This is a genomic window from Chryseobacterium sp. P1-3, from assembly GCF_000738495.1.
Lineage (GTDB): Bacteria > Bacteroidota > Bacteroidia > Flavobacteriales > Weeksellaceae > Chryseobacterium > Chryseobacterium gallinarum.
Genome location: NZ_JPEQ01000010.1, coordinates 1 through 115343 on the forward strand (window position 1 = coordinate 1; position 115343 = coordinate 115343).

A 115343-nucleotide genomic window follows, 5' to 3' on the forward strand; every position below is an offset into this window, starting at 1 on the left:
TTTCTTTTTTTCCTCTTCCTGTTTCTGCTCTGCTGTTTTTTGTTCTTCTTCGGGATCAGGAGGTGGTGTTTCACCATTAAGGGCGTAAACCTCGTCAGGCGGAGGGGTCATCAGGGAAAACCCTGTATAGGGAGTATTGCCAACCTTCGTTCCGGAATTGGCATTATGATAATCTTTGAGTTTCGTCCAGTCTTTGATACCCAGTTTCCTGGCGATATCCTGCAGCGTTTCTCCGCTCTGAACCGTATATGGGATGGGTGCTGACATATTCTTATTTTGTTTCTATGGTGATTGTTTGCAGGTAATAAAATTTATCCTCTGCTTCTATACAGACAATGGCTTCAGCTTTTTTTATTCTTCCGGTTTTACCCGTGTAATTGATGGGGCCGAAAACCCGTATAAAATGGAATCATTTACTTGTCAAACTGTATAGTAATAGCAACCTTGGGATTGATCCAGGGTGTGAATACCCATAAGAATAGTATCAGTTACTCTGTTCGTATTTTTTTTCATATCATTTGTATTTGAATACTAATATATAAAAAATCCTGTCAGGGTGAATAAATTCGTGGAAAGTAAAAAAAAAATCTCCTATGCTTGTAGTACAAACATAGGAGACAGTTCTCTTTCCTGTTTTATCTTTAAACTTATTTTTTATTTATCCACCATTGGCTGTCTTTACGGTCGGAGCGTTTTACCCCATTATCCAGGGTATAGGCAAAACCAACTCCAAGTGTCTGTTTTAGCTGAGTTTTCTCAATTTGATTATGGTCATATAATAAGTCAAGCGTTATATTTGATGAAATATATTTGTTGACTTTTAAATTGAGAATTGCTCCATAGGCAAGAACCAGCCTGTCCGGACGGTCCAGATAATTGGAAAAGACAGAAGCCGTGTTGGTCAGGTTAATATCCTCCATAATTTTCAGTTTATAAATGGCTGTACCCAAAAAACCGAATTGCAACAAAGATGAATCACCATCGCTTTTCAAACCATAATTTCCTGCCATCTGAAGGTCTTTATCTAATACAAAAGTCCACCTGGCGTTGGTAGGACGTAAAGTCACGGTTAAATCATCGTTGGGCCTGTAAGTAATACCCATACCGACGTTCAGATAACCGGGAGCCATAAAATTTGAGATTTTTTTTGCTGCAGGATTATTTCCGTCTTCATATCCCGGAGCGAACTGGGATTGTAAACCGGCTCCTAAAGAGAAATACCAGCTTTTGGAAAATTTCCGCCCGTAATTTGTTGAAACATTTATGAGATCCTGGGTTTTCCTGACTCCCAATCCTTTCGTATCATTTTGTCCGTATCCTAAAATAATAATGTTTTCCCAAAGGTCTTTGTCTTTTTCATAGGTCAGATTGTAATTGATTCCGGCAAGCCAGCCAACATTGTTGGCTCCCCCGCCGACCCAATTGGAAAAGGCCGCCTGATTAATCATTAAGGTGTTTTTTCCCAGTACCGACCAATACTTCACCGTATCTGCCACTATTGAATCTTTTTTCAATTCTTCTTGTGCGCTGACATAAATCCCTGCAAAGAAGGAAAGAATCCATAAAAACTTCTTCATTACTCTAAATAATTTCAATACAAAAATAATTAATAATTTTTTTAAAGGTAAACTTGTTTATTAAGGATCTGTTTTTCCGTTACCTTTCACCTTTAAACCTTAATCTTCATTAAAATCAATGCCAAAATAGATGGAATGAAAAATAAATTTAATACCTTTTGTCTTAAAACCAGACTGATAGAGTGATTTCATCGACAAATTTTCCGAAATTTATCCTTGGCTTTTGATTTGACGTACATTCCCCATGTTTAAAAATGTAATTTCCAAAAGAGCGATTCTACATCCTTTGCTGATGCTATCTGCAATGTGGTTCGGATACTTTTTACAAATGCAGGGCTTTTTTGCAAATTGCTTTGGAGCCATTATCCCCTTATTACCTGAAGGGCTGATAGGAGTAATTACTTCTCCTCTTCTCCACGGAAATATTGATCATATTATAGGAAACTCTATCCCTATTGCTGCTTTAATGTTTCTATTATATCAATTCTATCCTTTGGTTGCCAATAAAGTTTTTATAATCGGCTGGCTGGCCACCGGCTTTTTGGTATGGCTCCTCCCTCCTATAGATATTCTTACAGGAGAATATATGTATACCTGTACTATTGGAGCCAGTGGTGTGGTCTATGTTCTTGCTTTTTTCCTGTTTTTCAGCGGAGTATTTAAATGGAACACAAAGCTTCTTACCATCTCTATGCTTGTTGTTTTATATTATGGAAGTTTGGTTTGGGGAATGCTTCCTGAAGAATTATTCTATAATATGGAGGAACCCAGTAAAATTTCCTGGCAGGCCCATCTTTCAGGAGCCGTAGTGGGAAGCATCATAGCTTTTGCTTTCAAAAATGTTGGTGAAAAAAAGAAAAAATTCATCTGGGAATTTCCAAATTACTACAGTGAAAAAGATGATAAATTGTGGCAGGAATATAAAGACAACCATCCTGAAGATTTCATGGAGCTGCCTTACAAAAAAAGAGATGATATCTGGGATCATCTGGAAGAATTAAGGAAGAAATAAAACTTATTTCACTACATTTGAAAAAAAGCACACATGATTTCCGAAGAATACTTTTATGCCATCGCCCTCCGCGAATGCAGTCAAATTGGTGATATTAACTTTTATAAACTTGTCCGGGCCTTTGGAAGTGCCCAGGAAGCATGGAAAAGAGCAAAGAAAGAATACAGGAAAATAGAAGGGTTAGGCCAAAAGACAGTGGCAGATATTGGAAATAAGGAACATCTGACCTTTGCCGAAAAAGAGCTGAAGTATTGTGAAAAAAATAATATCCGGATTACGATACGACACCTTAATGAACTTCCGGCTCTTCTTAATGAATGTGCAGATGCCCCTGCCATACTTTATCAAAAAGGAAATTATGAAAATTCAACACCCAAAATAAGTATTGTAGGAACCCGGAATATGACCGCCTATGGCAGGCAATTCATTGAAGATTTTTTTGAGGCCGCTCAATCTTCCCGGTTTATATCAGTAAGCGGTCTCGCTTTAGGTATTGATAAAGAGGTCCATGAAAAATCCATACAATACCGGAAACCCACAATAGCAGTTCTCGCCCACGGTTTTCAGTTTTTATATCCTGCCAAAAACAGGAAATTGTCTGAACGGATCCTTCAGGAGGGAGGCTGCCTTATTACAGAATTCAATTCTTCCCGGAAACCCGACCGGGAAAACTTTATCCAGAGAAACAGAATTGTTGCGGGAATTTCCCCTTCAACAATTGTAGTGGAAACCGGGTTCGGGGGAGGCTCCGTAAGTACAGCTGCCTTTGCCAACGATTACAATCGTGACGTTTTTGCCCTTCCCGGAAAAATTACCGACCCTTATAGCCAGGGATGCAATCAACTGATTTTCCATAACAAAGCGATTGCTATTTCTACGATTAAAGACCTTGTCAATATGCTTGGTTTCAATCATCCTAAAGAGAAAACCGGGGAACTGTTCCCCTATTATGAGACTTCAGCGCAGCTAACTGAAAATCAGCACATAATATATAAAATTATAAAAGAAAATCCCCAAATCACTTTAGATGATCTTTCACAGGAAGCAGCTGTTTCTTCGTACAAAATTTTACCGATAATTTTAGAATTGGAGCTTTTAGGGAAAGTAAAATCATTTTCCGGGAGACAATTTATGGCAATTTGAGAATTAACAGTTTCTTAATATTGCATTATTTCATACATAACATTTAATTTTTAACAAAATTTAAACATAAATTATCAATTTAATAATATTATGAAACATTATTATTTAATTTTTAACAATGTTAAATTATAGTGTTGTGAATCTTGAAAAAAAAATTAAATTTGTTGACAATAATATTCAACCTTAATATATGGAACAATATAATATTGACCAGAAAATCCAAGAGTTTATTGCAAAAATTGAAGCAAAAAATCCTAACGAACCGGAATTCTTACAGGCTGTAAAAGAAGTTGCCGTAACTGTAATTCCATTCATTGCTACCAAGAAAGAATATAACGGAATGAAGCTGCTTGAAAGAATGGCTGAAGCTGAAAGAATTATTATTTTCAGAGTTCCATGGGTTGATGACAAAGGAGAAATTCAGGTTAACAGAGGTTTCAGAATTCAGATGAACTCTGCTATTGGACCATACAAAGGAGGGATCCGCTTCCATCCTACCGTAAACCTGTCCGTTCTTAAATTCTTAGCCTTTGAGCAGGTATTCAAAAACTCTTTAACAACATTGCCAATGGGTGGTGGTAAAGGAGGTTCAGACTTTGATCCACAAGGAAAATCTGATATGGAAGTGATGCGTTTCTGCCAGGCATTCATGACTGAATTGTGCAAGCATATTGGTCCTGAAACAGACGTACCTGCAGGAGACATTGGTGTAGGAGCAAGAGAAATCGGATATTTATTCGGGCAATATAAGAAAATCAGAAACGAATTTACTGGAGTCCTTACAGGAAAAGGACTTGCTTACGGAGGTTCATTGATCCGTCCTGAAGCTACAGGATACGGTGTAGTATACTTCGCTGAGCAAATGCTTAAAACGATCGGACAAGATTTCAAAGGAAAAACGGTAACGGTATCAGGTTTCGGAAACGTAGCATGGGGAGTTATCAAAAAAGCAACTGAACTTGGGGCTAAAGTAGTGACCATCTCTGGTCCTGACGGATATATCTATGACAAAGACGGTATCAGCGGAGAAAAAATCGATTATTTATTAGAACTTAGATCTTCAGGAAACAACAGGGCTGAAGATTATGCTAAGAAATATCCATCAGCTGAATTCCACGCCGGAAAACGTCCTTGGGAAGTGAAGTGTGACGTAGCGTTCCCTTCTGCTACCCAGAACGAATTAGATTTAGATGATGCCAGAAAATTAGTTGAAAACGGATGTGTTTGTGTAACTGAAGCAGCTAATATGCCTTCTACACTGGATGCAATCAACTATTTCCTGGACAGTAAGGTATTATTCTCTCCTGGTAAAGCTTCTAACGCCGGAGGTGTTGCTACATCAGGATTAGAAATGACTCAGAACTCTATCCGACTTAACTGGACTTCTGAAGAAGTTGATGCAAGATTAAAGGAAATCATGATCGGTATCCACAAAGCTTGTAGAGACTACGGAAAAGACGAAGACGGTTATGTAAACTATGTAAAAGGAGCAAATATCGCAGGCTTCGTAAAAGTAGCAGAAGCAATGTTGGCTCAGGGAGTTGTGTAATAAAAAACAAAGGTTGGGAAAAACTCCCGACCTTTTTTAATATAGCCTGTTCCCGGGATAATGGGAAAAAAGTAAAAAGTGAAAGGAGAAAGCGCTGCTATATGCAGTGCTTTTTTTTATTTTTATGACTATGAAAAACACCTTCAGAAATATTGATGAATACATCCTCCTGTTCCCTATAGAAGTTCAGGAAAAGCTCATGGGCCTCAGAGAATTCATTCATGCTCAGGTTTCCGGTCTTGAAGAATACATCGGGTATCAAATGCCTGCTTTTAAATATAAAGGAAAGCCACTGGTATATTTTGCAGCCTATAAACAACATATCGGATTCTATCCCGGAGCAGAAGGTATAAAGAAGTTTGAAAAAGATTTTAAAGATAGAAAATATACATATTCTAAAGGAGCTGTACAATTTCCAATTGATCTGAATATTCCATTTGATCTGGTCAAAAAAATTATAGACGTCAAAATACAGGAAATTGAACAAAAAAAAATCCTGAAATACAGGATTCCAGGATTAGAGTTTACTATTCTACTGTTTTGCTTTCTTCTTTTTATCTTTCTTCTCTTCTTTATCTTTAGTAGTCTCTGCGGGTTTGGTAGTCTCTGCAGGGGCCATTGTACCCGGAGATGCTTCTGTAGCCGGAGTCATGGTTGTGTTCTGTTTTGTACTATTCGTATCCGGTGTATTGGTTGTACCGGGTTGCGAATTAGGCTGTTGTGTCTGAGGAGTTGTCGTTTGATTAGTAGTGGCTGGGGTTTCTGCCGGTTTTTGTGGTGTGGTTTGGGCTGATACTGCAATTACACCAACGAATGTAAACGCTGCCGCAAAAAATAACTTTTTCATAATGTAATATTTTAAATGATTGTTTAGATAAAACGAAGGGCCATTTAAAAAATTATCCGTAACTATCTTATTTAACGGATTTTATAATTATTTAAGAGGATTTTACGAAACTCTTCTGAAAAGAAAAGGATAAGTTAAATGCATAATTTTATACATCAATCAACGATCTATCTGTAAGCATTATAGAATATCTGACCGCTTATTTTGTAGCATTTTTCATCATTCTTTCTACAAATTCAAATGCTGCGGGACATATCACCGTATTTTTGAGCATCAGATTATTAATCTGATAAATCTTCTTACGGTCTGTATGAGGGTATTCGCGACATGCTTTGGGCCTCACTTCGTAAATCGAGCAGGTATTATCACTTTGCAGGAAGAAACAAGGTAGATTCTGCAATACTTTGTCGTTATCTTCATCCACCCTTAAAAATTTGGCTTCAAAATCTGCAGGCTTCATTCTGAGATGTCTCGCAATACGCTCGATATCTTTTTCTGTATAAAGCGGCCCTGTTGTCTTACAGCAATTGGCACATTGCAGGCAGTCTATTTCTTCAAAAACTTCCTCATGCGTTTCCCGGACAATATAATCCAGGTCTTTAGGCGGTTTTTTCTTTAATCCGTCCAGAAATTTTTTATGGTCCTTCTGCTTCTGTAAAGCCTGTTTTTTATAAAAATCTAAATCCATTTATCATTTATTTCCCAGTGAAACAGGGAGTTCTTCTTTTTGATACTCATTAATTTTATCCAGGTCCAGAATGGTAGCCAGATTTTCTTTATTGGGATAATACATAGGGACGAATCTGGCTCCGTATACTATTTCTCCTGAGACATAAGAAGACCTTTGAACCACTGTATTAGAGAAAACCTCGTCAAAGGCACGAACCTGTACTATAATTTCAATATCGGTATTTTTAAAATCATCTTCTGAGAATCCGTAAAACGGGGAGTTTTCATCAATTTTATGAACCACAGTCCAGTTGAGCGCTAATGTATTTATTTTGCTCAACTGGGTTTCCAATCTATAAAAATTACTTTTCGGAACATCATTTTCAATAACCTCAATCGCTACAGATACAATAACATCAGCATCTGTAAGTGCATTATTTTTATAGGGAGCTAATCTGAACATTAAAGCTGCAGCATCCTGAAAAGGAGCAATCAATGCAATATCTGAAAACCTTAAGTAAGCCCGCGGTCTTGAAAACCTCCCGTAAAAAAGCCCGGTTGCAATGGCAAAGGTAAGCAATCCTAAAAAAGCTTCAAAAGTAGCCACTAAACTTGCCACAAAACCTACAGGAGCAATTCTTCCATAGCCTACTGTAGTAAAGGTTTGTGAACTGAAGAAAAAAACATCAATAAATTCATTGAGCGGATCGCTTTTATCAATTCCCGTAAGGTGTTGTACTCCAATCAGGTAGTAGATCATTGCAAATACAAGATTGATAAGGATATAAGCGATCACCAGATAGGAAATAAAGCGAAACGAGGACAGATTAAGCATTGTATGATACCAGCTTAATCTATTAAAAACATTCACGCCTCTTCTCTGGACATTCGGAAGACCGTCCCTGTTAATGAATCTACCTGAAGCATTGCTTCCAAAACCACTGTTTTCAGTATTTTTCTGGCGGATTTTCTTTCTGAATCCTCTTGTCATGTTGATAGCTTATTTTTTTGAATGGCTTAAAAAGCAGATGGTCTTATTGATGCTTTACCATTTGTATGCAAAGATAAAATATTGTTGTCATGAAATTTATCAATTGATTCATTACATCATTCATCTTATTTTGCTGTACATTTGAAGTATGAAAAAGCTGGAATCAAGAGAAGACATAGAACATCTTGTCAATTCATTTTATACAAAAGTCGTTAAGGATGAGACCATAGGATTTTTTTTTAATGATATTGCCAAGGTAGACTGGGATAAACATCTTCCAAAAATGTATTCTTTCTGGGAGTCTGTTCTTTTTGGTCAGATGACCTACAAGGGTAATCCGATGGGAGTTCATTTTCCTATCAATGAAGTCCAGGCTATGGAACAAAAACATTTTGACCGCTGGCTGGAACTGTGGCGCACAACCATAGAAGAAAATTTTGTAGGTGAAAATGCAGATATGGCCATTTATAAATCTGAAAACATCGCCAGGTTAATGGCATTTAAAATGGAACTGGCAAGAAGATTATAAGCCATGATTATAAGATTAATATATGTAGGATTCTGTCCCGATAAGCAAACTGATTGATTATCCTTTTTACAATCTCTCTTTTACTTTGTCCTAAGGGACGATTACAGTAAAAATATAAGCCGCCAGATTGACCAAAAGAACCGTACCATACAAGATATTGGTTTTTCCCCGGCTTAAGGAAAGCATTACAATAAATACCGAGAGGGAAAGCAGAATAATATCTTTCTTATCCAAACCCAGAACCAACGGAATATCGTAGATAATACACACTACAGAAACCGCAGGAATGGTAAGTCCGATACTCGCCAATGCTGATCCTAAGGCAAGGTTCAGGCTGGATTGTATCTGATTGGCCCTTGCTGCACGTATAGCCGCCACACCTTCGGGAAGAAGGACTACAGCTGCAATGATTACCCCAACCAGGGATTTAGGTGCTCCCAGGCTCTGCACCATGCTTTCAATAGTGTCCGATAATCCTTTTGCCATTAAAACAACAATGGCTAAGCAGATAACCAGGAAAATAAAACTGATAATCGTTTTGGTAAGAGATGGAACATAATGCTCTTCCGGATGCTCATCAGGAACGATAAAATAGCTTCTGTGCCTCACGGTTTGTACCATCAGGAAAACACCATAAATAACAAGACAGGCAATGGAAACAAAAATAAGCTGCGCCTGATTATAGAAAGGTCCGTTAACACTTGAAGTAAAATTCGGGAGAACAAGGGTAAGAATAAGAATTGAAACAGTACTCACCAGATAGGTGGTCGCTGAAGTTCTTGCAAAGAATTGTTCATGATATTTAACGCCGCCTACCAATATACAGATTCCCAGAATCCCATTAAGAATAAGCATCACAGCAGCAAAAACCGTATCTCTGGCCAGCGTGATCGCCTGATCTCCGCCGGCTACCATCAGTGAGATGATAAGTGCCACTTCGATAATAGTGATACAGAGCGCAAGAATGATTGTTCCGAACGGCTCCCCTACTTTATGTGCTACCATTTCGGCATGATGTACGGCAGACAGTACACTTCCGATTAATAAAATACCTGCAAGAATGTCATAAATAACCCCGCTTCCCATCAATCCGGAAAAGTAATACCCTACCGCAAGAACAGGAAAAATATAAGTATAATGTAAAAGTTCTTTTAATCTCATAAAGTGTCTACAAAATACAAAAAATCTATAAAATTTGAAATATCAAAAGAAAATATTAATAATATTTTAATGGCACCAGAAAGTAAAGTCCTGAAAATCGGTCAACATGTGAAATAAAAGCCCGATGCCCACAATTCTGATATTTCCCTTAAAAAAAAGCATCAAAAAATACACCGCAATGGCATAGTAAGAATGTAAAATGTGAAAACCTATACTATTTCTTGACGGATCAAAAACAGGATTGGCAAAAAGATGATCTAAATCTACTGCCATGGTCGCCAGCAGAATAAAGTAAGCTTTTATCCAGTTTTTACGATAAAAAAGCAACGCGATAAACACCGGAAAAATAAAATGCAGGAAGTAATGAAAGCACGTTTTCCACAACAGACAGTCCATTATATTCTTCCTTTTAAATAATCTTGTCGCATGCTTTCATCCAGTTTTTCAATGGCATATCTCAGGCTTGTTCTGGGCATTTCCTTGTAATATTGGTTCAGATAGGTAATTAATTCTGCTTCATTTTTATTTCCTATTTCTCTCAAAAGCCATCCATTTGCTTTATGCATTAAATCATGGGGATGTTTCAGGTTTCTGGTCACCAATTCTTTCGTCAGGTCGAAAAATCCTTTTTTTACATAATACATTGTACCTACCACTGCTATTCTTTTATGCCACATATCCTGTGATTCCGAAAGGTCTTTCAGAAGATATTCTTTCCTGTTTTCAAAGGCATATCTGCCCAGGATTTTATAGCAACCCGAATCTACCAGATCCCAATTGTTGATAAAAGAAAGGTGGTCTAAATAAAATGCAATCACTTCCTCTTTAGCAACCGGATCTTTAGTTTTTTCAAATTTCAATACCAATATAAAAACAGCAGTAAGCCTGTGTTCATGATACTTTGAAGAAAGAAGCTTACTGAGTTCTCTTAAATCTGTTTTTGAATAATATTCTTTAGCTACAGATCTTTGATCCGGAACCGTCACTCCTAAAAACAAATCACCTTCACCATATTCCCCTGTTCCTGTCTTGAAAAACCGTGGAAAAAATTCCGCTTTTTCAGGAATGGATAAAACAGCCAGTGCTTCTTGTATTTCCTTTAATACACTCATGATCAGTCCTTATTTTCCGGAGAGCCTGCCACCTGCTCCTCTTCAGTGATAATCTGATTAGGGTTTGCCACTTTAGCTATTGTAAGTCCCTGAACAATAATAGAGAATACCACTACACAATAGGTGATACTTAAAATAATCTCACTGTATTCACTTTTAGGAATAGACATCGCCAGGGCAATGGAAACTCCGCCACGAATTCCTCCCCAAACCAGCACTTTTACTGTTTGAGGGCTAAAACTCTTCCTCAAAGAGGTAAACTTTGTAGGCCCCCAAATGGAAATAAATCTTGCCAACAGAACCACAATAATAGCCACTAAACCAGGAATCATAAAATGTTTCAGATCTTTGATCATTAAAAGCTCAAAACCGATAAACAGGAATAATACCGCATTCAGGATTTCATCAATCAATTCCCAGAATTTGATCAGGTAGTCCTGGGTAACGGACTTCATTTTGAAGTTTCTGTTAAAGTTCCCCATAAATAATCCTGCCGCCACCATCGTCAGCGGACCTGAAATATGCATTTGCCTTGCAATAAGATAACCTCCCATCACTACGGAAAGCGTCACCAGTACAGAGATAATGTAGTCATCCACCTCACGCATCAGTCTTGAAGTAACCCAGCCTAACAATACTCCCAACAAAAGTCCCCCGCCTGCTTCATGCAGCAAAAGAAGTCCTATATTTTCAACTCCCAGATCCACTTCTTTTCCTACAGCAAGCTGTAAGACTACGGTAAAGACCACCACAGCCATACCGTCATTGAAAAGAGATTCCCCGGCCACTTTTGTTTCCAGCGACTTGGAAACTTTTGCCTGTTTCAGAACACTCAACACCGCTACAGGATCTGTAGGTGAAATCAGGGCGCCAAAAACAAGGCAATAGATAAAAGGCAGTTTAATTCCTACATATGGTAGCAGATAAAACATTCCGAACCCCACCACAAAGGTGGAAATCACGACCCCCGCAGTGGAAAAAATCACTACCGGCCGGAATTGCTCCTTTAAATCGTTAATATTAATGTGAATACCTCCTGCGAAAAGAAGAAAATTAAGCATAGCTCCCATCAGAACCTCCGTAAAATCAATACTGCTCATCAGATTATGGAGATGCCCAAAAGTTCTTGGCAGCACTGTTTCTCCAAACAATACCAGGAAAATAGAAACCACAATGGCGATAACCATAATTCCTATCGTGCTTGGAAGTTTTAAAAACCTGTAATTAAGATAGGCAAATATGGATGCAAGTACGATTAATGCTGAAAATGAATAATATAATTCCACTAAGTGTTTTTTTTAAATTAATTTACTGATCTAAATAAAGTATCTTGATATACGTTTTATTTCCGTTTTTGTCCCAAATATCGAACATCCCGTCTCTGGCTGTTTTTGAGCCTCTGGTATAGTCTTTCCCTATATTGAGGATGTTCAGCAGGATATATTCATCTCCCATTGTATTGACAACATAAGCGGTTTTTTCAGATTTTCCGTCACCAGAACCCTTTATTCCGTCTGCTAATGAACGAAACTGGTTAAGATGATGCATGAAATTGGTTCCGTCCTTTATAGAATCATATGCCCTTAGAAGGATCAGCAGAATATCCAGGTTGGTGGGATCTTTATCATACAAGATTTTTCCCTGCCTGATACAATTCTCAAAATTCTCCTGTTTAAAAGCTTCTACCAGGACTTTAAAACTTTCATCCGAAGTTGATACTTTATCATTTCTAAAATTCCTTCCATAGTACAAGTGCTGCGTCTCTATGCTGTCCAAAGACTTCGGATATCCTTTATACTTAAAGATAAGTTTATCGTAATTATACGGTGAATCAGGATTTTTAAGATTTTTTTCAATCGTTTTCAGATCAATTCTGGTTTTTTGACTGAATCCAAAAACCGAAAACAAGAGAAATAAGAGAGAAAAATAATATTTCATTAATTGGTATTTTCTTCTTCGTCATTATCGAAATATTCGAAAAGGAAATCATTATACGGAAATCTTGAAATATGGATTTTCATGACTTCATCATAAATGAGTTTTTTCATTTCCGGGAAGTTTTCTTTCGTTAGAGCAGAAATGAAAACAGTCGGGTATTTCGATTTGGCCATCCATGTTTTTTTCCATTCTTCAAGAGAAATATTTTTCTTTGTACCGGGAGTAAGATCATCTTCATCCTTTTTCTCATAACTGAAGTCATCAATTTTGTTGAAAACCATGATCATAGGCTTCTGATGGGCATTGATTTCCATTAGAATCTGGTTTACAGAGGCGATATGGTCTTCAAAGCTCTCATGGGAAATATCTACAACGTGGATCAAAAGATCTGCCTCTCGAACCTCATCCAGGGTAGATTTAAAGGATTCTACCAATTGCGTTGGTAATTTCCTGATAAATCCTACCGTATCCGTCAATAAAAACGGTAAATTTCCAATCACAACCTTTCTTACGGTGGTATCCAAAGTGGCAAACAGCTTGTTTTCTGCAAAAACTTCTGATTTTGACAAGGAGTTCATCAGGGTAGATTTACCCACATTGGTGTACCCTACCAGAGCCGCACGAACAACTTTTCCGCGATTGTTCCGCTGGGTTGCCATTTGCTTGTCGATCGTCTTCAGCTTATCTTTCAATAAAGTAATCCTGTCACGGATAATACGACGGTCAGTTTCTATTTCCGTTTCCCCGGGACCTCTCATTCCGATACCTCCTTTCTGGCGCTCAAGGTGGGTCCACATCCTTGTCAACCGTGGTAGAAGATATTGATATTGTGCCAATTCAACCTGAGTTCTGGCATAAGAAGTTTGGGCACGCTGGGCGAAAATGTCCAGAATAAGATTGGTACGGTCCAGAATCTTAACTTCCATTTCGCGTTCCAGGTTTTTAAGCTGTGAGGGGGAAAGCTCATCATCGAAAATAACGGTTCCGATTTCGTTTTCTTTTACATATTCTTTTATCTCGAGTGCCTTTCCGCTTCCGATAAAGGTTTTGGAATCCGGCTGAGTCAGTTTTTGAGTGAAGCGTTTTTGTACGGTTGCCCCTGCTGTGAAAGCCAGAAATTCCAGTTCATCCATATATTCCACCAGTTTTTCTTCATCCTGGTTTTGGGTAATAACTCCTACCAGAACAGCTTTCTCATAATTATGTTCTTTCTTTTCTAACATTAAATTCTATCTATGTTTATGATTTTTACAAGATAATATTTTTTCATAAAAAAAACAAAATCTAATTTTACTTAATAACAATTTTTAATATAATTTTAAGCTAAAACATTTATTGATTGATAAAAAACCATAACTTTATATAATAATTTGCTGATTTTTAAATATTTAAATTAAAAAATTTATAGCCAGACGATCATGATTACTCCTATCAGATGTATGATTATTGATGATGATGAACTGGACAGACTGGTTCTTCAACATTATCTTAAAAAGTATGAAAACCTGGAAATAGTCGCTTCTTTCGATTCGGCAGAAAAAGCTATTCCTTACCTGGAGCTTCCCATTGATCTTTTACTTACTGAAACCATCTTAAAAGGAATGAGCGGCCTGGAATTCAGAAAGCTGGCCCATAAAATCCCTGCATGCATTTTTGTAAGTTCGCATCCCGAATTGGCAGCCGGGGCTTTTGAAATCAATACCTTGGATTTTATCACTAAACCATTAACACCGGAACGGTTTCATTATTCCATGCAGCGGCTTTTTGATTTTTTTAAACTAAAAGAAAAGTGTGAGAGCTATGATGCCATGCTTGGTGAAAATTGCATCAAAATAAAAGAAGGCGGAAGTATCTTTCAAATCCAAAAAACAGATATTCTTTATCTGGAAGCCTTAAAAGATTATACCCGGATTATCACCCTTGAGAAAAACCATTGTATTTTAGATTCTTTAGGAAATCTTCTCCATAAAAGCTTTTTTGATTCTTTTATAAGGATCCACCGTAGTTATGCCGTTCCCCGGCATCTTATCCGTGGAAAGAGCTGTCATGAAATAGAATTGGCACATCATATAAAACTCCCCATTGGCAGGGCTTATAAAAACAATCTATCCTTCTTTGAGCTTTAAGGTTGTGTGAATTTAACAATAATTCACAAAATGACATTGGTCGATTATTCCTGTCGTTAGTCTATTTTTCTGATAATGGATTTTAATAGGTGGTAATTTAGTTCTCCCGAATTTTCCTCCAAAATAAAACTGTTACCTATGAAAAAGACATCTATTTATTATTTCCCTGTATTTATATTCTCCGCTGCAATACTACAGGCCCAGTCAGCCGTACTGGCCACCGGAATGAATGCATCAGACGGCAGTGGCTCGGTTTCTTACAGTATAGGCCAAATTGCTTATCTCTATAAAGGTACCGGACCCCAGGTACAGGAAGGCTTACAACAAGCTTACGAAGTCACCGCACTCTCTACGCATGAAATGTTATCGGACCAGGAAGGTATCCTGCTCTATCCGAATCCCTTCAAAGATTATCTGTATCTGGATTTTACTACAAATAATTATAAAGGTTCGGAGTATCAGTTATTCGATGCGCAGGGTAAACTGATCAGAAAAGATATGATCATCCAATCGAAATCCGAGCTTAATTTTTCTTCTCTTCCGTCTGCCATGTATATCATCAGGATTAACCGGAACGGAGAAAATATTAAAACATTTAAAATTATCAAAAACTAAATTACCATGAAAAAAATACTATTAACGTTCTGGATCCTGTATGGACTTTGTATGGCAATCGCGCAGGTTCCGGAAAAAATGAGCTATCAGGCAATTATCAGGAACGGATCAGGTCAATTGCTGAATAACCAAAGCATTGCCGTTAAAGCAACAATATTACAAGGTTCTCCTGCAGGTACAGAGGTCTATTCTGAAAGACTTACAGGGAATACTAATGCCAATGGACTTATCACTCTGGAAATAGGATCCGGAACAGTACTTTCGGGAACATTTGCTACCATCAACTGGCCTTCAGGAAACTATTATTTAAAGACAGAAACCGATCCTGCCGGAGGAAATAATTATACCATAACAGGGACAAGCCAACTGCTAAGTGTGCCTTATGCCATGTATGCAAAATCGGCAGGAAGTAGTGGCGGAACATTTGCAATTCCCTATACCAATACCGTAAATAATGCTGCTACCCTATTTTCATTAACAAATGATGGTGACGGGACTTCACTAGAAGGCAGCAATACAGCAACCACATCAAATATTGCAGCCGTACGGGGAATTGTTACAAACGCTTCCCCCGGTGGTTTTTCTTCAGGGGTACGCGGTATCAATAACGGGACCGGCGGCCTGGGCGTAGGCGTATACGGAAGCCAGAACGGAAGCGGCTGGGGTGTATATGGCGTTACTCCTAATGGCTTAGGGGTATACGGGAATGCAAGCGCCAACGGAATTGGGGTTTATGCCAACAGTAATACAGGCACCGGTCTTACCGCAACCAGTAACAACGGAATTCCGGTTGCAATTTCAATTTTTAATAATGCCAACAACAATAATGCACTCAATGTCTCCAGTGTAGGAAACGGGACAGTAGTCAACGTTACTACTACCGGAAACGGAGCCGGGGTAAGAAGCTCTACAGTATCAGGATTTGCGCATCATGGCATTACTTCTGCCATGTCTTCTGCCGGTGTTGTAGGAGATAACAATGGAGGCGGTGAAGCTGTAGTGGGAAGAACCACCAGTGATATTGCCGGAGCCGTAGTCGGAAGAAATGATGGAGGCGGATATGGTGTAAGAGGGTTTGTCGCCACTAATACATCGGGAACGGGTATCGGGGTGTATGGCCAGGTAGGTTTGAATAACAGTACCGGACGGGCAGGAAAATTTGAAAATTTTAATCAAATCAATACAGCCGCCAATACATTGGAAGTAGAAACTAACGGAAACGGAAATATTCCGGACAACACTCAGGGAAATGCAGCCTCATTTCTTGTCAACAACACCAATAGTGTAGCTGCAGCAGTAAGAGGTGAAGTAAAAACAATATTTGGAAACTTCGGTGCGGCAGGAGTTTTCGGTATTTCTTCTGGAACAGGAGGCTATGCCGGTCTCTTCCATGCATCTAATGTAGCCGGAAACGGGCCCGCATTAGTAGTCATTACCGATGGAAACGGAAATGCCATTACTGCCAATGCCAGCAAAAACGGAAATGCTGTAGAAGCCAATATTGATGGAGGCGGGAATGCATTATACGCCTGGGTTCCCAGTTTTGCAACCGGCCGCGCAGGACGATTCAATATCTTTAACGAATCCAATACAAGTGATGCCATAACGGTAACCACCGTAGGAAATGGTATTGCAGGAAACTTTAAAGTAGATAAAGTAACCGGAACCTCTCCAGCCGTAAAAGGGGAAGTAAATTCCCAGTTTGCCAATTTCGGAACAGCCGGTATTTATGGTCTTTCTTCCGGAACGGGAGGATATGGGGGACTATTTTATGCCAGCAACCCGGCAGGAAACGGCCCTGCCCTGATTGCTATTGCAGAAGGGAATGGAAATGCCATCACTGCCAACGCATCCAATACGGGCGATGGTGTTGAAACCTCTGCAGAGGGTTCAGGAAATGCTTTATACGCATGGGTTCCTAATTTTGGAAATGGCCGTGCCGCAAGGTTTGTTAATTACAATGCAGCCAATACCAACCCTCCCCTTACTGTAGAAACCCATAGTAATGGCTCAATTGCTTTATTTAAATCCGGAGACCCCGGAACGGTAAATGTTGCCAGAATTAACTCTGCCGGAAAAGGATTCTTCAACGGGGGTACACAAAACAGTGGTGCTGACGTTGCCGAGGCTTTTGATGTGAAAGGTCCTGTCTCAGCATATGAAGCCGGGGATATCCTGGTTATTTCCACAAGCACAGACAGAACGGTAGAAAAGTCTTCAAAGCCTTATTCCAACCTTGTTGCAGGTGTATATGCAACCAAACCGGGAGTCCTTCTTACCGAAGAACATATTGACGCTGATCTTTCAGGAAAAGTACCAATGGGCGTGATAGGGGTCATTCCAACGAAGGTATGTCTTGAAAACGGTAGAATAAAAAGAGGTGATCTTTTGGTTACTTCATCGAAAGCAGGTATTGCCATGAAAGCTAACCTTAGAAAAGTAAGAATTGGGCAAGTCATTGGAAAAGCACTTCAGGATTATGACCAAAAAGAGACCGGAAAAATTCAAGTATTAGTCAACATAAAATAAACCTCATGAAAACAGCATATATTATCCCGCTATTATTTTTAGGTTCCCTGATTTATGCCCAGGAAAACAAGCAGACATTTCCTGTGGAAGATCAGACCCAGGCTGTGAAACAGGCAAAAGAGCTGCAGACAAAATTGATGCAGAAAGCCTCAGAAAATACAGAAACAACACAAACAGGATTGGCATCTGACCATGGGCTGGAAGTAAAAAAACAGACACAAAGCTCTAAAGCATCCACGAACTCAGGGAAGCTGCTTCCCAACACAGCAACCCTGGAAGAAATAAAAAAAACAATTCCCAATAGACAGGCAAACCATAACACGGTTAATTCTAGGAACACAAATAGCAACGTTACGGGGTTACCCAACACAGCAACCCTGGAGGAAATAAAAAAAACAATTCCTAAAAACTAATACCCTCAAAAAAGCTGATAACCAATCCAGATTTTTCAAACAAAAGAAGTCCGCTCTATATGGCGGACTTCTGGTATGATAGACTCCATTATTTTAATCCCAATCAGCGGCTACAAACTTCATTGAATGGCCATGGTCATCAGATAAGGTTAAAAAATGTCCCTCAATGGTATATTTTGTCATGGTAGTAAACTTCTTCTGGAAAGCGCTTTCCAACGCCATATCCCTGCAGGCCTTCATTGTTCCTGTAATATTTGAAATATTTACCTGCCCGTTTTTTTTAAATCCGGAAGCAAATGACATCCGGTTACATCCCATAAAAGCACTGCCCTGAATAGTATTACCTTTCATTTCAGCAGTCAGGTTCACTTCTGCTTTATGAGCAATCAGCTGATCCCTGGAAAAACCATCAAAAGAGACAAGCATCCATTGCCTCTGAAGGGATGGGTTTTTCTCAGGCACTGTTGAACAATTCCAAACTGTACCTGCAAGCAAAACTGCCAAAAGTAATAATAGTATTTTTTTCATGCGGATTATCCACCCATTTTCATACCAATCCGGGACAGAATCTCGTAAAAATTAGTAAATTAGCGACACAAAAATTATTTTATAAAATGAAAAGACTATTTCTACTATTCACTTTCTTGCTGAGCTTTGCTCAGATGAGGGCGGATGAGGGGATGTGGCTGCTAATGCTCATCAAAAGACTTAATGGTGTTGATATGCAAAAAGAGGGTCTACATCTTACGCCTGAAGAAATTTACTCGGTAAACAATTCGAGCTTAAAAGACGCTATCGTAAGCTTCGGTGGCTTCTGTACAGGTGAAATTGTTTCTGATAAAGGACTTATATTCACCAACCACCATTGTGGCTACGGCGCTGTTGCCGCTGCTTCTACACCAGAAAAAGACTACCTGAAGAATGGTTTCTGGGCAATGAAACAAAAGGACGAATTCAATGCAAAGGATCTTTACGTAAGATTTTTAGTGAGAATGGATGATGCTACGCAAAGAATCAATTCCAAACTTAACAACAATATGACCGGAGCAGAGAGAAAAGCTGTTATTGATGCTGAAACCAAGGCTATCCAGGCAGAAAACTCTGAAAACGGGAAATATACAGTCGTTGTAAAAGACTTCTTCAATGGAAATGAATTCTACTATTTTGTGTATCAGGATTATAAAGATATCAGATTAGTAGGTGCACCACCCTCTTCATTAGGAAAATTCGGTGGAGATACGGATAACTGGGAATGGCCAAGACATACGGCAGATTTCACAGTATTCAGAGTGTATGCTGATGCCGCAGGTAACCCTGCCGAATATTCTCCGGGCAATGTTCCATTGAAGCCTAAGCATTTTCTTCCGGTTTCCCTTAAAGGAATTAAACCTGGCGATTTCTCAATGATCCTGGGTTATCCGGGAAGAACCAACCGTTACCTGACTTCTTATGGTATCCAGCAAATGGTAAGCAAAGATTATCCGGCATGGGTTGAAGCTTCCAAAGTAGCCATGGACGTTATGAAAAAATACATGGATAAAGATAAGGCTACTCAGCTTAACTATGCTTCTCAATATGCTTCTGTGGCCAATTACTGGAAAAACAGACAGGGAACAATAGATGCTGTTGAGAAAAACGGTACGATCTCTGATAAGCAAAAGATTGAAGAGACCTTTAAAAAATGGGCTTCTATGCCTGGAAATGAAGCTTATGACGGTGTCCTGGAAGATATCGGAGTTTATTATAACCAGGTTTCAGACAGAAATGTTGAAAGAAACTATGCCAGCCAGTTTTCAAGAAATGTAAAATATATATCCCTTGCTGCGAGACTGGGATCTTTATTTAAAACCTATGCTGCCCAGGATATGCAGGGAAGATTAGCAATGAAAGCTAAAACAGAAGCAGCTATTAAAGCGGCTTACGAAAACTTCAACCCATCTCTGGAAGGAGAGATGCTGGCTGCAATGACCAGCCTTTACCAGGCCAGAGTGAAAAACAAGGAGGTGGCTTCTGCTACCATCCTAGGATTAGATGCTAAAAATGTTTCTAACCTTGCCTATTCTTCTATTTTTGCAAACAAGACTTCTGCTACCAATTTCTTATTGCATCCTGACGCATTAAAACTTGATGCTGATCCACTTTGGAAAATAGCTAACGGTATAGAAGCAGATCAGAGAATGAATACTGAAAGATATGTTAAGATAGATGATAATTTCGCAAAAAAACAACCGTCTGTTCCTAGCCGGCTTAATGAAAGCTATGCCTGAGAAAAAATTCTATCCGGATGCCAACTCTACGATGAGATTAACTTACGGAACTGTAGATAAACTTCCTATCAGAAGTGACAGAAACTATTTCGGTGTTACTGATAACTATTATACAGATATGACCGGTCTTGTAGGTAAATACAAGAAAGGGGATGAAGAGTTTGACCTTCCTCAGAGAGTGATTGATCTTTACAATCTTAAAGATTTCGGGCAGTATGCTGATGCTGCAGGATATATGCCTGTCAACTTCCTTTCCAACAATGATATTACAGGTGGAAACTCTGGTTCTCCTGTGATTGACGGAGACGGAAACCTTATCGGTATTGCTTTCGACGGAAACAGCGAAGCATTAAGCGGGGATATTGTATTTGAGCCTGAATGGCAAAAAACAATCAATGTGGACGTTCGTTTTGTCCTTTGGACCATCGATAAGTATGCAGGAGCAAGAAGATTAATTGATGAATTAAAGCTTGTAAGAGGAGAGAATACTCCGGCAGATACAAAAACCAAAAATTCAGGAACTACTGCAACTCCTAAGAAAACAAAGAAAAAATAATCTTTTTTGATCTATTTTGAAACCGTGAAATTTGCTTTCACGGTTTTTTTTTATTTTTGGATTTTAAAATCTTTATTATGAGACCTCCATCTATTGAATTCACCGCTACCATCAAACAAAGTGGCACAATGAATGCTGCTTTTGTAGATTTTCCTTTTTCTACTGAGGAATTATTCGGGAAAAAAGGTTTGGTAAAAATTAAAGCTACATTTGATGGCAAAGTAGAGTATCGCGGAAGTCTGGCTAAAATGAAATCCGATTGCCATATTTTAGGACTGACCCAGGAAATCAGAAAACAGCTTGGAAAAACGTTTGGTGATGAGGTTTCCGTTTCTCTTATTGAAGATAAAGAAGAAAGGCTGGTTGAGATTGCCAATGATATTGCTTTTATTTTTAATCAAAACCCTGAAGCAAAAGTATTATTTGATAAGATGAGTTATACCCACAGAAAAGAATATATCCGCTGGATTGAAGAAGCCAAAAAACCGGAAACAAGAGAAAATAGAAAAAGTAAAATGATTCAAATGATTTTAGAAGGGAAAAAGGGGATTTAATACTCTTTTTTTTAGTATCTGATTCTTTTTAATAATAATTATATACTTTTTTGTCAGGATTCATAAAAGTGTTCGACTATAGTTGTACATACCAGTTATAACTCTAAAAATTCACTTTATGAAAAAAACTTTTTTCACAACAACAGCATTTGCTGCAGCAATGGCAGTTACATTTACACTGTCTTCATGTAACGATTCGGATAACGACATGATGAATATGTCTTATCAAAAGACTATCACATTCGAAAATGTCGTTACCCCTAAAGATTTTGTAGAAAGTGGAGAAATTCCGGGAGTTACTTTTCTTGCAGCGGCAGGGCATAAAGTTATCTTACCCGGAGAATCTCAAACCATCAAATTCAGCGCAGGTAAGGCGCAAGCACTTATGTTTGCTACCATGTATGGAGCTTCAAAAGACTGGTTCTTCGCTTCAAAGCAGCCAGGAATCAAGCTATTTGACAGCAATGGTAATGCCATTACAGGGGATGTTTCCTCCGACGTATTATTGTGGGATAACGGAACTAAGGACAACCAGACGGGACAAGCAGAAAGCAAACCAATTATGCAGGTTCCTAATGTGAATGCTTCACAATTGGTAAAGCTTAATCTGGCTTATGATAATGTAAAATCTGAGTTCACACTTACCATTACCAACACTTCGGGTGGAACTGCTAATGAGACCCCACTTTCTCCGGGAGTATGGGCGGTTTCCAATTACAATGGATCCCAGCTGTTGAACAGTACTCCTTTCTTTATGCCTAATACTTTATCCAATCCTGAAATTACTGATATTGCCCAAATGGGGAACATCACTAAAATGATGACCAAGCTTACTGCGAATACCGGCATTATGACAGGCTTATCTCCTGCATTAGTCGTAGTGTATCGTGGTGACAAAAATCCTATTTACGAATTGGGAAAAACAGATAACGGAATGGGATTGAAAGAAATCGCACAGTTTGGGAATGTAACAAAACTTCAAACCAGTTTAAAATCTCTACCTAATGTAAAAGGTGTATATGTTGCCGGAAGCGCTCCCGTAGCACCGGGAAACAAGGTTATGACGAACTTTAAGGCCGATCCGGGGGATAAAATTGCCTACGTAACAATGTTTGGATTCTCCAATGACTGGTTTTATGCCAACGAACAAATGATTGATGCCAATACCAAAGGAGATATTACTTCAAAGACAACATTATTTGATTCAGGTACAGGAGTTGATCAATATCCTGGTGCCGGAAACCGTCAGGCTTTATTTGGAGGAACTCCACAAAGTGAAAATATGGTCATTTCTAAAGTAGGAACACAATATCCGGTTCCTGCTGTACAAAATGTAATAAAAGTAACTGTGAATTAAAGTTTTGCTGGAATCAATGTATATCAAGGTTTCATCTTGATTGTTTTGGTTTATTGGAAAACCAGGCAGCAAAGCTGCCTGGTTTTCATTTTTCATTGGTATTTATTATGGTATTTACTTTTTCCGTTTTAAAAAAACACCTATTGGTTCTGTATCATTGCTGTTTACAAATACCTCTTTATGGACATCATAGCCTAATAAAGGGCAATATAATTTTGCTGAACGTCTTGTACTTGCCAATATAAAAGGGGCATCATAACCTTTCCGGTCAAAATAGTCTAAAGTCCATTTAAAAAGATGGCTGCCATACCCACGTCCCTGAGCTTCAGGAAGTACTGCTAAATAAGCAGGCTCCATACTTTTTTGAACTTTATCAGGGTTTAAGTGGATGTTTCCGGCTTCATAAAGCCAATTGTATCGTTTTACGCCTGTTTCTCCAAGGATACCATGCCATTTCTCTTTAAATGTGTTAGCCTTCTGATCTGTATTTCCCAGCCAGGCCCACACGAAAACGGCCTTTCGGTCAGCACTACTGAATACTGTACCCCCTGACATTAAAACATCCTTAACCACAGCTTCAAAAAAATTTTCAAGTAAATCTTCATTCTCTTTTCCGTTAAACCAGAATCTAATAGTAGGATCAGTTATAAAAGCTTTTGCTAATACTTTCCAATGCCAGGATTCAGGTTCTGTAAAGACAACAGGAGTTTCAAATCCTGTTTCAGGAGCTAATGTTTCTAAATTGTTTTTCATAATAAATAGTTGTATTGGTGTGTTATTATATTCATGTCAAGGGGCAGGCATTCCCAAGAAGATTCTTATTACTTACAGGAAGCGTTTTCAATAAGTCATTAAAAAAATCATCAATAATATTTTTGGAAATACCAGGCATGCAAATGAGATGGGCATATCCATTTTTAGTTGCTAATTGCCATTTACGGCATAACTGATCATCCGGCTTGGAAAATACTACAGTAATGGCATTTTCATTCCGAAAGCAGAATATATTATTTTCCTCAAGCCTGCGCTGAACATATATTGCCATGGAAAGAGATTGCTGTGCCCTTAAGAGCATTCCTTCCCTGCCCAGCTTTTTGACGGCGTACCATAAAAATACCGGGCTATGCCCGTTCCGGGATCCGGCAATCGTTGTATCCTGCGAACCTATATATGATATGTATTGCCCTAATCGCTCTTTATAGTTTTTTTTGACAATCGCTATTCCACACGGAACAGGTGAACCAATAAATTTATGCCCGCTACAGGCAATGCTGTCTATTCCATTCTTGAAATCAAAACGGGGGTCATCTTCTAATAACGGAAGGTAAGCTCCCGAAAGCGCTGCATCACAATGGATATAATAGGATTCTATAGAGCATTTTTTTAAAATCTGCCTGATTGTGGGAATATCATCTTTAGCCTCCGTCATAGTAGTTCCTATATTGGCAATAATGATGACGGGCAAATGCCGGTGTTGTTCTATTGACTGTTCTAAGGCATTATAATCCATTTCTCCTTTTGAGTCCGCCTGTATTTCTACAGATCGTAAGTTCAGTAAGCGAATATTTTTGGTTATACTGTAATGAGCTTCAGAAGAATGATACACTATAGCTTCGGGATATATTTCCCTTGCGATGTACAGCCCATAAAGATTACCTTCACTTCCTCCGCTGGTAACGTACCCTGAATAATTATCTTTTGGTGCCCTGAATAAACCGGCAAAGAATTGAATCACTTCTCTTTCAATTTCAAAGGAATTTACAGCATAATTGCTTTCTATAAAGGGATCCCCTACATTCGCAATCGGATATTGAAACAGATCGTAAAGTTCAGTATAATCAAAATCTCTGGCAAAAGGATAGCCAATAGAAAAAGTAGATTTTTCTTTTATTACATTAATAAAGTTTATTAATTTTTTTTGTTCTCTGGCTTTCATTAATTTTTTATTATTGATAAAATAAGATTTCTCTCATCATAAAAAAATCAGACAGCTAAGCTGCCTGATTGGTATTTATTCTGTAACAGGAATTCCCAGATATTGTAAGTAAGAATCAAGTATGGTTTTATCAAATACCGGTTCTTTGATTCCGGATCCTTCCAAAAAGCGGGTAACATTGGAACAATCCCAAACATAGGTGTTCTGGTAAAGTTCAACCGTAGACAGTCCTTCATGCATATTATCTTTAAAAAGGCTCGTTAGTGGGTATAAACGGTTTTTACTGTCGTCTTCCCATTGCTTTCTCCATTCTTTATAAGGAAGACCTTTAAGCGGGAATGCATAATACTTTTTCATCAGACCGAAGAAATCCTCCAGGGTAAGATTCGTTTCAGGACTTGCAATGAGGTTAAATTTTTTCCCTATAGCGTCCTTATTTTTTGTAATATGGGCCATTGCTTTTGTCATATAATCTACAGTGATTAATCCCTCTCTGAGTTCTGTAAGTGCAGGATAGGACTGAAATTCCACACAGTTTTTCACCAGTCCGGACCACCATTGATAAGGTGCGCTGGCGCCTGTTTCGCTGTGACACATGGCGTAGCCGAGACGGTAGGTAATCAAAGGCAATCCTTCTTTTGCCGCCAGATCTGCTACTGCTTCCATCACATATTTACTTCTGACATATCCGATATCTTTGCTTACCGAAAGGATATTTTGTTCGATATCATCGGATTCAAGCATCACTTTTTTGCCTGTGAATATATGCCCCCAGCTATATACAGAAATTGTAGACAACAAGGCGAGACATTTGGTCCTTTCGGCTCCGGCAAGCTTTATAATCTCTCTCAACCCTTCCACATTCGGAGCCTTCATATAAGAATAAGGTTCGATAAAATTCACGGAGCTTCCGGAATGGTAAATAAGATCAGCTTTTGTTGCCAGCATTTTGAATTTGTCATCCGAAAGACCTAATGCAGGGAGGGCAAGATCACCTATTACGGGAATAATCCTGGATTTTTGTTCATGTTTTTGAGGGATATGATATTGTTTAAAACAACGGTCTATTTTCTCCATAGCATGGAATTCATCCTCCGCTCTCACCAGACAGTAAATATCCGCTTGTGTGGTATCCAGTAGCTCCTGTAAAAGGTGAATCCCCACAAAACCTGTCACTCCGGTTAAGAAAATGACGGCCGGGTTTTCCATTTGTTTTGGATCGAAGCCTCCTGCAAAAACAGTTCCGGGAGCCAGATACACATCCTGTTGTAATTCCACGTAAGGTTCTACATCTTCTATGGGTGCTGCCTCTCTGAATGCTTTGGCCCTGTTGATCAATACTTCCGAAAGATCCTGCAGTACCGGGTATTGGTAAATATCCCTCAGATAAACCTTCATGTCCAATTTTCTTTGCAGTGCAACGGCTACCACCGCTACTAAAAGAGAGTTTCCTCCGATATCAAAAAAGTTATCCGTTATATTAATAACCGGACGTTCCAATTCTGAAGACCAGATGTCTGCTATTATTCTCTCGGTTTCATTGGTTGGCGGTTCCAATGAAATCAGATCTCTGGCTTCTTTATCTGCAAGTTCCCTTAAAGACCGGATATCTGTTTTACCATTTGCCGTTAAAGGAATCTTATCTATAAAAATGATCTGGGCCGGAATCATATACCCCGGCAGCTCTTCTTTCAGTTGATTTCTAACAGAAGTACCGTCTTTTTCAGCTCCGGGTGTTGCCACAACAAACGCCACCAGATATTTATTTCCATTTACTGTATCTTTTGTGATCACCAGGGCTTCCCGGATATTTTTATCCTGAGTAAGACTACGCTCTATTTCTCCCAGCTCAATCCGGAATCCACGGATTTTTACCTGATTATCCATTCTTCCCAGAAATTCAATATCACCGTCGGGAAGCCATCTGGCGAGATCTCCTGTCCGATATAGTTTTTCATTTTCTTTAAATGGATTGGCAATAAATTTAGCGGCTGTAAGCTCTTCATTATTCAGGTATCCTTTAGCCAAGATATTTCCGCCAATAAATAGTTCACCCACGGCGCCTACCGGTAATACTTCCAGGTTTTCGTTCAAAATATAAGCTTTGGCATTCGCTATCGGTTTTCCAATTGAGGGTACATACTGCCCGTTGACGTCTTTAACTTTTTTAAAGGTGGCATACACGGTACATTCTGTAGGACCATAATAATCAATCAATTCATAGTTCAGCTCTGTTGTGAGTACCGGTTTGAGCTTTTCTCCTCCCGTAAAGAGATATTTCAATGTCAAATCATTATAGTTCCGGGTACTATCCACAACTGCCGGTGCCAGCACGGAAGGAACAAAGCCATGGGTAATCCGGTTTTTACGGTAATAATCCACTAAAGCAGATACATTGGTCCTTTCTTCATTATCTGCTATAAAAATAGTGCCTCCCGAAGTAAGTGCCGACCAAAACTCCCATACGGATATATCAAATGCCAGCCCTGCCACCAAACTTAAGTGTGAAGTGTGATCAACATGGAAATGATGATTATGCCAGGTTACTAAATGCTGAATGGTATGATGTGTAATCATAACTCCTTTGGGCTTTCCTGTAGAGCCCGAAGTATAAATGGTGTAAGCTAAGGCATTTTGATTCACCTTAAGGGCCGGATCATTTGAAGACCAGGAATCCAGGCTGCTCATTTGCTCCAGTTCGAAAATTTTTGTTTTCCCGCTTTTTGTCAGCTGTTCACCTAATGAATGGTTTGTAATAATAAACTCTGCAGAAGTGTCTGAAAGAATATATTCTACTCTTTTTACCGGATAGGCAGGATCTATGGGTACATAGGCTGCTCCTGTTTTAATAATTCCAAGAACGGCTATTGCCCATTCCAGAGAACGGTCCAGCCATACCGGGACATATTTCCCTTCTTTTATTCCTTTATCTAATAATGCATTGGCGAGCTGGTTGCTTCGCTCATCCAATTCTTTATAAGTCATTGTCTGGTGCTGGTATACAATTGCAATATTATCGGGATGGCGACGTGCCTGATTCCTGAAGAGAGATTCTAATGTTTCTTCTTGCAGGTAGTCCCAGCCGGTCATATTAAATTTTTGTAAAAGCTTTTCCCTGTCTTCCGAAGACAGCAATACAGTTGCTCCTGATGGTTGTGTTTCTAGTGTAGGTGTTGTGTTTGGCATTTGTAATAAATTAATGTAATTCATGGTTAGTAATTAATGTATGTCTTCTAATATCCGCATCTACCATAATAGCAGTTCATTCCTGAATGTGAGCAGCTTTAAATAAAACAAACAGACATAAAGGGTAGGCACAGCTAACTGATTAACTGCAATTTTACGGTAGCAAGGTAGATATCGGAAAGACTAAAGGATCTACTTATTCAGTAGAACTATAAATAATGCTAAAGCTTTATTTATTACTATCAAAAAGACAGTTTATTTTCGTATTTTTTATTGTAAATACACCAAATAAACAAATATGCATTGACTTAATCTTTCATAATGAATTAATTTTAATAATTTGAAAATTAAATTTAACATAATAATTTGGATAAAGTGTTACATAATTTCTACATTATATTATATTGTCGAATTAATAATTTTAAATCCATAAAGCAAAAGACATAAGCAACTGTATTACAGCAACAAATGAAAAAAACATTAATTTTTAAATTAAATGATGTTAAAAAAAATAATGTTTTTGTTATTTTTTTATAATGTCGCGAAAATACCAGTCATACGTTAGAAAAGGGTTTGCTTTTTGGTAGTATGTAGAAAAAGACACTTATGATCAGATTCGTTTTTCTTCTTCTGGCAAGCTCAATGGTATATGCACAAAGCAACAGATTTTATTATGAATTAAAATTTAAACCAGACACTATTGCCAATCAGGAAATTAAAGAATTTTTTATTACAGATATTAATCCCAAATCTGTAAAATATTTTTCATTGATCGATTATAAGAATGATAGTATTACAAAAAAATGTGAGCTCAGAATCAAGGTATGAGAGAACACAATTATACCATTATATCAAAAGAGACAGAAACAGCTTTGATAATATCAATTATCTTTCTGCAGGGTCAACTCCCGTACAATTGAAAAGCCATGATGAAATGAAATGGTCTATTCTGCCGGAAACCAAAATGATGGGCTCCATAAAAGTTCAGGCTGCCAGGACACATTTTGGTGGAAGACAATGGACCGCATGGTTTGCAGAAAGCATTCCTTTTCCGGAAGGTCCCTATAAGTTCCGCGGACTGCCGGGGATGATTCTGGAAATATATGATGACCGGCGTTATTATCATTTTACTCTGGTCAGAAATAAGGTGCTGGATAAAGAATACAACACCTCAGGAATTGTAGAAACATTTTTTGGAGAAAAACCTTTGTTGATTGATAAAAAGAAATACATTCAGCTAAAGCTTCAGGAATATGCGGACCCTTTAGCCGATATGAAAGGGGGAAATATGCCTACTCTTATTGATGAGCACGGGAATAAGATATCTGTCGATTTCAAACAGATGACTATAGAAGCTCAACGGGAATTAAAATCCAATAACAACTTTATTGAAAAGGAATTTATCATTAACTATAAATAATAAAATGCAGATCAGGCATTCCAGAATTCCCTGTCTAAACTTCGGTACTGAATGGCTTCAGAGATATGATGTGAAAGAATTTTTTCGGATTCTTCAAGGTCTGCTATTGTTCGCGCTACCTTTAAGATCCGATCATAAGCCCTGGCGGAAAGGTTTAGCTTTTCCATTGCTAATTTGATGAGGTTAAAAGAAGTTTCATCCAGCTCGCAGAAAGCTTCAAGTTCTTTGGGTCCTATCTGGGCATTGCAACTGATATTAAGGTATTTATACCGTTCATTCTGAATATTCCTTGCTTTCAACACACGCGCCCGTATTGCTTTACTGCTCTCTCCTTTCCTTTTCTCGGAAAGCTGCTCAAATTCTACTTTCTGCACTTCAATGTGAATATCAATACGGTCCAGGAGAGGACCTGAAAGTTTATTCATATATCGTTGCATTTCGTATACGGAGGAAGTATTATTGGGGTCATCAGGAAAAAAACCGCTAGGACTGGGATTCATAGAGGCTACCAACATAAAACTTGCCGGATAATTTACGCTAAACCGGGCTCTTGAAATGGTAACTTCCCTGTCTTCCAAAGGTTGTCTCATAACTTCCAATACGGTCCGCTTAAACTCCGGCATTTCATCGAGAAAAAGTACACCATTATGGGCGAGAGAAATCTCTCCGGGTTGTGGATAGCTTCCACCGCCTACCAAAGCTACATCTGAAATGGTATGATGAGGGGACCTGAAGGGACGAACAGTCATTAAAGATGCCTCTGCTCCAATTTTCCCTGCTACGGAATGTATTTTTGTTGTTTCCAGCGCTTCTTTTATTGTCAATGGAGGTAAGATGCTGGGAACCCTTTTAGCCAACATTGTTTTTCCACTTCCGGGAGGGCCTATCAGGATAATATTATGCCCTCCTGCAGCGGCTACTTCCATGGCCCTTTTTGCTGTTTCCTGGCCTTTTACTTCAGAAAAGTCAAATGGAAAGTCATTGATCTTTTCATGAAATTCTTTCTGGGTGTCTAATATTATTTTTTCAATAGCTTTTCCTTCGTTGAAGAAATCAATAACTTCCTTAATATTCTCTGCACCATACACCTCGAGATCATCCACAATAGCGGCTTCTTTCGCATTCTGAATGGGAAGAATAATTCCTTTGAAACCTTCTTCCCTGGCCTGAATGGCAATGGGTAATACTCCTTTAATTGGTTGCAGACTGCCATCCAGGGATAACTCTCCCATAATGATATACTGCTGAATATCTTCGGCAAGGATCTGATCTGAAGCTGCCAAAATGCCAATGGCAATACTCAGGTCATAAGCAGAACCTTCTTTTCTAAGGTCTGCGGGTGCCATATTAATAGTAATTTTCTTACCGGGAATTTTATAGCCAACATTCTTCAAGGCGGCAGATATCCTATAGCTGCTTTCTTTAATGGCATTATCAGGAAGGCCTACCAAATGATACCCTACTCCACCGGTATCAATATTGACCTCAATAGTAATTGTTTGCGCAGCAACTCCGTGAATGGCGCTGCCATAAATTTTAATCAGCATGGGTGTTTTTGCGGTAAATGTAATTAATATTCTATTTTTAAAAATTATGTTTTAAATTGATAACATTCTACAAAAAATAAATTACTAGAAATGATATTCTTAAATCAATATTCTGACATAACATGTGTCTGTTTATCAAATAAAACGTAATCATTTTATTGATGATTGCGTTAATAAAAAAGATCGGCACAAAAAATTTGCACCGATCTAACCACAACTAAACACTAATGAAAAGATTATTTAATCCTATTAATCTTATTTTTTGATAAACTTATTTTTAAATTCATTTTTCCCATCTGAGCTTTTGGAAATAATCATATAATTTCCGGGCGCAAGGCTGCTTACATCAATAGGCTCATTGTACTTATGATCATTTTTTTTTAAGGATCAGTCTTCCAGTCATATCAATGATAGAGACTTCCTTATATATCTTATCAAACTCTTTTCCGATATAAAGGAATTGTACCGTAGGATTCGGGTATACCTTTAAGTTGTTCCCCTTGGTTTTTATTTCTCCTGTTCCTAAACTTTTGCAGAAATCCCATTCACCAAAGTTTAATTTCACGAAAGAATTGGTTCCCAAGAATTCGCATTGGTCAGGGCAATACTCCGTACATGCATAAAAGCCATATTCGCCTGATTCAGTAGCCGTATAAGAGTCTCCTGTCACCCCGCTGATGATACAAGGATCATTAGCAGATGGGGGTATATTGCCTGGGAAACATTTAAACCATGTATGAATACCATATACGGCAGGAAATGTGTTGTCGAATTTCACGGAAGCTCCTGTACATATGTTAAATTCTCCGGGTCCGATTTCTTCATAAGTGCCGGGAGTAAATGTAGAGATCATAGAAGGAAGTCCGTAAACATATCCGTCTGCCATGATGGCCGGGCTTTCTGCCGTGCAGTCTCCTTCTGTAACAGCAACTTTAAAATAATACAGCTGATCATCGTAACCATTAATTGTCAATTGTTGCGATGTTGCTCCCGGAATCGCTACCCAGGGATTTGTATTGGGGGTCTGCCAGGTCCATTGTTGTTTATACCACTGGTAATTGCTGTAGGTCTGGGTAGAAAGCACTTCATTTTCCGTATTACAGAATAAAATTTTATCCTGATAAACCAGCCCTAACCTGGGACTGGTAACGGTAGGATTACACTGTGCTTTTATATTCAGGATACCGAATAGCACTACGGCAAAAAAAATTAAGTTTGTTTTCATATGTTAATATTTAAGTTTTGTTTTAAATGGTTATCCTCTGCTATCAGTCAAGCAGTATCCTGACTCCAAACTTCAGGTTGAATTGCAAAGGTTTTTCTTTATAGATCGTATTGGGTGAGCGGTCATCTTTGAAATGATACCCAATTCCCGGTTCTGCATAGACGCCAAAACGGTCAATAACTTTTAGCTGAAGCCCAACCGCCGTGTTTACCGAAAACTGCAAGGGTTTGTCGTCTAAACGCTCTTTTGAAGTCTCTTTAACCTCATCATTGACGATATAGGTTGTCGTAAGGCTTCCTGATACAGGCTTCTCCACCAATGCTCCTCCTGTGACATAGCCTGTGAATTTCCCTTTTCGGATTACATTATAATTGACTTGCACAGGAATTCCAATATAATGGACGGTTTGCTGACCTTTAATATAATTGGCCGTACTTCCTGAATGAAGATCAGACACCAGTTTGGTATAGTTGAGCCCCGTCCCTATTCCCCATTTTTTTCCTAAGCTGTAATACAGGGAAAGACCAAAAGTAACCGGTATTCTATGCCGGATCTTGGCTTCTACCGGCTGGCTCTGGTTTGCCAATAATACAGCTGTCAGTGGATCGTCTTCATATGCTGAAGTGCTCCATACCTGTTCTACAGTCATTGGTTTTCCGTTCATCGAAGCATATCCCGGAAACTGCTGTTCTGCTGTGTTGGAAGAAACATTTCCCGTAAGCATTCCCAACATCCAGGACTTTTTAGCTTTAGATGTAACCGGATTCTTCTTGTTATCAGTATATTTTTCCTGTTTAAATATCTCTTCTTTCGCTTCTTTACCGCTTACTTCATCTGCCCCGGTTTGTTTTTGAGCTATTTGAATTTCCTTACGGGAATCTTTTGCTATCTCCTGAATGGCAATTATCTCCCGGGCTGCTCCATCATTATCCTTATTTTCTTTTTTCAGGACTGTTTTATAATATCCTTGATCTGCAATATTTCCGGCCTTTGTTTCAGCAAGACTATTTTTTGTCAGTGAAATATCAGGATTCGTCCTTGCTTCCGGTTTTACATTATTTGTAAGGTTTTCTGCAAGACCATTTTTTCTTCTCTCTTTTTGTAAATCTGAAATAAGGCCAGAAAGAGGCTTATCATTTTTTTCCGGAAACAGGTTCATCACTAAAAAAACCAATCCGGCTACAACCGCTGCCATTCCTCCGATACGGTACATCAGGGTCCTGCTCTTTTGCCTGTGTTCTGCTGCATTATTTTTTGTGTGATTTTCAGTACTAAGCCCGGCAACACCTTTCATTTCATGTTCTTCAGAGAATAATTCATCCCTGATGTCATCCCACAATCCATCCGGAACCTCCATCTCATGGTCTTCCATTCTGCGGTGCAGATTGTTTAGCCATTCACTATTCATATTGTGTTTTTTTGACATTTTTAAATTCTTTTATTTTCTGAACAAGCAATCCTTTGGCACGGTGAAATTGTGATGCGGAAGAGTTTTCCGCGATTCCCAAGGTGTTGGCAATTTCTTTATGACTCTTCTTTTCAAAAACATACAGGTTAAAAACCGTTCTATATCCATCCGGAAGAGATTGTATCATTTTCATAATGGCTACTCTTGGAATTTCTTCAAAATCCGGTTCTTCTTCATTGGGTATTTCAGGAAGGTCTTCCACTTCGATAGTCGACCTGAAAGCTGCTTTCTGTTTTATATGTTGTAATGACTCATTAACAACAATTCTTGTCATCCAGGCTCTTAACGAGCCACTTCCCCTGAATTCAAATGATTTTATGGAATGAAACATTTTGATAAAACTGTTTTGAAGAACATCATGTACATCTTCCTTTTCAGCAATATACCGGGAACAGACATAGGTCAGATTTCCGGAATAAGCTCCGAAAAGTTCCTTCCAGGCAGCTTCATCCTTCATCAGAAGACGTTCTAGTAAAATCTGTTCTTTATTTTCTTCCATGTACTGCAGCCCTATCCGGTTAAATACTGATTAAAAATGTGAAGCAAAAATAGATTGCACCGGATAAAATGCAATCCATTTCTGATAATTTAATTCTTTATGCAAAACGGAAGATTATAATTAATGGCATCATAGGGACTGATTTCCAACCCGTCTACTGTTATTTTATCCGCTGAAAAGGCAAATCTCAATGATTGATCCATTCCTACATAAAAACCTTTCTGCTTGGCATTTAATAGTACCATTGCTTTTTTATTCGTTCCGTCAACAGGAATCTGAAGTTCCATTATTTTAGGGGTAAATGTAAGCTCCAGCACATTATTCCCTGCATTGACTGTTGCATTATATTGAAGATCATATTTCACCTTGCCCATTGCCTTAATGGCGGCTTCAGCCTTTGCCGGATCCTTTATCACCGATTTTACAATTTCACTTACCGGAAAGTCTTCAAATGCTATAGTGTCTTTCTTTACTTTAAAACCTATAATTTTCTCTGTCCTGAAATTTCCCTGTATGGTAATAAGTCTCGCTTTATAATTTCCTTTAATATCTTCCAGCTTTACCGGTGGGATTTCAGGGCTATCACTATTACATGAGAATAAAGACAAACCTGTCAGCATAATAAGAATCACCAATAAAAGCCTGGGTACTGTATATTTTTTCATTGCATTATTTTTTTCATTAAACATTCATTATTTCGAGCACTCATTGATATAAATCTCTTTTTACAAAAATCTTGCATGAAATTTTTAAAAAAAATGGAAATAATTCATAAAATTCTGATAATCAACAGATATTTTAATAAAAAAGAGGAAGCTACATTTGTAACCTCCCCTAAATTATATCTTATTTCATTCCTGATTATTCAGCTCCTCCTCCTAATGCCCTGTACAATTCTACATCGGCATTGAGCCTTTCAAGACTTACATTGATCATTTCCAGATCATTCTGAAGTTTGTTATTCTGTGCGGTAATAACCTCCAGATAAGTAGCCATACCGCTTTTGTACAGCTTAAGCGCATCATTAATTCCTTTATCTAAAATGGCTGTCCTCTGATCCAAAAGCAGTAATCTTTCGGAAGAACCTTTAGATTTTGCCATGGCATCAGAAACTTCAGCTACAGCCGTCATTACCGCCTGCCTAAAGTTGATTGCCGCTTTTTCCTGTTCTATCAATGCGGTTTTGTAAGTGGTTTTCAACTGCTTTTTCTGGAAAACCGGAGCAACCAGATTTGCCGCAATGGCTTTCGTGATGGAGCCCGGAATATCAAACCAGCTATTAAACTTATTAGAATTCACACCAATCTGCGGGCTCAGGCTGATGCTTGGATACATGGCGGCTTTTGCCAATCCTGTTTTTGCATTCAGACTGATGACGTTATATTCGGCAACCTTCAGATCTGGTCTGCGGCTCAATAGCTGTGCAGGAAGGCCTTCTGAAAGCTTGTTTTCAGGAATCATATCTTTCAGGTTTCCTTCTCTTTCAATTTTGGTGGGATATTCACCACAAAGGATACTCAATGCATTTTCCTGAATTGAAATATTCTGCTTTGCCAAAGGAATCAATAGTTCAGCTGTTTTTTTCTGAGCTTCCGACTGCTGTACTGCCAGTGAATTGATCTGACCTGCCGTAAACTGAAGTTTCATCATGGTAAGCGTACTATTGCTCAATTCGATATTCTGTTCGGCAATTTTCAGCTGTTCGTCCAAGCCTATCAGATTGTAATAAGCCTGTGCTACCTGAACCACAATGCGGCTTTTAATCGCATTTAAATTCTCTTTCTGGGCAAAGTATTCAGCAGCTGCTGATTCCTTCTGCATTTTAGCTTTCCCCCAGATATCTATTTCCCACGAAAGCCTAAGGGTTGCATTAAAATCATCAATATATTTTGTTCCTAAAAACTGTTCATTCAGAGAGCCGTTGAGACTGTTCTTAGAGGCCCAGCTTCTATTGGCTCCTGCGCTGAAGTCCAGGGTTGGCATGAGGGATAACTTAGCTTGCTTATAGATCAGATCCAGCTGTTCTATATTTTTTAAGGCAATATTCACCTCATTATTTCTGGCCAGTGCTTTATCGATTAACCCTATCAACTTAGGATCTTTGAAGAACGTTTTCCAGGGAAGAACTACGGTATCTCCTGTTACCTGCACCGGTTCTTTATATGATTCAGGAACCTGAAGATCTGTTCTTGTATATTTTTTCCCTACGGCACAGGACACCATTAATGATGCCATTGCGCCTGAAATAAGGAAATTCTTTATATTAAATATTCTCATTTGACAATTGTTTTTGTAGTACAGGATACTTCTTTTTTTGATGAAAACTTTTCATCCAGATATTGAAAGAACATGTATAACACAGGGATTACAAATACGCCCAGAACAACACCACTCAACATCCCAATGGCAGCGCTCACACTGATCGATTTGTTTCCTGAAGCCATTCCTCCTGTAGAAAGCATCAGCGGAATCATCCCTACAATAAAAGCCAGTGAGGTCATGATAATGGGACGCAGCCTGGCCTTTGCTCCTTCCAATGCTGAATCTATGATGGATAGCCCTGATTTTCTCCGTTGTATAGCAAATTCCACGATAAGAATGGCATTTTTTGCCAGCAATCCGATAAGCATAATCAATCCTACCTGTACATAAATATTGTTGTCGAAGCCAATAGCTTTTATCCCCAGGAATGCCCCTACTACTCCTGTCGGAATGGATAGCATTACAGCCAGAGGAAGGATATAGCTCTCATACTGTGCTGCGAGGAGCAGATACACGAAAAGCAAACATAATCCAAGGATAACAACAGTTTGATTTCCTGCTGATTTTTCTTCTAAACTCAATCCGGTCCATTCAAAGCTATAATCGGACGGGAGTTTATTCAATGTAGGTTCTATTTTATCCATTAAAGCTCCGTTACTTATACCCGGCTTCGGCACCACATTGATGTTCAATGAATTATAAAGATTGTATCGCTGAACTGATTCGGGGCCATAGACTTTTTTCAAAGTAATCAGGGTGTTTACGGGAACCATTTCTCCTTTAGAGTTTTTCACAAAAATATCATTGAAAGCCTGTTCGTCCATTCTGAAAACCCCGTCTGCTTTAATATTCACCCTATAGAATTTTCCGAATCTTGAAAAGTTCTGGGATTGGTCTCCTGAGAAATACGTCTGTACCGTTCCCAGCAAATTAGCCACACTGACATCCAGCTGTTTTGCCTTGTCTTCATTTACTTCAAGCTCCAGCTGAGGGTAATCTGCCCTGAACATCGTATATGCATAGGCTACCTCAGGAAGCTGCATCAGCTGTCCGATGACATCATCTGCCTTAGCCTTAAGAACCTGTGGATCTCTTCCCATACGATCCTGAAGAACGATTTCTGCATCATTGGTTACTCCGTATCCTTCTACCGGTGGCATTCTGAAACTCATTACACTTCCTTCCTTGATTCCGGACAGTTTTCCATTCACAATATTCATAATCTCATCAATATCCTGAACGGCACCTCTCTCTTTTTTCGGCTTCAATTTTACAAATCCCATCGCATACGCAGGACCGGCACTGTTGCTTAACAGGTTAAATCCTGTAATGGACGTGTTTTCCTGAACTGCTTCCACACTTTTTAAAATGGTATTGATTTTATTGGAAACCTCCGTTGTTTTTGTCAACCCTGTTCCTGGTGGCATGCTTAATGAATAAATAAAGAATCCATCGTCTTCCATAGGAACAAAGCTCTTGGTTGTACTTGACAGCAACCATGCAGATAATCCTATAATACCGGCAATTAATCCTGCAGCAATCCATTTGCGTCCGATTAAGAACTTCACCCCTTTTGCATAGCGGTTCGTCATGTTATTGAATCCTGCATTGAATGCCACAGCAAACCGTTGTCCGAATCCTTTGGTTTTTCCGCCTTCTTCTGCATGATGGTTTTTCAGGAATACCGCACATAAAGCTGGAGTCAACGTTAATGCATTAACCGCTGAAATGATAATAGCAATGGCCAAAGTGTAAGCAAACTGCTTATAAAACAATCCTGCAGATCCCGACATAAACCCAATAGGAATAAATACCGCAGACATGACAAGGGTAATAGAGATTACGGCTCCTGTAATTTCGTTCATTGCCTTGTGCGTTGCGTCTCTTCCCGAAAGGTCAGTTCCTTCCATATTACTGTGAACAGCCTCCACTACTACAATAGCATCATCCACAACAATACCAATAGCCAGTACAAGGGCAAAAAGCGTCAGTACATTAATGGTAAACCCTAACACCAGAAGGAAAAAGAAAGTACCGACAATCGCCACAGGAACTGCAATCGCAGGAATAATGGTAGACCTGAAATCCTGCAGGAAAATAAACACTACAATGAATACAAGGATAAATGCTTCCAACAAGGTAGATTTTACCTGCCCCGTTGCTTCATCCAATCTTTCTTTGGTACTCATTACCTTGGTATATTTTATCCCCGGGGGAAATGATTTTGCCAGTTGGTCAATGGCTTTATTAACGCCTATTTCAATTTCATTGGCATTTGATCCTGTGGTTTGCATGATGGCTACGGTAACGGCATTCCTTCCGTTGGAAAGGTTGTCTCCACTGTTATTGATAGACCCGAATTCTACACGGGCTACATCTTTAAGCCGGATTACGTTCGTTCCATCATTTTTAACGATCATATTTTCATATTGTTCCGGTGTATTCTTTTTTCCTTTGTACCGGATCACATATTCCAATGCCGCATCAGACTCTTCTCCCAGTTTACCCGGAGCAGATTCCAGACTATGATCTGCAATGGCACTGGAAACATCCGCGGGAACAAGGCCATACGATGACATCTTTTGTGGATTAAGCCAGATTCTCATCGAGTAATCTTTAACCCCGAAAATCTGCGCCTGCCCTACTCCTTTTACCCTTTTAATCTGGGGGATAAGATTGATATTGGCATAGTTCTGAAGGAATGTTTCGTCATATTGTTTATTATCTTCTGTATAGATATTGAAGATCAGCACCATACTGTTTTGCTGTTTAGAAGTGGTTAGCCCCATCCGTATAACTTCCTGCGGAAGTATCGGAGTGGCCTGCTGTACCCTGTTCTGTACATTTACTGCAGCCTGGTCTGCATTTACCCCTTGTTTGAAAATAACAGAAATGGTAAATGTACCATCATTACTCGCGGTGGATTTCATATAGCTCATATCCTCCACCCCGTTGATCTGTTCTTCCAGCGGTGTTACTACGGAACGTATCACTGTTTCGCTGTTTCCTCCGGGATATGACCCTGAAACGGTAATCGTGGGTGGTGAAATATCCGGGAACCTGGTCACCGCCAGCTGGTTTAATCCTATGATCCCTAAAATAACAATGATAAGGGATATCACCGTCGCCAGTACAGGACGGTCTATTATCTTTTTTAACATTTTCGAATAATCTAAGAATGGTTATAAAAATTATTTTGAAGGAACCACTTTAGCGACAACCTGTGCCCCATCGGTAAGGGCATCAATTCTGTTAATTGCGATCTTGTCCCCTGCATTCACTCCTTCTTTTATAAAGTAATCCTGTGTGGTACTTCCCGAAACTTTAATCTGGGTCATCTTCACTTTATCCTTTCCCTCCAGTTTATATACAAAGTATTTATCCTGAATATCTTTCACTGAAGTTTTCGGGAGCTTAACAACACCGTCCAACGCATTGTGAATCATTACTCTCGCTGTACCTCCGGCTCTCAACAATTTATCCGGATTCTGAAACACAGCTTTCATCTGTATACTTCCGGTAGTTCTGTCGAAATTTCCACTGGCGGCTTCCAGTCTTCCTTTCAAAGAATACATGGAGCCATCTGCCAGAATAAGATCTACATTTCCCGTATTATTTCCTGATGCTGCAGCTCTGCTATGGGCTATGAAATCGGCTTCATTCATGGAGAAATAAACATTCACTGTATTGATGTTCGAAAGTGTTGTCAAAGGTGACGCATCGGAAGGGCTGATAAGATTCCCTATCCTGTTGGGAATTCTTCCGATATACCCGCTTACAGGTGCTTTGATGTAAGTAAAACCAGCATTGATCTTTGAAGATCCTAATGAAGACTGTGCCTGAGCTACCTGTGCTGAAGCAGCTTTAAGGTTAGCCTGTGCTGTTTTCAGCTGCATATCGGAAACTACTTTTCCCTCTACAAGCGGTTTTAACTTTTCAACTTCCAGCCTTGCTGTTTCCTGTGCTGCCAGGGCCGCTTTTAAGGCCGCCTGATTTGTATTAACCTGCTCATTGTACACTGATGGATTAATCCTGAACAATGTCTGTCCTTTATTAACGTATTGTCCCTCTTTGATATATACCGCTTCAAGATACCCGGTAACCTGAGCTTTTATTTCTACATTATCCTGCCCTTCTATACTCCCCGGATATCCGGTAGAAACATCTTCATCTCCTGATTTTACCTGAATAAAATCTGTAGGCAGGGCCGGCATTTGTTGGGAATTTTCCTGAGCATTTCCCGAACCACAAGAATACAATATTGTTGCAGCGATAAGGGGAAGAGCCCAATATCCTTTTCTGTAATTCATAACATTTGATTTAAATTTTACAGGAGCAAAATAAGTTCATCTCATAAGGATACTGATGCAGAAATCAGGTGAAACGTAATTAATCGCAGGTGAAACGTATGATACCAAAAATGAAGGGAAAAGTAGCTATTCAGGCGATTTAGCCTATAAGTAAGCTCTTTCATTAAACCGCAAAAGCACAAAGTTTTTGAACACCATAGTTTTTAAAGTTAAAAAGTATAGCGCTAAGAAGTTCACATAAGTTTTAAAAATCATAGATTTTCGTCGTAAATCTCCGTCTGCTTATACATAAACAAAAATTACACGCAATCATCTGCGCATATCCGTGTCATCTGTGGTTAAAATAAACCACAAAAGTTTTTAAACACTTCAGTTTTTGAAGTTAAAAGCGTTGCGTTGAGATGTTCATATAAGCTAAATCATAGATTTTTGTAAATCTGCGTATCTGCTTATCCATAAACAAAAATTATCCGCAAACATCTGTGCATATCTGTGTCATCTGTGGTTAAAATTAACTAATAATCCATCCAGGATTTGAAAACAGAAGCCTTCTCGCGGCTTACAATTACTTCCACATCAGGTTGTTTCCTCAGTTCCAGCTTAAGTTTCCCATTAAAATGATTAAAAATCTGCTTTACAGAATCAATATGAATAATGAACTGCCTGTTTGCCCGGAAAAAAAATTTGGGATCCAGTTGTTTCTCAAGCTCTTCCAGGGTTTGGGGAACATTTTCAACGGTTCCGGTATTCAGCATGGCTTTACTGATTCCCAGTTCTGTATAAAAATACAGGATATCTTCGGTTGAAACGGTTTTGTAACCGTCCCGATGAGCAATCAGGAATCGTTTTCTATAATCTTTAGGCTGGATATAATTAAGGAGTCCTTCTATCGCCGTTCCTACAAAAGGGACCGTTTCTATGAAGGTTTCATAGCGTCTTAATGCGATCTCAAGTTCTTCCTCTTCTATTGGTTTCAGCAAGTAGTCTATACTGTTGTATTTGAATGCCTGAACCGCATATTCATCATAAGCTGTCGTAAAAATCACAGGGCTTCTGATCTCAAATTTATTAAATATTTCAAAGCTCAATCCGTCTGCCAGGCGTACATCCATCATAATCATATCCGGAGCAGCATTATTTTCAAGCCAGTGCACTGCAGAAATGATGGAATCTTCTACTGATAAGATTTCTACATGGGGTCTTAACTTTAGAAGAAGTCTTTTTTAAGCGGTCTGCATTCGGTTTTTCATCTTCAATTATTAAAATTTTGTTCAGCTTCATATCAATGGGAGTTTTACAATAAATTTATCTTCAGTTTTTTCTATGACAGGTTTTGTATAGCCTAATATATCATATCTTGCGATGACATTCGTCAACCCTACTCCTGAGGAATCCGGCTTATTAATCAGTGGCAAAAAGGTATTGGCAACCACCAGTTCTCCCGTAGGAAGGGTATATACATGAATTTCCAAAGGATTGGTTCTGGAAGTCTGGTTGTGTTTGATTGCATTTTCAACCAATAGCTGTAAAGAAAGCGGAAGGGTATACATAGACCGGTATTCATCCTGAATATTAATTTTAAATATCACCCCATCCCCTATTCTTTTTTCAATCAAAAAAATATAGGAGTCTAAAAATTTAAGTTCTTCTTCTACGGCAATAATGTCTTTTCTGGAATTCACAAGCAGGTACCGGTATACTTTTGCAAATTTTTCAGAGTATTCATAACCAAGCTGCTGGTCTTCTAAAATAAGTTCCGACAATACGCTCAGGTTATTAAAAATAAAATGAGGATCAATCTGCAATTTAAGTGCCTGAAGCTCCGCTGCCATAGCGGCCTGTTTATGCTTGGAAGCTCTTAATTTATGCTGAGCAGCTTCTATAGCCGTTTCTTTCCAGTTGGCCAATAAATAATCCACTGTATTGAAAGCACTGATAATTAAAGAAATAATAATATTGGTTGCTACCCATTGTCCCAATAATGTATATTCCTTCCGGGAGTCCATATCAGGAAGACTTTCAGAAGTACTGTCAATGATGAAATTAACAATAATCACGATAAGGATACTCCCTACGATCTGAAGAATACATTGGATCAGCAATCTCTTCACCGTCCTGTTCTTCCAGGGAAGCAGCCTGTTCAGAATACTATCTATGAATATGCTGACTTCTGAAATGATTACTGAGAAAAAAAATACCCACAAGAGGTCTTCTGCGATCATTTTCAAAGGTGATTCCAGATATCCCGCCCAAACGGGGTCAAAGGGATCCATAAGATAAGAAAAAATACAGAAAGTGAGAATGGCTACCGTCCATATCACCAATCTTCTTTTCATCGCAGAAAGAATTTTCTTACCCCGGATTATATTTTTTCTAATGTTAGAAATCCGACTCATATAAGGAACTTTATGAATGTAAATATAGAAATAGATTTTAGATGGGTAGCGTCTATTTTATATGAGACCGCCAAAACAGGATGTGAAACGTTAAATAAATGGCATAAGATGAAAGGTGACGTTTCATCACCTGAAAAAGACATTTCAACATCGTTTTATGCAATATCACTTTATTTTTTATATATCCGGCTCTTTTCTATAATAATTTTGCCGTATTCAAATTGGGTACAAATGAAAACAATAATTGTCTGTACAGATTTTTCCCAGGAAGCAGAAAATGCCACTCATTATGCTGCTTCAATGGCTAAAGAAAACGAATATACACTCATACTCTTTACTCTGCAGAGTGTGTCCATACATGCCCTGAATGCCCAGGCCTCTGCAGAATTTTTCTATGCACAAACGCTTAAGAATCAAAAAAAAATTGCTGATAAAGCCGCTGAATTGAGTGACCTGTACCGGATCCCGGTTAATCATCACCTGGCTTCAGGTAATTTCATTGAAGAACTTCAGAATGCCATACATACCCATAACGGAGATTTTATTGTCATGGGAATGACTCAAAAAACGATTGAGCAAAAACTTTTGGGAACTCTTGTAGGCCAGACGATTCATCGTATTGAAAAGCCCTCTTTAATTATTCCTGATCATATAGAATATACAGGCATTCACAAAATCCTGTTTGCCTATGATACTCATAAGAATATAACCTGGTCTGCGATGAATGATATTTATAACTTCATCAATGAATTCAACGCTGATATTGAAATATTTAATGTAAGCGAACGTCTGGAAGATTTTACTGAAGTCATGCACGATATCGATCTGAATTCCGGATATGACCTGGATGATATCAAATACAGCTTTAAAATGATACAGTCTTTTGAAGTGATAAAGGCTATTGAAGAAGAAATCAGGCTGGCCAATCCTGATTTGCTGACCATGATTCCTTATAAATACAATCTCGTGGAATCTCTGTTTCACCGGAGTAAAACAGCTATAATGGCACACAAAAATAAAATTCCACTATTATCAATACCATTAAACATAGATTAAGATCAATAAAAATCTGTACACATTTGAATTATCCTTTTTTGCCCTAAAGGCTAAATTTTACACTTAATCTTGTTTAATATGACCGGAAATTTCTTTCCGGTCATGTTTTTTGAATTTTTTCCTGGGTAAATAAAGCAGACTGATGTTACAAAGTCATTATATTGTGATTGACAAACCTGTATTAAAGCAGAACGCAAACCTATATAAATTAATTTCCTTTTAAAACTTGTATCAGAAAATATCCCAATTCTATATCAACCTGATTTATTCTTCCTGTACTAAAGCCTATTCCTATTCCATTTCCACTAAAACCGGTACCATTCATTTCCATCCCAGAAAAACTATAGAATTTATTAAATTGCTCAGACCTCCATTTAACAGATATTGTCATCCCTGTAATTCCTCCTTTTACTATTTTTATTTCATCATTTCTTCAATACTTTTTTTACAAACGTATTATTCTTTAATTCTATCTTTTCATTAGTAAAACCATATTTGAATTTTCTACCATAACCATCGGTCTCATTAACAATTGGATTTATGCGGTTTCCTCTTGAATTTAAGATCATGGATTTTTTTTTCCTCTTCTTGATTATCTAATCCTCTATATCCCGTAAATAAATTAATACCCGCAGAAAAATCACCTATACTTATTAAATGCAGCAGAGCGGTAACTATCTCCTCTATCGCCTAATCCAAGACTTTTTTATTCCATAATTCATAATTCTTTACTAATTTATAAGTAGATATAGTATCAATTATGTCAAAAGCCTCATGAGCAACAGGTATATGCTAATATTCTCACATTTTTCATGAAATTTACTTTGTTGAACACAAGCCATACAGCCTAAAAGCAATAATATTCTTTTAATTACCATGATGTAAATATATATCCTCGCCCTATTGTTTTTGTGGCAAGTAGGGGACTGGGTTATATGGTGTAAGTCCTCCTAAAATTAAGAAAAATGACCTTCTCCAAAAAATGGAACAGTTTTTCGGGAGAAGGTTATTTCTTTGGAGGTATTACAGTTAAAAATTATAGGACAGCCCAATACCGTTTGTTCCAATGTTCATATTTAGTTGTCCTGTATGGGGTGGCGTTCCGTTTTCTATATCCACCGCTTTTATCAGGTTTTTGTTAACCGAAAGGGCAAAAGGCAACCCGATCCCTACAATTCCTGCTCCAATCCCTACCATCGTCCACCCCCTGGATTTGTTATTATCTCCCGGATATTTTGATCCCGCTAATGCCTGAAATAATCCGTAGCCCATACAAAATCCACCGCTGAAGGCAAAGACCTCCCCGATCGTTTTGTTGGTTCTCGCTCTTCTGACATAAGCTAGGGCTTCTTCTTTGGTGATTACCTGCCGATAATCTTTCAGTTTGTATTGCTTTCCTGCTTTTTCAAATGGCTTCTTATATATTTCCTGAAAAATAACTTTGTTATTAACTGACTTCAGAGTGTCTTGAGAAAAATGGAGCTGAAAGCCCATCAAAAGAAGCAATGATATAATCTTTCTTATCATGTTATTATTTTAAGTTATGAATATGATCTATAAAATGAGTGGTACACTTATAGACAGCGTTATACTCGTTCATGTGGCCTTGCCAATTATGAAGAATAGCGGATTATAATTTTTCTAACTAATTCCAAAGTCTCTGCTGTTATAACTAACCATCGCAGACTTCCTAAACCCCCATCCGCTTTCTCCACTTCCGGCATGAGCTCCGTAATTCATGATCCCAAATCCTGCCGATAGAGCAAAGTCTCCAACACGGAAAGCAGCACTGATAGTAGCTAATAAGGAGAAGATTTTGTTTACCAATCTGCCTTATACTTCTTCCAATTCTCAGGAATTTTTCCTGATTTTTTGTATACAAGAAGTATATATTCTGATTGTCTAAAGAAGCTATTATCTTCCCTTAATAATAAAGAATCACCATCTACTTTTAGAAAATATTTATGTATATCTAAGTTTTTCCCCGAAGTATAAACAGGCGCAGCCTTATCAATATAAAAATTTCCATTTTTTACATAGATTACGCCTCTATATCCAGTTACATTAGGATTAGGTTCTAAAGCATCCATGAATCTTACCTCTCCATTATTATAAAATTGTAAATAATATGCCCCCATTAGAGATAGTTTTCTTTTTTATATTTAATTTATAATCACACATATAGGTAGCTTTCAACTCATATAAATGATTAGTATTTATGTGATTTAAGATGTTTGAAGAAAAATTTTTCTTATTTGAAAAAAATATATGAACTTGATGGCACTTTTGTCCCATCTTTTAATTTATTTTGGCTTATACAAGAATTCACTGATAATAAACCAAGTAATATTATATACCTTTTTACCATGATGTAAATTGATTTTTTGTTCTGTACTGAAAATAAGGATTAATATTTGGTGTCAATACCAAAAACCCAGGCTGTTTAGATATATTACCATGGGCTACAATATTTTGTATCGGATGCCTTATATATCTATCAGAATTTATTCCAATTCTCATGTTTTTGTAACCTACATAAGCTGCTCCTAAACGGTATGCAGGCCCCTGTTCGTAGGCAAACCCTTGTGGGTATCTCGCACCAGCAACACCTTTTAGAGGGCCATTCTTTTTAACATAATCCATCATTTGATCATCCCAGCCTTTATCATAGGTTTCTTTCAAACGTTCCCCCGTAAACAAATTAAACCCAGCACTAAAATCTCCTATCCCTATGGTCATCGCAGCTGTTCTCCAGCGATCATTATTATCTGCTAAAATTCCTTCTGACCATTTTTTTGGAGCAAACGGGCTCCCATCATTCTCATAGCTTATGGAAAAGTCCCCACTTCTTAAGCCTAAGACTCCTGTTTGTTGAGGATGAAGCCCACTCCACATATTGGTACCCAGACTAATTCCAAAGTCTCTGCTATTGTAGCTAAACATCGCAGACTTCCTAAACTCCCATCCGCTTTCTCCACTTCCGGCATGGGCTCCGTAATTCATGATCCCAAAACCTGCCGATATAGCAAAATTTTCAGCACGGAAGGTAGCACTGATGTTGTAAGTACTATTTTTTAATCAACAAGTTTATAAACCAAACAGTTATTACCATCTTGTATATATAAGCGACGATTCTCAATTAAAATTTTTTGTTTCTTTATTTCATATCCTCCTACTCCTAAAACTGGATGTAGTACTACTTTTCGAAAAATAACGTACTTATCTCCTTCTTTTACCAGAACACCATTAAATGTTTGTATTTCTTTGTGTTTAGTAATATCTGGGACCATAGAACCCGTTCCAAAGTTTATTTTTCCATTATTTTGTATATACATATAATCAATATAATTACTATCTCTGTGTTCTTCTAATTTAGGATAAATTAACTCAAAATCTCTTTTTGTTTCATACAGACCTTCTAATTGGTATATATTATTAAAATGGACTTGTTTAAAGTCATTTCTATTAAACATTTTTAGTTTAGATTCCATCTTTTTCTCAACAGATAATTGACTACTGCAGGACATATAAAGAAATAAAAAAAATAGCCAAATGATATATTTTAAATGTTTTTACCATGATGTGAATTTGTTTTTTGTTTGAAATTGTAAATAAGGATTTATAGTACCAGACAAAACTCTAAATCCTGGTTGAGGAGAAATAAATGTGTGAGCTAATCTATTTTGTATCGCATGTCTTACATACCTATCGGAATTTATTCCCACTCGATAATTTCCCCAGCCAACATAAGCCCCTCCAAATCGATACTGTCTGCCTCGTTCATCAACTATTCCATTTTTATATTTCTCACCATAATCTCCTATTGATGATTTGCCCATTTGCCAATAATCATAAGGAATTTTGCCCTCAGTAATATCTTTTGGACTATAAAGTGTTTTATTATCATAGTAGCTTTCTTCTAATCTTACTCCTGTAAACAGGTTAAATCCTGCACTAAAATCTCCTATACCAATCGTCATCGCAGCTGTTCTAAATCTATCATTATTATCTCCCAATGTATGGCCAAATGGAGCTCCATCATTTTCATAAGTCATCGAAAAATCTCCACTTGCAAGTCTTATAATACCTGTTTGCTGTTCGTACATACCGCTCCAGATATTAGTTCCCAGCATTAAGCCCAAATTTCCTTCCTTCCCTAAAGTTCCAGCCATTAGAGACTTCCTAAACTCCCATCCGCTTTCTCCACTTCCGGCATGAGCTCCGTAATTCATGATCCCAAAACCCGCCGATATAGCAAAGTCTCCGGCCTGGAAAGTGGCGCTGACATTGGCCCCAAAGCCCACCCCCTTGCCAAAGGCAATACTTGGTGAAAGCCCAAAACTGAAGTTTCCGATATTGATGTTCCACGCAGGCATAATACTGGAAATCACTCCTCCGGCATACTGCCCCAAAAATGAGTATCCACCGGCAAAGAAAAAGGCCCGGATTCAAAAGACCTGTAACTGCTCCTCCCACTGCTCCCATCAGCAAAGCCTTTCCAAAACCACTCCATGTAAAATTCTGCGTAAAAGCAGCCGTTAAAAGGTAAGCTGTTCCTGCAATGGCTGTCCCTACAATAGCACCCCAGATAATCGGGGCAATATAGCTTAAGAAAAAGCCTGCTACAAAAAACTCTCCACTAGGATCATTAAACATCAACGGATTATTCATCACATATCCATACTTATTGTAGTTTTGGGTATTGTATGGGTCCTGGATGTTTTCATCAGCATTTAAGAATCTTCTTAATAAAGGATCATATAGTCTTCCGTTCATGTGGATGATGCCTACTTCCATGAAGTGCTCATGAGAAGTATAGCCTCTTTCCAGCAGTAATCCTCCTTTATTTACTGTTTCCTTAATTTTGTTTATATCCGTTGTAATTAGCCCGTTACCTATTTGAAGGTGAGTCATATTCCCCCAGGCATCAAAGTGTCTTTGCTCCAGCTTATTTCCTGCTTCATCACTGATCGCTAAAATGCTTCCGATATAATCTTTATGCAAAAATTTGTAAGAACCACTGCTCTCCACATAGTTTTTTAAATATACAATATTTGATTCATATGGGGTTCCTCCTATATAAATGATATGTTTTTCTTTTCCTGTAGTATTGTCTTTTACGATTTCATAGCTTCCGTCTTCACTGTAATATTTAGTGAACTTACCTTCTCCATCACTGCTGAAATTTCCTCCATAAGTAACTCTTTGTCTCATGGGCGTCAATCCATACTGGAAGGCGGCATCGCCTTTTTCTCCATCGATAAATACAGGATCGTTATTTTCATTATAAGAAATGCTTTGGATCAGATCATTATTATAATTCTGAACTCCTGCGGCATTCAGGGTCATGCCTGTTGGCTGGTAGATCTTCTGACTGTTTTCAAATTTAATGGTTCCTACCTGGTCGTTTTTGGGTGATTCTTCCTTTGATGTCGTATACATTACGATTGGTTGTAGGTTTTACCCCGGTTACCGGATTTGTCCAATTCACCAACCTGTTGTTGTCATCATAATCAAAGGATTCGGTGATATTGAAGTCTCCTCCGGTGGTTCTGCTTTTCAGCTCATTTTTAATCGCATCGAATGAGTAAGAAAGCTGTAAAATGGAAGGTTTAACAGCGGATGAATGATTCACATTTGTTAAGAAACCATTTGCATCATACGTATTATTAACATCTGCTGCTCCCAGTCTGGATTTTAGCACCTGACCTTTGGCATTGGTTTCTTTCAGCTCCCACAGGGTCTTCCCTGTCACTTTGTCTTTTACCTGGTACAACTCTCCATTCCATGCACTATATACATTTTCTATCTGTATTTTAGTTAATATTCCTGATGAGTAAAGTTGCTTTTCATAAGATATTACTCGTGCTTTATCATCATAAGTAATCCCTTTTTGAATAAAGTATTTCCCATTTCCGCTTTCTGATGAGGAGAGAATTCTTCCCTGAGGATCAAACGTTACATTTGAGCTAAAACTGTTTCCTTTGGAAGTCCCGGATTTGGAAATTACTCGTCCTTTATTATCATAGGTAAAACTAATGGTTTTATTAGTAGTCTGCCCGCCATCTGTGGTAGATAGCTCTTTTTGAGAAATAAGCTGTCCAAGATTATTGTAGATATATTCTTTAGTTCCCTTCGGACTGATTGTCTTTTTAGGCTGTCCAAATCCATCATATTCATATTTGTAAACGCCATTAGAAGGATCATTGAATTCTGATTTCCTTCCCCAGGAGTCATATTTTGTGATGACCGTATTTTCTGCATATTGGGCTTTGATCTGTTCCCCGGCTGCATTATAGGAGAATTGTATGCTTCCTCCTTTATCGGTGGTAGAAACTACATTTCCTAAAGCGTCGGTGGTTTTGGAAGTGGTTCTTCCATAACCGTTCAGCTCTTTAACGGTTGTTATTAAACCGGAAACAGAAGTCTCCATTTGTTTACCATTAAACGCAATAGCCGTTATTTTGGCCGGAAATACAGAATCATCATAGGTCATCGTATTCCATTGGCTCGCACTTTGTCCCTCAAAATAGGGTTCAGACTCTTTTAATTTCCTTCCCAGAATATCATACTGAGTTTCTTTAGAAATATATTTTCCTTGTCCAAATGCTTTGGAAGATATTTTGTATTCCTGTCCGAGTTTATTGGTAAACTTTTTGGAAATATTACCATCAGGGTCATATTGAGTAACCATGATATTGGCATTGTTGTCTCTTTCGTACTGATACGTTGTCGTTCCTGCCAAATTAGTTTTAGAAGTTAATAATTTACCCCAATTATCATAAGTATTGGTGAGAATATTTCCTAAGGGATCAACCTGGGTCAGAATCTGCCCCCAAACGTTGTATACAATACCGGTCTGTAATCCTAAGTTGTCTGTTTTCTTAATGACAAACCTTCCTTTGGGATCATAATCTGCTTTAGTAGTCTGGGTTTGGGAATCCATACTATTGCTTATCGTCTTTTGGGTTATGTTTCCAAAGTCATCGTAAATATAGGTTTCCTGTACGTAACCTGAATTGTCCCTGTTCCAGGTTTTAAGGGTTTTCAACAGGTTGTTTTCGTAGGTGTATTCTTCCCTAGCAGATTTGGTATCACCATAAGCCTGTACTATGTCTGTTTTAGATTTTGGGCGTCCGATGTAATAGTTCGAGCCTGTTCCTGAAGGATTGTGTGTGTAATCAAATGTGGAAGTAGTTACCGCATATCCATTATTAACATTGGATACGGTCTGTATCGGAAGATAATAATTATCGTAGGATACCGTGCTGTTTGTTACTGTATTTGTTAAAAAATCCTTTGTCTTAGTGGTCTTCGGTACAATAGCTGTTACTACTTTGGGCTTATCGTTGTCAGCAACAGAACTTACTACCTGATTATTTAATAATTTATCGGTTTGGTAAGTGATGGATTTAAAACTTAAGAGGTGGGTATTATTTTCAGAAAGATCATCCGGGAAGATCAAACTTTCATTATTAGTCCTTACTGACCATTCTTTTGCCGGCACGCCTTCATTTAATGGATCTATTTCTGCTCCTGTCCAGATTTTGGTGTTTTCAAAACCATCTGCATACCAGGAAGAACGGGCTGTTTGATAGTAGCCTATCATTCCTTTCCCCTGCATATGCATCGTCATTCCCCTGTATCGGAAATCCTGTTTTCTATTTTCTTGTTGAAGCTGTGAAACCGCATGCCCTCTATCTATTCTCGGTAAAGAGAAGTAGGGATATAATTCATTTTTAGGATTCTTATAAAAATTAGGATTTACCGTATTATCCGGAATGATTTCCAGATATTTCGCAGATGTTGTAATACCTCCCTGTGTAATTGATTGTATTCTCTTTAGCTCACCTACTCCGGTAGGAGCTTTAATTTTAAGTACATTATCTTTCCTGAATAAGAAAACATTGTAATAGTTGTTATTGGACCTAATGACATTGGTTATCGGCTGATAGATGGAAAGATCATCATAAGGCTGAACAATATTAAACTGGGGTGGTGTAGGATAGGTGTAAATATTCTGGGTTGTAAAATCTATAGCTCCAAATGAAGCAGCTCCTTTTGAAATCAGTCCATTCACAACAACTCCCATTGTTCTTGACGTTGAATTTAATGAGTTCGAATAGGAGTGAACCTGAACAATATCTGACTTCCCATCGGCATTAAGGTCTGTAATAGAATACATCGTTCTGCTAAATCGTAGCCAAGCCCCATTACTCTGCGTATTTTCATTCTTATACATTAAGAAATCAGGTCTAAAGGCCGTATTAAAACTTTTGCCTGTTCCTATGTAAAACTTCCAGTCATCTTTCCCTATTTTCCCTTCAGTAAGAGGGAGTGCAAAATCAAGCTTTCCATCTCCATTGAAATCCCCGAATAATACAGGAAATCCATTCCCTTTGGTTTCTTCTAAGTTTCCGGTAAACTTAATTTTCTTTAGATATTGATCCGGTGCTGTTTTTACAAATTCAAAGATCGTGTACGCAGTATTCGACACATTAATAATGTCTACTTTACCATCACTGTCAATATCCATATATTTTTGATCCGTATATAAGCTTTCATTAATTCCGGCACCTAAAGTATAAGTAGCAAGAGGACTATTTTGATTCTTTAAATCTACAATGAGATTCCCTGCTGTATAAGAAGCACATTGAAGTATTGAGCATGGAGGAGGTCGATTAGCGATGCCATTGGAAGTAGTATTGTTACAGTTAGGGTCTTGTGCCCAATAACATTCTTCTCTTTTTATAGTAACAAAAATATCAGAGATACCATCTCCGTTACTATCTCCTTCATTTAATGTTGTTGTTATCTTACAACCGGCAGGCGGAGGCTGGCTCCCTCGTATACAATCAGAATCATCGTAAACTAATTTTTCAAAAACTTTAACAAAAGTATTATTTCTGAAAGCATATACAGAAATTTTACCCTTTTCATACTCTGCCACCCCATTACCATTAACAACCTTTCCGGTTTCATCCAGGAATGTGTTAACAACCACAGAGCTTGAATTAAAAATCTTATTGGTTTGAACAACATTAAAATCATCATTAAAAACACCCAGCTTTATAGTTCCATCCGTCATGATAAAATCAAGATAAGCATCTCCATTGAAATCTCCTGTAAACTTAACCTTATCAAATAAAGCCTGACTATCCATATTCCAACCACTGACAGATGTTGGGTTTTGAACAGGATAATTAAATACAACAGGGTTGGCCGGTTCACCTTTGGAATTAGATTCAGTAATCTGTTTAATGTATTGGTATCCTATAGAATCAATGAAATACTCCGGTACATATTTCTTAAAAATCTGCCCGCTTATTTTAACAATAATATCTTTTAAAATTTTTGTTTGGGTAAACAAAGTCCCTGAGCCGTTGATATATGCTCCTTCAGGAATATTTCTGTCATTATAATTAAATACTATTTCATTAAAAGAGGCTGTCCCTAAGTTTTCATTCCCTCCCCAAGTAATAGATCTGATCACATTGACATTATATTCCTGATCATAATTATAATTGATGACATTTCCCTGGGTATCTTTCCACTTTACAATACTAAACCCTAAGCGATTAGTAGCATTATTCCAACCGGGAGCTACTCCTCCATACCAAGCCTGCGAACCGTCTTCAAAAGTTACCTCCCAATATTCAGGCTGCTTCCAGTTTGGAATATTGCCAAGAGACTTAATTTTAATGTTGGAATATTTCTCTGTAACATATTCTGCACCATCCTTTCCATATTCGCCGGATTTCAGGATCAATCTTTGTCCATTGAAACTGTAATAATCCGAATAATCAATCTGGATACTTTTTACTTCTCCATCTTTTTCAATATTCTTTCCTATTCGGGAAATAGCCGTGATTCCTGATAAGTTCCAGCCGTATCCTGCAATTCCGTTTCCTGAATCACTGGAATATACAAGATTAATTTGAGGAGCCACAGATTTTACTCCCGGAGGTAAAGCAATAGGTAAAGTAAACTGCAATTGTCCTCCTCCCGTAACTTCTATATTTCCCTTTGTATCATGGAAGCTTTGTCCTGTCGGAGCAGATGCCCCACTTGGATTATCAGTGCCTGCATTGGAGTCTACAGGGCTTCCTCCTGCATTTTCTGTTGCAGGCCCAATCTTGGCTATAAAAGGATTGGAAATATCAGATTTTGCTATAAATCCCTGTGCAAAAACTACTGATTGTGGATCTTGAACTGTCCTCGACGTGGTTTCTGCCTGATACAGTATCGTCTGTGAGAAGCTTACCACTGAGCATAAAGACAATATAAAGGATGAAATAATTTTCATATTTGTGTTGGATATTTATAAAAGCTAATTGATGAATATCATTGATCGATAGAAATGACTGAATGCAGAGAAAGAGCAATTTCTTGAAGTTCAATGCACCATTTTCAATCCCTTTCCCAATCTTTTATCTTTTGGTAATATTCCTGCCAAAGACTCTTCCGTCCTTCAACGTAAAACGCAAAATATAAACACCCCAATCATAACCGGTCATGCTGATCTTAACCTGCCTATTCAACCCGGGTGCATTTTGCAGTTGAAATTTCCAATGAACCGTACTATGCTGATAGAGCGAAACGGATTCTATCAGTCCGTCTACTTCATTAGTCCAATCAATGGTAAGAATGTCATTAACAGGAACAGGATACAGCCGTATCTGCTTCCAGAAGGCTTTCTCATCCATAACAACAGCAGGCTGGGCCAAAGAAGTAGTTTTAGATTCCGTTTTTGATAAAGTTTCCGGTGTCTGTTTGGCATTGGCATTTATTCCTCTGTATCTTTGGCTTCCGGCTTCATCATATTTGAAGTACACTTCAGCCTGTGAGAAACCAAGAAATCCTATTAATAAAGAAACTAGAGAAAATAGTTTTCTTTTCATATGAATATTTTTATTATTGATTAGATAAAAGTTTCTGAACCTGCTGTTCCAGCTTTTCAATCTTCTCAGATTGGGACTTCAAAGTTTTGTTCTCTTCCTGAAGTTTCTTGATCTCTTTATTTTGTTGTATGGAGTAAAGGGTTAGCTCTTCTATTTTTTCAAGAAGCTTAGCATCCATTTGTGCTATATTAATTCCGTTTTCCATCACTTCCTGTGCAGGCGGGATATCGGGCAAATGCCCTTTTTCTGCAATATACTTTTCAATTTCTTCTAAGGTACGGAGCTGATAATTTTCTCTGAATACATAATCAGCCCAAACATTAGCCTTTACTTCAACTTCTTTAGCATAGACTTTACCATCAATTTTGGCAATAGCATTATTAAAGAATTTAACCCATGTACCATTGGTTCCATCCTGAATGCCTACGTAAGACCCACCATCATTAACATTATTAGGCATCGCAAGAATAATAGTATGGCTTTTCCCAAGGTTTCTTAGCACTGTATCTCCAGTCATACCACCAAAACACCCGTTACATCCGGACTTGGCAATTTGGAATAAACCTACCGAACTGGCAACTTCAAGAAGAGAGTCTCCAGTATTATAAACCCTCAGATTGGAAAGAGGATTAATATCTGTATCACCTAAACCAATTCTTACATTCCCTGTAGGAAGTATACGGATAGACGCTTTATTATTAGCCTTTAGGATTAATGGTTGTCCATCTGTTGTCCCAATAAAATTTATTGCAGGATTGGTTCCTGCATTCCCTGTGGTATTCCAGCTTTGAGCCAATGTAAATGTAGAAACCAACAAAGAAAAGGATAATATCTTAATTTTCATTTATAACAATTTTAAAGTGATTAATTATATAAGATCAATATTGATGTTTTTTTCAAAAAAATATTTTTTATTGTTACAAAATTCAAGAAAATCAGCAAGTTATGAAAGGACAATGTGTCTAAATTAATGCTGAAAAACAGACAATTTATCTAAAAAGAACAATAATTCAAGCTTTTTTAGATATATTTACCCAAAGCACAATACTTATGAAAAATTACCAAAAAAATCTTTTTGACCTACTCCTAAGTGAATCCGAAGGAAAAAAGAATTTGGTTGATGTAATGATTGATAAACTTGCATTATCCAATGATACAGCCTACAGAAGAATTAATGGAAAAAGCCATATTACATTTAATGAGGGAATTACTATGGCCTCACACTTTGGTATTTCCCTAGATTCAATTCATGACTCCAATATCAATAATATTGTTGTAAACAGAGTGCATGATATTTATAATATAGAAGATTTGGAAAAATATTTTGAATTTTCTATTGAGAATCTGAAGAAGATGAAAGAAATTCCAAATGTTGAATTCATTTATGCCGCAAAAGATATTCCACTCTTTTATTTTATGAAGTCTGAACAATTACAAAAATTTAAAATCTATACATGGCTAAAACTAATGGATGCTAATTTCTTTTCACAAAGAATAGATTTTGAAGAGTTTAAAGTTCCTGAAAAAATTAAACAAAAAAGGCCGACAACTTTCTGAAATATATCATAATGTGAGTTCTACAGAAATATGGAGTAATGTTACCATTTATGCTATGCTTGAACAACTCATATATTTTCATCAATTGGAGATGATCAGTACAATCAATGTTCAAAAAAATATGTGATGAAATTTTACATATGTTGAAACTCATAGAGAATGAAGCTCTTAATGAGAAGAAGAATGGACAGGAGGCATACTTTAAACTATATCAGAATGATCTTTTAATTATGAATAATAGTGTTTTTATAAAATTCTTAGATCAGAAAATGCTGTTTTTACCCTATAGTATTCTAAGCTATTATTATACTTTAGATGAGAGGGTTTGTAATAATTATGAAAAAAGCCTCGAACTGATCCTGAAAAACTCGGAACTGCTTTCCGCAAACAATAAAGCCAGAAATATTTTCTTTAACAAAATGTATAATAAAATAGAACAATTAAAAAAAAGTATTCAATTATCTATGTAAAGGCCCCCATCTTATAAAACCGAATGATATGGAGATCTAAAAATCGGGTTATTATCAGCATTACTCCATCAATACTTTACTCTTCAAACATTCTCATCAATTCTCAATATTTTAATACATTTGTTAGAAAACATATTTTCAAATGAATTTCGAGCAGGTCAATCTACATCTTGAAGCCTACAAAGAACACAACCAGATTTTGGATGCGGCCCGGTACCTGATTCATTCTTTTAACCTGGAGCATGAGAATTTTGCAGGGTTTGGATTCAGGCAGGAGCTCTCTCCTACATCAATGCTTCTTACTGCAGAAGGTGAACTGGGAGGACCGCAGACGGTAATGATTCCTAAAAATTTATTTGATTTTGATTTGAATCTTGTGTTGAACATGATCGCCCATGAAATGCTCCATGTAAGACAAAAAGCTCCGGGACAAGTGATAGAAGACAAAAATGAGCGGGAGTTTCAGGCCTATTATGAGATGCTTTTTCATAAAGTTTTCCCACAGATTCCTGAGGTTTCAGACTTTCACAAAAAATTCTTCGGCGGCAAAGCCCTGGAATATTATAGAAGAATGGGTGAAGGCTCCGAATTACAACAAAAATATGCAGAACAGAAAACAGAAGTAGAACATTTAATAAACACCTTACCATGAATGTAAAACCAGATATAACCTGGGCAGATTTTGAAAAAATAGACATCCGGTGCGGAACCATTCTATCCGTTAATGATTTTGAAAAAGCAAGAAACCCATCATATCAGTTGGAAATAGATTTTGGGGAATTAGGTATCAGAAAATCATCCGCACAGATTACATCACTATACAAAAAAGAAGATTTGATAGGGAAACAGATTTTAGCCGTTGTTAATTTTCCTAAAAAGCAGATCGCCAATTTTTTCAGTGAATGCCTTGTTTTAGGATTATATGGAGAAGATAAAAAGGATGTTACCCTTTTAACCCCTTCTCTGCCTACAAAAAACGGCATGCAGGTAGGATAATAATTACAATTTAAAAATGAATTAACTTTATGAAACTCTTACAAGGGCTTATAGTATTTAACCTGAGTTTGGGTTTAGAAAGTAAGGATGGAAGCTGGAAGTTACTTTCAGTCATAATTAACACCATTAATTACTTTAAAAAAGATAAAACAGATAAATGGTTATTTTATTACCTCCGTAACTTCCATCTTCTATTCCTTAACTTCAAAATTGATTACATCAGAATTCCTCATTCCGGGCTGAGGTTATTTAAGATAACCTTTATTGATGTAAGGTTTTTGTACCCAGATCAGTGATCTGTCCGAAAGTTACAGATACAGGTCCGGAGTTTTCATCAACGTATCCTGTACCATTTGACGCATCATAGGAAACGGTATAGCTTCCCTGAGAAAGTCCCGAAAACATAAAAAAATCCATCAGGATTCGGAATAGCCGTGGCAATAGTATCCGATGCCATTATGGCATGAACCACTGCTTTGGCAGCTTGCGGCTGAACGTAACCTTTTATTTGTCCATTGGTAAGTTCAGAAAAGGTTCTGATCACAGGTTTTAAAATATAGGCACCGTTTCCTGTTGTAACAATAGATCTACCAGCATCAAAATCGATCCATACATTATAGGCTCCGTTCGCAGCTAGTGTCTGATGCCAGTTAAACTTCAATCCACTCTGTTGAGCAGATGGGGTTTGCAGCGGGTGAGTTACTCCATTTACAACCAAAGTGTTATTAGGTCCCAGCACCATTCTCATCTGGGAAACATTTCCTTCCGGGAGTACGGCCTGTCCTAAAACCACATCGGTTCCGTTTTTAAAATTAAGGAGGTTATACACTCCCGGCTTTGGAAAATTCAATGCGGTCCACTCTCCGTTACTGTTGATTTCAATTCTTTGAATATCAATATTAACAGCGTCATACATAGCAGGACCATCGGTAAGCCTTACATTCACTGTAGCAGTACCTTTTTCATCAGAATCATTACATGACGCTAACAATAGTAAGCAAATACTGCTTCCTATAATGAATAAATTCTTCATAAGCTTAAATTTTATGTATAATAAAAACGTTTTGGATAATTGGTTTATTATGTCATATATTTCGGTTATAAAAAACAAAAAATGATCCAAAACATCCCCTTAGAAAGAGTTTTATTTCTTGATATTGAGACCGTTCCTCAAGCAGGCTCCTGGAGCGAGTTGTCTGAAACCGACCGGTACCTCTGGGATAAAAAAACAAAGTTTCAGAGGAAAGAAGATGTTTCTGCAGAGGAATTTTATGAAAGAGCCGGCATAATGGCCGAGTTTGGAAAGATTATCTGTATTACCATAGGAATGCTTGAAAAAAATGAGACTTTAAAGATTAAAAGCTTTTATGGTCACGATGAGAAAAAAATGCTTCAGGAATTTGGAGAAATCTTCAACAGCCCTAGACTTTATAATGTGATCCTTTGTGCCCACAACGGAAAAGAATTTGATTTCCCGTGGATTGCCCGGCGCTATCTCATCAATGGAATGCAACCACCGGCACCGTTTCAGATGTTTGGAAAGAAACCCTGGGAAATTCCCCACATCGATACGATGGAACTATGGAAGTTCGGGGATTATAAAAGTTTTGTATCATTAGAATTACTGGCTCATGTCTTTGGTATTCCCACTCCGAAGGATGATATTGACGGCTCAATGGTTTCATCAATTTACTACATAGAAAAAGACTTGCAGCGAATTGTAGACTATTGTGAAAAAGATGTCTTAACTTTGGCAAATATTTTCCGGCGTATGCGCCAGGAAGATTTGTTGAAAAGGAATATCAATCTAGATTAAAAAATGAAATTTACAGACGATCAAATTGCTGACATTGGTGAGGAAATCATCAGCGTTCTAAAAACCGTATATGACCCCGAAATTCCGGTAGATATCTACGAACTAGGGCTGATTTATGATGTACAGATCTCCGATGATGCCGATGTAAAAATTATAATGACCCTTACCACTCCCAATTGTCCGGTAGCGGAAACACTTCCACAAGAAGTAAAAGATAAAGTAGGAGAAGTAGAACATGTAAAAAGTGTTGACCTCGAACTTACCTTTGAACCAAGCTGGAATAAGGATATGATGAGTGAAGAGGCAAAATTTGAATTGGGAATGCTATAATAGGCCAGAAGCTGGAAGAGGGAGGCAGGAAGTTAGTGTTGTTCGATATAATTTCTAACAATTATTTGGCAGAAACTATATTAACAACATAGATTCAATTCTTCTGTAACCTCAAGGATTTTTCTCTTCCAGCATCTTGCTTCCTTCAAATATTATTTTGCAATTTCTTTTCCTTCTCTTCTGCTCCATTCGCTCCATGAACCTACATAAAGATTTGGGATATCAAATCCTGCATACGTTAGGGCTAAAATGGTATGACATGCCGTTACTCCTGAACCACAATGAATAATCAGATTTTCAGGTTTATTTTCCAGTAATTGGTTGTATTTTTTCCTTAGCATTTCAGGACTTAGGAATAATCCGTTCTCATCCAGATTTTCTGAAAAAGGAATATTAATAGCTCCCGGAATATGCCCGGCAACCAGGTCAATAGGTTCGGATTCTCCTCTGTATCGATAGGCATCTCTTACATCAATAACGGTTGAAGAATCCTTTTGTAATTCATTTTCAACATCTTCCAGGGTTGAAGTCGGAAGAGACCAACTTTCTTTTGTAATCAGTGAAGCCTTGTCAAAAATTTCCTCTCCTGATGAAAATGGAATTCCGTTTTTTTCTGCAGCCTGCATTCCTCCATCGAGAACCTGCACCTTTTCAAATCCAAAAGCTTTCAGCATCCACCAGGCCCTTGCCGCAGCATTGGATCCGTTTTTATCATCATAAACCACAATACGAGCCCCTTCTGATATACCCAGGTTTGAAAGCGTTTCTGCAAATTTTTCTATACTTGGAAGTGGGTGTCTTCCTCCAAAGGCTGCGTCGTCTCCTATCTCTGCAAGATCTTTATCCAAATCGATGAATCTGGCTCCTTTGATATGCTTTTCAAGGTAATTTTGACGAATATCTTTTCCCGTTCTTGCGTCAAGGATGATCAGATTTTCCGAAGAGAGTGCCTTTAATTCAGATGGTGAAATAATGGGAAGCATTTTGTTGATTTTTTGGGTTTGAATTAATCAGGTTTTGGCTAAAGCCAATGGTTTTCATATAGAGTAAGAAAGTCTACTTCGACTATGCTCAGGATTATACCTGCATTAGTATTCTTTTATTTCACGCAGATCTCGCCAATTTCGCAGAGAAAATCTGCTTAATCCGTAAAATCTGCGTGAGATTCATTTTCTTATTCATTTTTAAAAATGAAAAAATATCTTTTGCTTTATTATAAGAGCTTTCAAAGTTGAGCAGGTTTAGTTTATGATCTACCTTTTCAACGCTCATAAAGTTAATAACCTGCTCTGTAGGCATATTTCCTACAAGATCGTCCTTGGCCATCGGGCAACCGCCAATTCCTTTAATCGCGCTGTCAAATCTTCTGCAGCCTTTATCATAAGCTGCTTTCAATTTGGAATAAGAATCTTCGTAACGGTTGTGAAAATGTCCACCAAAATTGATTGCAGGATATTTGGATGGGATTTTTTCAAATAAAAGAGCAATGGTTTCCGGAGTTGCCACTCCTGTTGTATCCGAAAGTAAGATATCTTTCACCCCGATTTCTGAAAATCGCTGTGCCCACTGGTCTACATCTTCCCATTTCCACATTTCACCGTAAGGGTTTCCAAAAGCCATGGAAAAGTAGATATTCAGTTGTTTTCCTTCACTTTTTACCAGATCAAGCATTCTGATAATTTCATCAAAAGCTTCTTCCTGGCTCTTGTTGGTATTTCTATGCTGAAAAGTTTCAGAAATAGAAAAAGGGAATCCAAGAATATCCACCGACTGGTGCTTCAAAGCTTTTTCTGCTCCTCTATAATTTCCGATAATCGCAGAAACTTTCGTCTTGGAGCGGGATTTATCAATATTTTCTGCCACCTCATCAGAGTCAGCCATCTGAGGGATTGCTTTTGGAGAAACAAAACTCAGACAGTCCAATACATCAAAACCAACATCCATTAAAGAGTTGATATAATCTATTTTTTTATTGGTAGGGATGAACTCTCCCCACCCCTGCATGGCATCTCTAGGACATTCGGTAAGAAACATTTTTACTTTTTGATTTTCTCAAATATAATAAAACTAAATAATTTGGTATCCGGCACATACAAATCTATCATTATTTTGATTTTCAATCCTTTATATCTGATTTAAAATTTCAATCATCAATATTCATATCCACAGAAGTAACCCAGAAAGCCTAATGAAGCATTTTTACCTGACTATTTGATCTAAAAATATTTATAGTAAAGCTTTCATGATGGATATAAGGCTCATCACGATAACTACTACTCCTACTACCACAAACATTTTTTTAGCGGGAAGGCGGGAAGTAAGCATTGCCGAAAAGGGAGCGGTAAACACTCCACCCAAAAGAAGTCCCAATACAATATTCCAGTGATGGATTCCGATGGTGAAAATAAAAGTGATGGCACTGACTACTGTCAATAAAAATTTAGCCATTGTTGAACTTCCTACGACATATCTGGGAGTTCTTCCTTCTTTAATCAGAGTTCCGGTTACCAATGGCCCCCATCCTCCGCCTGCAAAGGAATCAATAAACCCGCCAACCAAACCCAAAACTCTAAGGTTTGTTCTTTTATGACGTCTGGAAGAATTCGCCGTTTTCCCTTTTTTCTTAAAAGCATTTCTAAGAATGTTGATTCCTAAATACAAAGTATAACAGGCGATTACAGGTTTTACAATATGAGCATAATATTCCCCGAAATGCGATAATGCAAAAGCACCGATAAATGCACCTAAAGCTGCCACAGGAAATAAAACCAACACCATTTTTTTGTTGACATTCCCTATTTTAAAATGACTGATACTTCCGGCTGCAGAAGTAAATGATTCAGCGGAGTGAATACTTGCACTGATGACAGGAGGTGGTACATTGAGTAACATTAGTATCGTTGTACATATGACACCATACCCCATTCCCATAGATCCGGCAACAATTTCGGCCAGAAACCCTGCCAGTAACATCCAGTAAAATATATACCCATCCTTGCTAAGAAAAACCTGAAGGTCTCCCGACAGATTAAATTGATAGATAATTAACGCCAAAACAGCCACAAGAATGAAAACTCCTATGATTCCCAAATAGATATTCGCTCGTCTCTGTGCGTTTTTGGTAATGCTGATCAGCTTTTCCATTTCCAGTTTTGTTCTATGGTCCGGATTGTCTTTTTCTTCCAGGTACTGCGTTGTCAGTTTATTCAGTGTCTTAACTTTTTCATCAAAGTTTCCTTGCAGCCGATTTCTGATACTCTGCATATTATCAAGCAACCCATTCATATCTTCATCAGGGATGGTTTCTGTTAGCATCTCCCGCAGTCTCTTGGCAATCGTGGGAGATTTACCATTCGTGGAAATTGCAATTTTAAGATTTCCTTTTCGGACAATAGATCCTAAGTAAAAATCACACAATCCGGGCTTGTCTGCGATATTCACAAGCAGGTTGTTCTGATGGGCTTCTTTTCGGATCTGTTCTGCCAGTTCAATATCATTCACTGCTGCAATCACGAGATCTGTATTTTCAAAATCTTGGTCTGCATATGGTCTTTCGTGAAGTTCCAGATTAGGAAACTGTTGGGGCAAGGTTTTAATTTCATCATTAATTTCTTTACCTACCAATTTTAATCTTAGTTTCCGGAGCATTGGTAAGAACCGACTGAAGCTTTTCCAAAGCGATATTGCCTCCACCAATAATCAACAGAGATAATTCTTCGAGTTTTAAAAAAATGGGATATAACGTATTGCTCATCTTACCGAAAGTTTTAAGTCATAAGTAACTGCCAGATAATATAATCCGCCAATTTCAGGCCCGGCAGCATATTGAAAGTAACGACGGTTCAGCAAATTCGTTGCTCCGATTTTTACATTTGCATTGATTTCAGGAATTCGCCAGGTTGCTTGTGCATCAATGGTATAATAAGCCGGAATTTCTCCTGAAGCCAAAGGGCTTTCCCACTGAAACTTATTTTGCCATCTTGCTGCCAGCGTAAATCCGATATTCTTTACAATTTCCCTGTTTCCTATACTTACATTCACAGCCCATTTTGGGGTATTGAAAGCCGTTATAAAAAGATCGGAAGTATTGGAAGATACTAAGTCGTTATAAGATACATTTGCATTGATATTATAATTTTTTACCACATTGTAGCGAACGCCCAAAGAAGTTCCTAAACTTTTATAAACACTTGTACTATTGGTATATACTCTATATCGATCCTGTTTGCTTCGATCCAGCATATCCAAAACAGCATTATCGCTTCCTATCTTTCCGTTTTTGGGAACCGCTACTTCTACCTGTCCTAGAAAACCTTCATACATGTTGTAATAAAAATCCCAATCAATGACCAGCTTTCCATTGAACAATGATGATTTATAACCTACTTCAAAAGAATTTACTTTTTCAGGTTGTAGCTTTTGTAAGTCTGCTGCAACCAAAAGGGTTCTGTTCTTTAATGCTGCCTGGTTTTGGTTTCCTCCGGCATCTGCTTCTTTATTAACAGCAGAAGTAAACTGATCGATAGAAGCTAAGGTATAAGAGTTCTCAAGATATCCCAAGCCTTCATTCGCTTTTTCAAGGCCTCCTACTCTTCTTACATTCCCGTTGTTTACAAAAGATAATGCTTCAAATAATGACGGGAACCGATATCCGTTTTGAAAAGAAACCCTGAAATTATGTTGTTTCACAGGAGAGTAAACGATACTTACCCTTGGATTAAGCTTTGTTTCAAACTCCGGATTTCTGTCTACCCTTAAGGCAAAGTTTATTTTTAATTGATCTTCAAAGAAAAGCTTGGTAAGCTGAATAAACGCCCCATATTTCTGGTAGATTACATTTTTCCCGAATGTACCATCTGCCAGAGGAATATTTCTCTCATTAACCGGTCTTGTAAAGTCAACAAAGTTATTCCCATCCGGAGTAATGCTGTACAAACGGTAATCTGCTCCCGCTAATAAACTGAATACCTTTACCAGCCTTGTAAAGTCATAAGTCATTTCTCCCTGATAGAAGTGAGATTTCTGTTCAAGTTTAGCCCCTCCTGTTGCGGGAGCACCTGCAATTCCCGCATTGGCGGAGTCCCAGTTATTAATTCCGATGATGGTATTTTTCAATTGTTCAAAAGCGGCTGTTCCGGGAACAACACGGTTTTTATCTGCAGCCTGACGTGCCAGTATCATGGCATCATTCAGAGTAACCCCTGCATTAAGCCTGTCTTGTAGGGTATTTTGAAAAATAGTTTTCCAATTGGTATTGGAAAGATTCGTCAGATCAAGATTATCGGCTAAGGGTTTAAGGTTATAAGAATCACCTGTATTTTCAATCGACATATACGCTCTGAATGTAAGCTCTTTCCCCGTAAGTTCCACTTTATGATTCTGGACGGTTGCGTTTTGAAGACGGATTTTGTTTCCTCTCTGGAAAGTTCCGTCCAGCAATCCATAGCGATAAACATAGGAAGCCTTCCATTGGTCTCCAAAGCGGTAATACAATCCTGCATCAAACTTAATATTCTTTACTTCAGGACTTACAAGGTCTTTTTCATAATATCCCGTCCTCGATACGTTGAAAGTGGTTGGCTTTCCGTTATAATTTACTTTTACCGTTGTACGGTTGTTTCTTTCGTCTCCATATTTATTCCAAAGGTCTTCAGCGGGATTATTGGTGAAAGCAAACTGAGGGTTGGCTGTAATGAATGAGTTAGGATTCTGATCGGTGTGATTATCTGAAACCCAGTCTACTCCACTGAGGTAAGATGCATTAACTTTTACGGCCCAGTTTTTATTCAATACTTTAGCTATCCTTATCGCACTTTCACCCAAGGGGGCTGTTGTATGATTGATATGATCCACATGGTTCACTCCTCCTTTGAAATAAAGGCTTATTCCTTCCGAAGTAAAAGGGTCTTTGGTCTGAAGGCTGGCCAAGCCGTTCACAGCATTCATTCCGTAAAGAGCTGATGCTGCTCCCGGAGTGATTTCCATGGATTGAATATCAAGTTCTGTAGGACCAATGGCATTACCCAATGGAACACCTAATGTTGCTGACTGTACATCCACCCCATCTACCAGCTGCATAAACCGGAAGTTATTCGGAGAGTTGAATCCTCTTGAGTTGGGAACTTTTAAAGTAAGACTTGACGTTAAAAGCTGTAATCCTTTGACGTTCTCTAATGTTTCATAAAACGATGCTGCAGGACTTTCACGGATGGTTTTAATATCAATTTTTTCAATGGCGACCGGAGACCTCAACACTTTTTCAGGAACCCGGGAGGCAGAGATAACCACTTCATTGATGATGGTATTCTGAGGATTTAATTCTATCGCGATTTTGTTGGACAATGAAAGGATTTCAAAAGTCCGGGTGGTAAAGCCTTCTTTTTCGATCACAATCCTGAAAGGAATTTTCACCCGGGTCCTTAAATTAAAATTCCCTTCAGGGTCTGTAGTCGCCATATCTTCAGTATTTTCAGCTTTGATCTGAGCTCCGGCAATTCCTTTATGAGAGTCGGTATTTTTAATGGTTCCGGTTACTTCAATAAGCTGCTGTGCCTGCGTAAGACCTGTCAGTAAAAATGTAAATAGGACAAAATATATTTTCTTTTGGAGGTATTCATGGGATTTATGTTTCATGGAGGTGTGTGTTTTAGAGTTAACAAAATGATTATGTGGTCATTAAAAGACAACACATACACATTCGTTTCTCTAAAACAGGCAGAGATTGATTTTTAATTTTCTGTCTTCGATGAAGAGTTGTAATCATATATTAATATTTTCGGTTCTGTTCGTTTATTAAAAACACTGTTAATCAAACAATTAACCACAACAGTCACAAAAGTTTCTATTTTAGAACACTTTAGTCCACATAAGTAAGTTTAAAAAGAACTGCATAAGAAGTTCACATAAGATGAAAATCGAAGATTTTCAAAAACTTTAGTGATCTTAAAAAGAGTTAGTAAGTAGTCACTTAAACTCACCTACACGTCATAATCTTTTGTGCCTTTTGTGGTTGGATTTTATTTTAAAGGAAAACTTTACGCCTTCTCCAAGCTCAAATAGCGATGCGAGAAGTCACCCAAATGTTTCCTCAGGAAGCCTTTCTTCCACATACATTTTGAAAAGCTCATCAAGACTTCCTAGAATTTCGTCTTCACCTAAATTTTCTTTGTATTTGGTGTTAAGGCGCATTCCCAGCCTGTCACCACCAATATGAAGATTATATTTACCATATGCCGTTCCTATCAGCCCGATTTCTGCATTTGGTGATCTTCCACAACCATTGGGACATCCGGTCATACGAATGGTGATATCATCATTCTGAAGTCCATATTTTTCAAGAACAGGCTCTATTTTTGTTACTAAGTCAGGCAGATAACGCTGAGCTTCCGCTAAAGCCAGGGAGCAGGTATTCAAAGCAACACAAGCCACTGAGTTTTTACGCATTGCTCCTGCATTTTCCGTATAATGGGCAATTCCATATTCGGTAAGAAGCGTTTCTATTTCAGCTTTATCATTTTCTGTAATATCAGAAAGAATCAGGTTCTGGTTACAGGTAAATCTGAAATTGGTTTTTCCGGTTTCAGCGATTTTTAATAATCCTGTCTTTAAAGGATACCCTTCTATATCCAAGATTCTTCCATGTTCTACAAATACCGTATAAAACCATTTCCCTTCATGATTCTGCACCCAGCCATAACGGTCTTTCCTTTGGGTAAAGGTGAATTCACGGACAGGTTCAAACTGAAATCCTGTTCTTTTTTCAACTTCTTTTTTATATTCTTCAATACCCAGTTTATCAATCGTATATTTTAATCTCGATAATTTTCGGTCACTCCTGTTTCCGAAGTCGCGTTGTACTGTAATAATTTCATAAACCGCTTTCAAGGCTTTTTCTTCCGAATCCACAAAGCCTAAAAGAGAAGCCAGACGGGCATAAGTCGCTTCATTTCCATGAGTAGCCCCAAGTCCTCCTCCGGCAGCGATATTGTACCCTACCAATTCATCATTTTCAATGACAGCGATAAGGGCAATATCATTGATAAAAACATCCACATCGTTATTAGGCGGAATGGCAATTCCTATTTTCAGTTTTCTCGGCAGATATCTGTCCTGATACAGAGGGTCTTCTTCTGCTTTTCTTTCAACCACCAATTCATCATCAATCCAAAGGTCATAATACGCCTTTGTTTTTGGCAGGCACATTTCGCTTATTTTTCCCGCCAATTCATAGACCTGCTGATGCAATGGAGATTCTGAAGGATTCGACGTACAGGTAACATTTCTGTTGACATCCCCACACGCAGCAACGGAATCAAGATGCTGCAGGTTAAACTGCTGAATGGTAGGTCTGATATGTGATTTTAGAATCCCATGCAGCTGGATTGTCTGCCGGGTAGTCACTTTAATAACTCCGGTGGAATGCTCTCCTGCAATGTCATGAAGGCCAATCCACTGATCTCCTGTTAGAAAACCTCCCGGAAGCCTTAGCCTGATCATAAAAGAATACAGCCATTCCAGTTTTTTAGCAATTCTTTCTTCGCGCCTGTCTCTATCGTCCTGCTGGTACATTCCGTGAAATTTGATGAGGTTCTGATCATCTTCTCTGATGGCTCCGGTATAGTCATCTAAAAGGCTTTCCCTTAAGGTTCCTCTTAATCCGTTACTTTCTGTTTTGATTCTTTCTACCGGTGAAAGATTATTTTTTTGAGTCATGTTTTTATTTTATGATGGTTGTGCATTCAATATGATTTTTTTAGCTATAAAATCTTTGCGTTTATCTTATTTTCACGCAGATTAAGGTGATTTCGCAGATTTTTATGAGAATCTGCTTAATTTGTGAAATCTGCGAGATAAAAAATCAAAATTGTACTCTTTACTTCACACAAAGATTCATATTATGATTAATACACATCTTTATGATATCTGCCGTTTAGTTCCAAATCTTCGAGGTAAAGTCTGGCTTCTTCCGGGCTTTGCTTCCCTTCCCATTGAATGATCTCTAAAAGAGTATTTTCAACATCTCTACTCATTGGATCTTTAGCTCCGCAAACATATAAGGAGGCTCCACTTTCCAACCAATGGTATACTTCCTGAGCTTTCTGCTGTAGTTTATGCTGCACGTATATTTTTTCAGCAGTATCTCTTGAGAATGCCAGATCTAAATGAGTTAAAGTCCCTGTTTTAAGGAAATCCTGTAACTCTGCCTGGTAAAGAAAATCTGAAACAAAATTCCGGTCTCCGAAAAACAACCAGTTTCTACCCTCGGCACCCAGTGCATCTCTTTCCCATAGGAATGATCTGAAAGGTGCAATACCCGTTCCCGGTCCAATCATAATCATATCTTTATCAGGTCCAGGAAGCCGGAAATGTTTTGCTTCCTGAATATAGAATTCCAGATTTTCTCCTTCATTAAATCCTGCCAGAAAGCCACTACATAATCCATCCTGCTTTTTGTCATCAATAAAAAATTCAGATCGGGCAACGGTAATATGAATCTCAGTATCACCATGAGCCTCAGGAGATGAAGAAATGGAATACAGACGAGGGGCCTGCGCTGTCAAAACCGGGATTATCTGTTCAAATTCTTCGGCATTTTTCACAGGATAAATCCTTATCAGATCCAGAAGTCCCAAACGAACTTCCGGGATACTGTGTCCTGTAATTTCTGCATAACGGGCAACGGTTGTTTTAAGCAGATAACTTATATTAAGATGTTTATGCAACAATTCCTCTACACTCGCTGTAATTTTTGCCGTCTCAATCTGCTTTTGAGGATTGATTCCTGTCAGGCTAATAATTTCATCCACAACCGGTTTGGGATTAAAGGCAACCACTCCTAATGCTGCTCCCGGAGTATAGACAATAGGTTCTTCCGTTTCTATTTCTATATGATAAGTCTCTTTTTCAGAGGTTATGTCATTAAGATTGATGATGGATGAAATTTTTCCCTGATATTTTTTTTCTTCCTGTAGAAGCTTTTGGAACTGAAACACTTTTGCTGCTGCTTTCTGCTGTTTTGTTTACCACATCCAGGATATGTCCGGCCCAGCTTTCAGCGTCCCGCTCATAATCTACATCACATTTTTTTCAAAGGAATGATACGTTGTGCTCCCATGACTTCGAGACGGGAATCTACATCTTCCCCGGTCTTACAGAACAAGGGATAACTGCTGTCTCCCAGTGCAAGAACACCAAACTTAAGGTGATTAAGATCAACATCATTTTCATGGATATGATCATAAAACTTTTTTACAAGGACCGGAGGCTCACCTTCTCCCTGTGTACTGATAATAACAAAGAAAAATTCTTCTTTGACAAGGTCTTTAGGCTTATACTGAGACAGATCAGCCAGTTTTACCTGAAGACCTTTTTTCTTAATCATTCCCGCCAATTCTACCGCCAGCTTTTTACTATTCCCCGTTTCAGTTCCGTAGGCAAGGGTAATTTTTTTTACAGCAACGGAATAAACAGGCGCAGAATGTGACAGAGAGGGCTCTATAACAGACGCTGTTGACAAGCCGGCAAGGCCCGCAAGGAAACCACTGGCCCAAACAGCTTCATCTCTCGAGAAACTGCTGGATATTTCTTTAAGTACATTTAATTTATTTTCAGACAGCATATTCAAATAAATTTTGTGGATTAGGTAAGATACTTCCGTTAGTGACTGATTTAAAGTACAGCCCTTCCTGTGTTTCTGCCGATAGCCATGAAAATTCTTCATGCAGATGAACCACTTTGCCAACAACAACCAGAGATGGGGATATAAATGTTTTGTTCCCTAAATTCTTCTGAAAATCTTCCAGGGAGGATGTATAAACCTTTTGATAAGGCGTGGTTGCCTGCTCTATAACTGCTATTTTTTTCCCATTCATTGCTCCGAATTTCAAAAACTTTTCTACCAAAGCATTCAGATTTCCTTTAGACATGTAAAAAACAAGGGTATCATCTGAGTTGCCCAGTTCTTTCCAGTAAGCATCAGTTAGAATTTCACTTTTATAATAGGTCAGAAAACGAACTGAGGTCGCATGATCTCTGGCCGTTAAAGGCATTCCTGCATAGGCAGCAGCTCCCAAAGCTGCTGTAATACCGGGAATAATTTCATATGAAATCTGATTTTGCTTTAAAGCTTTTAACTCATCAAGGACATTGGAAAAAACTGAAACATCTCCTCCTTTAAGCCTTACGACAATTTTTCCCTGTTCTGCATATTCTACCATCAGGGTATTGATCAAGGATTGTGGTGTAGAAGCATTTTTACTACATTCTTTGCCTACGTATATCACTTCTGTTTCCTTATTGACATAGCGGTCTATAATTTCGGGACTTACCAGCCTGTCACACAAAATAACATCAGCGGAAGCAACAGCTTTTACAGCTTTCATTGTAATCAAATCAGGGTCACCAGGCCCTGCACCCACCAGGTAAACCTGTGGTGTATGAGGATGTATCATGGTATGGAATTAAATGGGGTTAGAAAAGTCCTTCGACAGACAGGTATCTTTCACCTGTGTCGTAGTTGATCGTCAGTATTTTAGAGCCGGAAGGAATTTCCGGAAGTTTTTGAGCTACCGCAGCAAGAGCTGCTCCTGTAGAAATTCCTACAAAAAGGCCTTCTTTTTTAGCGGCATTCTGAGTATAGGTGAAAGCTTCTTCTTTTCCCACTTTAATGATGCCATCCAGAATATCAGTGTCTAATATGGAAGGAACAAATCCTGCTCCCAAACCTTGTAAAGGATGTGGTGCCGGAACTCCCCCACTCAATACCGGAGATAATTCAGGTTCTACAGCAATTACTTTAATATTGGGAAGTTTTTCTTTCAAAACTTTTGCGATTCCGGTGATATGTCCGCCCGTTCCTACTCCTGTGATCACGTAATCTAATCCTTCAGGAAAATCTTTCAAAATTTCCTGAGCAGTAGTTTCTGTATGAGCTTTTACATTAGCCGGGTTGTCAAATTGTCTCGGAATCCATGAATTGGGAGTTTCTTTTGACAGTTCTTCTGCTTTTTCAATTGCCCCTTTCATTCCTTTTTCTCTGGGTGTTAACACAAATTCTGCTCCGTATGATTCCATAATTTTACGGCGCTCAAGGCTCATACTTTCAGGCATCACCAGAATCAGCTTATAGTTTTTTACGGCAGCTACCAATGCCAGTCCTATTCCTGTGTTTCCACTGGTAGGTTCTATAATGACACTATCTTTATTTAACAGGCCTTTCGATTCTGCATCTTCAATCATAGCCAAAGCAATTCTGTCCTTGATACTTCCTCCGGGATTGTTTTTTTCCAGTTTAATCCAGACTTCATGATCGGCTCCGAAAAGTTTGTTGATTCTGACTACCGGTGTATTTCCGATCGCTTCTAATGTGTTTTGGAACTTCATATCTATTCAATTTATGTTATTTTTTATATTACAAATGTTAAAGATTCGGGAAGGGGCCCGTTATCCTTTATTTTTATTTCGCTTTTGTTGTAGACCAGGGAATTAGCCGGTACATTTTGGGTGATCCAAACATTTCCTCCAATAATACTGTCTTTTCCTACTGTAGTATTTCCTCCTAAAATAGTTGCCCCAGAATAAATGATGACATTGTCTTCAATATTGGGATGTCTTTTTTGGTTGGCAAATTCTTTGGAAACATTCAATGCTCCCAGAGTAACTCCCTGATAAATTTTAACATGATCTCCGATTACCGTTGTTTCTCCGATGACAATACCGGTTCCATGATCGATGAAAAAATGTTTTCCGATTTCAGCTCCCGGATGAATATCCACACCTGTTTTGCTATGCCCATATTCTGAAATAACACGCGGCAATGTATTCACTTCCTGCATCCAGAGCTGGTGAGAAATCCTGTACACATAGGTTGCAAAAAAACCGGGATAAGAAAGAAGTATTTCTTCCAGAGATTCTGTCGCAGGATCAAATTCCAGAATGGATCCGGCATCTAAAATGAGCGTATGGTAAATGTTGGACAATTCATCAAAAAAAACTTCTGTTTGCTTTTTAGCCCAACTTTCATCATGATTAACTCCACTTAAAATAAGTTCAAAAAGTGCTTTATTCAATTTCTCAAAATCCTGCTGCAGCTGTTCTTCAGTATCAATATGCTGTGGAAGAAACAGGGTATTGTATAATCCCGTCACAAAAGTTTCCATCTTGGTTTTATCAAAAAAACCATGAGGACCCAGCTTTTTATTTTGAAGAATATTTCCGATAAAATCTAATGAAACAGGCATTTACTGAATTATTATGGCTGCAACAGTGGCATTGGACGTTTCATCCACCAAAATTGCAGATCCGGTTGTTTTGTTGCTGATAAAATCATCAAACACCAACGGCTGTGCCGTCCTGATTCTGACTTTTGCAATCTCATTGAGCTTCACCTCTCCTTTTACTTCTTCATGTTCCAGGGTGTTGACATCAATTTTATAATCGATTTCTTTGACCACAGCTTTCAATAACCGGCTGTGATGCTGTATCAGATATTTATTACCCGGCTGAAGCGCTTTCTCATCTACCCAGCACAATAATCCTTCCCATTCTTTTTCTACCTGAGGAAGCTCTTCCCTAGTGGTAAAGAAATCTCCCCTGCTGATATCAATATCATTTTCTACACGTATAATGACAGGCTGCCCTTCAAAAGCTTGCTCTACTTCGGCTCCATTGATTTCAATGGAAGATATTTTCGTAGCAATACCTGCCGGAAGAATGTGAATCTGGTCTCCTTTTTGAAAACTTCCGCTTAAAACCTGTCCGGCATATCCTCTATAATCATGCAGTTCTTCAGTTTGTGGACGAATCACATATTGAACCTGAAAGCGGTTTCCTTTATTCTTCTCCTGGTCAATATTTACTTCTTCCAAATATTCAAGGAGGGGTTTTCCTTTATACCAATCTGTATTGGACGATAGAGAAACAATATTGTCTCCGTTAAATGCCGAGATTGGAAAATAAGTTACATCCTTCAGGCCAAGACTTTTTGCAATATGAGAATATTCTGCTTTGATGTTTTCAAAAATCTCTTTTGAATAATCCACCATATCCATTTTATTAATGGCTACTACCACTTTTTTCAATTGTAAAAGCGATGCGATGATTGAGTGTCTTCTCGTTTGCTCAATAACTCCTTTTCTGGCATCAATGAGAATGACCATCAGATCTGAATTAGAAGCTCCGGTGACCATATTGCGGGTATACTGCACATGTCCCGGCGCATCAGCAATAATAAACTTTCTTTTGGCCGTTGAAAAATACCTGTAGGCAACATCAATGGTAATTCCCTGTTCTCTTTCCGCACGCAATCCGTCTGTTAGAAGAGCCAGGTCTACTCCGTCCTCATTTTTGTTTTTAGAGTGTTTTTCAAGTACTTCCAGCTGATCCTGCAAGATACTTTTGCTATCGTAAAGCAGTCTTCCGATGAGGGTACTTTTACCGTCATCCACACTTCCTGCTGTTATAAATCTTAATATGTCCACGTTCTTTGATTATAAATGATTAGTTATAAGTAATGACTCATATTGAATGTTCATTAGTTATTAAAAATAGCCTCCTTTTTTACGGTCTTCCATTGCTGCTTCGGTAACCCTGTCGTCAATTCTGGTCTCTCCTCTTTCGGAAATTCTGGTAGCCAGTATTTCTTCAATGACGCTGTCTACTGTAGCGGCTTCAGATTCTACCGCGGCTGTACAAGTCATGTCTCCTACGGTTCGGTAGCGTATTTTTTTTGTAATTACAATATCATTTTCTTCCAGAGAAGCAAATTCGGAGTTGGCGATCCATTGTCCGTTAAGGTCTACTACTTCTCTTTCATGCGAAAAATAAATAGACGGAAGGTCTATATTTTCTCTCCGGATGTAATTCCAGACATCCAGCTCCGTCCAGTTGCTGATCGGAAAAACTCTTACGTTTTCACCTTTATGGATTCTTCCGTTGAAAATATTCCATAGCTCAGGGCGTTGAAGTTTAGGGTCCCATTGTCCAAATTCGTCCCTCACTGAAAAAATCCTTTCTTTAGCTCTGGCTTTTTCTTCATCTCTACGTGCTCCACCGATACAGGCATCAAATTCAAATTCTTCAATAGTATCAAGTAAAGTAAACGTCTGCAACCAGTTACGGCTTGGAAAACGACCTTTAGGTTCGGTAAGCTTTCTTTCTTTTATTGTGTCTTCCACTTTACGGACAACCAGATCTACTCCTTTTTGTGCCACAAGCTGATCTCTGAAATGTAATACTTCAGGGAAATTATGTCCTGTATCTACATGAACAAAAGTGAAAGGTATTTTTCCGTAAGGAAATGCTTTTGAAGCCAGGTGAGCCAGCACAATACTGTCTTTTCCTCCACTGAATAAGAGTGCAGGACGCTCAAACTGCCCTGCAGTTTCTCTTAAAATGTAAATAGATTCAGATTCTAATTGGTCTAAATAATTGAAATGATATAGTGACATAGTATATTTTTATTGATGAATATGTAAACCGCATTCTTTTTTATCAGCATCTTCCCACCACCAGCGGCCGGCTCTAAAGTCTTCTCCTTCTTTTATAGCTCTTGTGCAGGGCGCACAGCCAATACTTACAAATCCTTTTTTATGCAGATAGTTGTAAGGCAGATGATGAGACTGAACATAGTCTTCTACCTGTTTTGTTGTCCAGTTCAAAAGCGGATGGAATTTGATGATCTGATGATCCGCATCCCATTCCAGCTGAGGCATTTGTTTCCTTCCTACGGAATGTTCAGATCTTAAACCGGTGATCCATACTTTGTATCCTTTAAGTGCTTGTTTCAAAGGCTGAACTTTACGGATATTACAGCAAGCCTTTCTTTGATCTACTGATTGATAAAATGAATCCGGGCCGTTTTCTGATACAAATTTTTGTAAAGCTTCCGGATCCGGATAATAGACCTTGATATTTTTTTTGAAAAAAAGCTCTTGAAGCCGTCCATGTTTCATATGTCTGCTCAAAAAGCCTTCCCGTATCCAATGTGAAAATATCAATATCAAGGTCTTTTATCAAATGAGTCACTACCTGATCTTCATAACTGAAACTGGTAGAAAAGATCACCTCTCCAGGAAACAATTCTGATAGCTTTTTCAAAAAATCCACCTTAATCTCCTCTTCTGAAGCCAGTTCCAGTAGTTTATTGAATTCTATTTTCAGATGATTTTCCATTTGCAATTGATTTTAACTGATGCAAATATATATAAAATTCTATATATCCTACCAAATTAGTAGAATATAACATTAAAAAAAATTTTGATTTTATTTCAGAAATGATGTAAGAGTAGCTTCCATCATGCTTTTCCTGGTTTTTTCACGAACAATAATTAATTCTTTTCTAAGATAACATACTGCCTCATCGACACAGTCGTCACAAGGTTCATAAAAATTTAAAGATACGCACGGAGTCAGAGCGATAGGACCTTCAAAAATCCGGTAAATATCTGCTAATGAGACCTCATCCGGGGACTTAAGAAGGTAATACCCTCCAGCTGTTCCCTGTTTACTATTGACCAGCTTTGCCCTTTTCAGTTCCAAAAGAATCTGTTCCAAAAACTTTCTGGGTATATTTTCATCCTGAGCAATAACAGCAGTGGGCAAAAACCCCTGATTGTAGTTTCTTGCCAGCCTTACCATTGCTTTTAGAGCATATTTGCAGCGTTTGGACATCATAATCCATGCAAGTTATAACAATTTATCCGATTGGCGAAATATGGGTTAAACATCAGTTTAAAAAGATAAAACATAAGAGAGTCCTGATGAAAATAAAACCAACAAAAGTTTTGGACACTTTAGCTTTTTAAAGTTAAAAGCATAACGCTAAGAAGTTCACACAAGGTAAAATCAAAGATTTTTGCTACCTGCTTTATCTGCATGATTAAACTACACATAAACATCTGTGAAAATCTGTGAAATCTGCGGTTTAAATTAAACCACAAAAGACATTAAAAATTTTTGGACACTTTAGCTTTTTAAAGTGAAAGCATAGCGCTAAGAAGTTCACACAAGTTAAAATCAAAGATTTTTTTGCTACCTGCTTTATCCGCATGATTAAACTACACATAAACATCTGTGCAAATCTGTGAAATCTGCGGTTAAAATTAAAAGCATTATGTTTTAAAAAGAACCCATAAGTTAAAATCAAAGTTTTATTCACCATTTCATTGATTCTTTCTAAGTAAACGTATTATCAGAAAGATGCCATAAAAATAAAATCTGAACAATATACATCGTATATTTGTTCAAATTTAAGATATCTGATGAGTACAATAGAATTTAATCAATTGTGGAAAGAGAAATTACTGAATCGTTTTCTTAGTTATGTAAAAATATATTCAACCAGTGATGCTGAAAGCGAAAATACTCCCTCCACTTCAAGACAATGGGACATCGCAAATTACATTACTGAAGAACTGAAGACAATAGGTTTGGAAGATGTTTCAATTGATGATAACGGTTATATTATGGGATATGTTCCTTCTAACCTTGAAAATGATGACAGGCCTACGATTGGATTTATTTCGCATTATGATACATCCCCTGACTTCAGTGGTGAAAATGTAAGACCACAGGTGTGGGAAAACTATGACGGAAATGATCTTCTTCTAAATCAGACTACAGGATTTACTTTGTCTCCTTCAAAATTTGAAAGCTTAAAAAAATATATCGGCCAGACCCTGATTACCACGGATGGAACCACTCTTCTTGGTGCTGACGATAAAGCCGGATGCGCGGAAATTGTAACGGCTGCAGAGTATCTTATTGCCCACCCGGAAATCAAACATGGCAGAATTGCTGTAGGATTTACTCCGGATGAAGAGATCGGAAGAGGAGCTCACAAGTTTGATGTTGCAAAATTCGGGGCTGAGTGGGCTTACACCATGGATGGCGGAGAAGTTGGAGAATTGGAATATGAAAACTTCAATGCTGCCGGAGCGGTAGTTAAAATTCACGGATTAAGTGTACACCCGGGTTATGCCTATGGGAAAATGATCAATGCTGCGCTTTTAGCAGCTGAATTTGCCCAGATGCTACCTGCTAATGAAACTCCTGCAACGACAAAAGGTTTTGAAGGATTCTACCATTTAATGGATATTACTGCTGATATTTCTGAAGCTAAACTTCAATACATCATCCGTGACCATGACGCTGATAAATTTGAGGCAAGAAAGAAATTCCTTGAAGCAAAAGTAGCTGAATTCAATCAAAAGCATGGTGAAGGAACGGCAGAAGTAGAAATCAAGGAACAATACAGAAACATGAAACAGCAGTTTGAAGGTAAAATGCATATTGTAGACCTTGCAGCCAAAGCGATGAAAGAAGCTGGTATTGAGCCTAAGATCAAAGCGATCAGAGGAGGAACGGATGGGGCACAACTATCTTATATGGGCCTTCCATGTCCTAATATCTTCGCGGGAGGCATCAACTTCCACGGACCGTACGAATATGTTGCTTTAGAAAGTATGGAGAAAGCAACTGAAGTTATTATTAACATCGTAAAAGCTTAATACAATGATTAAAAAGCTCTTAGCATTAGCATTCATTATTACTTTTGTGTTCGGCTATGCCCAGGTTTCTGAATTTCAGAGGGCAGATTCCCGCTATGACAGAAAGATAAAGGCTTTATATAACAAATATCCTAAGCCTAATGATCTAAGAACTAAGAAGGAGTGGCTTTTGACAGAAGAGAAAATATCAGCGTATAAAAACGCACTGGATAAAGTTTCTGCTGAAGAGAAGAAACTAATTGCATTAGATCCTCCAACAAAATCAAAAATCACTAAAGAAGCTGAATATGATAAAGGTAAGGCCTCTTTCCAAAAACTTTTATATGAAGCAGTGGATCTTGCTTTTTTAAATTTTTCTTCGGATTCTTACAAAGCAACAATGACTTTTGTGGTTGACTCTAAAGGAAATGCCCTTGATGCCAATGTAAAAGGAAATAACGAAGATGTAAATGCCTTTATTGAAGCAGCTTTTTACCGCATTAAAAACCTGGGCAAATGGAAACCCGCAGAAAGCAACGGAAAACCGGTATCTTCTACTGTATCCCTTCCTTTGGTTTTAACATTTAAAAAATAAATACAATGCTGCTTCAAAAAATGAGGCAGCATTTTTTTAGACACCTATCATTTTATTCTGCAAAAGTGAGAAGGTGAAATATGGTTATACGCAGATGTTTGTAGAGAAATCTGTACAATCAGTTCAATCAGCGAGAGATAAATAACTTAGAGCGTTTACACTTTTTTAATTCAAAAACATATCACTCTAAGATCCAGATGATTAAAAATATAATGAACTGGTTTTTTTATTATATTTACAATGATATACAAGCAAAACTATTAATTTTTTAACATCAGATTACTATGAGAAAAATGAAAAAACTAACCAGACAAGAGTTACAAACCATTCATGGAAACGGAATAGGAGATAATTGTCACATGGGAGGAGATTCCTATAATTGCCAAAGTGACTGCCAGTGCGCCTGGGGAAAAGCTTGTGAGATGTACGATGATGGAAGCCCGGGACAATGCATTGCTGTTGGAGGAGGAGGCAATCCCGGTGGTGGCGGTAACACCTGTATACCACCAACCATTTGTGTAGAAGAACCTTATTAATATTTATTTATCGGAAGTTATTACAACTTCCGATTTTTATTTTCAGCCGGAAACAGAGTTTTGTCAACGTATTCTTACCTTTCATCAAATAAAATTTCATCTCCCTTTTCTGATCCGTTGTTTTGCATCAAATTTTTAACAATTATCAGTTTATGAAACAACATTTTCTGTCATTAAGTGCCTTATTACTATGCATTACTTGTTCGGTAGATATTCAAGCTCAGCAGACTCCCGCTTTTCATATCGGGGTAAAGGGCGGAACCAGTTTTACCAAAACCTCAACGGAATCTTCTTTATTGGAAGGGAAATACGGCTTCGGCTATCAGGCGGGCGTAATGACCAGAATGGATATTGGCAGGCTGTATGTACAAGGAGAAGCCTTATTCAACAAAAGAAAGACCTCTTACGATATCAAGGACGGAAGTTCAGCCAAGCTCACCTGGAATGCTATTGATATTCCTGTAGTAATAGGATACAAAGTAGTAAAAGCCGACGAATTTAACGTAAGGGTTTTTGCCGGCGGAGTTTACAGTTACGCATTTAATAATAAAATATCCACTTCACATGCGATCCAGGAAGGGTTTATAAAATTTGATAAATCAAACATCGGAATTACAGGAGGTGTGGGAGTAGATTATAAGAATTTCACAGTGGATCTGCGGTATGAAACCGGGTTGTCAAATATCAGTAAAGATTTTAAATCCAAACCGCACAGTTTCAGTCTAGGGATTGGCTATTTCCTATTCTAAAAAACTTAAATTATCTTTACCATTAGAAACTGTCCCTGTACAGTTTCTATTTTTTTATGAATTTACTCAAGTTTCTCCCCATGACCAAATCTTTTGTTTTAAAAGAGCATATTTTTACCTTTCTGTTCTGGTTTGTTTTTACCATTGTCTTATGGTGTAATTTTCAAACCTCTACAGAAAAATATCTGGCTATGATACAGGCTTCTATTATTGGGTTTTGCTCTTTTACTTTTACTCATTTTTTAACCAATAAACTGCTACCCAAAGCTTTACAGGCAAAAAAAATGAGACAGTTTCTCATTCAGGCAATTATAGTCATTTTCCTGTTGAGTCTGGTATTCTCTGTTATTTTCACCTATCTTGAAGCTGCTCCAAAAGAAGAGCTTCCGGAAAATATATGGGATCATCTCCCCTATTTGTGGCAAGGATTTTACATGTCTTTACCTGCCTCACTTCTGATTAACGGGTCTGCCTGCGGAATTAAATTTTACAAAGAACATGGAAGGATAGAAAGAGATCATATCCTTCTTCAGCAGGCTCACCTGGAAAATCAGCTTAAGTTACTGCAGGATCAGATTAATCCTCATCTGGTTTTCAACATTATGAATCATATTCATATCCTGATGAAAACAGATACTCAACTTGCCGATTTTTTGCTGATGAAATTCTCAGACATCCTAAGATATCAACTCTATCATTGTAACCAGCCTATGGTCCCTTTAGATAAAGAAATTGAATACCTTCAAAATTTGGTAGAAGTGGAAAAGCTAAGATGGGGGAATGAGCTTCATGTAAAGACCTCCTGGGAAATCCATAATAAAAAAGCCGATATTGTTCCCTTATTGTTGGTCCCTTTTATTGAAAACGCTTTTAAATATGTTTGCAGGCTTCCCGGCCAAACCGGTTATGTTAAAATATTTTGTAAAGAAGAAAATAACAATCTCTACTTTTATGTTGAAAATCCTTACTCGGAAATCGCTGTTCACAAAAAGAAAGACGGCATCGGAGGAATTGGTCTTCAAAATGTAAAAAAACGTCTGAAATTACAATATCCTGATTCTTATGACCTTAAAATTGAATCTGATAATCTGGTATATAAAGTAACTTTACTCTTAAAACTGTCTGAAGAAAATGAGCAGTAATATCCCCAAAATGAAATGTCTGATCATCGATGATGAACCCCTGGCTAGATTTCACCTGAAAGAACTTGCTGATCAGGTAGAATTCTTATCTGTAGAGGGGACTTGTGCCACTGCGTTGGAAGCAGACGCCAAAGTAAAAGAAAACGAAATAGACCTTCTTTTTCTGGACATCAATATGCCTTATCTGAGCGGTCTGGAATTTTTAGAACAACTTGAAAACCCTCCCCTTTGTATTCTGACAACTGCTTATTCTGAATATGCATTGGAAGGCTTTCGCCTTCAGGTTGCAGATTATCTTTTAAAGCCTATTGCTTTCAATCGTTTTTATCAGGCAGTAAATAAAGCCCAGCAACAGTTTATTATCAATGAAAAGCTGAGGAAAAATACGCCTTTGGATGATCCTTTTCTGTATGTAAGACAATCCGATACCTTTGTCAAGGTTTCCTGGGTGGACATTTTATACATAGAAAGCATGCAGAATTATACGAAACTTCATTTTAAAGATAAATCCCTGATCATCCATCAGACTATGAAAGCGATTGAAGAATCCTTACCTTCCGAACATTTCTTCAGAATTCACAAGTCATTTTTAATCAACATCACCCATATTGATATGATTTCAGGAGGGCGATTATTTATCAACAAAACAGAGCTTCCTATTTCCCGAACCCGGAAAGAGGAACTGCTCAATCAGGTGGTGTATAAGAAGCTGATCAGTAAGTAAGAAGGGAGGCGGGAAGAGGGAAGTTATGGAGTTTTTAAACAATACTATTTATCTTCTTTGAGTAAAAATAATCGTTTTGCCAGCGTTCAATAATTATAACTGGAAGAAACTTCGCGGCTCCCTTCTTCCAGTTTTCAGCCTTATAAATTCCAACGCAGTGCTACAGCTGCATAAAATGTAGTGGAAAAACGAGGGTCGTCCATTTTCTTATCCCTGAAAATACTCTTGATTTTCCGGTCGTTCTCACTAAAGCTCCGTATTAAAGTAGTTCCTCCCGTAAGCCGGAGGCTTAACCGATCACTAAGTTGTATTTCTGGCCTTAAACCAGCTATAATCTGTTGATATCCTAATAACATAGATTTACCGTCTTTATTTCTTTCTACCGACATCCCGTTGAGGTTTACAACAGCCTTTAAGGCAAACTTATCCGTGAATTGATATCCGGCTTCCATTCCTTCAGGAAAATTGATGTTAAATTTAATTTTTCCGTTTGTTTTCCAATCGAAATAAATCCAGGGCAAAATCATGGGAACCCCAAATGCTGTAGTGAGGACCGGGCCTCCTCCCAATGCAAGATTAGGACTGAAATGCCTGATAAACAAAATTCCTCCCTGCCCCAGTACATCGTCAAAATTGATCTTTTCCATATCGGTATATACCCCTACAGAGGCTGTCATCATCATGCTCCACTTTTTACCTAAAGGCCGGACATGCTGTATGCCGACCTGGGCATTCAGCATTTCATTGGGAAACAGCTGGGTTTCATAATTTCTGTGCGTCATCCTTGCATAGGAACCACTAAGCAGCATTGACCATGCTTTTACTTTCCCGTTACTATCTTTCTTTACCGATAAAGGAATACTCAGGTTAAGATCTACTCTTTTAAAATCGCTTTTAGAGTTTGTTTTTACACTGTCTTCAGGACGGATGTAGTTGGAACCCGGGATATACTCCGTTTTCAGCTCAGCAGATATTCCGGATTGTGCATTGACCCAATATCCTAATGGCAACAGACAGCACAAAGCTGTCATAAGGCTTCTCTTCATAATTTTAAATTTGATGCAAAGAGAAACCTTTACCTGTTTTCTGCAAAAAATACTTGATTAAGTGCCCGGATGATATGACAACAGGAATAATTAGCAGGATTAAAAATCCTTCAAAAACGACTTTCGACCCGGTAGCCACTTTTTGACTTTTAAAAATCTGATATCCAAACCAAACTGCAATCACAGCCATTCCCGTACGTGTCACGACCATCGGAATGATTGAATTAGCTTCCAATAAGCCTAACAGTCCGGACATCAAAAAGGTAACAATTAACTGTGTAAATCCCAATAATGCCGCTGCAGTGCCACGCCCTTCTTTAAAAGGAGATAAAGCATGAGCGGAGGTGATAGGAAATAGAATACCAATTGCCAGTAATGACAAATACAACACCGCTATTTCCAAGGCTACAGAAAGATGTTCAGCAGCAATCAGAATATGCAGGGCACAAACTACCAAAAGAGCGATTGTTGCGATAAATAAAAGGTTTGAATTACTAATCCTCTTAATCAGTTTTGGAGTAATATAAGCTGCCGTTATCAATGCTAACGAATTAAAAGCAAATATAAAACTGAAAACTCCACTTGAGAACCCATGAAGTTCCATAAATAAGAAGGGAGCATTAGAAATATAGATGATCAGGGAGGCAAAAGCAATACTTCCCACCATTGTACTGTTGATAAAATCCCGGTTTGAGAGGATCATCTTCAATTGATCTTTTAATCCTATTTCATTCCTGTGTACATCAGGCTGGCTGATTCTGATATTGGTCTCCGGGACATATTTGTAGACCATAAAAAAGGTGATCAGCCCCATAATACATAAAAAGGCAAATGAACTGTTCCATCCCCAGAATTTAAGGAATACACTCCCCAGTAATGGTGCTACAATAGGAGCAATACCACTGATCTGGGACTGTTGTGAAAAAATAGTGACTGACTTCTGCTTGTCATAAAGGTCAATAATGATAGCCCTCCCGATAACAATCCCGGCGCTTCCTCCAAAGGCCTGCAGAAAACGCATTGCCCATAAAACATAAATATCTGATGTAAAATAAATTGCCGTTGCTCCTGCAATAAAAAGTAAAAGACCACAGTATAACATAGGTTTACGCCCTTTTTTATCTGATAAAGGCCCCCACAATAATTGCCCCAAAGCGAATCCGGCAAAGAAAACCGAAATGGATATCTGAATATGCCCGATATCGGTTTTAAAAATTTCGGCCATGCTTGGAAAAGCAGGAAGATAAAGATCTATACTTAATGATTCCAACGTGTTCAGCAGTGCTAAAATAAACACCACTATATTTAACTTCTTCATAAATAATGTAAGCCTTCACAGGCGATTTTAAGTCGGCAAAATTGACTAAAAAAGCAAAAGCTTACAATAAAAGAACTGAAGGAAGTATAGGACAAATTGAGGATTTAAATACAAAAACAAATAAAATACGTTAATTTAAACCCATCCTGATTGTAAATATTGAAGATCACCTTTTTTCATTATTCTTAAAAGAGTCGGGGTTTTGCCCGGTATGTTTTTTGAAAAATCTTGAAAAATATGAAGCATCGTTAAAACCAAGTTTGAAAGCAATCTCTTTTACAGTAAGGGCACCAAAGCTGAGTTCCCTTTTAGCCTCCAGGATAAGCCGCTGGTTAATCATCTTTTTTACCGATGTCCCTCTCAAAAGACGCACAATATCGTTAAGATGATGAGTACTTAGCTTTAATTTTTCAGCATAGAAATTTGTTTCCTTGTGCACGATATAGTGTTTTTCAATCAGCCCCACCAGCTCCTGAATACGTTGACGGTCATTCAGTAAAGGCTCCTGAGGGTTAATTTGTTCTCCGATAATAATGCAGAACGCTTTCAGATATGCCTTTAAAAGCTCAGTCCTTGACGTGGCTTTATATTCCTGCTCAATCAATAACAGGATCGTACTGCAGGTTTTTATATTTTCAGGATGTAAAAAAAAGGGCAACACTCCTCCTGTGAGCACCCGGTCTATATCACAAACTTCTGTAAAAATCTCCCTGCTTATAGCCATGGCATATCCGTCTTCACCTTCTATTTTCATATTGAATGCCTGCCCCGGTGCAATGATGCAGATTTGATTGTCCTGAAGCTTATGGCTTTCAAAATCCAGCTCAAGACAGCTTCTTTCATGCACTTTCCGGAACCAGATAATCTCAAAGAAATTGTGCCGGTGAACGTCGTGAAAATTCTCCGGGCCTGCTGCCACTAAGGTGCTCATCTGAAATTCTTCAGAAGTAAGGTGGTGAACCGGGATTTCTTTTTCTGGTACTATCATCAATGCATTTTTAAGAGAGTTAGCAATAAACAAAAACCACAGCAAAAAAAGTGCTGCGGTTTTCTACAATATTCAAAAATTAAATATAATTTTATCCGTTTTGCTGGTTTCCCAGAAAAGCATCCCACCCCTGAGCCGTAAGAGCGACAAGCTGATTGGAACCTCTGGCAACCATGAAATTCCCATCTTCTTTTTCTACCGCATGTCCGATAATGGTAAAATCCGGATGATTTTTAATTTTATCAAAGTCACCAGGAGCGATCGTAAACAGCAGCTCATAATCTTCTCCTCCGCTTAAAGCAGCCATTACCGGATTTAAATTCATTTCATCCGCAGTAGAAATCGTAAGGCTATCCATCGGAACTTTCTCTTCATACAGTCTGAATCCTACTTTAGACTGATCAGAGAGATGAAGAATTTCGGAAGCCAGTCCGTCCGAAATATCAATCATAGAAGTCGGCTTGATATCCAGTTCTTCTAAAATCTTTTTAACATCTGTTCTTGCTTCAGGTTTTAATTGTCTTTCCAGGATATAGTCATAGCCTTCCATTTCGGGCTGCATATTTGGGTCGGCTAAGAATACGGCATGCTCTCTTTCCAAAATCTGTAATCCCATGTATGCGCCACCTAAATCTCCTGTTACGACAAGAAGATCATTCGGTTTTGCTCCGCTTCTTTTTACAATATTATTCTCATTCTCGATTCCAATAGCTGTAATGCTCATCACCAATCCGGAATTGGAACTCGTAGTATCTCCTCCGATAAGGTCTACTTTGTATCTTGTGCAAGCAGCCTGAATTCCGGCGTAAATCTCTTCCAGAGCTTCCACCGGAAAACGGTTTGAAACGGCTAAGGAAACCAGGATCTGAGCAGGCGTAGCATTCATGGCGGCAATATCACTAAGGTTTACCACCACTGCCTTATATCCTAAGTGTTTTAACGGGACATACCCCAAATTAAAGTGAACTCCTTCTGCCAGAACATCTGTGGTAAGAACCACTCTTTTATTTTCAGGATTAATAACCGCAGCATCATCTCCTACTCCAAGCTCCGAAGATTCGTTGGATAGTGGAAAGTGCTCAGTCAAATGCTTGATAAGGCCGAATTCTCCTAGTTTTGAAATGGGCGTCAGCTCCTGTGATTTATCTTCAAACATAAATTTCTGTTTATAAGTGATCATTGATAAATGACGTCTGATTTTTCATGCATACAAAATTTTTCACTTGTGTACCATTAATCAAATAATCATTTATCGTTTATATACTATATATTTATTTCTGCCGGGTCAATGTTATGAGGGTGGAAAGGAAGTTTTTTGAAGTCTTCTTTGCTCAGCACCACTGTCTCCGCGCTTTTATATTTATTCATCGCTTCCACTACATCATCCGGTGGAGTTGTCATTTTTCTCAGCATCATATCAATCCATACTCCTGTTGCTTCTGAAGTGGCACAATGTACTCCGTCCGGTGTATAGAACTTGTGTACGAAACGGTAAATCGAAGAGTCTTCGGAACAGCCGTCAATTTCCACACTCACGATTACCGTCTGATCTGCATAAATTTCTTTGAAAAAAGAATACCTTTCATGAAGGATAACAGGTCCTATTCCCCATCTGCTTAACTGTGTAACTCCCATTTTTTCTTTAGTCATGAAAGCCATTCTGGCCTGTGCACAATATTGTACATAGGACGAGTTTGCTAAGTGCTTGTTGGCATCAAGGTCGCTCCAACGCACTTCAAATTTATGGTAGAAAATCATACTGAAATCGTTTTTGGGTTCATTAAAATTATAATCTTCAAAAATACTCAAATAAGATGGTTTATAAAAATTGTACTTTTGGAAAAATAATCTTCAGCATAGGATTACATATACATGAAACAGATCATAATTATCGGAGGTGGGGCTGCAGGCTTTTTCTGTGCATCCAACCTTGACGAAAAGAAATATACTATTACCATTTTAGAGCAGAACTCAGATGTCCTTCAGAAAGTGAAAATTTCCGGAGGCGGACGTTGTAATGTCACCCATGCCTGCTTTGATCCAAGAGAGCTAGTTCAGTTTTATCCCCGCGGGAATAAAGAATTATTAAGTGTCTTCACCAGATTCCAGCCGGGAGATACTATGGAATGGTTTGACCAGCGTAATGTTCCTCTTAAAATTGAAAATGATAACAGAACATTCCCTGAAAGTAATTCTTCACAAACCATCATCAATACATTTCTGAATGAAACCCAAAAGAAGAATGTAACGGTAAAGACAAAATGTACGGTAAAAGAGATTGAAAAACAGGATGAAAAGTACCTGGTAAAAACCAATTCCGGAGATTTCGAAGCAGATTATATTGTGTATACTACCGGAAGCTCACCAAAGTCATTGAAAATTATTGAAAGCCTGGGTCATAAGATTATTGATCTGGTTCCTTCCCTGTTTACCTTTAATATTAAAGATGAATTGTTAAAAGATCTGCCGGGGACAAGCTTTGAAAATGCAGGCATTTCAATTCCCGAATTAAAAACAGAAGAAAGCGGGCCACTTTTGATAACACACTGGGGACTTTCCGGACCGGCTGTTTTGAAAATCTCTGCCTGGGAAGCCATAAACCTTGCTAAGCTTAAATATAATTTTGAAATTGAAGTTAATTTCATTTCAATATCAATGGATGATGCTGAGGAAAGCTTTCTCCATTTTAAACAAAATAATCCTAAAAAAAGCATCGGCCAATCGAAAATTTTTGAACTAACGAACCGCTTCTGGCAGAAAATATTGGAGATTTCAAAGGTTGACCTCAACAAACAAATGGCCAATGTTTCAGGAAAAGAAATGCAGAAAATCCTGGAAAATCTTTGCAGAAAGAAATTCCGGGTCACCGGAAAATCTACATTCAAAGATGAGTTTGTAACAGCCGGAGGTGTTGATTTAAAAGAAATTAACTTTAAAAACATGTCTTCAAAATTACTCCCTAATTTTTATATTGCAGGCGAAGTTTTGAATATAGATGCCGTAACAGGGGGCTTCAATTTCCAGGCATGCTGGAGTGAAGGATGGCTCATTGCACAGGACTTAAATACTTTATAGTAAATAAATGCTCCCCTTAAACACCTGTTATTGCCGGCTTTAATTGATAGATATGCTTTTGGCCAGAAAAAATATTATTCTTTTTGTAAAAGCCCTTTTAATCATTGGGTTTACTTATTTCTTTTGGCTGATGTTCAGGATTACGCTGGAGTATATTCCTTTTAATTCTGAAGTCAGTTTTCTGATGATCAAACAAACCGAAGTTACCAAAAGACCGGAATATCTCAGTTTCTTCTATACCCATGTTTATACGAGTATTTTTGTTCTTCTTTCCGGTTTTCTGGCTATTCTCAGGAAAGATTTTGGAATAAAAAATTTTCACAAGAATATAGGAAAGATGTATATTTTCCTCATTCTGATCTTCGCAGCACCTTCAGGAATTTATATGGGGATATTTGCAAACGGAGGCCTGTTATCGAAAATCTCATTTATCATACTGGGTATTTTATGGTGGTTTTCAACCTGTAAATCTTATAAGCTTGCCCGGCAGAAAAGATTTAAAGAACACAGGCAGTGGATGTGGCGAAGCTTTGCCTTTACCTTATCCGCCATTACCCTTCGGATGTGGAAGGTTATTATCGTATATTTATTGCATCCAAACCCAATGGATGTCTATCAGGTTATTGCATGGCTGGGCTGGATTCCGAATATATTTTTAATTGAATATTTAATCACAAAAAAACAGATATGAAAACCTTACATTATACTTTGCTAGTGTTAGCCATTTCTTTAACAGGCTGTAAAAAAGACACCAAAAACAACAATTCCGGAAAAGATTCTTCAATTGCAAAAAAAGATTCGGTTGTTATTCCTGAAATCCATAAAGAGTATTATGGTATTTATACCGGTGATTTTAATGGTATGGTAACAACAGTTGACGAAATTGACGACACCCCATATGATGTGGACGTATATAAGAAAATTTCATTAAAAATCAACAGAATCACGAAGGACAGTGTTTATGGGCAAAGTATCGTTAATGGCAATCAGCGCCCTTTCAGAGGAGTTTTTAATGAAGCATCAAAATCATTTGTACTTGATGAACCGGGAAATGATAAAACGGATGGCAGATTTGAGGTAAAACTGACCGGTGACAGCTTGACTGGGAGATGGAGTGCCTTCAATAAAGCAGCCGTAAAAGCTCCGGTAAAAACACTGAAACTCCTTAAAAAGGAGTTTGTATATAATCCCAACTTTATGCTTGATAAAGATTCAAATCTGGTAGACTGGACCAATCCAAAGGAGTTTGTAGAAAAATATACCGATGACGAAACCGGAAAAACGGAAAGCTATACGACTTCTAAAAACAGAGTGGCTTCTGATGCTGTTTTTAAGCTTAATGCTTCTAAACAGAAACTGACGGAAAAGGACCTTAAAAATTTAAGAAAACTTGATCTTGAAATCATCAAAAACTCTGTCTTTGCAAGACACGGCTACTCTTTTAAAAAAAGAGACCTACAGAAATTTCTTTGAACAGACTGATTGGTATATTCCGGTTTCCAACAATGTAGATCAGGAGCTATCTCCTTTGGAAAAAGAAAATGTAGCACTGTTAAATCGTTTCACGAAATATGCGGAAGATAAATATGATAGTTTTGGAAGGTAATATAAACAAATACATGATGATAGGAATGCTGTTGCTGATTACGTTTTCGGTGAAAGCTCAACAACAAGCCTCTACTATAAACCAGCATACTAAACAACCCCCAGCATCCAATCCTAAATCCGGATCAGGAAATAACGGACCGCAATTCCCAGGTGGTATGGCCGCTTTCAAAAAGGAATTTGTACGTAATTTCCGTTCCCGGGTATTACATAATTCCGGCATTAAGGAGGCATCCGCAACAGCCATCTTTATTATAGAAAAGGACGGCAGCATGTCTAATATCAAAATAGAATCAACTGATAATGAGATCATTCAGGATGAGTTTATAAGAGCACTTAAAAAAATAAAGACCCAATGGATCCCCGGAGAACAAAACGGAACTAAAATAAGGGTTAAAGCAAGACAACCTTTAATTTTTACAACAGGAAAATAACTTAGTCTAGCTCATTTATTGTAAGAAGCGTCTCAAAAATCAAAATTTTCGTTATTGAAACCATGTCAAGATTTTGAACCTTGACATGGTTCATTCAGGCTTTTAACTAACATTCCGGCGCCCTGACCGTAATGTTCGGATACCTCATCCGGATTGTCATAATTGTTTCGGTGTTTTTGTAGTACCATACTGCGGATAAATTTCTGTCCTTCAATCACCAGGTAAGGAAATGTAAAATCCTTTTCGCTTTGCCTTAGCCAATCTGCTGGTAACTATCTTCAGGCTGTAAGGATTATTGGGATTAATTGTAATCACCGGCTAGCTCTTGGATTTGTATAATTAAGACCAAACGGGAACCACCGCCACAGGCTCTGCAAACATTATATTGACAAATACAATCATTTATAATAAAATGTTAATTTTCTCACAATCAATGGAATTATTTGAACGATTTTGTATATTCGTATTGAATCAAACTAAATTTATCATGAAAAAATTGAATTTTAAGAAAAATAAATTGCCTACAAAAGCATTAAAGAATATCATCGGAGGACAGCGTCCGGAAATATGTGTGGAGGGACTTTGTTTTATGCCCGGTTCTGATGAGCCTGTAGCGGGTCTCATAGACAGACATGGAAACTGCTGTTAATAATCACCTCTTTTTAAAATAACACAATCTACAAAATCAGACGACTATGAAAACATCAAACATTCAAACAAAAAAACTTACCAAAAAAGAGCTTAAAAAGATTAAGGGCGCCGGGCCGGAATGTCCGGTTGTATTTAGCTGTTTTGACCGCAATTCAGGTGAAGAGCTCATAGGGGTTCCCGGCATTCAGGATGGTCCTTGTTGTTAAAACCATTTATACAACAAAACCAGGCAAACTACCGGTCGTTTTCATTAGTTACTATTCGCAGAAACAGGATGTATCTGTTTCCGATGCGACAATACCAATATTCACAATCTAAATCAATTAAATTATTATGAAAAAGTTCAGCATTCAAAAAACAAAACTCACAAAAAGTGAGCTGAAAGAGATTAACGGAGGCGCTGCTGCATGTGCAGAAGGGTTATGCAAACTGAGAGGGGTCAGTCATTTTCTAATCATAGGTCCGAGGGGCAATGACGGATATTGCTGTTAACCGAAAATATAACAACCCAATTATAATTATTATGAAAACATCAAACATGCAAAAAACAAAGCTTTCTAAAAAGGCATTGAAAGAAATCAAAGGAGCTGGACCTATCTGCCACATCGTGATAAGCTGTACTGACCGCCGGACAGGACAGGAACGATCAGGTATTCCGGGAATTCAGGATGAGTTCTGCTGCTAACTTTACAAGTTTATAATAAAAAAAATGATTGGATCAGCCTCCAATCATTTTTTTTATTGCATTCAGCTTCATTAAAGCTTCAATAGGGGTCAGCGTATTAATATCTATTTTGGTCAGCTCTTCACGGATGTTTTCCAGTACGGGATCATCCAGCTGGAAGAAGGAGAGCTGCATATTTTCTTCAGTCACTCTTTTAATACTTTCTGAGGACCCTTTTCCATCCTGGCTTCTGCTTGCCTCCAGGGTTTTGAGGATCTCATTGGCACGATTTACTACTTTTGCAGGCATTCCGGCCAACTTTGCCACATGAATACCAAAGCTATGCTCACTTCCCCCGGGAACGAGTTTTCTCAGAAAAATGATATTACCCTTATTTTCCTGGATAGATACATGGAAGTTCTTAACTCTTTCAAAATTCACTGTCATTTCATTCAATTCATGATAGTGGGTAGCAAATAAGGTTTTAGCCTGGGTTGGATGCTGATGAAGGTATTCTGCAATCGCCCAGGCAATGGATACTCCGTCATACGTGGAGGTTCCACGGCCGATTTCATCAAGCAGAATGAGGCTTCGTTCTGAAATGTTATTCAAAATATTGGCTGCTTCATTCATTTCTACCATGAAAGTAGATTCTCCTGCAGAAATATTATCGGTAGCCCCCACTCTGGTAAAAATTTTATCCAGTATGCCGATTTCAGCATATTTTGCCGGCACAAAACTTCCTATCTGTGCCAACAGGCATACAATGGCGGTCTGGCGTAAAATTGCAGATTTACCCGCCATATTGGGTCCTGTAACCATTATGATCTGCTGAGAGTCCTTATCCAGGAAAATATCATTCGGGATATATTTTTCCCCCAAAGGAAGTGCATTCTCAATAATCGGATGCCTTGCTTCTTTTAAATCAATTGCAAAACCGTCATTTAATACAGGTCTGGTATAACTTTCAGATACTGCCAGTTCAGATAACCCGGCCGCCACATCGAGCTGGGCAATGATATTGGAATTCCCCTGGATCTGATCAATATAAACCATTGTCTCCGCACATAGATTCCTGTACAGTTCGTTTTCCAACACTCCTATTTTTTCTTCAGCTCCCAGAATCTGGCTTTCATATTCTTTAAGCTCTTCGGTAATGTAACGCTCGGCATTTACCAGGGTCTGCTTTCTTACCCAATCTGCCGGTACTTTATCTTTATGGGTATTCCTAACTTCAATGTAATATCCGAAAACGTTATTAAAATCAATTTTAAGACTGGAAATCCCTGTTCTTTCAATCTCTCGCTGGCACATTTCATCCAGGAATCCGCGTCCTTTACTTTGAAGGTTTCTCAGCCTGTCCAGCTCTTCGGAAACCCCTTCTTTAATGATATTTCCTTTGGCAATATTCACCGGAAGTTCTTCATTCAGGTGGCTCTGCAAGAACCTAATCAGTTCTTCCATATCAAACAACGGCTCCAGCCAGGCCAGCACATCTGCATGGGAATGTAACAGGGCTTTGATTTTATGAATATTGATCAAGCTCTGCCGCAGGTAACCGAGTTCTTTAGGCGAAATTTTTTCTGCAGCCAGTTTGCCCATCAGCCGGTCCAGATCGGAAATAGACTTCAGCAATTGTACAATTTCATACTTCAGTGCGTCATTTTCGTTTAAAAAGTCGATCAGAGAAAGTCTTCTTCCAATTTCATCCACCGATTTCAAAGGCAGGATAATCCTTCTTCTCAATAACCTTCCTCCCATTGGAGTGCATGTTTTATCAATGATATCCAGCAATGATTTTCCCTGTGGATTACTTGGATAAACGATCTCCAGATTCCTCAATGTGAAATTATCCATCATCAGGTAATCTTCCTGGGGAATAATCTGAAGTCTGGTAATATGGGAAAGCAGGTTGTGGTGGGTATCTTCCACAAGATAGGCAAAAATAGCCCCTGCAGCGGTAATGGCTAATGAAAGCCCTTCTACACCGAAGCCTTTTAAAGAATTGGTTTTGAAGTGATTGGTTAGTTTTTCATAAGCGAAGTTATACTGAAAAGCCCAGTCTTCCAGCTTAAAGGCATTTTTATTTTTAAGCTGCTCGGGCATTGGCATGCTTCTCTGGAAAATAATCTCACTGGGATCAAAAGTATTGACAATGTGCAATAATTTCTCCAGGGTACCTTCACTAATTAAAAACTCCCCCGTAGAGATATCTACCAGCGCAATTCCATATTTTTCCTTTTCCTTGTGTAAAGAAAGTAAAAAATTGTTCTTTTTTGAATTCAGTACCTGATCATTGAACGTTACTCCGGGAGTAACCAATTCCGTTACTCCTCTTTTTACGATTCCTTTTACCATTTTCGGGTCTTCCAGCTGATCACAGATAGCGACCCTCATCCCGGCTCTTACCAGCTTCGGCAGATATGAGTCTATTGAATGATGGGGAAATCCTGCCAGCTCTACGCTCCCTTCCCCGTTATTTCTTTTAGTTAGAACAATCCCCAGGATCTGGGATGTTTTTACGGCATCCTGCCCAAAAGTTTCATAAAAGTCCCCTACTCTGAAAAGTAAAAGTGCATCAGGGTATTTTGCCTTGATGGTATTGTACTGTGTCATTAACGGGGTTTCCTTCTTCGATTTTGCCATAGTAAAAAATGAGCCCCAAATTTAAAAAAATAAATTCAGGGTTGCCCAGTTAATCTTTCAATAAACTTTTCCTTATCAGGAATTAGTTGTATTTTCACCATAAAATACCAGATCTATGGAATTTCCCGTTTTAGAAACCGAAAGACTCTTTCTCCGCCAACTTACTATCCATGATACGGAAGACCTTTTTGAATATTTTTCCCAGGATGAGGTGATGGAATATTATGATCTTGAGACTTTCAAAACATTAGAAGATGCGCAACGGATCATTCAGCATTTTAACAGTGAATTTGAGAAAGGGAAAGGATTCCGGTGGGCACTAGAACTAAAGTCTGAAAAAAAAGTTATCGGAACCTGCGGATATCACAACTGGTACCGTGAGCATTCCCGTGCCGAAATCGGCTACGAGCTTAATCCCCTGTTCTGGAGGCAATCTTATATGAAAGAAGCTATTCTTCCCATTTTAACATTTGGTTTCGAAAGCATGGGCCTACATCGTGTGGACGCCTTCATTGACCCTGCCAATATTTCTTCAGAAAAGCTCCTCACTTCTTTAAACTTCAGTAAAGAAGGAACTTTAAAAGACTACTTTTTTGAAAAGGGAAAATTCGTAGATGCCACCATCTTCGGATTGGTAAATAAATAGGGCTGGGAGCTGGAAGAATGAAGCTGAAAGTTCCTTTTAGTCTGTGAATTTCTATGCATCATTCTATAAAATAGTAATGGAGGATTTAAATTCTCCCTCCCGGAAAGTAGCGACCTGCATCTTCCGACATCCACCTTTCTTATTAAGTTTTCTCTTTCCCCAGATGTTTCTCCAAAGCCTCTGAACTTTTTTTTATAGGCCCATTTTTGTTTATAATCCACCCATCTGGCTTTAAACAGCTTACGCATCAGTTTATCCGTATATCTCATCACAAAAACATGATACAGCATATTGGCAAAAACAGCCGGTTTATTTGGAAGAGCTCTCAGAGAGAGAGAGAAGCCGGGTTCCAGATACCTGTTGAAATGCCAGAATGCCCCGGGAATAAACAAAGCATCTCCGTGTTCCATAAAGATTTCATATCCCCGGGCATATTTCAATGCCGGAAATTTTTCATAATCAGGGTTTTCGTAATCCAGCTCATAGATGGTATGAACGGATAAGGGTACCTTATATAAGAAAGCAGATTGTTTCTGATCAAATAACAGGATCCTTTTTTTACCCTCAAAGTGGATATGCATAAAATCTCCCAGATCCACATCATAATGCATCAGGACATGGGCCTCACTGCCTCCAAAAAACAAAGTTGGAAGCCTTTTGAAAAATTTCATCCCCAGATCCGGATAAGTAAAATTTTTCAACAGCTCCGGAAGTCTGTCTGTAATAATATAAAAGAAAATACGTAAATCAGACGGCTTAGCTTTTATCGTATCAATATAATCCTTCATTTTCATATGGGTTACCGGAGCATCCGAGCTTTTGGAGGCGTCTGCCGGTTTATTGTCATACAAAGGAACTTCCTGATCTCCTGCTTTCTCACGAATATAGGCAAGATTCCATTTGTCAAATGCCTCCCAACGGCTGGCAAAATTTTTTGATGAGAAGCGGCTTTTGCTTTTTGAAATAATTTTTCTGAAAATCTTCTTTACTAATATCGTTTACTACATCTACGTTTTGAAGGATCATTGGTTTGGGTATTTTATGCGAAATAAAAATAGTGTTTTTTTGAAAATTGAGAAAATTAAGATGAAAGGGTTGGAAGCTGAAGAGATAGGGAGGATAGAATTACTATTTGCCCGCAAACCTCTATGCATCATATAAAATATTTTATAAAAACTTAAACCACTCCTTTGGCTTCAATGACTTCCCTTTTCCAGCTTCGGACTTCCTTACTTTATTCTGAAAAATTTATATTTGTAAGACTAAGCCAATGTATGAGAGTTTACAATACCAAGCATTTTATTAAAATCCTTTTTAGCTTACATAAAAGTGATACTTTGAAAATTTTGTTTCCAAGTATGATTCTGGTAGGATTATACTCCTGGGGCATTCAGTATTTAGAGGTGGAATACCTTCATCTCACCTCTAAATCCGGAGTTAGCAATGTAGGAATGATCCATTCTTTATTGGGCTTCGTGCTTTCTTTACTTCTGGTTTTCAGGACCAATACCGCTTATGACAGGTGGTGGGAAGGCAGAAAACTTTGGGGAAAGCTCGTCAATGATACCAGGAATTTTGCAATAAAAATCAATACTATACTTGGAGACAACCGGCAGGATGCAGAACAAATCTCCAGATATCTGAAGTTTTTTCCGCATTTTTTAGCCAAACATCTTTCGAAGGAGTCTACCCGACTGGCATTGGATGAAGACTATTCCGAGATTGAAAAAACTTTAAAAAACCACGGCCCAAGTGAAATGGTCATCCTTTTATCCCATAAACTGAACCTGTTAAAAAAAGAAGGAAAAATATCAGACATTGAAATGCTTTACCTGGACACCCAACTTTCAGGCTTCCTGGATGTTTGCGGCGGATATGAAAGAATTAAAAACACCCCGATTCCGTATTCTTATTCTTCGTTTATCAAGAAGTTTATTATCCTGTATGTCTTTGCGCTTCCGATTGCCTACGTAATTACTATCGGATTGTTCATGATCCCCCTTACTGTTTTTGTGTACTATGTGTTGATGAGCCTTGAACTTATTGCCGAAGAAATTGAAGACCCTTTCAACAATGATGAAAATGATATTCCTATGGAAACACTGGCACAAAATATTGAAAAAAACGTACATCAGATTATGATAAAAAAAATAAAACCGGATATTCTTCCGTAAAGTATAAGTAATTTATTATTTTTGAAGTAAAATAGGCCTAAACACTTTTCAGGTTGCAATAAATTTTACTATTTAATCTCTTATAAAAAACAACCTTAACACCAAAGAAAGGATAACACAATAATTTTTGTGTAAAAACAGAACATTGAAAAGCAGAGGTCTGCAAAGACGGAAAATTAATCTCATCAAAATAATAGAATTGGTACATAAATTAAAACTGGAAGAACTTAACAGAATCGATGTAGAAACCTTTAAGAAAGTTGAAAAAATTCCGCTGGTTATCATTCTTGATAATATCAGAAGCATGCACAATGTAGGAGCTGCTTTCAGAACGGCAGATGCCTTTTTAATTGAAAAAATAATCCTTTGCGGGATTACTCCGCAGCCTCCGCATCGTGAAATCCATAAAGCAGCCCTGGGAGCTACTGAAAGTGTAGACTGGGCACATGAACAAGACACCAACACTGCCATTGCAGATCTGAAAAGCAAAGGATATGAAATCATCGGAATTGAGCAGACTACCAACAGCATAATGATCACTGATTTTACCATTGATCAATCAAAAAAATATGCGCTGGTTTTAGGGAATGAAGTAGAGGGAATCAGTGATGAAGTGTTGCCCAATATTGATGTTTTTCTGGAAATTCCACAGCTGGGGACAAAGCATTCTCTCAATGTGAGCGTATGCGGGGGAATCGTCATGTGGGAATTTGCAAAGGCCCTGAAATAAAAAAAACTGCATATGTCATTAGCAGACAGTGCAGTTTGAAATAAATCTAATAAAAAGTAAAAATGAAAGGCGACAAAGGTACTTTTTTTTTCTTTACAAACAAATTTTGAGGCCTGTTTTTTTATTTCTGCTTAAAAAAAAATGATGTTTTCAGAAAAAGTTTCGTTTAATTTTTTATAAATTAGCACAATGTTTATTAAGGATTATATCTCAAAAGACTTCCCTTGTTTTAGCTTGTCCGATTCCATTGAGTCGGCCAGGAATATGTTAGAAGATTTTGGATATTCCCATATTTTCATCAAAAAATCCCATCACTTTTATGGAGCTATTGCCCAGGATTTTCTTTATGAAGAAGATGGAGGAACATTGAAGGATCTTGAGCATCAAATTGAGCGGTTTGCCATTCTGGAGGACAGCAATATTATGGATAGCATCCGTTTGTTTTACACCTTCAGTTCCAATGTGATCCCGGTAATCAACAAGAATGAAAAATATTTAGGCTACATTACCTGTGAAGATATTTTTCAGGACCTTTCCCGGTATCCCCTGTTTTCAGAATCAGGAGCCATTCTTACCATAGAAGCTCCTGCGCGGAAATATTCAATGACGGAAATAGCCAATATTGTAGAGAGCAATAATTCGAAATTTTATGGAGGTTTTATAAGCTTTATGTCTGATGAGGTCATTCATGTGACCATAAAGATCAGCAATGAAAACCTGGCCTCAATAGACGCCACTTTCGACCGGTATGATTACAGAATTGTTGAGAAATACTATTCTGACGAGAAAACCGATTTATTTAAAGACCGATTTGGTTTTCTCCAAAAATTTATAGAAATATAACAATGAAGGCAGCTATATATTCTCAGAAAAAAGATCTTGATACTTTTTTATATTTAAGCAAGTTTATCTCTGAGCTTGAAAGCAGGGGTGTAAAATCTGTTCTGTTTGATGAAATGGCTGAAGCTCTTCAGTTTTCCAAAATATTTGAAACCTTCAATTGCAAGCAAGACCTGCTTGATAAAGAAGTGGACCTTTTCTTCACGTTTGGTGGTGACGGGACAATTGTAAATTCTTTGACATTTATTGAAGATCTTGAAATTCCTGTAGTGGGAGTCAATACCGGAAGATTAGGTTTTTTAGCCTTTTTTACTAAAGAAGAAGCTTTTAAAGAACTGGATTCCATTTTAAAAGGTGATGTAAAAACCAGCCGCCGTTCGGTGATTGAAGTAGTCTCTCCGGGGCTTGATGGATTTTTCCCTTATGCACTCAATGATGTAACGGTTTCCCGGAAAGAAACTACCTCAATGATTACTGTAGATTCTTATATCAACGATGAATTTTTAAATGTTTTTTGGGGAGACGGAGTCATCATTTCTACACCTACCGGTTCTACGGCTTATTCTTTGAGCTGCGGAGGGCCGATTATATCGCCCAATAACGAAAATTTTGTCATCACTCCTATTGCTCCTCATAATCTGAACGTGAGGCCTTTGGTTGTGAATGATAAAGTGGAAATAAAATTCCGGGTGGAAAGCCGGGTTCCCCAGTATTCCCTTTCCCTGGATTCCAGACTGATCCATATTGAAACGGACAAGGAGATCATCATTAAAAAGGCAGATTTCCAGCTACTTCTGGTACAGCCTAATAATTTAAGCTTCTATGAAACTATCCGCCAGAAGCTGCTTTGGGGAAGAGATAAAAGAAATTAATGATTGCTTAAAAATGATTACCTTTACACGAAATTAAAACACCTAATAAATTTATATAAAAAGTAAAACATGAGCAGAATTTTTCCGGCAGGAGTTGCCACAGGTCAGTTAGTTACTGATATTTTTCAGTATGCTAAAGAAAACAAATTTGCACTACCTGCAGTAAACGTAATTGGATCAAGCAACGTAAACGCTACGATGGAAACTGCAGCGAAATTAAACTCTCCTGTAATTATTCAGTTTTCAAATGGAGGGGCTGCCTTCAATGCAGGAAAAGGATTAAGCAATGACGGACAAAAGGCTGCCATCTTAGGCGCTATTGCAGGGGCAAAACATATTCACACTCTTGCTGAAGCTTACGGAGCAACTGTTATTTTACACACAGATCACTGTGCAAAGAAATTATTGCCTTGGATTGACGGATTAATGGATGCTAACGAAGAATTCTTCAAGCAAACCGGAAAGTCTCTTTACTCTTCTCATATGCTGGATCTTTCTGAAGAACCTTTAGAAGAAAACCTTGAGATCTCCGCTCAATATTTTGAAAGAATGGCCAAACTTCAGATGACCCTTGAAGTGGAAATCGGAGTAACAGGAGGAGAAGAAGACGGTGTTGACAACTCAGATGTTGATAACTCTAAATTATATACCCAGCCTGAAGACGTAGCATATACTTATGAAAAATTAAAAGCTATTTCTGATAACTTTACCATTGCGGCTGCATTCGGTAACGTACACGGAGTTTATAAGCCAGGAAATGTGGTTCTTACACCGAAAATCCTTGACAACTCTCAGAAATATGTTCAGGAGAAATTCGGAACTGCTGCCAAGCCAATCAATTTCGTATTCCACGGAGGATCCGGCTCCACGTTGGAAGAGATCAGAGAAGCAATCGATTATGGAGTGATCAAAATGAATATTGATACCGATCTTCAATTCGCATATACTGAAGGAGTAAGAGATTATATGATCAATAACATCGACTATCTGAGATCTCAGATCGGAAACCCTGAAGGAGAAGAAAAACCTAACAAAAAATTCTATGATCCAAGAGTTTGGGTAAGAAAAGGCGAGGAAACTTTCTCTACAAGATTGGTACAAGCATTTGAAGATTTAAATAACATAAATACTTTAAAATAAGAACTGTACATTTGTATTAATGTAAAAGTATTTATAAGAATGCATTTACATTAATACATTTTACATTTATACATTAATACAAACAAAAATGGCATTCGACTGGTTTAAAAGAAAAGCAAAAAACATTACCACCTCTACTGATGAAAAAAAGGACGTTCCCAAGGGCTTATGGCACCAGACTCCATCAGGAAAAGTTGTGGAGCATGATGAACTAAAGAGGAACAATTACGTTTCTCCTGAAGACGGGTTTCATGTAAGAATAGGAAGTGCGGAATTTTTTGACATCCTTTTTGACGGTGGTAAATTTACCGAACTGGATGCCAATGTTGAAAGTATTGATATCTTGAACTTTAAAGATACAAAACCGTATAAAGACCGCTTAAAAGAAGTAAAAGCCAAAACCAAGCTTACTGATTCTATCAGAAATGCTGTAGGTACTGTAAAAGGAACTGAAATGGTAGTTTCTTGTATGGATTTTGCTTTTATCGGAGGTTCGTTAGGCTCTGTAATGGGTGAAAAGATCCGAAGAGCTGTAGATTACTGTATTAAGCACAAACTTCCGTATATGATTATCTGTCAGTCCGGAGGAGCAAGAATGCAGGAAGCCACGTACTCTTTGATGCAGCTGGCAAAAGTTCAGGCTAAGTTAGCTCAGCTTTCTGAAGCAGGACTTTTATACATTGCTTACCTTTGCGACCCCACTTTTGGAGGAATTACAGCTTCTTTCGCAATGACTGCTGACATTATTATGGCCGAGCCGGGAGCACTGATCGGGTTCGCAGGACCAAGAGTAATCCGCGAAACCATCGGAAGAGATTTACCTGAAGGATTCCAGACATCAGAATTCCTACAGGAAAAAGGATTTGTAGATTTCATCGTAAAAAGAACTGAAATTCAGGACACTGTTGCTAAAACGGTTAATTTATTAGCTGTAAAAGCCTAGTTTCTGTAACAAAAACAATACAATCTCTCTCTAATTGGGGAGAGATTTTTATTTATGAGGACTTTTAAGATATTTTTCAATACTATCCGGAGTATGAGTTTTAAAAAGATTATACGTCTTTTATCTCTTGTTCTCCCCCACCCTCTTTTTTCCATATTAAGTTTTTACGCTACTATTAAAGCATTCACCATTGCCCAGAAAAGATTTCCGGAAACAGCTTCCAATAACGGGATAGGAAATGCATTCAGGCATGCACTCTGGTGCTGTTTTATCATGATGTATTGCTGCAAAATCTCTTCTCCTGAAAAAGCGCTGGATTTCTGTAAAAGAATAACCGATATGCACGAAGAACTGTTTCCCAACCAGCCTTTGGAGACTAAAATGGATCTCCACAACAACAAAATCGGAATGGATTATTTCATGGAACTTCTTCCCGGCATCCACCGCCAGTTTTTTGAAAAAAGCTTCTTTGTAGACGGATTAATTAAAAAAATGGATGATGCCAAGGTCCTGAAAAATCTTGATGATGATTTTGAAGGGTATCTTGTTTACCTGGAAGAGTAAATACCTCCTTATTTCAACTACAAAAGTCACAAAACAATTAAACACTTAACTTTTTATAAAGTAGCTTTTTAAAAATTTTTGATTTTTATCTTATGTGAACTTTTTATATTGCATTATTTTAAACTTACTTAAGTGGACTAAAGTGTTTTAAAATAAAATCTTTTGTGACTTTTGCAGTTTAAAGTATTTTTGATAAGTTTAAACAATTAAATCAATCGAATGGTTCTCAGCAGAATTTGGTCGGCTTTCATTATCATTGCCATTGCCATTGCCAGTATAAAATACATTTCGTCAAGCCATTACAAAACCATTTTCAATGATATGGTAGTAGGAAAAGGCGGTGACACGGTAAAGATCGCAACCCAGCCCATAAGCAGCCTGTCTCCTGTTGTGAAGGATAGCCTGATAAAGAAAAATGATTTTGCAGACAGCAGAATTCATTATAAAACAGATTCTTTAAAGCAAAATGTAAACATTTACCGTGTTCAGGAAGCGGATGGGGTGATCGGAACTTCAGAAACAGCAGTAAAAATCTGCCTTGGATTGATTGGAATCATGACACTCTTCATGGGTTTCATGAGTATTGCTGAAAAAGCTGGCGGGATTAATCTTTTAAGCCGGTTTATCCAGCCGTTCTTTTCAAAATTATTTCCGGAAATCCCGAAAAATCATCCGGCATTCGGACATATGCTGATGAATTTCAGCGCCAACCTTCTTGGCCTGGATAATGCAGCCACACCATTTGGTTTAAAGGCCATGGAAAGCCTGCAGACCTTAAATCCCAATAAAGAAACAGCCAGTAATTCGCAGATCATGTTTCTCTGCCTTCATGCAGGTGGAATGACCTTAATTCCTGTTTCCATTATTGCCATAAGAGCCTCAATGGGATCCAAAACTCCTACCGATATATTTCTTCCCTGTATGATTGCCACTTTTGCTGCAACGCTGGCCGCAATGATTATTGTTTCTTTATATCAGAAGATCAACCTTCTTCGTCCGGTGGTTATTGCCTATGTAGGTGGTATTTCGGCTATTATCGCCTTGCTGGTGGTGTATCTGGTGCAGCTGAGCAAAGATGAGCTGGATGATTTCAGTAAAGTTCTAAGTAACGGACTCATTCTCTTCATTTTCCTCGCCATAGTACTTGGAGCCGTCTACAAGAAGATCAACGTTTTTTGACGCCTTTATTGAAGGAGCAAAGGAAGGCTTTACAACCTGTGTAAAGATTATTCCCTATCTGGTAGGGATGTTGATCGCCATTTCTTTATTAAGAACGTCCGGAGTATTTGATGTGATTATTGATGGTATGAAATGGGTAGCCAACGCAGCAAGCCTTGACCCACGTTTCGTGGATGGGCTTCCAACGGCTTTAATCAAGCCTTTGTCCGGGTCAGGAGCAAGAGGAATGATGGTGGATACGATGGCTACTTTTGGAGCAGATAGTTTTCAGGGTAAGCTGGCTGCTGTTCTCCAGGGAAGCTCAGATACGACGTTTTTATGTGATTGCCGTATATTTCGGGGCCGTAGCGGTAAAGAATACAAGATACACTGTAATTGCCATGCTTCTTGCCGATTTGGTGGGAATTATTACCTCTATTGCTTTGGCCTATTTATTCTTTGCTTAATCAAGCTGATGGTTGATGCCGCACATCACTCCAAACTAACAACTAACAACCAGCAATAAAATTACCATTATGATCACAGATAAAGAATTTACATTAAGACTCATCCGTCAACTTACCCAGGCTTTGGAAAAGCTGATCCTGGACAAACCTGAAGAAAGTTTACTGCAGAAAGAACTGGATTTTGATACGCTGATGCGGGACATTTTCAAGATGAATTTCACAGAAGTTTCTTCAATGACTAAGGAAGACATGATCGCCCTGGTCAGCCAGAAACAGGAAAGAGATCATAAAGATTATTATGAGATGCTTGGGAATCTTTTTTACTTTAAAAGCAAAGGAGAGCACAATAAAGATTTTCAGGATAAGGCAAAGACATTTTATGAACTGTATCTTCAGACCAGCGGGATTTTTGCTCTTCCGGTCATCAACAGGATCAATGAATTAAAAAAAGCACTTGAATAAGCGCTTTCTATGTTAGAATGTAATTTTATAGGTTCCGGTAGAGGATGTATTGGCTTTCTCTGCCTTTACATATTTTTTTACCCAGGCTATGGAAGTAGATGACACACAAGGATCCGAGATTCCTCCGGCCCTTCTTGCAGAGACTACGTTACCAGCCTTATCTACAGTATAAGCAATAGTGATAGATCCGCTTGCCGTACAGCTATGGGAAGGCTGAGCACCACCTCTACCCATTGTTCCCGGAATATATCCCACTAATTTTCGGTCGATTCCCACTTTACTATCCCCATTTCCATCACCACCTAAAGGATCACCTGCATTTCCAATTCCCTGCCCGGAGCCCTGGCTTCCCGCCTTTGTGCCCCTTCCTTTAATCAGGTTGCCAATAGCAGCATTTCCTTTTCCGTCACCATTTCCTGTTTTGGCATTTGCCGTAGCAGCTCCTGACTTTTTGGTGTTTTTTGAAGCGCTATTGCTTGTTGCTTCTTTCTTTTCCGCTTTTTTCGAGTCTTCTTTTTTAGAAACGGTATTCTTTGAACTGTTTCCTGTAATAATCTTTTCCTTAGCTTCTGTTTTCTTTGGCTCGGGAGCAGGCTCTGGTTTTACTACTGTTTTGGTTTCGGGAACAGGAGTTTCCGCCGGCTCGGGAGTTACTTCTTCCGTGGCAGCAGCCAAGCTTCCGGGTTGTTCTGCCGGCTCTTCAATTCCATTCCCATTTCTGTTATCCCCGAAATTCACGAGCATGGTAGTCACCACTTCGGGTTCTTTATCAAGTTCCGGTTTTAATTTATATAAAAAAACAAAAAGCAAAACGGCAGCCCAAATAAAGACAGAAAGCAAAGCACTCTTTACTCTATCCTTGTTTTCTTCGTTTCTGTTGGCAGTATAGCTTCTCATCTTAAAAGTCATTCTTCCGGCGATCCGGTATATTATTTATCTTTAACTGTTGCTATAGCAATATTAATCTTATGTTTTTCAGCAATTTCCATTACGAAAACAACGTCTTTATGCAGCGTATTTTCATCTGCCCTGATGGTAAAGGATTTTTTTTCCTGACCGGACAGCTTATCTATAATAACCTGCTCCAGTTCTCCTCTATTCACGGGATTATCATCTACAAAATAAGACCCATCGGGTTTGATACTTACGGTAACAGGATTGGGTATATTATCTTCAACAGCTCCGGTTTTCGGTAAGTTTACATCAATGGCACTTTGATTGGCTGCAGAAGACGTTACCATAAAGAAAATCAGCATCAACAGGATAACATCTGTCATCGCTGCTAAACTGAATTCCGGGTTTGCTTTATTTCTTCTCTGAATTTTCATCTGTTTATTCTGCTATTTTAAGGGTCAGATGGAATCGCTTAACGGTGTAAATCCCTTTCACTGCGATTTCATAAGAAAGATTTATAAAGGTTTGTTGATAAGGTCTAAAAATTCACCTGACATATTCTGGGCTTTTAATACAAACTTATCAATTCTTGTCAAAAGAATATTATAACAGAAGTTAGCCGGGATAGCCACTGCCAAACCTACTGCTGTTTGTCCTAATGCCGTATAAATACCTTCTGAAAGGGTTTTCGGAGAAAAAGATCCGGTGGCATGGGACAAATTAAAAAAGGCGATGATCATCCCGATTACGGTACCTAAAAGTCCTAACATCGGAGCAATACTCGGAACTACCGCCAAAAGGTTAAGGTTTTTCTCCATATTGGCCACTTCTACCTGAGCCTGAGCCTCCATTGCACTTACAATATCTGAAACAGGACGACCTAATCTTGAAATTCCTTTTTCCAGGATTCTCCCTTCCGGGGAATTTTGCGTCTTACAATAATCACTTGCTGCCTCAATCTTTCCTGCTTTGATAAAATCTTCAATATTATTCATAAAGTTGGAATCTGTCTTCGAGGTCAGCCTTTTAATAAAGAAAAACCTTTCAAAAAACAGGTATAAAGAAAATACGCCCAGCAGCAATACGGTTACCATCACTATTTTAGCGAAAGCTCCTCCATGGAACATAATCTTCCAAAATGAAAATTCTAAATTGTCTGTAGCAACTGCGGGTGTAGCGATTTGTGCAAATAAAATCTGAGTAAGTTCCGTTAACAGCATTAATGTGAATTTTTATAAAAGTTTCAACGACAAATGTAGTGGAATATTATTAATTGATATCTTAAAAATTGCTTAAAATTTGTTATGATATACAAACAACAAATTTCTCTCCAAAAAAATAATTTGAAAAGAAATCTGGTAAAATAGGGTATCGGAAAGGAATTAATCCTCGTCTACTTCGATATCATCCTGTCTGAATTCGCATTTCAACCTGAAAGGAATAGGGTTATCGGATCCCGTATAGAAATCATCAATATTTCCCTTCCAGATTACCTGAAGCTCTCCCTCTTCATTCTTTTCAAAAAGAAGCTCATTATCATAGATATAAGCATCTTCATCATCGAATAAATCGACTTCTGTATAGGTTTCCTCGTCAGAATCATTGATTTTGATTGTTTTGCCTTCTATCTCCGAAGATTCGATAGGGAAATCGAAAACTTCCAGTGAAAGCTGCGGAAAGTTGTACTGTAATGAATCATCATCTACATGATCCAAACTGTCATCCGTAATAATTTCAACCTCTAAAAAATGTTGCTGGTTGCTGTAAACCGCTTTACAATAAGTATTTCTGATATTGTATTTTAGCGTTTCATCCGGATGGTAAATTTTTAAAATCCCTTTCATTTTTTCTTAAAAAAGAACTGTAATAATATGATTGTTAAACGTTTTAGACAAAGATAAAAAATTGATTCAAAGTGAAAAGGATTTTGAAAATTATTTTTTAAAATCAAATTGTATAATGAGTCTGAATCACCCAATATTACTTACTTTTGTTTCATAAAGATTCTGAATATGAAAAACATCTTATCAAAAAGTATTTTAGGATTAGGATTGATGATCAGCCTTGCTTCATGCAAAAAATCTGATTCTCCCCTTACAAAAGTGACTCCCAGTAACCTGGATTCCATTGCTTCCAATTATTATGAGCAGTACCTTAAACTATATCCTTTAGATGCTACATCTCAGGGAGATACGAGATACAATGACCAGCTTCCTATCAATATTGATAAAGATTTCATCTCAGGAGAAATAGCGTTCTATAACTCTGTGCAGAAACAGCTGGAACACGTTGATTATAAAGCTCTTTCTGATGAGGACAAAGTAGTTTATGATGTATTGGACTATACTTTAAAAGACAAAATTGAAGCGTATGTCTATCATCCTGAGTACATTCCTTTTACCCAATTCGGAGGACTTCCGCTCACCTTTCCTTTGTATGGGAGCGGAGAAGGAAGCCAGCCTTTTAAAACTGAGAAAGATTATAATGACTGGCTGAAAAGAATGGAAAAATTCCCGGAATGGATGAATGCCGCTACAGATAATTTCCGTGAAGGAATCAACAATAAAATAGTGCTTCCCAAAAAACTGGTTATCAAAATGATTCCTCAGATGAAAGCCGAGGAAATCACCACTGCCGATATGGAGAAAAATATTTTCTACGGACCGGTAAGAAATTTTCCAAAAAACTTTACCCAGGCTCAGAAAGATAAATTTTCAGCTTTGTATAAGGATGCTATCACGAAAAAAATTATTCCTGCCTACACCAAAATGGGGACTTTTCTTGAAAAAGAATACCTGCCAAAAGCCAGAGATACCGACGGCTACAACAGCCTTCCCAATGGAAATGAAATATATAGCTATTATGTAAAAACCTGGACTACCACTAAAAAATCACCTGAGGAGATCAATAAGATTGGCCAGCAGCAAGTGGCTATGCTGCGTGCAGAAATGGAAAAAGTAAAACAACAGGTAGGTTTTACCGGAACGTTGGAAGAGTTTATCACTTTTGTGAAAACCGATCCAAAAGCAATGACCTATAAGAGCGCCAAAGAAGTTTTAGCAGGGTTTAACGGTATTCTGGCCAAGATTACTCCGAAGCTGAAAACCATGTTTAATGTGACACCAAAAACAAAATTTGAAATCAGGCAAACAGAAAAATTCAGGGAAGCCAGTGCCAGTGCAGAATATATTCCGGGAACTCCTGACGGAAAAAGAGCTGGTATTTTTTATGTTCCGCTTCCGGACCCTACAAAGTTTAATGTAACTTCGGGAATGGAGTCTCTTTTTCTTCATGAGGCAATACCGGGGCACCATTATCAGGTTTCTCTGCAGCAGGAGAATACTCGCCTTCCCAAGTTTATGAGATTCGGATGGTTTGGAGCATACGGAGAAGGCTGGGCCCATTATTGTGAGACTTTAGGACCTGAGTTTGGGTTATATACAGATCCTTATCAGAAAATGGGATATTTAAGCGACCAGATGCTAAGAGCGGTAAGACTGGTAGTGGACACCGGCTTGCACACAGGAAAAATGAGCAGAGAGGAAGCTATTAAATACTTCCTGAGTAATATTTCCTATGATGAAGGAGCTGCAACGGCAGAAGTGGAAAGATATATGGCTATGCCTGGGCAGGCCTTAGGCTACAAAATAGGCTCTTTAAGAATCCGTGAATTGAGAGAAAAATATCAGAAAGAGCTGGGAGCCAGGTTTAGTCTGACCAGTTTTCATGATGAAGTATTGAGCCAGGGATGTCTTCCACTGGATATTCTGAACCGGAAGATGGAGCTTTGGGCCAAGAAACAGAAATAAAAAAAAGATGGGATTACAGCAATCCCATCTTTTTTATATCTTTTACAAATAATTGTGTGATATCTCATCATAACAAATACCAGGAATATTGTAAAACCATAACACAACAAAAACATGATTACAGAAAGCCTGAAATCTCTTTATAGCAGGGATTTAAATAAATTAAAGACAGAGATCGAAGCCTATCAAAATGAAGAAAACCTCTGGAATACCGATAAAGATATCGCCAATTCTGCAGGAAATTTATGCCTTCACCTGGTTGGAAACCTTAACCATTTTATTGGCAGAGTACTCGGAAATACAGATTATGTAAGACAGCGGGACCTGGAGTTTTCATTAAAAAATATTCCAAAGGCTGAGCTTGTAGAACAAGTGCAGTCAACAATTACAATGGTAAGCACCGTATTAAGCGGGTTATCTGAAGAAGATCTTAAAAAAGAATATCCTCTTGAGCCTTTAGGTTACAAAATGACCGCAGAGTATTTCCTGATTCATCTTATCGGTCATCTGAATTATCATCTGGGACAGATCAATTATCACAGAAGGTTGTTAGACGTCTGAGCTATAAATTACAGTCAATAAATAAACGCAACAAACATAATATTATTTCCGTTGCGTTTTATTTTTTAGGTTCATGGGGCATTTCATCCAGTTAAGAAAGTTTTTCCACTGAACGAAAGGTCTTTATGCACTATTTAACCCTATTTCACAAAGTCTTGGCGAGCAATTCGTTAACGATATAAACTACTTTTCAAATAACATTTTCGTAATAAAATCCTTTTCTCCTTTTCCTCTTGCCGGAGAATACTCTCTTCCGTAGAAAATAATCTGAAGGTGGAGCTTATTCCATACTTCCTCCGGAAATAGTTTTTTAGCATCACGCTCCGTTTCCACCACATTTTTTCCTGAGGTAAGTTTCCACTGTGTCATCAGGCGATGGATATGGGTATCCACCGGAAATGCAGGAAATCCGAAGCCCTGGCTCATTACCACTGATGCTGTTTTGTGCCCTACTCCCGGAAGCGCTTCCAGTTCTTCATAGGTCTGGGGAACCACTCCATTATGCCTTTCCAATAAAAGCTCAGCCATTCTTTTCAGATTTTTTGCCTTGGTATTGGAGAGACCTATTTCTTTAATCAGTTCTTTGATCTGATATTCTTCCAGCCTGGCCATCCTTTGGGGAGTTCCGGCCACTTCAAAAAGATGAGGTGTGACTTCATTTACCTTTTTGTCTGTAGTCTGTGCAGAAAGCGCCACTGCTACCATTAAGGTATAAGGATCAGTATGGTCTAAAGGAATAGGTGTGGTGGGATACAATTTATCCAGTTCTCTCTGAACGAGCTCGGCTCTTTGCTTTTTTGTCATTTTACCCGTAAATTTGGACAAAATTAAATCTTTATGTTGAAAGTTGGAGACAAATTACCTGAATTTGAAGGAATCAATCAAGACGGAAAAACAGTAACCTCATCAAAACTTATCGGAAAAAAGCTTGTTGTTTTCTTTTACCCTCAAGCCAATACTCCAACATGTACAGTGGAAGCATGCAATCTGAGTGACAACTATACAGCCCTGAAGAAAGCCGGATTTCAACTATTGGGAGTAAGCGGAGACTCTGTGAAAAAACAGAAAAATTTCCACAGTAAATTTGCTTTCCCTTATGACCTTATTGCTGATGAAACCCGTGATATTATTGAAAAATTCGGGGTATGGCAGGAAAAGAAAACTTTTGGAAAAACCTATATGGGAATCGTAAGAACCACTTTTATTTTTGATGAAAACGGTATTTGCACCAGGGTTATTGAAAAAGTGACTTCAAAAACAGCGGCAGAACAAATTCTGGAAGGTTAATATTGTTTATAAATAACATCCGCCAATAACGCCACAATTACTATAAGTTGTGTTATTGACGGATTTGTCTTTAAAGATCTACTCTGTTTCGTAATAGTTAAGTTCTTCATTTTCACCAGGAAGAGTTACGTACTTTTTAAAAACAAACCCCAGTTTTTCGATCAGCTTCTGAGAAGAAAGATTATCTTTTGAAATAATAGCAGATATTTTAGTTAATCCAAATTCCTCCATTCCTATTGATTTTACTTTTTGGGCGGCCTCATAGGCATATCCTTTACCCTCAAATTCTTCCAGCAGGGAATACCCTATATCCACAATATCCAGGCCTTCCCTTTCAAAAATACCTACTCCTCCGATTTTTTCATTTCCTTCTTTGGTCATAACAAGATAATTTCCAAACCCAAGTTTTTCAAATTGAGGAAGAAATCTGTTTTTAATATAATTTTCTGCATCCTCCACGCTCTTGATATTACGGTCACCAATGTATTGAATGAATTTCGGACTGTTATACAGTCTAAAAATAAGTTCTTTATCTTCTAAAGACATCGGGCGAATGATTAATCGCTCTGTTTCGTAAATTTTATCTGCGTTTGGCTGTATTTTTAGGCTCATCTTTCTTGGGTTCTTCTTTTTTCTCGATTTTCAGAAGTCTAGGATTATTAGCACATTTTTTTATTGTATAGCTCAATATAAGTTCCATTGTTTTTCACATTGGACACTTCTCCTGTAGCTTTGTTTACCGTTAAAGTATAATGTGTTTTCTGATAAGGGCATTCCTTTGACGTTAGTTTTCCCAGATCCAAATAATAATTTGAGCGGTCTTCATGGTAGTTCCCTGCAAGATCTTTAAATTCTTCATCCACCATATATCCTTCAGCCGCTAAAACAACTGCTGCCTCCTGAGCGTTATCTATTTTTCCTACAAAAGTCTTCAGCTCTTCTGTATTAGTAATATATCCTGTTTTTCCTGCTGAGGAGTAAACGATATAATAAAAACTGTCTTCATTGGGAAACAGGTTAAACCCGGAAAATTGTGGAACATAGCTGAGTTTATCTCCGGAAACCTTGATTTCCTGTCCTTTTCCATAGCTATTGTACACCAGCACCCAGGAATTAATTTTACTGTCCGGATCTATCTGTTGTAAGATACCATGAATACTTGAAAACTTTTTCTTCTCCTGAGAATATCCCAGAAATCCTAAAAATGCCAATGCGAAAATTGTAAGTCGGGTGGTAATGTTCATCATAATTTAAAATCAGTTGAAATATACCATATTTTTTACATAAATTTTTCCCCTTTTTTGAAACTTTTTAAATCAAGAACATAATCTTTGATCAGCTGATCATTGTCCCGGGGACAAATCAGAAGTGCCTTATCCGTGTCTACAATGATATAATTTTCAAGACCATCAATAATGACAGCTTTATTATTGTTTTTCAGACGGATAACGTTTCCCTTTGCATTATAGGTCAGTAAATGCTTTAGTTTCACGGCATTCCCGTTTTCATCCTTCTCAGTATTCTCATATACAGAGGTCCAGGTTCCCAGATCACTCCAGCCCAGGTCTGACGGAATAACATATACATTTTTCGCCTTTTCCAGAATTCCGTTATCAATAGAAATTTTCTGTACTTTCGGGTAAATTGTTTCGATACAGCTGTTCTCCTTTTCGGAATTATATTCGCACGCCATAAAATGCTGCATCATCTCTGGAAGATAGAGTTCGAAAGCATGGTGAATGCTTTTAACATTCCATACAAATATTCCTGCATTCCAAAGAAAATCACCACTTTCTAAAAAGCTTTGGGCAATTTCAAGAATGGGTTTTTCCGTAAATGTTTTTACTTTAAAATATTCTGATCCTTTTTTTTCTACAAACTGAATATATCCGTAGCCGGTATCAGGCCTTGTAGGCGTAATTCCCAGTGTTACCAGATAATCATGCTTTGATGCTAGCTCAAAAGCAAGTTCCACTTTTTCTAAAAAAACATCTTCTTTAAGTATCAAATGATCTGCAGGAAGCACAATCATTGTAGCATCAGGATTAATTTCGGCGATTTTGTTCGCCATATACAGATTGCAGGCTGCCGTATTTTTCATCAGGGGCTCCCCTACAATGTTTTCTTCAGGGACTTCAGGAAGCTGCTGATGTGAAAGCGCCACATATTCCTTATTCGTAATCACAAATATTTGTTCTTTTGGAATAACCTTGCTGATTCTGTCATAAGTCTGCTGAATCATTGTACGTCCCACTCCTAAAATATCCTGAAACTGTTTGGGAAACTTTTGCGTACTCATTGGCCAGAACCGGCTTCCGATCCCTCCCGCCATTATCACACAGTATCTATCTGATTTTAACATTCTTAGCTACATTTTTCTACCCTTGCTAAAGGCTTAAAAGAATACTTCCTTCCCGTAGCCAGGTTCTTACAAAGATAGTTTTTTTTCACCAGACCTTCTAATAAATACTTTTCATTACGATATATAAAAAATTCACCTTTTTCAAGCTCTTCAATAAACAACAGGCTATCATCTTGTTTTTCAGTGTGAAAATATCTTACAAGATCAGGGCTGGCCATAAAGTTTGCTTTAGGTGATTTTGAAAACTTTACAATAATCGGTTTCAGATCTTCATCATACACTTCCAGGCTTTCCAGAAGCATATTTCTAAAAGTTACTTTCCATTCATTACCATGTGGAGAAATTCTTCTCCCATATCTTTCAAAGGCAATTAGGTGAGCCAGCTCGTGAGTCAGCACAAAGAAAAAAAAGCTGCGGGGTAAGGGTTGAATTTACCGTAATTTCATGAGAATTGTCCGGGAGCTTTCTATAGTCTCCCAGTTTGGAATTTCTGTTCCTTGTAACTTTTATATGTATATAATAATCTGAAAACCAAACTCTTAAATATTGAAGTGTGTTTTGGGGCAAATATTTTTCTAATGATTGGATAGACATTTTACAAACTTAATGGAATTCCTGCATAGAAATTCAATAGTTTAAGACTAAAAAGATAATTATATTTTGCCTGTGCTACTGATCCCTGTGCATTTGCATAATTATTTCTGGCAATATTAACGTCATATATGGTAGTTCTTCCGGCAGCATAGCTTTTGTCCGCAAAATCAAGAGCCAGCTTTGAACTTTTTTTCTGCTTCTACTGCTGATAAGTAGGTTTCATAATTGGCATCAGCGTCAAACTGGGCTTTCTGCACATTTTGTCTTATGGTTTGTTTCTGTTGTTCCAGAGTGATTTTGGCTGCGCTTTCATTGATTTTGGACTGCTCTACCTGAAGTTTTGTATTTCCCTTGTTGAAGATAGGAACCCTTAGGGTAAGCCCGCCCTGCTGACCAAAGTTATCACTGTATTGCTGGAAAAAGCCTCTTTCATTTACAGGCCTTCCCGTTATATCATATCCTGTAGTATTGGTGTTCAAAAGATTATTGTAAAAACTTCCTACTCCTATACTGGCCGAAAGTGTAGGCCAGAATGATGTTTTTGTTACTTCAGTCTGAGCTTCTGCGGACTTGATCCTGCTTTCTGCCGCTTTGATCTGTGGCTGGATTTCAAAAGCAGTTGCCAATATTTCATCTGCTGATCTTAGCTGCGTTTCCAGTGTATCCGGTACGTTTACATCTTCTACATCAAAGTCTTTATAATCTGACAATTGTAAGAGCTGGGCAATGGCAAACAAAGCCCTTCCTACATTTACTTCCGCTGTTTTAAGATTTTGTTTTTCCCTTGCCAGTGCTGCTTCCGCTTCTGCCAGAACCGTTTGGGCCGTAGTACCTACCTGGGTCGTTATTTTTGCTCTGTCAT

The 115343-nt window shown here is 38.0% G+C and carries 113 protein-coding genes and 5 pseudogenes (1 of these 118 running past the window's edge); 48 read left to right on the top strand and 70 right to left on the bottom strand.

Annotation, left to right across the window (positions count from 1 at the left end):
- Together HX13_RS14215 and HX13_RS14220 are read right to left on the bottom strand one after the other, a co-directional pair.
- Positions 1-267, bottom strand: a 267-nt coding sequence (locus HX13_RS14215) for a LysM peptidoglycan-binding domain-containing protein (RefSeq protein WP_157837445.1), incomplete at its 3' end; no start/stop codon positions are given.
- A gap of 380 nt (positions 268-647) precedes the next feature.
- Positions 648-1577, bottom strand: coding sequence for a DUF3078 domain-containing protein (locus tag HX13_RS14220; protein ID WP_050021656.1), 930 nt, complete (start codon positions 1575-1577; stop codon positions 648-650).
- Positions 1578-1821: 244 nt separating this feature from the next.
- Between HX13_RS14220 and HX13_RS14225 the strand changes: the two genes are divergently transcribed.
- The 3 genes from HX13_RS14225 to gdhA all read left to right on the top strand — a co-directional run bounded on the left by HX13_RS14225 (position 1822) and on the right by gdhA (position 5281).
- Complete coding sequence (locus HX13_RS14225) at positions 1822-2589, top strand: rhomboid family intramembrane serine protease (protein ID WP_050021657.1); 768 nt, start codon at positions 1822-1824, stop codon at positions 2587-2589.
- 33 nt (positions 2590-2622) lie between these two features.
- Positions 2623-3732, top strand: a complete 1110-nt coding sequence (gene dprA / locus HX13_RS14230) for a DNA-processing protein DprA (RefSeq protein WP_050021658.1) — start codon at positions 2623-2625, stop codon at positions 3730-3732.
- Positions 3733-3922: 190 nt separating this feature from the next.
- Positions 3923-5281 (top strand): NADP-specific glutamate dehydrogenase, encoded by a 1359-nt coding sequence (gene gdhA, locus HX13_RS14235; RefSeq protein WP_050021659.1) that lies wholly within the window; start codon positions 3923-3925, stop codon positions 5279-5281.
- A gap of 97 nt (positions 5282-5378) precedes the next feature.
- On the opposite strand, the gene HX13_RS24435 is transcribed toward gdhA, so the two are convergent.
- Entirely contained in the window at positions 5379-5543 is a 165-nt protein-coding gene (locus tag HX13_RS24435) for a hypothetical protein (RefSeq protein ID WP_238555418.1), read from the bottom strand.
- Between HX13_RS24435 and HX13_RS24440 the strand changes: the two are divergent.
- Positions 5481-5684: pseudogene (locus HX13_RS24440) on the top strand (iron chaperone); the annotation flags it as partial. The gene HX13_RS24435 and the pseudogene HX13_RS24440 overlap by 63 nt on opposite strands.
- A 129-nt stretch (positions 5685-5813) precedes the next feature.
- Here the strand turns inward: HX13_RS24440 and HX13_RS24445 are convergent.
- From HX13_RS24445 to HX13_RS14255, 3 genes are all read right to left on the bottom strand, one after another.
- Positions 5814-6128, bottom strand: a complete 315-nt coding sequence (locus tag HX13_RS24445; RefSeq protein WP_050021661.1) for a hypothetical protein — start codon at positions 6126-6128, stop codon at positions 5814-5816.
- Between the two features lie 199 nt (positions 6129-6327).
- Positions 6328-6816, bottom strand: coding sequence for a YkgJ family cysteine cluster protein (locus tag HX13_RS14250; protein WP_050021662.1), 489 nt, complete (start codon positions 6814-6816; stop codon positions 6328-6330).
- Positions 6817-6819: 3 nt separating this feature from the next.
- Positions 6820-7788: an ion channel gene (locus HX13_RS14255; protein ID WP_050021663.1), complete on the bottom strand. Its 969-nt coding sequence runs from the start codon at positions 7786-7788 to the stop codon at positions 6820-6822.
- Between the two features lie 148 nt (positions 7789-7936).
- Between HX13_RS14255 and HX13_RS14260 the strand changes: the two genes are divergently transcribed.
- On the top strand, positions 7937-8317 hold the full coding sequence (locus tag HX13_RS14260; protein ID WP_050021664.1) for a group III truncated hemoglobin: 381 nt from the start codon (positions 7937-7939) through the stop codon (positions 8315-8317).
- A 90-nt stretch (positions 8318-8407) separates the two neighbouring features.
- Here HX13_RS14260 and HX13_RS14265 read toward each other — a convergent pair whose 3' ends face one another.
- From HX13_RS14265 to hflX, 6 genes are all read right to left on the bottom strand, one after another.
- A complete protein-coding gene (locus HX13_RS14265) occupies positions 8408-9478 on the bottom strand; it encodes a calcium:proton antiporter (RefSeq protein ID WP_050021665.1) in 1071 nt (356 codons plus the stop codon).
- 66 nt (positions 9479-9544) lie between these two features.
- Positions 9545-9874, bottom strand: a complete 330-nt coding sequence (locus HX13_RS14270) for a DUF6122 family protein (protein ID WP_050021666.1) — start codon at positions 9872-9874, stop codon at positions 9545-9547.
- Positions 9874-10590 (bottom strand): DNA alkylation repair protein, encoded by a 717-nt coding sequence (locus tag HX13_RS14275; protein WP_050021667.1) that lies wholly within the window; start codon positions 10588-10590, stop codon positions 9874-9876. The genes HX13_RS14270 and HX13_RS14275 overlap by 1 nt, the downstream gene beginning before the upstream one ends.
- Positions 10591-10592: 2 nt before the next feature.
- Positions 10593-11876, bottom strand: a complete 1284-nt coding sequence (locus tag HX13_RS14280; protein WP_050021668.1) for a cation:proton antiporter — start codon at positions 11874-11876, stop codon at positions 10593-10595.
- A 22-nt stretch (positions 11877-11898) separates the two neighbouring features.
- Positions 11899-12528 carry a DUF4919 domain-containing protein gene (locus HX13_RS14285; RefSeq protein WP_050021669.1) on the bottom strand — a complete coding sequence of 210 codons (630 nt, stop codon included), beginning with the start codon at positions 12526-12528 and terminating at the stop codon, positions 11899-11901.
- Positions 12528-13751 (bottom strand): GTPase HflX, encoded by a 1224-nt coding sequence (hflX, locus tag HX13_RS14290; protein ID WP_050021670.1) that lies wholly within the window; start codon positions 13749-13751, stop codon positions 12528-12530. The genes HX13_RS14285 and hflX overlap by 1 nt, the downstream gene beginning before the upstream one ends.
- A gap of 195 nt (positions 13752-13946) precedes the next feature.
- Here hflX and HX13_RS14295 point away from each other — a divergent pair, with 195 nt between their 5' ends.
- The 4 genes from HX13_RS14295 to HX13_RS14310 all read left to right on the top strand — a co-directional run bounded on the left by HX13_RS14295 (position 13947) and on the right by HX13_RS14310 (position 18211).
- Positions 13947-14654, top strand: coding sequence for a LytR/AlgR family response regulator transcription factor (locus tag HX13_RS14295; RefSeq protein WP_050021671.1), 708 nt, complete (start codon positions 13947-13949; stop codon positions 14652-14654).
- Between the two features lie 138 nt (positions 14655-14792).
- Complete coding sequence (locus tag HX13_RS14300; RefSeq protein ID WP_050021672.1) at positions 14793-15269, top strand: T9SS type A sorting domain-containing protein; 477 nt, start codon at positions 14793-14795, stop codon at positions 15267-15269.
- Between the two features lie 6 nt (positions 15270-15275).
- A complete protein-coding gene (locus HX13_RS14305; RefSeq protein WP_050021673.1) occupies positions 15276-17798 on the top strand; it encodes a beta strand repeat-containing protein in 2523 nt (840 codons plus the stop codon).
- A 5-nt stretch (positions 17799-17803) separates the two neighbouring features.
- On the top strand, positions 17804-18211 hold the full coding sequence (locus HX13_RS14310) for a hypothetical protein (protein WP_050021674.1): 408 nt from the start codon (positions 17804-17806) through the stop codon (positions 18209-18211).
- A gap of 93 nt (positions 18212-18304) precedes the next feature.
- On the opposite strand, the gene HX13_RS14315 is transcribed toward HX13_RS14310, so the two are convergent.
- The gene (locus HX13_RS14315; protein ID WP_238555363.1) at positions 18305-18739 is read right to left on the bottom strand and encodes an META domain-containing protein; all 435 of its coding nucleotides are present in this window, start codon (positions 18737-18739) and stop codon (positions 18305-18307) included.
- A gap of 86 nt (positions 18740-18825) precedes the next feature.
- On the opposite strand from HX13_RS14315, the pseudogene HX13_RS14320 reads away from it, so the two are divergent.
- From HX13_RS14320 to HX13_RS14330, 3 genes and pseudogenes are all read left to right on the top strand, one after another.
- Positions 18826-21034 (top strand): annotated as a pseudogene (locus tag HX13_RS14320) (S46 family peptidase).
- A gap of 77 nt (positions 21035-21111) precedes the next feature.
- Positions 21112-21588, top strand: coding sequence for a YdeI/OmpD-associated family protein (locus HX13_RS14325; RefSeq protein ID WP_050021880.1), 477 nt, complete (start codon positions 21112-21114; stop codon positions 21586-21588).
- Between the two features lie 118 nt (positions 21589-21706).
- Positions 21707-22945 (top strand): spondin domain-containing protein, encoded by a 1239-nt coding sequence (locus HX13_RS14330; protein WP_050021675.1) that lies wholly within the window; start codon positions 21707-21709, stop codon positions 22943-22945.
- Positions 22946-23059: 114 nt separating this feature from the next.
- On the opposite strand, the gene HX13_RS14335 is transcribed toward HX13_RS14330, so the two are convergent.
- From HX13_RS14335 to HX13_RS14345, 3 genes are all read right to left on the bottom strand, one after another.
- Complete coding sequence (locus tag HX13_RS14335; protein WP_050021676.1) at positions 23060-23698, bottom strand: GNAT family N-acetyltransferase; 639 nt, start codon at positions 23696-23698, stop codon at positions 23060-23062.
- A gap of 31 nt (positions 23699-23729) precedes the next feature.
- Positions 23730-24881, bottom strand: coding sequence for a histidine decarboxylase (locus HX13_RS14340; protein ID WP_050021677.1), 1152 nt, complete (start codon positions 24879-24881; stop codon positions 23730-23732).
- 75 nt (positions 24882-24956) lie between these two features.
- The gene (locus HX13_RS14345; protein ID WP_050021678.1) at positions 24957-28067 is read right to left on the bottom strand and encodes a non-ribosomal peptide synthetase; all 3111 of its coding nucleotides are present in this window, start codon (positions 28065-28067) and stop codon (positions 24957-24959) included.
- Between the two features lie 606 nt (positions 28068-28673).
- Here HX13_RS14345 and HX13_RS14350 point away from each other — a divergent pair.
- Both HX13_RS14350 and HX13_RS14355 read left to right on the top strand, forming a co-directional pair.
- Complete coding sequence (locus HX13_RS14350) at positions 28674-28895, top strand: hypothetical protein (RefSeq protein WP_050021679.1); 222 nt, start codon at positions 28674-28676, stop codon at positions 28893-28895.
- Positions 28873-29487 (top strand): GLPGLI family protein, encoded by a 615-nt coding sequence (locus HX13_RS14355; RefSeq protein ID WP_157837446.1) that lies wholly within the window; start codon positions 28873-28875, stop codon positions 29485-29487. Before HX13_RS14350 ends, HX13_RS14355 begins: the two co-directional genes overlap by 23 nt.
- 11 nt (positions 29488-29498) lie before the next feature.
- On the opposite strand, the gene HX13_RS14360 is transcribed toward HX13_RS14355, so the two are convergent.
- The 10 genes and pseudogenes from HX13_RS14360 to HX13_RS14405 form a co-directional block, all read right to left on the bottom strand.
- A complete protein-coding gene (locus HX13_RS14360; RefSeq protein WP_050021681.1) occupies positions 29499-31034 on the bottom strand; it encodes a YifB family Mg chelatase-like AAA ATPase in 1536 nt (511 codons plus the stop codon).
- 370 nt (positions 31035-31404) lie between these two features.
- Positions 31405-32259 carry a T9SS type A sorting domain-containing protein gene (locus HX13_RS14365; RefSeq protein ID WP_238555364.1) on the bottom strand — a complete coding sequence of 285 codons (855 nt, stop codon included), beginning with the start codon at positions 32257-32259 and terminating at the stop codon, positions 31405-31407.
- 43 nt (positions 32260-32302) lie between these two features.
- Positions 32303-33685, bottom strand: coding sequence for an outer membrane beta-barrel protein (locus HX13_RS14370; RefSeq protein WP_050021682.1), 1383 nt, complete (start codon positions 33683-33685; stop codon positions 32303-32305).
- Positions 33660-34226, bottom strand: coding sequence for an RNA polymerase sigma factor (locus tag HX13_RS14375; RefSeq protein WP_050021683.1), 567 nt, complete (start codon positions 34224-34226; stop codon positions 33660-33662). The genes HX13_RS14370 and HX13_RS14375 overlap by 26 nt, the downstream gene beginning before the upstream one ends.
- A gap of 89 nt (positions 34227-34315) precedes the next feature.
- Complete coding sequence (locus tag HX13_RS14380) at positions 34316-34891, bottom strand: DUF4840 domain-containing protein (protein ID WP_050021881.1); 576 nt, start codon at positions 34889-34891, stop codon at positions 34316-34318.
- Positions 34892-35087: 196 nt separating this feature from the next.
- A complete protein-coding gene (locus tag HX13_RS14385; RefSeq protein WP_050021684.1) occupies positions 35088-36503 on the bottom strand; it encodes an efflux transporter outer membrane subunit in 1416 nt (471 codons plus the stop codon).
- A complete protein-coding gene (locus tag HX13_RS14390; RefSeq protein ID WP_050021685.1) occupies positions 36500-39649 on the bottom strand; it encodes an efflux RND transporter permease subunit in 3150 nt (1049 codons plus the stop codon). The genes HX13_RS14385 and HX13_RS14390 overlap by 4 nt, the downstream gene beginning before the upstream one ends.
- A gap of 30 nt (positions 39650-39679) precedes the next feature.
- The gene (locus HX13_RS14395; protein ID WP_050021686.1) at positions 39680-40798 is read right to left on the bottom strand and encodes an efflux RND transporter periplasmic adaptor subunit; all 1119 of its coding nucleotides are present in this window, start codon (positions 40796-40798) and stop codon (positions 39680-39682) included.
- Between the two features lie 515 nt (positions 40799-41313).
- A pseudogene (locus HX13_RS14400) lies at positions 41314-42079 on the bottom strand (LytR/AlgR family response regulator transcription factor).
- Positions 42076-43134, bottom strand: coding sequence for a sensor histidine kinase (locus HX13_RS14405; protein ID WP_228377711.1), 1059 nt, complete (start codon positions 43132-43134; stop codon positions 42076-42078). The pseudogene HX13_RS14400 and the gene HX13_RS14405 overlap by 4 nt, the downstream one beginning before the upstream one ends.
- Positions 43135-43425: 291 nt before the next feature.
- On the opposite strand from HX13_RS14405, the gene HX13_RS14410 reads away from it, so the two are divergent.
- A complete protein-coding gene (locus tag HX13_RS14410; protein WP_157837447.1) occupies positions 43426-44250 on the top strand; it encodes a universal stress protein in 825 nt (274 codons plus the stop codon).
- Between the two features lie 1029 nt (positions 44251-45279).
- On the opposite strand, the gene HX13_RS14415 is transcribed toward HX13_RS14410, so the two are convergent.
- The 10 genes from HX13_RS14415 to HX13_RS14450 all read right to left on the bottom strand — a co-directional run bounded on the left by HX13_RS14415 (position 45280) and on the right by HX13_RS14450 (position 55995).
- A complete protein-coding gene (locus HX13_RS14415; RefSeq protein ID WP_128572427.1) occupies positions 45280-45777 on the bottom strand; it encodes a hypothetical protein in 498 nt (165 codons plus the stop codon).
- A gap of 114 nt (positions 45778-45891) precedes the next feature.
- On the bottom strand, positions 45892-46077 hold the full coding sequence (locus HX13_RS14420) for a polymorphic toxin type 23 domain-containing protein (RefSeq protein WP_050021690.1): 186 nt from the start codon (positions 46075-46077) through the stop codon (positions 45892-45894).
- Positions 46071-46388: a hypothetical protein gene (locus HX13_RS14425; protein ID WP_050021691.1), complete on the bottom strand. Its 318-nt coding sequence runs from the start codon at positions 46386-46388 to the stop codon at positions 46071-46073. Before HX13_RS14425 ends, HX13_RS14420 begins: the two co-directional genes overlap by 7 nt.
- 223 nt (positions 46389-46611) lie before the next feature.
- Positions 46612-47307, bottom strand: coding sequence for a polymorphic toxin type 23 domain-containing protein (locus HX13_RS22125; protein ID WP_082129166.1), 696 nt, complete (start codon positions 47305-47307; stop codon positions 46612-46614).
- A 17-nt stretch (positions 47308-47324) separates the two neighbouring features.
- Complete coding sequence (locus tag HX13_RS14435) at positions 47325-47741, bottom strand: hypothetical protein (protein WP_128572428.1); 417 nt, start codon at positions 47739-47741, stop codon at positions 47325-47327.
- An 81-nt stretch (positions 47742-47822) separates the two neighbouring features.
- Positions 47823-48503, bottom strand: a complete 681-nt coding sequence (locus HX13_RS22130) for a polymorphic toxin type 23 domain-containing protein (protein ID WP_238555410.1) — start codon at positions 48501-48503, stop codon at positions 47823-47825.
- Entirely contained in the window at positions 48433-49692 is a 1260-nt protein-coding gene (locus tag HX13_RS24450) for an RHS repeat domain-containing protein (RefSeq protein ID WP_238555365.1), read from the bottom strand. Before HX13_RS24450 ends, HX13_RS22130 begins: the two co-directional genes overlap by 71 nt.
- Positions 49637-54556, bottom strand: coding sequence for a SpvB/TcaC N-terminal domain-containing protein (locus HX13_RS24455; protein ID WP_238555366.1), 4920 nt, complete (start codon positions 54554-54556; stop codon positions 49637-49639). Before HX13_RS24455 ends, HX13_RS24450 begins: the two co-directional genes overlap by 56 nt.
- 124 nt (positions 54557-54680) lie before the next feature.
- Positions 54681-55151, bottom strand: a complete 471-nt coding sequence (locus HX13_RS14445) for a hypothetical protein (protein ID WP_050021883.1) — start codon at positions 55149-55151, stop codon at positions 54681-54683.
- Between the two features lie 13 nt (positions 55152-55164).
- Complete coding sequence (locus HX13_RS14450) at positions 55165-55995, bottom strand: hypothetical protein (RefSeq protein WP_050021693.1); 831 nt, start codon at positions 55993-55995, stop codon at positions 55165-55167.
- 206 nt (positions 55996-56201) lie between these two features.
- Between HX13_RS14450 and HX13_RS14455 the strand changes: the two genes are divergently transcribed.
- The 4 genes from HX13_RS14455 to HX13_RS14470 all read left to right on the top strand — a co-directional run bounded on the left by HX13_RS14455 (position 56202) and on the right by HX13_RS14470 (position 58174).
- Positions 56202-56708 carry a hypothetical protein gene (locus HX13_RS14455; RefSeq protein ID WP_050021694.1) on the top strand — a complete coding sequence of 169 codons (507 nt, stop codon included), beginning with the start codon at positions 56202-56204 and terminating at the stop codon, positions 56706-56708.
- A gap of 140 nt (positions 56709-56848) precedes the next feature.
- Positions 56849-57178, top strand: coding sequence for a hypothetical protein (locus HX13_RS14460; protein WP_128572430.1), 330 nt, complete (start codon positions 56849-56851; stop codon positions 57176-57178).
- Between the two features lie 142 nt (positions 57179-57320).
- Positions 57321-57830, top strand: a complete 510-nt coding sequence (locus tag HX13_RS14465) for a hypothetical protein (RefSeq protein ID WP_050021696.1) — start codon at positions 57321-57323, stop codon at positions 57828-57830.
- The gene (locus HX13_RS14470; RefSeq protein ID WP_050021697.1) at positions 57827-58174 is read left to right on the top strand and encodes a tRNA-binding protein; all 348 of its coding nucleotides are present in this window, start codon (positions 57827-57829) and stop codon (positions 58172-58174) included. Before HX13_RS14465 ends, HX13_RS14470 begins: the two co-directional genes overlap by 4 nt.
- Positions 58175-58535: 361 nt before the next feature.
- Here the strand turns inward: HX13_RS14470 and HX13_RS14480 are convergent, their stop codons facing one another.
- Positions 58536-59207 carry a DUF4382 domain-containing protein gene (locus tag HX13_RS14480; RefSeq protein ID WP_128572431.1) on the bottom strand — a complete coding sequence of 224 codons (672 nt, stop codon included), beginning with the start codon at positions 59205-59207 and terminating at the stop codon, positions 58536-58538.
- An 81-nt stretch (positions 59208-59288) separates the two neighbouring features.
- On the opposite strand from HX13_RS14480, the gene HX13_RS14485 reads away from it, so the two are divergent.
- Together HX13_RS14485 and HX13_RS14490 are read left to right on the top strand one after the other, a co-directional pair.
- Positions 59289-59990 carry a 3'-5' exonuclease gene (locus HX13_RS14485; protein WP_050021884.1) on the top strand — a complete coding sequence of 234 codons (702 nt, stop codon included), beginning with the start codon at positions 59289-59291 and terminating at the stop codon, positions 59988-59990.
- Between the two features lie 3 nt (positions 59991-59993).
- A complete protein-coding gene (locus HX13_RS14490) occupies positions 59994-60320 on the top strand; it encodes an SUF system Fe-S cluster assembly protein (RefSeq protein WP_050021700.1) in 327 nt (108 codons plus the stop codon).
- Between the two features lie 152 nt (positions 60321-60472).
- Here the strand turns inward: HX13_RS14490 and HX13_RS14495 are convergent, their stop codons facing one another.
- From HX13_RS14495 to HX13_RS14555, 15 genes and pseudogenes are all read right to left on the bottom strand, one after another.
- Positions 60473-61303: a sulfurtransferase gene (locus HX13_RS14495; RefSeq protein WP_050021701.1), complete on the bottom strand. Its 831-nt coding sequence runs from the start codon at positions 61301-61303 to the stop codon at positions 60473-60475.
- A 121-nt stretch (positions 61304-61424) separates the two neighbouring features.
- Positions 61425-62354 carry a hydroxymethylglutaryl-CoA lyase gene (locus HX13_RS14500; RefSeq protein WP_238555367.1) on the bottom strand — a complete coding sequence of 310 codons (930 nt, stop codon included), beginning with the start codon at positions 62352-62354 and terminating at the stop codon, positions 61425-61427.
- Positions 62355-62546: 192 nt separating this feature from the next.
- Positions 62547-63944 carry a TSUP family transporter gene (locus HX13_RS25635; RefSeq protein WP_262483555.1) on the bottom strand — a complete coding sequence of 466 codons (1398 nt, stop codon included), beginning with the start codon at positions 63942-63944 and terminating at the stop codon, positions 62547-62549.
- Positions 63934-64074: an NAD(P)-dependent oxidoreductase gene (locus HX13_RS25640; RefSeq protein ID WP_262483556.1), complete on the bottom strand. Its 141-nt coding sequence runs from the start codon at positions 64072-64074 to the stop codon at positions 63934-63936. Before HX13_RS25640 ends, HX13_RS25635 begins: the two co-directional genes overlap by 11 nt.
- Entirely contained in the window at positions 64071-66953 is a 2883-nt protein-coding gene (locus tag HX13_RS14510) for a TonB-dependent receptor (protein WP_050021702.1), read from the bottom strand. The genes HX13_RS25640 and HX13_RS14510 overlap by 4 nt, the downstream gene beginning before the upstream one ends.
- 438 nt (positions 66954-67391) lie before the next feature.
- Entirely contained in the window at positions 67392-69032 is a 1641-nt protein-coding gene (locus HX13_RS14515; protein ID WP_050021703.1) for an NADPH-dependent assimilatory sulfite reductase hemoprotein subunit, read from the bottom strand.
- 188 nt (positions 69033-69220) lie between these two features.
- Positions 69221-70312: a sulfite reductase flavoprotein subunit alpha gene (locus HX13_RS24470; protein ID WP_238555368.1), complete on the bottom strand. Its 1092-nt coding sequence runs from the start codon at positions 70310-70312 to the stop codon at positions 69221-69223.
- 83 nt (positions 70313-70395) lie between these two features.
- Entirely contained in the window at positions 70396-70938 is a 543-nt protein-coding gene (locus tag HX13_RS24475; RefSeq protein WP_238555369.1) for a flavodoxin domain-containing protein, read from the bottom strand.
- Entirely contained in the window at positions 70928-71770 is an 843-nt protein-coding gene (cobA, locus tag HX13_RS14525; protein WP_050021704.1) for a uroporphyrinogen-III C-methyltransferase, read from the bottom strand. The genes HX13_RS24475 and cobA overlap by 11 nt, the downstream gene beginning before the upstream one ends.
- A 19-nt stretch (positions 71771-71789) precedes the next feature.
- Positions 71790-72701, bottom strand: coding sequence for a cysteine synthase A (cysK, locus tag HX13_RS14530; protein ID WP_050021705.1), 912 nt, complete (start codon positions 72699-72701; stop codon positions 71790-71792).
- A 23-nt stretch (positions 72702-72724) separates the two neighbouring features.
- Positions 72725-73558, bottom strand: a complete 834-nt coding sequence (gene epsC, locus HX13_RS14535; RefSeq protein ID WP_050021706.1) for a serine O-acetyltransferase EpsC — start codon at positions 73556-73558, stop codon at positions 72725-72727.
- Positions 73559-74797, bottom strand: coding sequence for a sulfate adenylyltransferase subunit 1 (locus HX13_RS14540; RefSeq protein WP_050021707.1), 1239 nt, complete (start codon positions 74795-74797; stop codon positions 73559-73561). It abuts the gene before it with no gap.
- Positions 74798-74857: 60 nt separating this feature from the next.
- Positions 74858-75766: a sulfate adenylyltransferase subunit CysD gene (gene cysD, locus HX13_RS14545; RefSeq protein WP_050021708.1), complete on the bottom strand. Its 909-nt coding sequence runs from the start codon at positions 75764-75766 to the stop codon at positions 74858-74860.
- A 9-nt stretch (positions 75767-75775) separates the two neighbouring features.
- Positions 75776-76490: pseudogene (locus HX13_RS14550) on the bottom strand (phosphoadenylyl-sulfate reductase).
- 90 nt (positions 76491-76580) lie between these two features.
- Positions 76581-76991: an RrF2 family transcriptional regulator gene (locus HX13_RS14555; protein ID WP_082129165.1), complete on the bottom strand. Its 411-nt coding sequence runs from the start codon at positions 76989-76991 to the stop codon at positions 76581-76583.
- 587 nt (positions 76992-77578) lie between these two features.
- On the opposite strand from HX13_RS14555, the gene pepT reads away from it, so the two are divergent.
- The 6 genes from pepT (at position 77579) to HX13_RS14585 (ending at position 82551) form a co-directional block, all read left to right on the top strand.
- On the top strand, positions 77579-78826 hold the full coding sequence (pepT, locus tag HX13_RS14560; protein WP_050021709.1) for a peptidase T: 1248 nt from the start codon (positions 77579-77581) through the stop codon (positions 78824-78826).
- Positions 78827-78830: 4 nt separating this feature from the next.
- Positions 78831-79400, top strand: a complete 570-nt coding sequence (locus tag HX13_RS14565) for a hypothetical protein (RefSeq protein WP_050021710.1) — start codon at positions 78831-78833, stop codon at positions 79398-79400.
- Between the two features lie 293 nt (positions 79401-79693).
- Positions 79694-79936 carry a hypothetical protein gene (locus HX13_RS14570; protein WP_128572432.1) on the top strand — a complete coding sequence of 81 codons (243 nt, stop codon included), beginning with the start codon at positions 79694-79696 and terminating at the stop codon, positions 79934-79936.
- A gap of 152 nt (positions 79937-80088) precedes the next feature.
- Positions 80089-80685, top strand: a complete 597-nt coding sequence (locus HX13_RS14575; RefSeq protein WP_050021712.1) for a porin family protein — start codon at positions 80089-80091, stop codon at positions 80683-80685.
- Positions 80686-80765: 80 nt separating this feature from the next.
- Positions 80766-81827 carry a sensor histidine kinase gene (locus HX13_RS14580; RefSeq protein ID WP_050021713.1) on the top strand — a complete coding sequence of 354 codons (1062 nt, stop codon included), beginning with the start codon at positions 80766-80768 and terminating at the stop codon, positions 81825-81827.
- Positions 81817-82551, top strand: a complete 735-nt coding sequence (locus HX13_RS14585; RefSeq protein WP_050021714.1) for a LytR/AlgR family response regulator transcription factor — start codon at positions 81817-81819, stop codon at positions 82549-82551. The genes HX13_RS14580 and HX13_RS14585 overlap by 11 nt, the downstream gene beginning before the upstream one ends.
- A 140-nt stretch (positions 82552-82691) precedes the next feature.
- On the opposite strand, the gene HX13_RS14590 is transcribed toward HX13_RS14585, so the two are convergent.
- From HX13_RS14590 to HX13_RS14610, 5 genes are all read right to left on the bottom strand, one after another.
- Positions 82692-83597, bottom strand: coding sequence for a DUF6268 family outer membrane beta-barrel protein (locus tag HX13_RS14590; RefSeq protein ID WP_050021715.1), 906 nt, complete (start codon positions 83595-83597; stop codon positions 82692-82694).
- 4 nt (positions 83598-83601) lie between these two features.
- Positions 83602-84915 (bottom strand): multidrug effflux MFS transporter, encoded by a 1314-nt coding sequence (locus tag HX13_RS14595; RefSeq protein ID WP_128572433.1) that lies wholly within the window; start codon positions 84913-84915, stop codon positions 83602-83604.
- Positions 84916-85081: 166 nt separating this feature from the next.
- Positions 85082-85903, bottom strand: coding sequence for a helix-turn-helix domain-containing protein (locus tag HX13_RS14600; protein ID WP_128572434.1), 822 nt, complete (start codon positions 85901-85903; stop codon positions 85082-85084).
- A gap of 91 nt (positions 85904-85994) precedes the next feature.
- Positions 85995-87059 carry a thiamine-phosphate kinase gene (gene thiL / locus HX13_RS14605; protein ID WP_050021887.1) on the bottom strand — a complete coding sequence of 355 codons (1065 nt, stop codon included), beginning with the start codon at positions 87057-87059 and terminating at the stop codon, positions 85995-85997.
- Positions 87060-87166: 107 nt separating this feature from the next.
- Complete coding sequence (locus tag HX13_RS14610) at positions 87167-87661, bottom strand: acyl-CoA thioesterase (RefSeq protein ID WP_050021888.1); 495 nt, start codon at positions 87659-87661, stop codon at positions 87167-87169.
- 114 nt (positions 87662-87775) lie between these two features.
- Here HX13_RS14610 and HX13_RS14615 point away from each other — a divergent pair, with 114 nt between their 5' ends.
- The 8 genes from HX13_RS14615 to HX13_RS22590 all read left to right on the top strand — a co-directional run bounded on the left by HX13_RS14615 (position 87776) and on the right by HX13_RS22590 (position 92353).
- A complete protein-coding gene (locus tag HX13_RS14615) occupies positions 87776-88978 on the top strand; it encodes an NAD(P)/FAD-dependent oxidoreductase (protein WP_050021718.1) in 1203 nt (400 codons plus the stop codon).
- Between the two features lie 52 nt (positions 88979-89030).
- Complete coding sequence (locus HX13_RS14620; RefSeq protein WP_050021719.1) at positions 89031-89669, top strand: DUF2306 domain-containing protein; 639 nt, start codon at positions 89031-89033, stop codon at positions 89667-89669.
- Positions 89666-90451: a YARHG domain-containing protein gene (locus tag HX13_RS25645; protein ID WP_262483557.1), complete on the top strand. Its 786-nt coding sequence runs from the start codon at positions 89666-89668 to the stop codon at positions 90449-90451. The genes HX13_RS14620 and HX13_RS25645 overlap by 4 nt, the downstream gene beginning before the upstream one ends.
- 122 nt (positions 90452-90573) lie before the next feature.
- Positions 90574-91017, top strand: a complete 444-nt coding sequence (locus HX13_RS14630; protein WP_157837450.1) for an energy transducer TonB — start codon at positions 90574-90576, stop codon at positions 91015-91017.
- A gap of 487 nt (positions 91018-91504) precedes the next feature.
- Complete coding sequence (locus HX13_RS22575) at positions 91505-91666, top strand: hypothetical protein (protein WP_157837451.1); 162 nt, start codon at positions 91505-91507, stop codon at positions 91664-91666.
- A 46-nt stretch (positions 91667-91712) separates the two neighbouring features.
- A complete protein-coding gene (locus tag HX13_RS22580; RefSeq protein ID WP_157837452.1) occupies positions 91713-91874 on the top strand; it encodes a hypothetical protein in 162 nt (53 codons plus the stop codon).
- A gap of 127 nt (positions 91875-92001) precedes the next feature.
- Complete coding sequence (locus HX13_RS22585; protein WP_156173244.1) at positions 92002-92160, top strand: hypothetical protein; 159 nt, start codon at positions 92002-92004, stop codon at positions 92158-92160.
- A gap of 46 nt (positions 92161-92206) precedes the next feature.
- Positions 92207-92353, top strand: a complete 147-nt coding sequence (locus HX13_RS22590; protein ID WP_157837453.1) for a hypothetical protein — start codon at positions 92207-92209, stop codon at positions 92351-92353.
- Positions 92354-92386: 33 nt separating this feature from the next.
- Here the strand turns inward: HX13_RS22590 and mutS are convergent, their stop codons facing one another.
- A complete protein-coding gene (gene mutS / locus HX13_RS14640) occupies positions 92387-94978 on the bottom strand; it encodes a DNA mismatch repair protein MutS (protein ID WP_050021722.1) in 2592 nt (863 codons plus the stop codon).
- Positions 94979-95093: 115 nt separating this feature from the next.
- Here mutS and HX13_RS14645 point away from each other — a divergent pair, with 115 nt between their 5' ends.
- Positions 95094-95624 (top strand): GNAT family N-acetyltransferase, encoded by a 531-nt coding sequence (locus tag HX13_RS14645; RefSeq protein WP_050021723.1) that lies wholly within the window; start codon positions 95094-95096, stop codon positions 95622-95624.
- Here HX13_RS14645 and HX13_RS14650 read toward each other — a convergent pair.
- On the bottom strand, positions 95564-96619 hold the full coding sequence (locus HX13_RS14650) for a cupin-like domain-containing protein (RefSeq protein ID WP_316931327.1): 1056 nt from the start codon (positions 96617-96619) through the stop codon (positions 95564-95566). The two genes, HX13_RS14645 and HX13_RS14650, sit on opposite strands and share 61 nt — an antisense overlap.
- A 279-nt stretch (positions 96620-96898) precedes the next feature.
- On the opposite strand from HX13_RS14650, the gene HX13_RS14655 reads away from it, so the two are divergent.
- The 9 genes and pseudogenes from HX13_RS14655 (at position 96899) to HX13_RS14695 (ending at position 104974) form a co-directional block, all read left to right on the top strand.
- On the top strand, positions 96899-97798 hold the full coding sequence (locus HX13_RS14655) for a bestrophin family protein (RefSeq protein WP_050021724.1): 900 nt from the start codon (positions 96899-96901) through the stop codon (positions 97796-97798).
- A gap of 199 nt (positions 97799-97997) precedes the next feature.
- The gene (locus HX13_RS14660) at positions 97998-98528 is read left to right on the top strand and encodes an RNA methyltransferase (protein ID WP_050021889.1); all 531 of its coding nucleotides are present in this window, start codon (positions 97998-98000) and stop codon (positions 98526-98528) included.
- A 264-nt stretch (positions 98529-98792) separates the two neighbouring features.
- Positions 98793-99371: a CBS domain-containing protein gene (locus HX13_RS14665; protein WP_238555371.1), complete on the top strand. Its 579-nt coding sequence runs from the start codon at positions 98793-98795 to the stop codon at positions 99369-99371.
- Between the two features lie 2 nt (positions 99372-99373).
- Positions 99374-100240 (top strand): NAD kinase, encoded by an 867-nt coding sequence (locus HX13_RS14670; RefSeq protein WP_050021726.1) that lies wholly within the window; start codon positions 99374-99376, stop codon positions 100238-100240.
- Positions 100241-100309: 69 nt separating this feature from the next.
- Complete coding sequence (gene fbaA / locus HX13_RS14675) at positions 100310-101380, top strand: class II fructose-bisphosphate aldolase (protein WP_050021727.1); 1071 nt, start codon at positions 100310-100312, stop codon at positions 101378-101380.
- Between the two features lie 88 nt (positions 101381-101468).
- Positions 101469-102323, top strand: a complete 855-nt coding sequence (gene accD / locus HX13_RS14680) for an acetyl-CoA carboxylase, carboxyltransferase subunit beta (protein WP_047095043.1) — start codon at positions 101469-101471, stop codon at positions 102321-102323.
- 54 nt (positions 102324-102377) lie between these two features.
- Positions 102378-102887: a DUF6973 domain-containing protein gene (locus HX13_RS14685; protein ID WP_050021728.1), complete on the top strand. Its 510-nt coding sequence runs from the start codon at positions 102378-102380 to the stop codon at positions 102885-102887.
- 219 nt (positions 102888-103106) lie between these two features.
- A pseudogene (locus HX13_RS14690) lies at positions 103107-104512 on the top strand (nucleoside recognition domain-containing protein).
- Between the two features lie 69 nt (positions 104513-104581).
- A complete protein-coding gene (locus HX13_RS14695) occupies positions 104582-104974 on the top strand; it encodes a hypothetical protein (protein WP_050021729.1) in 393 nt (130 codons plus the stop codon).
- A gap of 12 nt (positions 104975-104986) precedes the next feature.
- Here HX13_RS14695 and HX13_RS14700 read toward each other — a convergent pair whose 3' ends face one another.
- The 4 genes from HX13_RS14700 to HX13_RS14715 form a co-directional block, all read right to left on the bottom strand.
- Complete coding sequence (locus tag HX13_RS14700) at positions 104987-105871, bottom strand: hypothetical protein (protein WP_050021730.1); 885 nt, start codon at positions 105869-105871, stop codon at positions 104987-104989.
- Between the two features lie 32 nt (positions 105872-105903).
- Complete coding sequence (locus HX13_RS14705) at positions 105904-106302, bottom strand: ExbD/TolR family protein (protein ID WP_050021731.1); 399 nt, start codon at positions 106300-106302, stop codon at positions 105904-105906.
- Between the two features lie 81 nt (positions 106303-106383).
- Positions 106384-107088, bottom strand: a complete 705-nt coding sequence (locus HX13_RS14710; protein ID WP_050021732.1) for a MotA/TolQ/ExbB proton channel family protein — start codon at positions 107086-107088, stop codon at positions 106384-106386.
- A gap of 162 nt (positions 107089-107250) precedes the next feature.
- Positions 107251-107712: a hypothetical protein gene (locus HX13_RS14715; RefSeq protein WP_050021733.1), complete on the bottom strand. Its 462-nt coding sequence runs from the start codon at positions 107710-107712 to the stop codon at positions 107251-107253.
- A gap of 168 nt (positions 107713-107880) precedes the next feature.
- Between HX13_RS14715 and HX13_RS14720 the strand changes: the two genes are divergently transcribed.
- Positions 107881-109677, top strand: a complete 1797-nt coding sequence (locus HX13_RS14720; protein WP_050021734.1) for a DUF885 domain-containing protein — start codon at positions 107881-107883, stop codon at positions 109675-109677.
- A 114-nt stretch (positions 109678-109791) separates the two neighbouring features.
- Positions 109792-110238, top strand: coding sequence for a DinB family protein (locus tag HX13_RS14725; RefSeq protein ID WP_050021735.1), 447 nt, complete (start codon positions 109792-109794; stop codon positions 110236-110238).
- Between the two features lie 183 nt (positions 110239-110421).
- On the opposite strand, the gene nth is transcribed toward HX13_RS14725, so the two are convergent.
- Entirely contained in the window at positions 110422-111042 is a 621-nt protein-coding gene (nth, locus tag HX13_RS14730) for an endonuclease III (RefSeq protein ID WP_050021736.1), read from the bottom strand.
- A gap of 33 nt (positions 111043-111075) precedes the next feature.
- Between nth and bcp the strand changes: the two genes are divergently transcribed.
- A complete protein-coding gene (gene bcp, locus HX13_RS14735; protein WP_050021737.1) occupies positions 111076-111525 on the top strand; it encodes a thioredoxin-dependent thiol peroxidase in 450 nt (149 codons plus the stop codon).
- A gap of 78 nt (positions 111526-111603) precedes the next feature.
- On the opposite strand, the gene HX13_RS14740 is transcribed toward bcp, so the two are convergent.
- The 6 genes from HX13_RS14740 to HX13_RS14760 all read right to left on the bottom strand — a co-directional run.
- Positions 111604-112137: a GNAT family N-acetyltransferase gene (locus HX13_RS14740; protein ID WP_050021738.1), complete on the bottom strand. Its 534-nt coding sequence runs from the start codon at positions 112135-112137 to the stop codon at positions 111604-111606.
- 47 nt (positions 112138-112184) lie between these two features.
- The gene (locus tag HX13_RS14745) at positions 112185-112772 is read right to left on the bottom strand and encodes a hypothetical protein (protein WP_238555374.1); all 588 of its coding nucleotides are present in this window, start codon (positions 112770-112772) and stop codon (positions 112185-112187) included.
- 32 nt (positions 112773-112804) lie between these two features.
- The gene (locus tag HX13_RS14750) at positions 112805-113887 is read right to left on the bottom strand and encodes a mannose-1-phosphate guanylyltransferase (protein WP_228377708.1); all 1083 of its coding nucleotides are present in this window, start codon (positions 113885-113887) and stop codon (positions 112805-112807) included.
- A 2-nt stretch (positions 113888-113889) separates the two neighbouring features.
- Positions 113890-114285: a hypothetical protein gene (locus HX13_RS14755; RefSeq protein WP_238555375.1), complete on the bottom strand. Its 396-nt coding sequence runs from the start codon at positions 114283-114285 to the stop codon at positions 113890-113892.
- Positions 114286-114482: 197 nt separating this feature from the next.
- Positions 114483-114659 (bottom strand): TolC family protein, encoded by a 177-nt coding sequence (locus HX13_RS24490; protein ID WP_238555413.1) that lies wholly within the window; start codon positions 114657-114659, stop codon positions 114483-114485.
- On the bottom strand, positions 114649-115343 hold the 3' portion of the coding sequence (locus HX13_RS14760; protein ID WP_238555376.1) for a TolC family protein. The gene runs 487 nt beyond the window's last position; only the last 695 of its 1182 coding nucleotides appear in the window; its start codon lies off the right edge, out of view; it ends in the stop codon at positions 114649-114651. The genes HX13_RS24490 and HX13_RS14760 overlap by 11 nt, the downstream gene beginning before the upstream one ends.

Excerpts from the sequence above, each read along its gene's own strand:
- dprA (WP_050021658.1), top strand. The coding sequence starts at position 2,623 with ATGATTTCCGAAGAATACTTTTATGCCATCGCCCTCCGCGAATGCAGT.
- HX13_RS14700 (WP_050021730.1), bottom strand. The coding sequence starts at position 105,871 with ATGAGAAGCTATACTGCCAACAGAAACGAAGAAAACAAGGATAGAGTA.
- HX13_RS22580 (WP_157837452.1), top strand. The coding sequence starts at position 91,713 with ATGAAAACATCAAACATTCAAACAAAAAAACTTACCAAAAAAGAGCTT.
- HX13_RS14345 (WP_050021678.1), bottom strand. The coding sequence starts at position 28,067 with ATGCCAAACACAACACCTACACTAGAAACACAACCATCAGGAGCAACT.
- HX13_RS14695 (WP_050021729.1), top strand. The coding sequence starts at position 104,582 with ATGATCACAGATAAAGAATTTACATTAAGACTCATCCGTCAACTTACC.
- HX13_RS14275 (WP_050021667.1), bottom strand. The coding sequence starts at position 10,590 with ATGAGTGTATTAAAGGAAATACAAGAAGCACTGGCTGTTTTATCCATT.
- bcp (WP_050021737.1), top strand. The coding sequence starts at position 111,076 with ATGTTGAAAGTTGGAGACAAATTACCTGAATTTGAAGGAATCAATCAA.
- HX13_RS14610 (WP_050021888.1), bottom strand. The coding sequence starts at position 87,661 with ATGATTTTCTACCATAAATTTGAAGTGCGTTGGAGCGACCTTGATGCC.
- HX13_RS14585 (WP_050021714.1), top strand. The coding sequence starts at position 81,817 with ATGAGCAGTAATATCCCCAAAATGAAATGTCTGATCATCGATGATGAA.
- HX13_RS22590 (WP_157837453.1), top strand. The coding sequence starts at position 92,207 with ATGCAAAAAACAAAGCTTTCTAAAAAGGCATTGAAAGAAATCAAAGGA.
- HX13_RS14330 (WP_050021675.1), top strand. The coding sequence starts at position 21,707 with ATGAAAAAAACTTTTTTCACAACAACAGCATTTGCTGCAGCAATGGCA.
- HX13_RS14740 (WP_050021738.1), bottom strand. The coding sequence starts at position 112,137 with ATGAGCCTAAAAATACAGCCAAACGCAGATAAAATTTACGAAACAGAG.
- HX13_RS14325 (WP_050021880.1), top strand. The coding sequence starts at position 21,112 with ATGAGACCTCCATCTATTGAATTCACCGCTACCATCAAACAAAGTGGC.
- HX13_RS14370 (WP_050021682.1), bottom strand. The coding sequence starts at position 33,685 with ATGTCAAAAAAACACAATATGAATAGTGAATGGCTAAACAATCTGCAC.
- HX13_RS14485 (WP_050021884.1), top strand. The coding sequence starts at position 59,289 with ATGATCCAAAACATCCCCTTAGAAAGAGTTTTATTTCTTGATATTGAG.
- HX13_RS14380 (WP_050021881.1), bottom strand. The coding sequence starts at position 34,891 with ATGAAAAAATATACAGTACCCAGGCTTTTATTGGTGATTCTTATTATG.
- HX13_RS14725 (WP_050021735.1), top strand. The coding sequence starts at position 109,792 with ATGATTACAGAAAGCCTGAAATCTCTTTATAGCAGGGATTTAAATAAA.
- HX13_RS14285 (WP_050021669.1), bottom strand. The coding sequence starts at position 12,528 with ATGAAATATTATTTTTCTCTCTTATTTCTCTTGTTTTCGGTTTTTGGA.
- HX13_RS14470 (WP_050021697.1), top strand. The coding sequence starts at position 57,827 with ATGAATGTAAAACCAGATATAACCTGGGCAGATTTTGAAAAAATAGAC.
- HX13_RS14310 (WP_050021674.1), top strand. The coding sequence starts at position 17,804 with ATGAAAACAGCATATATTATCCCGCTATTATTTTTAGGTTCCCTGATT.
- HX13_RS14455 (WP_050021694.1), top strand. The coding sequence starts at position 56,202 with ATGAAAAATTACCAAAAAAATCTTTTTGACCTACTCCTAAGTGAATCC.
- fbaA (WP_050021727.1), top strand. The coding sequence starts at position 100,310 with ATGAGCAGAATTTTTCCGGCAGGAGTTGCCACAGGTCAGTTAGTTACT.
- HX13_RS14495 (WP_050021701.1), bottom strand. The coding sequence starts at position 61,303 with ATGCTTCCCATTATTTCACCATCTGAATTAAAGGCACTCTCTTCGGAA.
- HX13_RS14340 (WP_050021677.1), bottom strand. The coding sequence starts at position 24,881 with ATGAAAGCCAGAGAACAAAAAAAATTAATAAACTTTATTAATGTAATA.
- HX13_RS14390 (WP_050021685.1), bottom strand. The coding sequence starts at position 39,649 with ATGTTAAAAAAGATAATAGACCGTCCTGTACTGGCGACGGTGATATCC.
- HX13_RS14745 (WP_238555374.1), bottom strand. The coding sequence starts at position 112,772 with ATGATGAACATTACCACCCGACTTACAATTTTCGCATTGGCATTTTTA.
- HX13_RS14350 (WP_050021679.1), top strand. The coding sequence starts at position 28,674 with ATGATCAGATTCGTTTTTCTTCTTCTGGCAAGCTCAATGGTATATGCA.
- HX13_RS14255 (WP_050021663.1), bottom strand. The coding sequence starts at position 7,788 with ATGACAAGAGGATTCAGAAAGAAAATCCGCCAGAAAAATACTGAAAAC.
- HX13_RS14615 (WP_050021718.1), top strand. The coding sequence starts at position 87,776 with ATGAAACAGATCATAATTATCGGAGGTGGGGCTGCAGGCTTTTTCTGT.
- HX13_RS25645 (WP_262483557.1), top strand. The coding sequence starts at position 89,666 with ATGAAAACCTTACATTATACTTTGCTAGTGTTAGCCATTTCTTTAACA.
- HX13_RS14580 (WP_050021713.1), top strand. The coding sequence starts at position 80,766 with ATGACCAAATCTTTTGTTTTAAAAGAGCATATTTTTACCTTTCTGTTC.
- HX13_RS14515 (WP_050021703.1), bottom strand. The coding sequence starts at position 69,032 with ATGACTCAAAAAAATAATCTTTCACCGGTAGAAAGAATCAAAACAGAA.
- gdhA (WP_050021659.1), top strand. The coding sequence starts at position 3,923 with ATGGAACAATATAATATTGACCAGAAAATCCAAGAGTTTATTGCAAAA.
- HX13_RS14415 (WP_128572427.1), bottom strand. The coding sequence starts at position 45,777 with ATGATAAGAAAGATTATATCATTGCTTCTTTTGATGGGCTTTCAGCTC.
- HX13_RS14435 (WP_128572428.1), bottom strand. The coding sequence starts at position 47,741 with ATGGAATCTAAACTAAAAATGTTTAATAGAAATGACTTTAAACAAGTC.
- HX13_RS14600 (WP_128572434.1), bottom strand. The coding sequence starts at position 85,903 with ATGATAGTACCAGAAAAAGAAATCCCGGTTCACCACCTTACTTCTGAA.
- nth (WP_050021736.1), bottom strand. The coding sequence starts at position 111,042 with ATGACAAAAAAGCAAAGAGCCGAGCTCGTTCAGAGAGAACTGGATAAA.
- pepT (WP_050021709.1), top strand. The coding sequence starts at position 77,579 with ATGAGTACAATAGAATTTAATCAATTGTGGAAAGAGAAATTACTGAAT.
- HX13_RS14305 (WP_050021673.1), top strand. The coding sequence starts at position 15,276 with ATGAAAAAAATACTATTAACGTTCTGGATCCTGTATGGACTTTGTATG.
- HX13_RS14480 (WP_128572431.1), bottom strand. The coding sequence starts at position 59,207 with ATGAAGAATTTATTCATTATAGGAAGCAGTATTTGCTTACTATTGTTA.
- cysK (WP_050021705.1), bottom strand. The coding sequence starts at position 72,701 with ATGAAGTTCCAAAACACATTAGAAGCGATCGGAAATACACCGGTAGTC.
- HX13_RS24450 (WP_238555365.1), bottom strand. The coding sequence starts at position 49,692 with ATGTATACGACATCAAAGGAAGAATCACCCAAAAACGACCAGGTAGGA.
- mutS (WP_050021722.1), bottom strand. The coding sequence starts at position 94,978 with ATGGCAAAATCGAAGAAGGAAACCCCGTTAATGACACAGTACAATACC.
- HX13_RS24475 (WP_238555369.1), bottom strand. The coding sequence starts at position 70,938 with ATGCTGTCTGAAAATAAATTAAATGTACTTAAAGAAATATCCAGCAGT.
- HX13_RS14270 (WP_050021666.1), bottom strand. The coding sequence starts at position 9,874 with ATGGACTGTCTGTTGTGGAAAACGTGCTTTCATTACTTCCTGCATTTT.
- HX13_RS14715 (WP_050021733.1), bottom strand. The coding sequence starts at position 107,712 with ATGAAAGGGATTTTAAAAATTTACCATCCGGATGAAACGCTAAAATAC.
- HX13_RS14225 (WP_050021657.1), top strand. The coding sequence starts at position 1,822 with ATGTTTAAAAATGTAATTTCCAAAAGAGCGATTCTACATCCTTTGCTG.
- HX13_RS14385 (WP_050021684.1), bottom strand. The coding sequence starts at position 36,503 with ATGAGAATATTTAATATAAAGAATTTCCTTATTTCAGGCGCAATGGCA.
- HX13_RS14555 (WP_082129165.1), bottom strand. The coding sequence starts at position 76,991 with ATGATGTCCAAACGCTGCAAATATGCTCTAAAAGCAATGGTAAGGCTG.
- HX13_RS14645 (WP_050021723.1), top strand. The coding sequence starts at position 95,094 with ATGGAATTTCCCGTTTTAGAAACCGAAAGACTCTTTCTCCGCCAACTT.
- HX13_RS14410 (WP_157837447.1), top strand. The coding sequence starts at position 43,426 with ATGAAAACAATAATTGTCTGTACAGATTTTTCCCAGGAAGCAGAAAAT.
- HX13_RS24455 (WP_238555366.1), bottom strand. The coding sequence starts at position 54,556 with ATGAAAATTATTTCATCCTTTATATTGTCTTTATGCTCAGTGGTAAGC.
- HX13_RS14300 (WP_050021672.1), top strand. The coding sequence starts at position 14,793 with ATGAAAAAGACATCTATTTATTATTTCCCTGTATTTATATTCTCCGCT.
- HX13_RS14510 (WP_050021702.1), bottom strand. The coding sequence starts at position 66,953 with ATGAAACATAAATCCCATGAATACCTCCAAAAGAAAATATATTTTGTC.
- HX13_RS14670 (WP_050021726.1), top strand. The coding sequence starts at position 99,374 with ATGAAGGCAGCTATATATTCTCAGAAAAAAGATCTTGATACTTTTTTA.
- HX13_RS14490 (WP_050021700.1), top strand. The coding sequence starts at position 59,994 with ATGAAATTTACAGACGATCAAATTGCTGACATTGGTGAGGAAATCATC.
- HX13_RS14710 (WP_050021732.1), bottom strand. The coding sequence starts at position 107,088 with ATGCTGTTAACGGAACTTACTCAGATTTTATTTGCACAAATCGCTACA.
- HX13_RS14405 (WP_228377711.1), bottom strand. The coding sequence starts at position 43,134 with ATGAAAAGAAGATTGGTGATATGGACGGTAGCCATTCTCACTTTCTGT.
- HX13_RS22585 (WP_156173244.1), top strand. The coding sequence starts at position 92,002 with ATGAAAAAGTTCAGCATTCAAAAAACAAAACTCACAAAAAGTGAGCTG.
- HX13_RS14365 (WP_238555364.1), bottom strand. The coding sequence starts at position 32,259 with ATGAAAACAAACTTAATTTTTTTTGCCGTAGTGCTATTCGGTATCCTG.
- HX13_RS14565 (WP_050021710.1), top strand. The coding sequence starts at position 78,831 with ATGATTAAAAAGCTCTTAGCATTAGCATTCATTATTACTTTTGTGTTC.
- HX13_RS14450 (WP_050021693.1), bottom strand. The coding sequence starts at position 55,995 with ATGAAAATTAAGATATTATCCTTTTCTTTGTTGGTTTCTACATTTACA.
- HX13_RS14360 (WP_050021681.1), bottom strand. The coding sequence starts at position 31,034 with ATGCTGATTAAAATTTATGGCAGCGCCATTCACGGAGTTGCTGCGCAA.
- HX13_RS14655 (WP_050021724.1), top strand. The coding sequence starts at position 96,899 with ATGAGAGTTTACAATACCAAGCATTTTATTAAAATCCTTTTTAGCTTA.
- HX13_RS14375 (WP_050021683.1), bottom strand. The coding sequence starts at position 34,226 with ATGGAAGAAAATAAAGAACAGATTTTACTAGAACGTCTTCTGATGAAG.
- HX13_RS14445 (WP_050021883.1), bottom strand. The coding sequence starts at position 55,151 with ATGAAAAGAAAACTATTTTCTCTAGTTTCTTTATTAATAGGATTTCTT.
- HX13_RS14705 (WP_050021731.1), bottom strand. The coding sequence starts at position 106,302 with ATGAAAATTCAGAGAAGAAATAAAGCAAACCCGGAATTCAGTTTAGCA.
- HX13_RS14590 (WP_050021715.1), bottom strand. The coding sequence starts at position 83,597 with ATGAAGAGAAGCCTTATGACAGCTTTGTGCTGTCTGTTGCCATTAGGA.
- HX13_RS14685 (WP_050021728.1), top strand. The coding sequence starts at position 102,378 with ATGAGGACTTTTAAGATATTTTTCAATACTATCCGGAGTATGAGTTTT.
- HX13_RS14750 (WP_228377708.1), bottom strand. The coding sequence starts at position 113,887 with ATGTTAAAATCAGATAGATACTGTGTGATAATGGCGGGAGGGATCGGA.
- HX13_RS14570 (WP_128572432.1), top strand. The coding sequence starts at position 79,694 with ATGAAAAAACTAACCAGACAAGAGTTACAAACCATTCATGGAAACGGA.
- HX13_RS14460 (WP_128572430.1), top strand. The coding sequence starts at position 56,849 with ATGTTGAAACTCATAGAGAATGAAGCTCTTAATGAGAAGAAGAATGGA.
- HX13_RS14335 (WP_050021676.1), bottom strand. The coding sequence starts at position 23,698 with ATGAAAAACAATTTAGAAACATTAGCTCCTGAAACAGGATTTGAAACT.
- HX13_RS25640 (WP_262483556.1), bottom strand. The coding sequence starts at position 64,074 with ATGAGCAATACGTTATATCCCATTTTTTTAAAACTCGAAGAATTATCT.
- HX13_RS14295 (WP_050021671.1), top strand. The coding sequence starts at position 13,947 with ATGATTACTCCTATCAGATGTATGATTATTGATGATGATGAACTGGAC.
- HX13_RS22575 (WP_157837451.1), top strand. The coding sequence starts at position 91,505 with ATGAAAAAATTGAATTTTAAGAAAAATAAATTGCCTACAAAAGCATTA.
- HX13_RS14260 (WP_050021664.1), top strand. The coding sequence starts at position 7,937 with ATGAAAAAGCTGGAATCAAGAGAAGACATAGAACATCTTGTCAATTCA.
- accD (WP_047095043.1), top strand. The coding sequence starts at position 101,469 with ATGGCATTCGACTGGTTTAAAAGAAAAGCAAAAAACATTACCACCTCT.
- HX13_RS14220 (WP_050021656.1), bottom strand. The coding sequence starts at position 1,577 with ATGAAGAAGTTTTTATGGATTCTTTCCTTCTTTGCAGGGATTTATGTC.
- HX13_RS14720 (WP_050021734.1), top strand. The coding sequence starts at position 107,881 with ATGAAAAACATCTTATCAAAAAGTATTTTAGGATTAGGATTGATGATC.
- thiL (WP_050021887.1), bottom strand. The coding sequence starts at position 87,059 with ATGTTTGAAGATAAATCACAGGAGCTGACGCCCATTTCAAAACTAGGA.
- HX13_RS14250 (WP_050021662.1), bottom strand. The coding sequence starts at position 6,816 with ATGGATTTAGATTTTTATAAAAAACAGGCTTTACAGAAGCAGAAGGAC.
- HX13_RS14620 (WP_050021719.1), top strand. The coding sequence starts at position 89,031 with ATGCTTTTGGCCAGAAAAAATATTATTCTTTTTGTAAAAGCCCTTTTA.
- HX13_RS14500 (WP_238555367.1), bottom strand. The coding sequence starts at position 62,354 with ATGTTTCTTACCGAATGTCCTAGAGATGCCATGCAGGGGTGGGGAGAG.
- cysD (WP_050021708.1), bottom strand. The coding sequence starts at position 75,766 with ATGTCACTATATCATTTCAATTATTTAGACCAATTAGAATCTGAATCT.
- HX13_RS24445 (WP_050021661.1), bottom strand. The coding sequence starts at position 6,128 with ATGAAAAAGTTATTTTTTGCGGCAGCGTTTACATTCGTTGGTGTAATT.
- hflX (WP_050021670.1), bottom strand. The coding sequence starts at position 13,751 with ATGTTAGAAAAGAAAGAACATAATTATGAGAAAGCTGTTCTGGTAGGA.
- HX13_RS14425 (WP_050021691.1), bottom strand. The coding sequence starts at position 46,388 with ATGGGGGCATATTATTTACAATTTTATAATAATGGAGAGGTAAGATTC.
- HX13_RS14575 (WP_050021712.1), top strand. The coding sequence starts at position 80,089 with ATGAAACAACATTTTCTGTCATTAAGTGCCTTATTACTATGCATTACT.
- epsC (WP_050021706.1), bottom strand. The coding sequence starts at position 73,558 with ATGCCTGTTTCATTAGATTTTATCGGAAATATTCTTCAAAATAAAAAG.
- HX13_RS14265 (WP_050021665.1), bottom strand. The coding sequence starts at position 9,478 with ATGAGATTAAAAGAACTTTTACATTATACTTATATTTTTCCTGTTCTT.
- HX13_RS14395 (WP_050021686.1), bottom strand. The coding sequence starts at position 40,798 with ATGAATTACAGAAAAGGATATTGGGCTCTTCCCCTTATCGCTGCAACA.
- HX13_RS14465 (WP_050021696.1), top strand. The coding sequence starts at position 57,321 with ATGAATTTCGAGCAGGTCAATCTACATCTTGAAGCCTACAAAGAACAC.
- HX13_RS14595 (WP_128572433.1), bottom strand. The coding sequence starts at position 84,915 with ATGAAGAAGTTAAATATAGTGGTGTTTATTTTAGCACTGCTGAACACG.
- HX13_RS14665 (WP_238555371.1), top strand. The coding sequence starts at position 98,793 with ATGTTAGAAGATTTTGGATATTCCCATATTTTCATCAAAAAATCCCAT.
- cobA (WP_050021704.1), bottom strand. The coding sequence starts at position 71,770 with ATGATACATCCTCATACACCACAGGTTTACCTGGTGGGTGCAGGGCCT.
- HX13_RS14315 (WP_238555363.1), bottom strand. The coding sequence starts at position 18,739 with ATGAAAAAAATACTATTATTACTTTTGGCAGTTTTGCTTGCAGGTACA.